This window comes from Marinobacterium sp. BA1, from assembly GCF_041155135.1.
GTDB classification, from domain to species: Bacteria; Pseudomonadota; Gammaproteobacteria; order Pseudomonadales; family Balneatricaceae; genus Marinobacterium; species Marinobacterium iners.
Genome location: NZ_BAAFHC010000001.1, coordinates 1,034,451 through 1,149,502, shown reverse-complemented (window position 1 = coordinate 1,149,502; position 115,052 = coordinate 1,034,451). Strand labels below are relative to the sequence as shown.

Annotated in this window: 106 protein-coding genes, 3 tRNA genes, 1 pseudogene and 2 riboswitches (2 of these 112 cut by a window edge); of the genes and pseudogenes, 61 read left to right on the top strand and 49 right to left on the bottom strand. The window is 54.2% G+C overall.

Features of this window, described 5'->3' with window-relative positions:
- A protein-coding gene (gene pxpB / locus ACAM29_RS05590; RefSeq protein ID WP_206841488.1) for a 5-oxoprolinase subunit PxpB crosses the window boundary here: on the bottom strand, positions 1-517 show its 5' portion. It extends 188 nt beyond the left edge of the window; 517 of the gene's 705 nt are visible here — the first part of the coding sequence; its start codon is at positions 515-517; its stop codon lies beyond the left edge, outside the window.
- 129 nt (positions 518-646) lie between these two features.
- Between pxpB and ACAM29_RS05585 the strand changes: the two genes are divergently transcribed.
- On the top strand, positions 647-1,474 hold the full coding sequence (locus tag ACAM29_RS05585; RefSeq protein WP_369623480.1) for a S1 RNA-binding domain-containing protein: 828 nt from the start codon (positions 647-649) through the stop codon (positions 1,472-1,474).
- Positions 1,475-1,482: 8 nt separating this feature from the next.
- Here the strand turns inward: ACAM29_RS05585 and ACAM29_RS05580 are convergent, their stop codons facing one another.
- Complete coding sequence (locus ACAM29_RS05580) at positions 1,483-2,544, bottom strand: NAD(P)H-dependent flavin oxidoreductase (RefSeq protein ID WP_369623479.1); 1,062 nt, start codon at positions 2,542-2,544, stop codon at positions 1,483-1,485.
- Positions 2,545-2,694: 150 nt separating this feature from the next.
- Here ACAM29_RS05580 and yghU point away from each other — a divergent pair, with 150 nt between their 5' ends.
- Both yghU and ACAM29_RS05570 read left to right on the top strand, forming a co-directional pair.
- On the top strand, positions 2,695-3,555 hold the full coding sequence (yghU, locus tag ACAM29_RS05575; RefSeq protein ID WP_369623478.1) for a glutathione-dependent disulfide-bond oxidoreductase: 861 nt from the start codon (positions 2,695-2,697) through the stop codon (positions 3,553-3,555).
- 27 nt (positions 3,556-3,582) lie between these two features.
- Positions 3,583-4,131 (top strand): YgjV family protein, encoded by a 549-nt coding sequence (locus ACAM29_RS05570; RefSeq protein ID WP_091824551.1) that lies wholly within the window; start codon positions 3,583-3,585, stop codon positions 4,129-4,131.
- On the opposite strand, the gene ACAM29_RS05565 is transcribed toward ACAM29_RS05570, so the two are convergent.
- The gene (locus tag ACAM29_RS05565) at positions 4,126-4,521 is read right to left on the bottom strand and encodes a thiol-disulfide oxidoreductase DCC family protein (RefSeq protein WP_369623477.1); all 396 of its coding nucleotides are present in this window, start codon (positions 4,519-4,521) and stop codon (positions 4,126-4,128) included. The genes ACAM29_RS05570 and ACAM29_RS05565 overlap by 6 nt on opposite strands.
- Positions 4,522-4,589: 68 nt before the next feature.
- A complete protein-coding gene (locus ACAM29_RS05560) occupies positions 4,590-5,528 on the bottom strand; it encodes a LysR family transcriptional regulator (protein WP_369623476.1) in 939 nt (312 codons plus the stop codon).
- Positions 5,529-5,685: 157 nt separating this feature from the next.
- Between ACAM29_RS05560 and ACAM29_RS05555 the strand changes: the two genes are divergently transcribed.
- Entirely contained in the window at positions 5,686-8,742 is a 3,057-nt protein-coding gene (locus ACAM29_RS05555) for an FAD-binding and (Fe-S)-binding domain-containing protein (protein ID WP_369623475.1), read from the top strand.
- A gap of 108 nt (positions 8,743-8,850) precedes the next feature.
- Entirely contained in the window at positions 8,851-9,345 is a 495-nt protein-coding gene (rraA, locus tag ACAM29_RS05550) for a ribonuclease E activity regulator RraA (protein ID WP_369623474.1), read from the top strand.
- Positions 9,346-9,623: 278 nt separating this feature from the next.
- On the opposite strand, the gene ACAM29_RS05545 is transcribed toward rraA, so the two are convergent.
- Positions 9,624-10,850 (bottom strand): EAL and HDOD domain-containing protein, encoded by a 1,227-nt coding sequence (locus ACAM29_RS05545; protein WP_206841502.1) that lies wholly within the window; start codon positions 10,848-10,850, stop codon positions 9,624-9,626.
- 130 nt (positions 10,851-10,980) lie between these two features.
- Here ACAM29_RS05545 and ylqF point away from each other — a divergent pair, with 130 nt between their 5' ends.
- Genes ylqF through rssA form a run of 4 tightly spaced genes read left to right on the top strand, consistent with a single transcriptional unit; the run spans position 10,981 to position 14,324 of the window.
- The gene (ylqF, locus tag ACAM29_RS05540; protein WP_206841505.1) at positions 10,981-11,895 is read left to right on the top strand and encodes a ribosome biogenesis GTPase YlqF; all 915 of its coding nucleotides are present in this window, start codon (positions 10,981-10,983) and stop codon (positions 11,893-11,895) included.
- The gene (locus ACAM29_RS05535) at positions 11,895-12,212 is read left to right on the top strand and encodes a hypothetical protein (RefSeq protein ID WP_091824219.1); all 318 of its coding nucleotides are present in this window, start codon (positions 11,895-11,897) and stop codon (positions 12,210-12,212) included. Before ylqF ends, ACAM29_RS05535 begins: the two co-directional genes overlap by 1 nt.
- A gap of 3 nt (positions 12,213-12,215) precedes the next feature.
- Positions 12,216-13,394: an NAD(P)/FAD-dependent oxidoreductase gene (locus ACAM29_RS05530; protein ID WP_354407436.1), complete on the top strand. Its 1,179-nt coding sequence runs from the start codon at positions 12,216-12,218 to the stop codon at positions 13,392-13,394.
- 30 nt (positions 13,395-13,424) lie between these two features.
- Positions 13,425-14,324: a patatin-like phospholipase RssA gene (rssA, locus tag ACAM29_RS05525; RefSeq protein ID WP_369623473.1), complete on the top strand. Its 900-nt coding sequence runs from the start codon at positions 13,425-13,427 to the stop codon at positions 14,322-14,324.
- 3 nt (positions 14,325-14,327) lie between these two features.
- Here rssA and ACAM29_RS05520 read toward each other — a convergent pair whose 3' ends face one another.
- Positions 14,328-15,161: an enoyl-CoA hydratase-related protein gene (locus ACAM29_RS05520; protein WP_369623472.1), complete on the bottom strand. Its 834-nt coding sequence runs from the start codon at positions 15,159-15,161 to the stop codon at positions 14,328-14,330.
- A gap of 165 nt (positions 15,162-15,326) precedes the next feature.
- Here ACAM29_RS05520 and ACAM29_RS05515 point away from each other — a divergent pair, with 165 nt between their 5' ends.
- The 6 genes from ACAM29_RS05515 (at position 15,327) to ACAM29_RS05490 (ending at position 18,114) form a co-directional block, all read left to right on the top strand.
- Entirely contained in the window at positions 15,327-15,926 is a 600-nt protein-coding gene (locus ACAM29_RS05515) for a hypothetical protein (RefSeq protein WP_369623471.1), read from the top strand.
- Between the two features lie 75 nt (positions 15,927-16,001).
- The gene (locus ACAM29_RS05510; RefSeq protein ID WP_369623470.1) at positions 16,002-16,427 is read left to right on the top strand and encodes an N-acetyltransferase; all 426 of its coding nucleotides are present in this window, start codon (positions 16,002-16,004) and stop codon (positions 16,425-16,427) included.
- Positions 16,428-16,474: 47 nt separating this feature from the next.
- Complete coding sequence (locus tag ACAM29_RS05505; protein ID WP_369623469.1) at positions 16,475-16,870, top strand: DUF4440 domain-containing protein; 396 nt, start codon at positions 16,475-16,477, stop codon at positions 16,868-16,870.
- A gap of 54 nt (positions 16,871-16,924) precedes the next feature.
- On the top strand, positions 16,925-17,134 hold the full coding sequence (locus ACAM29_RS05500; RefSeq protein ID WP_091824194.1) for a hypothetical protein: 210 nt from the start codon (positions 16,925-16,927) through the stop codon (positions 17,132-17,134).
- A gap of 66 nt (positions 17,135-17,200) precedes the next feature.
- Entirely contained in the window at positions 17,201-17,623 is a 423-nt protein-coding gene (locus ACAM29_RS05495) for a GFA family protein (protein ID WP_309546606.1), read from the top strand.
- Positions 17,624-17,742: 119 nt separating this feature from the next.
- Entirely contained in the window at positions 17,743-18,114 is a 372-nt protein-coding gene (locus tag ACAM29_RS05490) for a hypothetical protein (protein WP_369623468.1), read from the top strand.
- A gap of 302 nt (positions 18,115-18,416) precedes the next feature.
- Here ACAM29_RS05490 and ACAM29_RS05485 read toward each other — a convergent pair whose 3' ends face one another.
- The 11 genes from ACAM29_RS05485 to cspD form a co-directional block, all read right to left on the bottom strand.
- Positions 18,417-20,012 carry an isocitrate lyase gene (locus ACAM29_RS05485; RefSeq protein ID WP_369623467.1) on the bottom strand — a complete coding sequence of 532 codons (1,596 nt, stop codon included), beginning with the start codon at positions 20,010-20,012 and terminating at the stop codon, positions 18,417-18,419.
- 512 nt (positions 20,013-20,524) lie between these two features.
- On the bottom strand, positions 20,525-21,673 hold the full coding sequence (locus tag ACAM29_RS05480) for a cupin domain-containing protein (protein ID WP_091824178.1): 1,149 nt from the start codon (positions 21,671-21,673) through the stop codon (positions 20,525-20,527).
- Complete coding sequence (locus tag ACAM29_RS05475) at positions 21,663-21,926, bottom strand: hypothetical protein (protein WP_091824175.1); 264 nt, start codon at positions 21,924-21,926, stop codon at positions 21,663-21,665. The genes ACAM29_RS05480 and ACAM29_RS05475 overlap by 11 nt, the downstream gene beginning before the upstream one ends.
- Positions 21,927-21,996: 70 nt before the next feature.
- A complete protein-coding gene (locus tag ACAM29_RS05470) occupies positions 21,997-22,719 on the bottom strand; it encodes an RNA methyltransferase (protein ID WP_369623466.1) in 723 nt (240 codons plus the stop codon).
- 79 nt (positions 22,720-22,798) lie between these two features.
- Positions 22,799-23,632: an alpha/beta fold hydrolase gene (locus ACAM29_RS05465; protein WP_369623465.1), complete on the bottom strand. Its 834-nt coding sequence runs from the start codon at positions 23,630-23,632 to the stop codon at positions 22,799-22,801.
- Positions 23,633-23,700: 68 nt separating this feature from the next.
- Complete coding sequence (gene purB / locus ACAM29_RS05460; RefSeq protein WP_369623464.1) at positions 23,701-25,065, bottom strand: adenylosuccinate lyase; 1,365 nt, start codon at positions 25,063-25,065, stop codon at positions 23,701-23,703.
- Between the two features lie 88 nt (positions 25,066-25,153).
- Positions 25,154-25,825, bottom strand: coding sequence for a high frequency lysogenization protein HflD (gene hflD, locus ACAM29_RS05455; protein ID WP_369623463.1), 672 nt, complete (start codon positions 25,823-25,825; stop codon positions 25,154-25,156).
- Positions 25,825-26,952 (bottom strand): tRNA 2-thiouridine(34) synthase MnmA, encoded by a 1,128-nt coding sequence (mnmA, locus tag ACAM29_RS05450; RefSeq protein WP_369623462.1) that lies wholly within the window; start codon positions 26,950-26,952, stop codon positions 25,825-25,827. Before mnmA ends, hflD begins: the two co-directional genes overlap by 1 nt.
- Before the next feature lie 3 nt (positions 26,953-26,955).
- Complete coding sequence (locus ACAM29_RS05445) at positions 26,956-27,402, bottom strand: NUDIX hydrolase (RefSeq protein WP_369623461.1); 447 nt, start codon at positions 27,400-27,402, stop codon at positions 26,956-26,958.
- A gap of 71 nt (positions 27,403-27,473) precedes the next feature.
- Positions 27,474-28,100 carry a pseudouridine synthase gene (locus ACAM29_RS05440; RefSeq protein WP_354407394.1) on the bottom strand — a complete coding sequence of 209 codons (627 nt, stop codon included), beginning with the start codon at positions 28,098-28,100 and terminating at the stop codon, positions 27,474-27,476.
- A gap of 15 nt (positions 28,101-28,115) precedes the next feature.
- A complete protein-coding gene (gene cspD, locus ACAM29_RS05435) occupies positions 28,116-28,322 on the bottom strand; it encodes a cold shock domain-containing protein CspD (protein WP_091824154.1) in 207 nt (68 codons plus the stop codon).
- A 295-nt stretch (positions 28,323-28,617) separates the two neighbouring features.
- On the opposite strand from cspD, the gene clpS reads away from it, so the two are divergent.
- Entirely contained in the window at positions 28,618-28,953 is a 336-nt protein-coding gene (gene clpS, locus ACAM29_RS05430; protein WP_139253891.1) for an ATP-dependent Clp protease adapter ClpS, read from the top strand.
- 15 nt (positions 28,954-28,968) lie between these two features.
- Complete coding sequence (gene clpA / locus ACAM29_RS05425; protein ID WP_354407390.1) at positions 28,969-31,227, top strand: ATP-dependent Clp protease ATP-binding subunit ClpA; 2,259 nt, start codon at positions 28,969-28,971, stop codon at positions 31,225-31,227.
- Between the two features lie 33 nt (positions 31,228-31,260).
- On the opposite strand, the gene infA is transcribed toward clpA, so the two are convergent.
- The 4 genes from infA to trxB form a co-directional block, all read right to left on the bottom strand.
- Complete coding sequence (gene infA, locus ACAM29_RS05420; protein WP_091824146.1) at positions 31,261-31,479, bottom strand: translation initiation factor IF-1; 219 nt, start codon at positions 31,477-31,479, stop codon at positions 31,261-31,263.
- Positions 31,480-31,559: 80 nt separating this feature from the next.
- Positions 31,560-32,300 (bottom strand): arginyltransferase, encoded by a 741-nt coding sequence (locus tag ACAM29_RS05415; RefSeq protein WP_242530167.1) that lies wholly within the window; start codon positions 32,298-32,300, stop codon positions 31,560-31,562.
- Positions 32,281-33,000 (bottom strand): leucyl/phenylalanyl-tRNA--protein transferase, encoded by a 720-nt coding sequence (gene aat, locus ACAM29_RS05410; RefSeq protein ID WP_369623460.1) that lies wholly within the window; start codon positions 32,998-33,000, stop codon positions 32,281-32,283. The genes ACAM29_RS05415 and aat overlap by 20 nt, the downstream gene beginning before the upstream one ends.
- The gene (gene trxB / locus ACAM29_RS05405; RefSeq protein ID WP_206841553.1) at positions 33,000-33,956 is read right to left on the bottom strand and encodes a thioredoxin-disulfide reductase; all 957 of its coding nucleotides are present in this window, start codon (positions 33,954-33,956) and stop codon (positions 33,000-33,002) included. Before trxB ends, aat begins: the two co-directional genes overlap by 1 nt.
- A gap of 175 nt (positions 33,957-34,131) precedes the next feature.
- Between trxB and ACAM29_RS05400 the strand changes: the two genes are divergently transcribed.
- From ACAM29_RS05400 to ACAM29_RS05375, 6 genes are all read left to right on the top strand, one after another.
- The gene (locus ACAM29_RS05400) at positions 34,132-36,594 is read left to right on the top strand and encodes a DNA translocase FtsK (protein WP_369623459.1); all 2,463 of its coding nucleotides are present in this window, start codon (positions 34,132-34,134) and stop codon (positions 36,592-36,594) included.
- Between the two features lies 1 nt (position 36,595).
- The gene (gene lolA / locus ACAM29_RS05395; protein WP_369623458.1) at positions 36,596-37,222 is read left to right on the top strand and encodes an outer membrane lipoprotein chaperone LolA; all 627 of its coding nucleotides are present in this window, start codon (positions 36,596-36,598) and stop codon (positions 37,220-37,222) included.
- Positions 37,222-38,577, top strand: coding sequence for a replication-associated recombination protein A (locus ACAM29_RS05390; protein WP_369623457.1), 1,356 nt, complete (start codon positions 37,222-37,224; stop codon positions 38,575-38,577). The genes lolA and ACAM29_RS05390 overlap by 1 nt, the downstream gene beginning before the upstream one ends.
- Entirely contained in the window at positions 38,574-38,945 is a 372-nt protein-coding gene (gene crcB, locus ACAM29_RS05385; protein WP_369623456.1) for a fluoride efflux transporter CrcB, read from the top strand. The genes ACAM29_RS05390 and crcB overlap by 4 nt, the downstream gene beginning before the upstream one ends.
- A gap of 37 nt (positions 38,946-38,982) precedes the next feature.
- Complete coding sequence (gene serS, locus ACAM29_RS05380; protein ID WP_369623455.1) at positions 38,983-40,257, top strand: serine--tRNA ligase; 1,275 nt, start codon at positions 38,983-38,985, stop codon at positions 40,255-40,257.
- Between the two features lie 143 nt (positions 40,258-40,400).
- Complete coding sequence (locus tag ACAM29_RS05375) at positions 40,401-41,609, top strand: UbiH/UbiF/VisC/COQ6 family ubiquinone biosynthesis hydroxylase (protein ID WP_369623454.1); 1,209 nt, start codon at positions 40,401-40,403, stop codon at positions 41,607-41,609.
- A gap of 67 nt (positions 41,610-41,676) precedes the next feature.
- On the opposite strand, the gene ACAM29_RS05370 is transcribed toward ACAM29_RS05375, so the two are convergent.
- Both ACAM29_RS05370 and ACAM29_RS05365 read right to left on the bottom strand, forming a co-directional pair.
- The gene (locus tag ACAM29_RS05370) at positions 41,677-42,171 is read right to left on the bottom strand and encodes a phasin family protein (protein ID WP_354407372.1); all 495 of its coding nucleotides are present in this window, start codon (positions 42,169-42,171) and stop codon (positions 41,677-41,679) included.
- Between the two features lie 270 nt (positions 42,172-42,441).
- Complete coding sequence (locus ACAM29_RS05365) at positions 42,442-42,828, bottom strand: phasin family protein (protein WP_091824119.1); 387 nt, start codon at positions 42,826-42,828, stop codon at positions 42,442-42,444.
- 316 nt (positions 42,829-43,144) lie between these two features.
- Here ACAM29_RS05365 and ACAM29_RS05360 point away from each other — a divergent pair, with 316 nt between their 5' ends.
- The gene (locus ACAM29_RS05360) at positions 43,145-46,066 is read left to right on the top strand and encodes an insulinase family protein (protein WP_369623453.1); all 2,922 of its coding nucleotides are present in this window, start codon (positions 43,145-43,147) and stop codon (positions 46,064-46,066) included.
- Positions 46,067-46,165: 99 nt separating this feature from the next.
- On the opposite strand, the gene ACAM29_RS05355 is transcribed toward ACAM29_RS05360, so the two are convergent.
- Together ACAM29_RS05355 and metH are read right to left on the bottom strand one after the other, a co-directional pair.
- Positions 46,166-48,394: an NADP-dependent isocitrate dehydrogenase gene (locus ACAM29_RS05355; RefSeq protein ID WP_369623452.1), complete on the bottom strand. Its 2,229-nt coding sequence runs from the start codon at positions 48,392-48,394 to the stop codon at positions 46,166-46,168.
- Positions 48,395-48,657: 263 nt separating this feature from the next.
- The gene (metH, locus tag ACAM29_RS05350; protein WP_369623451.1) at positions 48,658-52,368 is read right to left on the bottom strand and encodes a methionine synthase; all 3,711 of its coding nucleotides are present in this window, start codon (positions 52,366-52,368) and stop codon (positions 48,658-48,660) included.
- A 378-nt stretch (positions 52,369-52,746) separates the two neighbouring features.
- On the opposite strand from metH, the gene panD reads away from it, so the two are divergent.
- From panD to ACAM29_RS05325, 5 genes are all read left to right on the top strand, one after another.
- Positions 52,747-53,181, top strand: coding sequence for an aspartate 1-decarboxylase (gene panD, locus ACAM29_RS05345; RefSeq protein WP_091824107.1), 435 nt, complete (start codon positions 52,747-52,749; stop codon positions 53,179-53,181).
- Between the two features lie 297 nt (positions 53,182-53,478).
- Positions 53,479-55,413, top strand: coding sequence for a propionyl-CoA synthetase (locus tag ACAM29_RS05340; protein WP_369625121.1), 1,935 nt, complete (start codon positions 53,479-53,481; stop codon positions 55,411-55,413).
- Positions 55,414-55,556: 143 nt separating this feature from the next.
- A complete protein-coding gene (locus ACAM29_RS05335; protein WP_369623450.1) occupies positions 55,557-57,914 on the top strand; it encodes a diguanylate cyclase in 2,358 nt (785 codons plus the stop codon).
- A gap of 128 nt (positions 57,915-58,042) precedes the next feature.
- On the top strand, positions 58,043-60,109 hold the full coding sequence (locus ACAM29_RS05330) for a DctP family TRAP transporter solute-binding subunit (protein ID WP_369623449.1): 2,067 nt from the start codon (positions 58,043-58,045) through the stop codon (positions 60,107-60,109).
- Entirely contained in the window at positions 60,106-62,427 is a 2,322-nt protein-coding gene (locus ACAM29_RS05325) for a putative bifunctional diguanylate cyclase/phosphodiesterase (RefSeq protein WP_369623448.1), read from the top strand. The genes ACAM29_RS05330 and ACAM29_RS05325 overlap by 4 nt, the downstream gene beginning before the upstream one ends.
- 6 nt (positions 62,428-62,433) lie before the next feature.
- Here the strand turns inward: ACAM29_RS05325 and ACAM29_RS05320 are convergent, their stop codons facing one another.
- Both ACAM29_RS05320 and ACAM29_RS05315 read right to left on the bottom strand, forming a co-directional pair.
- Positions 62,434-62,853 (bottom strand): DUF6691 family protein, encoded by a 420-nt coding sequence (locus ACAM29_RS05320; protein ID WP_369623447.1) that lies wholly within the window; start codon positions 62,851-62,853, stop codon positions 62,434-62,436.
- A gap of 8 nt (positions 62,854-62,861) precedes the next feature.
- Complete coding sequence (locus ACAM29_RS05315; protein WP_206841592.1) at positions 62,862-63,308, bottom strand: YeeE/YedE family protein; 447 nt, start codon at positions 63,306-63,308, stop codon at positions 62,862-62,864.
- Positions 63,309-63,498: 190 nt separating this feature from the next.
- Here ACAM29_RS05315 and ACAM29_RS05310 point away from each other — a divergent pair, with 190 nt between their 5' ends.
- Complete coding sequence (locus ACAM29_RS05310; protein ID WP_369623446.1) at positions 63,499-63,831, top strand: 4a-hydroxytetrahydrobiopterin dehydratase; 333 nt, start codon at positions 63,499-63,501, stop codon at positions 63,829-63,831.
- A gap of 100 nt (positions 63,832-63,931) precedes the next feature.
- Here ACAM29_RS05310 and ACAM29_RS05305 read toward each other — a convergent pair.
- Positions 63,932-64,080: pseudogene (locus ACAM29_RS05305) on the bottom strand (transposase); the annotation flags it as partial.
- A 114-nt stretch (positions 64,081-64,194) separates the two neighbouring features.
- Between ACAM29_RS05305 and ACAM29_RS05300 the strand changes: the two are divergent.
- A complete protein-coding gene (locus ACAM29_RS05300; protein ID WP_369623445.1) occupies positions 64,195-64,746 on the top strand; it encodes a hypothetical protein in 552 nt (183 codons plus the stop codon).
- 355 nt (positions 64,747-65,101) lie between these two features.
- On the opposite strand, the gene ACAM29_RS05295 is transcribed toward ACAM29_RS05300, so the two are convergent.
- The 4 genes from ACAM29_RS05295 to ACAM29_RS05280 form a co-directional block, all read right to left on the bottom strand.
- A complete protein-coding gene (locus ACAM29_RS05295) occupies positions 65,102-65,398 on the bottom strand; it encodes a hypothetical protein (RefSeq protein ID WP_091824080.1) in 297 nt (98 codons plus the stop codon).
- Positions 65,399-65,445: 47 nt separating this feature from the next.
- Positions 65,446-66,120, bottom strand: a complete 675-nt coding sequence (locus tag ACAM29_RS05290; protein ID WP_206841652.1) for a response regulator transcription factor — start codon at positions 66,118-66,120, stop codon at positions 65,446-65,448.
- A 74-nt stretch (positions 66,121-66,194) separates the two neighbouring features.
- Entirely contained in the window at positions 66,195-66,644 is a 450-nt protein-coding gene (locus ACAM29_RS05285) for a response regulator (protein WP_369623444.1), read from the bottom strand.
- 41 nt (positions 66,645-66,685) lie between these two features.
- Positions 66,686-67,351, bottom strand: a complete 666-nt coding sequence (locus ACAM29_RS05280) for a DNA-binding protein (protein WP_369623443.1) — start codon at positions 67,349-67,351, stop codon at positions 66,686-66,688.
- Between the two features lie 142 nt (positions 67,352-67,493).
- Here ACAM29_RS05280 and gap point away from each other — a divergent pair, with 142 nt between their 5' ends.
- The 4 genes from gap (at position 67,494) to ACAM29_RS05260 (ending at position 70,059) form a co-directional block, all read left to right on the top strand.
- A complete protein-coding gene (gene gap / locus ACAM29_RS05275) occupies positions 67,494-68,498 on the top strand; it encodes a type I glyceraldehyde-3-phosphate dehydrogenase (RefSeq protein WP_091824072.1) in 1,005 nt (334 codons plus the stop codon).
- A 106-nt stretch (positions 68,499-68,604) separates the two neighbouring features.
- Positions 68,605-68,690 (top strand) — tRNA-Leu (locus ACAM29_RS05270).
- A 281-nt stretch (positions 68,691-68,971) separates the two neighbouring features.
- Positions 68,972-69,187 carry a hypothetical protein gene (locus ACAM29_RS05265; protein WP_206841686.1) on the top strand — a complete coding sequence of 72 codons (216 nt, stop codon included), beginning with the start codon at positions 68,972-68,974 and terminating at the stop codon, positions 69,185-69,187.
- A gap of 37 nt (positions 69,188-69,224) precedes the next feature.
- Positions 69,225-69,309: riboswitch (glycine riboswitch) on the top strand.
- Between the two features lie 3 nt (positions 69,310-69,312).
- A riboswitch (glycine riboswitch) is annotated at positions 69,313-69,412 on the top strand.
- Between the two features lie 29 nt (positions 69,413-69,441).
- Positions 69,442-70,059 carry a trimeric intracellular cation channel family protein gene (locus ACAM29_RS05260; protein WP_091824066.1) on the top strand — a complete coding sequence of 206 codons (618 nt, stop codon included), beginning with the start codon at positions 69,442-69,444 and terminating at the stop codon, positions 70,057-70,059.
- A gap of 189 nt (positions 70,060-70,248) precedes the next feature.
- Here ACAM29_RS05260 and ACAM29_RS05255 read toward each other — a convergent pair.
- The 9 genes from ACAM29_RS05255 to mtnN form a co-directional block, all read right to left on the bottom strand.
- Positions 70,249-70,322 (bottom strand) — tRNA-Cys (locus ACAM29_RS05255).
- Positions 70,323-70,335: 13 nt separating this feature from the next.
- Positions 70,336-70,411, bottom strand: a tRNA-Gly gene (locus ACAM29_RS05250).
- Between the two features lie 89 nt (positions 70,412-70,500).
- Complete coding sequence (pgsA, locus tag ACAM29_RS05245; protein WP_091824538.1) at positions 70,501-71,049, bottom strand: CDP-diacylglycerol--glycerol-3-phosphate 3-phosphatidyltransferase; 549 nt, start codon at positions 71,047-71,049, stop codon at positions 70,501-70,503.
- 33 nt (positions 71,050-71,082) lie between these two features.
- Positions 71,083-72,948: an excinuclease ABC subunit UvrC gene (uvrC, locus tag ACAM29_RS05240; RefSeq protein WP_369623442.1), complete on the bottom strand. Its 1,866-nt coding sequence runs from the start codon at positions 72,946-72,948 to the stop codon at positions 71,083-71,085.
- Positions 72,935-73,252, bottom strand: coding sequence for an excinuclease ABC subunit C (locus tag ACAM29_RS05235; protein ID WP_091824061.1), 318 nt, complete (start codon positions 73,250-73,252; stop codon positions 72,935-72,937). The genes uvrC and ACAM29_RS05235 overlap by 14 nt, the downstream gene beginning before the upstream one ends.
- Positions 73,253-73,323: 71 nt before the next feature.
- Positions 73,324-73,470 carry a hypothetical protein gene (locus ACAM29_RS05230; RefSeq protein WP_175527586.1) on the bottom strand — a complete coding sequence of 49 codons (147 nt, stop codon included), beginning with the start codon at positions 73,468-73,470 and terminating at the stop codon, positions 73,324-73,326.
- A gap of 71 nt (positions 73,471-73,541) precedes the next feature.
- Positions 73,542-74,414: an NAD(P)-dependent oxidoreductase gene (locus tag ACAM29_RS05225; RefSeq protein ID WP_369623441.1), complete on the bottom strand. Its 873-nt coding sequence runs from the start codon at positions 74,412-74,414 to the stop codon at positions 73,542-73,544.
- A 12-nt stretch (positions 74,415-74,426) separates the two neighbouring features.
- Complete coding sequence (locus ACAM29_RS05220; protein WP_369623440.1) at positions 74,427-75,605, bottom strand: alanine--glyoxylate aminotransferase family protein; 1,179 nt, start codon at positions 75,603-75,605, stop codon at positions 74,427-74,429.
- A gap of 34 nt (positions 75,606-75,639) precedes the next feature.
- Positions 75,640-76,410, bottom strand: coding sequence for a 5'-methylthioadenosine/S-adenosylhomocysteine nucleosidase (gene mtnN / locus ACAM29_RS05215; RefSeq protein ID WP_369623439.1), 771 nt, complete (start codon positions 76,408-76,410; stop codon positions 75,640-75,642).
- A 414-nt stretch (positions 76,411-76,824) separates the two neighbouring features.
- Between mtnN and ACAM29_RS05210 the strand changes: the two genes are divergently transcribed.
- A complete protein-coding gene (locus ACAM29_RS05210; protein ID WP_091824050.1) occupies positions 76,825-77,031 on the top strand; it encodes a cold-shock protein in 207 nt (68 codons plus the stop codon).
- A gap of 134 nt (positions 77,032-77,165) precedes the next feature.
- Here ACAM29_RS05210 and ACAM29_RS05205 read toward each other — a convergent pair whose 3' ends face one another.
- Positions 77,166-78,467 carry a DEAD/DEAH box helicase gene (locus ACAM29_RS05205; protein WP_206841699.1) on the bottom strand — a complete coding sequence of 434 codons (1,302 nt, stop codon included), beginning with the start codon at positions 78,465-78,467 and terminating at the stop codon, positions 77,166-77,168.
- Between the two features lie 482 nt (positions 78,468-78,949).
- Here ACAM29_RS05205 and ACAM29_RS05200 point away from each other — a divergent pair, with 482 nt between their 5' ends.
- The 17 genes from ACAM29_RS05200 (at position 78,950) to ACAM29_RS05120 (ending at position 105,076) form a co-directional block, all read left to right on the top strand.
- Positions 78,950-79,315 (top strand): helix-turn-helix domain-containing protein, encoded by a 366-nt coding sequence (locus ACAM29_RS05200; RefSeq protein WP_369623438.1) that lies wholly within the window; start codon positions 78,950-78,952, stop codon positions 79,313-79,315.
- Between the two features lie 31 nt (positions 79,316-79,346).
- On the top strand, positions 79,347-80,333 hold the full coding sequence (locus ACAM29_RS05195) for a hypothetical protein (RefSeq protein ID WP_206841706.1): 987 nt from the start codon (positions 79,347-79,349) through the stop codon (positions 80,331-80,333).
- Positions 80,334-80,362: 29 nt separating this feature from the next.
- Complete coding sequence (locus ACAM29_RS05190) at positions 80,363-81,547, top strand: ArdC family protein (protein ID WP_369625120.1); 1,185 nt, start codon at positions 80,363-80,365, stop codon at positions 81,545-81,547.
- Complete coding sequence (locus ACAM29_RS05185; RefSeq protein WP_369623437.1) at positions 81,544-82,584, top strand: hypothetical protein; 1,041 nt, start codon at positions 81,544-81,546, stop codon at positions 82,582-82,584. Before ACAM29_RS05190 ends, ACAM29_RS05185 begins: the two co-directional genes overlap by 4 nt.
- 156 nt (positions 82,585-82,740) lie before the next feature.
- Positions 82,741-87,993, top strand: a complete 5,253-nt coding sequence (locus tag ACAM29_RS05180) for a DEAD/DEAH box helicase (protein WP_369623436.1) — start codon at positions 82,741-82,743, stop codon at positions 87,991-87,993.
- Positions 87,990-90,845 carry a helicase-related protein gene (locus ACAM29_RS05175; RefSeq protein WP_369623435.1) on the top strand — a complete coding sequence of 952 codons (2,856 nt, stop codon included), beginning with the start codon at positions 87,990-87,992 and terminating at the stop codon, positions 90,843-90,845. Before ACAM29_RS05180 ends, ACAM29_RS05175 begins: the two co-directional genes overlap by 4 nt.
- Before the next feature lie 127 nt (positions 90,846-90,972).
- Complete coding sequence (locus ACAM29_RS05170) at positions 90,973-91,644, top strand: hypothetical protein (protein WP_369623434.1); 672 nt, start codon at positions 90,973-90,975, stop codon at positions 91,642-91,644.
- Positions 91,641-95,855, top strand: a complete 4,215-nt coding sequence (locus tag ACAM29_RS05165; RefSeq protein ID WP_369623433.1) for an N-6 DNA methylase — start codon at positions 91,641-91,643, stop codon at positions 95,853-95,855. Before ACAM29_RS05170 ends, ACAM29_RS05165 begins: the two co-directional genes overlap by 4 nt.
- Positions 95,856-96,027: 172 nt before the next feature.
- On the top strand, positions 96,028-96,951 hold the full coding sequence (locus tag ACAM29_RS05160) for a hypothetical protein (RefSeq protein ID WP_369623432.1): 924 nt from the start codon (positions 96,028-96,030) through the stop codon (positions 96,949-96,951).
- 38 nt (positions 96,952-96,989) lie between these two features.
- On the top strand, positions 96,990-99,641 hold the full coding sequence (locus ACAM29_RS05155; RefSeq protein WP_369623431.1) for an AAA family ATPase: 2,652 nt from the start codon (positions 96,990-96,992) through the stop codon (positions 99,639-99,641).
- Complete coding sequence (locus ACAM29_RS05150; protein ID WP_369623430.1) at positions 99,638-100,882, top strand: McrC family protein; 1,245 nt, start codon at positions 99,638-99,640, stop codon at positions 100,880-100,882. Before ACAM29_RS05155 ends, ACAM29_RS05150 begins: the two co-directional genes overlap by 4 nt.
- A 102-nt stretch (positions 100,883-100,984) precedes the next feature.
- Positions 100,985-101,242, top strand: a complete 258-nt coding sequence (locus ACAM29_RS05145) for a helix-turn-helix transcriptional regulator (RefSeq protein WP_369623429.1) — start codon at positions 100,985-100,987, stop codon at positions 101,240-101,242.
- A gap of 106 nt (positions 101,243-101,348) precedes the next feature.
- Positions 101,349-102,239, top strand: coding sequence for a toprim domain-containing protein (locus tag ACAM29_RS05140; protein WP_369623428.1), 891 nt, complete (start codon positions 101,349-101,351; stop codon positions 102,237-102,239).
- The gene (locus tag ACAM29_RS05135; protein ID WP_369623427.1) at positions 102,236-103,723 is read left to right on the top strand and encodes a YfjI family protein; all 1,488 of its coding nucleotides are present in this window, start codon (positions 102,236-102,238) and stop codon (positions 103,721-103,723) included. The genes ACAM29_RS05140 and ACAM29_RS05135 overlap by 4 nt, the downstream gene beginning before the upstream one ends.
- Complete coding sequence (locus ACAM29_RS05130) at positions 103,716-104,192, top strand: hypothetical protein (protein ID WP_369623426.1); 477 nt, start codon at positions 103,716-103,718, stop codon at positions 104,190-104,192. Before ACAM29_RS05135 ends, ACAM29_RS05130 begins: the two co-directional genes overlap by 8 nt.
- A complete protein-coding gene (locus ACAM29_RS05125; RefSeq protein WP_369623425.1) occupies positions 104,180-104,845 on the top strand; it encodes a hypothetical protein in 666 nt (221 codons plus the stop codon). Before ACAM29_RS05130 ends, ACAM29_RS05125 begins: the two co-directional genes overlap by 13 nt.
- 12 nt (positions 104,846-104,857) lie before the next feature.
- Positions 104,858-105,076 (top strand): helix-turn-helix transcriptional regulator, encoded by a 219-nt coding sequence (locus ACAM29_RS05120; protein WP_369623424.1) that lies wholly within the window; start codon positions 104,858-104,860, stop codon positions 105,074-105,076.
- On the opposite strand, the gene ACAM29_RS05115 is transcribed toward ACAM29_RS05120, so the two are convergent.
- On the bottom strand, positions 105,073-106,368 hold the full coding sequence (locus ACAM29_RS05115; protein ID WP_369623423.1) for a tyrosine-type recombinase/integrase: 1,296 nt from the start codon (positions 106,366-106,368) through the stop codon (positions 105,073-105,075). The genes ACAM29_RS05120 and ACAM29_RS05115 overlap by 4 nt on opposite strands.
- Before the next feature lie 160 nt (positions 106,369-106,528).
- Here ACAM29_RS05115 and ACAM29_RS05110 point away from each other — a divergent pair, with 160 nt between their 5' ends.
- The gene (locus ACAM29_RS05110) at positions 106,529-107,020 is read left to right on the top strand and encodes an S-ribosylhomocysteine lyase (RefSeq protein ID WP_206841766.1); all 492 of its coding nucleotides are present in this window, start codon (positions 106,529-106,531) and stop codon (positions 107,018-107,020) included.
- A gap of 12 nt (positions 107,021-107,032) precedes the next feature.
- Here the strand turns inward: ACAM29_RS05110 and ACAM29_RS05105 are convergent, their stop codons facing one another.
- Positions 107,033-107,800 (bottom strand): pseudouridine synthase, encoded by a 768-nt coding sequence (locus ACAM29_RS05105; protein ID WP_369623422.1) that lies wholly within the window; start codon positions 107,798-107,800, stop codon positions 107,033-107,035.
- A 143-nt stretch (positions 107,801-107,943) separates the two neighbouring features.
- Between ACAM29_RS05105 and ACAM29_RS05100 the strand changes: the two genes are divergently transcribed.
- The 7 genes from ACAM29_RS05100 to ACAM29_RS05070 all read left to right on the top strand — a co-directional run bounded on the left by ACAM29_RS05100 (position 107,944) and on the right by ACAM29_RS05070 (position 111,425).
- Complete coding sequence (locus tag ACAM29_RS05100) at positions 107,944-108,624, top strand: Bax inhibitor-1/YccA family protein (protein ID WP_091824038.1); 681 nt, start codon at positions 107,944-107,946, stop codon at positions 108,622-108,624.
- A 68-nt stretch (positions 108,625-108,692) separates the two neighbouring features.
- Complete coding sequence (gene tusD, locus ACAM29_RS05095; RefSeq protein ID WP_206841771.1) at positions 108,693-109,091, top strand: sulfurtransferase complex subunit TusD; 399 nt, start codon at positions 108,693-108,695, stop codon at positions 109,089-109,091.
- A complete protein-coding gene (gene tusC / locus ACAM29_RS05090; RefSeq protein ID WP_091824032.1) occupies positions 109,088-109,450 on the top strand; it encodes a sulfurtransferase complex subunit TusC in 363 nt (120 codons plus the stop codon). Before tusD ends, tusC begins: the two co-directional genes overlap by 4 nt.
- Positions 109,447-109,728 carry a sulfurtransferase complex subunit TusB gene (gene tusB / locus ACAM29_RS05085; RefSeq protein ID WP_369623421.1) on the top strand — a complete coding sequence of 94 codons (282 nt, stop codon included), beginning with the start codon at positions 109,447-109,449 and terminating at the stop codon, positions 109,726-109,728. The genes tusC and tusB overlap by 4 nt, the downstream gene beginning before the upstream one ends.
- A gap of 1 nt (position 109,729) precedes the next feature.
- A complete protein-coding gene (locus ACAM29_RS05080; RefSeq protein WP_206841773.1) occupies positions 109,730-110,065 on the top strand; it encodes a TusE/DsrC/DsvC family sulfur relay protein in 336 nt (111 codons plus the stop codon).
- A 2-nt stretch (positions 110,066-110,067) separates the two neighbouring features.
- Complete coding sequence (locus tag ACAM29_RS05075) at positions 110,068-110,862, top strand: hydroxypyruvate isomerase family protein (RefSeq protein ID WP_369623420.1); 795 nt, start codon at positions 110,068-110,070, stop codon at positions 110,860-110,862.
- The gene (locus tag ACAM29_RS05070; protein ID WP_091824021.1) at positions 110,859-111,425 is read left to right on the top strand and encodes a chemotaxis protein CheW; all 567 of its coding nucleotides are present in this window, start codon (positions 110,859-110,861) and stop codon (positions 111,423-111,425) included. The genes ACAM29_RS05075 and ACAM29_RS05070 overlap by 4 nt, the downstream gene beginning before the upstream one ends.
- Positions 111,426-111,451: 26 nt before the next feature.
- Here ACAM29_RS05070 and ACAM29_RS05065 read toward each other — a convergent pair whose 3' ends face one another.
- The 5 genes in view from ACAM29_RS05065 to tmk are tightly spaced (at most 19 nt apart) and all read right to left on the bottom strand, a layout consistent with a single transcriptional unit that may run on beyond the window.
- Positions 111,452-112,357: a radical SAM protein gene (locus tag ACAM29_RS05065; RefSeq protein WP_369623419.1), complete on the bottom strand. Its 906-nt coding sequence runs from the start codon at positions 112,355-112,357 to the stop codon at positions 111,452-111,454.
- Between the two features lies 1 nt (position 112,358).
- Positions 112,359-113,138 carry a TatD family hydrolase gene (locus ACAM29_RS05060; protein ID WP_369623418.1) on the bottom strand — a complete coding sequence of 260 codons (780 nt, stop codon included), beginning with the start codon at positions 113,136-113,138 and terminating at the stop codon, positions 112,359-112,361.
- Between the two features lie 12 nt (positions 113,139-113,150).
- Positions 113,151-113,501 carry a PilZ domain-containing protein gene (locus ACAM29_RS05055; RefSeq protein WP_091824011.1) on the bottom strand — a complete coding sequence of 117 codons (351 nt, stop codon included), beginning with the start codon at positions 113,499-113,501 and terminating at the stop codon, positions 113,151-113,153.
- 19 nt (positions 113,502-113,520) lie between these two features.
- Positions 113,521-114,513, bottom strand: coding sequence for a DNA polymerase III subunit delta' (locus tag ACAM29_RS05050; protein ID WP_206841785.1), 993 nt, complete (start codon positions 114,511-114,513; stop codon positions 113,521-113,523).
- Positions 114,503-115,052, bottom strand: the 3' portion of a protein-coding gene (tmk, locus tag ACAM29_RS05045) for a dTMP kinase (RefSeq protein WP_206834231.1). The gene runs 86 nt beyond the window's last position; only the last 550 of its 636 coding nucleotides appear in the window; the start codon falls outside the window, past its right edge; the stop codon is at positions 114,503-114,505. Before tmk ends, ACAM29_RS05050 begins: the two co-directional genes overlap by 11 nt.

Genomic DNA, 115,052 nt, shown 5'->3' with positions numbered 1-115,052 from the left:
TCTGTGTATCCGCAATACCCAGAGAACCGGCAGGCACATTTTGGCGCGGAGTAGCCAGGCGGGGTGTTGCAATGCTTTTCGGCACTTCACCCAGATAGGCAAAACCGGGAGCAAAGCCGATGGCAAAAACATGGTAGGTCTGCGCCGTGTGCAGTTCGATGACCTGCTCGGTGCTGATGCCGGCACGCCCGGCAATTCGCTCCAGGTCTGGCCCCACAGATGGATGATAGAACACGGGGATGTTCACCAGCGGTGGCTCTTCATTCTCGTCCGTGTCATGCAGGGATGAGAGTATCGGAGCGACCGTTGCCATCAGGCTGGCCAAGTCATCCTGCAACAGGTCGTAGCGCAACATGATGCTGGTGTAGGAGGGCGCGCAGTCGATCAGGCGATTGCCAAGCTCTGCGCTCAACCGTCGGGTTGCCGTGTGAACCTTCTGTGTCAGCGCCAGCTCGATCCGGTCACCGAAATGCAGGGTGATGGTATCGACTCCGGTAATCTCATATCGCCACAGCATTGCGCTGTCCTTCTGTGAGTGCTCTGAGGATTTACAGCATCATTTTACATGCAAAACCGTCATAAACAGGTACCCTATACAGTTGAATCGCGTAGACAGACAGTGGCCCCGAGCGGGTGGAGTGTATCAATGGTCGAAACCGGCTGCTTTAACAAGCTGAAAGTGATCCGAGAAGTGGATTTTGGTGTGTATCTAGAGGGCGGAGCCGAAGGCGGCATTCTTCTGCCAAAGCCAGAGGTGCCTGAAGGAACGCGCTTGGGCGATCGGCTGCAGGTGTTCGTTTATCTGGACTCTGACGACATGCCGGTGGCGACCCTGCGACGCCCAAGGGCTCAGGTAGGGCAGTTTGCCAGCCTGAAAGTGGTTGATGTCAACAAGGTCGGCGCCTTTCTGGATTGGGGGCTGCCGAAGGACCTGTTCCTGCCGTTCAATGAGCAGGTAAAACCGTTAACGATTGGCGATTATGTCACCGTTTACCTCTACCTCGATAACACCAACCGCATCGCGGCCAGCGCCAAACTGGAAAAGCATCTGGAACCGGGCGATGACTACACTCAGGGCCAGTTGGTTGAGCTGCTGGTGGTGCGGCCAACCGATATTGGCTATCAGGTGATTATCGATAACCGTGCCATGGGACTGCTGCAGCATCAGGATATCCACCGACCGGTACGCCCCGGTCAGCGTATGCCCGGCTTCATCAAGCAGGTGCGAGACGAAGACGGCAAAATTGATGTGATGCTGGAAAAGCCCGGTTATGCCCGTATCGATCCGCTGTCCCAGCAAGTGCTGAAATACCTGGAGAGCCGTGATGGTTTTTGCCCGCTGGGGGACAAGAGCGACCCCGAGGCCATCCGTGACCTTTTTGGTGTAAGCAAAAAAGCCTACAAGATGGCGCTTGGCCAGCTGATGAAGGCCGGACGCATCCGTCAGGATGAAACCGGTATCCACCTGATCTGAGCTGGCCGTCAGCTGGAGCTGACGGAGGGCTTCAGATCGCTGACCAGTGCCCGCGTCAGTTCAGCGGCAGGGATGGAGCTGCAGCCTGTGACATTCTGCCCGGCCCACAGTGGCGAAAAATCGCCGCTGTCCAGGCGTTCGGCTTGTGCACGCAGAGGCGCCGATGCAGCTGTCGCAAGAGGAAAGGGCGGGGCTGACGGATTGAACGGTCCCAGTTCTCGTATCATGCGGTTTACAATGCCGCGAGCGGGGCGGCCACTGAACAGGTTGGTCAGTACTGTCTGGCTTGCCCCCGGCGACTGCAACGCGGCTCGATGTACCGCCGACGTGTTGGCTTCAGGGCAAAGAAGGTAGGCGGTTCCTACCTGAACGCCGTCAGCCCCCAATGCCAACGCCGCCTGAACTCCTGCTGCATCCGCAATACCACCAGCGGCAATGACCGGTACTTTGACCGCGGCCTTGATCTGCGGCAGCAGCGCAAAAGTGCCAACCTGGGTACTGATCTCTTCACTCAGGAACATGCCGCGATGTCCGCCGGCTTCCAGTCCCTGAGCAATGATCGCGTCGACTCCGTTTTGCGCAAGCCAGCACGCCTCCTCAACTGTGGTCGCCGATGAAATGATACTGGCACCGCTGCTGCGTACCTGCTCCAGCAGCGATGGTTCAGGCAAGCCAAAATGAAAGCTCACAACCTCTGGTGCCAATTCGGTCACCAGATCGGCCATCACCTTATTGAAGGGCAAGCGACCAGGTCCAGCTGGGGCGCTCGGTACCTCCAGGCCCAACTCTGCATACCAGTGCATAAACTGCTTCAGCCAGCGCTGTTGCCCCTCGGGATCAGGTTCCGGTGGTTGATGACAGAAAAAGTTCAGATTAACAGGACGGTCAGCTCGGGCGCGAAAGTGGGTGACGGCATCTCGTACAGCATCAGGCGTCAGCATGGCGCAGGGGATAGAGCCCAGCGCGCCTGCGCTTGAAACGGCTGCAGCAAGTTCCCATCCTTGTACACCCGCCATCGGTGCCTGAATCAATGGAAACTGGATATTAAACAGGGATTGCAGCGCTGACATGGCACTCCTCCATAGATGGCTGTTCATGAAAGTGCATCTACTATACACATTCATCACACGCCTGGCTTTTAGACCTCAGTTCCAGAGCTTGATTTTGTACCTGTCAGCCCACAGGATGAATGATCCATGCGGATCAACAGGAGCGTTGTTATGAGTGATTCCAGTTACATCCCGCCAAAAGTCTGGACCTGGGAAGCACCCAGTGGCGGTCAGTTTGCCAGTATTAACCGCCCGGTTGCCGGTGCAAGCCACGAAAAAGAGCTGCCGGTAGGCAAGCATCCCTTGCAGTTGTACTCGCTGGCAACCCCCAATGGAGTCAAGGTGACGATCATGCTGGAGGAGCTGTTGGCACTGGGGCACAGCGGCGCTGAGTACGATGCATGGTTGATTCGTATTGGTGAGGGTGATCAGTTTGGCAGCGGATTTGTGGAGATAAACCCGAACTCCAAGATTCCTGCCATGCTGGACCAGAGTGTTATGCCGGCTCAGCGTGTGTTTGAGTCAGGCTCTATTCTGGTTTATCTAGCCGAAAAATTTGATGCTTTCCTGCCCCAAACAATGCCTGCGCGTACTGAAACCCTCAACTGGCTGTTCTGGCAGATGGGAAGCGCACCTTTCCTGGGCGGTGGTTTTGGTCATTTTTATGCCTATGCACCCGAGAAATACGAATATCCCATCAATCGCTACACCATGGAAGTGAAGCGCCAACTCGATCTACTGAACCGTCAGCTGGCTGAGCATGAGTATGTTGCTGGAGATGAATACACCATCGCTGATATGGCGATCTGGCCCTGGTATGGCGCACTGGTGCTGGGGCGCCTCTATGGTGCCGCCGAGTTTTTGGACGTTGACAGCTATACGCATGTGAAACGCTGGGCCGAAACAATTGATGCTCGTCCAGCTGTTAAACGTGGTCGTCGGGTAAACCGGACCTGGGGTGATGAGGCTGAACAGTTGCCTGAACGGCATAATGCTGACGACTTCGAGGCAGGTGATGCGGATACCCGCTGATAGTCTTTCGAAATGGGCAGCACGCTGATGCTGGCATCCTTAAGTCCAATGGAACTCGCAGGCCAGCTGGTCAGTCTGACAGCGCTTGTCTTATGTCTGATCGCTTTTGCCAGCAAACAGGACCAACGGTTGATGGTCTGGCTGCTGGCGGCGAATGTAGCCTTTGCGCTGCAATTTGCCCTGTTTCAGAGCTGGACAGCCTCAGTGCTGACACTGATTGTGATCCTGCGCATAATTTTGGCCCGCCGTTACCCTGGAAACCTGTGGCTGCTTGGGGTGATATTGGCGCTCAATATGGCTGGAGCCTGGGTGACTTGGCAGAGCTGGCATGACCTTTTCGCTCTGCTGGCCGGTACGTTGGGTACACTGGGCATGTTTTTGCTTCGTGGTATCCCGATGCGGCTGATGCTGGGAGCTGCAGCGCTTTGCTGGATGACCAGCAACATCCTGATCGGCTCAGTGGGAGCCACTCTCGCTGAGGGGCTGGTGCTGGTTACCAACGCCATCACAATCTGGCGGCTGCATCGCCTAAAGCAACAGTATCCTGATCTTGGACACCCCCCGGCAGGCTCATGAGTTGGTGAGCCTTTTGACAGGTGGCAGCTTACAACCCTGCTTGCAGCGAGATCGAAAACGCCAGATGGCAAAACGGTGGTAGGCCCAGTCCAGCGGCCGAGTCAGATGCAGTCGATTGATCACGCTGGCCAGGTGTCTGTAGTAGGGCAGCTCTCGCCAGATCACCATAAAGGCATGTACCCCGGTTTGGAGCTGCCCCTGCCGATCAACCGCATGAATCACGCGCATTGCCTGAATACGATCAAGACCATAGTGCTCTGGATTGGATTCGGGAGTGAAAAGATCCTGCCAATCAACCCGCTGTTGGCGGTCTAGCCGCTGGTAGTGGGCAATTTCCTTGCGACAAAGTGGGCATTGGCCATCATAGAAAAGGATCGGTCGAGTCGGCATCGGGTAATCTCATGCACGCTAGGCTGTGTTTAAGATCCTTACGTCGCACAGGCATAAACAGATCCCGCTCAATTGATTGCGCTGCACCAGGCGGGCAGCTGGGTCTGGTGCAGATGTTCTCGCAGGGTATCGAGCAGTGCTGCTGCAGCCGGGCTCAGTGCTCGTCCCTTGCGGGTAATGATGCAGATTTCACGCTCGATCTGTGGTTCATGCAGCGGAATGAAAACCAGCCCCGCAAAGGAGTGCACGTCGGCGGCCAGGGCCGGCAGCAGGCTGATACCAAGTCCCTGACTGATCAGCGCCGCCATGGCGGCAGGGTTGGATACCTCAATCTGAACCCGGTCCAATCGAATCGGAATATCGCCTCGCTGACTGAAGCGGGTGAGTTGGGCGCGAATGCCGGTATCCTGCGACAGCAACAACAGATGATCATCGGGTATCGCCTGCCATGACAGATGGGTATGCCGCGCCAGAGGATGGTCGCTGGGCACCACCAGTCCGTAACGATCGCGCAACAGCGGGGCGTATTCAAGCTCAGGTTGCTGTGAGTGGTTGCCGGCGACCGCAAAATCCACCTCATTGTTGAGCACGCGCTGCTCCAGGCTGCCGGCACTTTCATCGCGGATGTTGACCTGGATCGAAGGGAAGCGGGTGCGGAACTGCAGCAAGGCTGTGGGCAACAGACGGGTCACGACCGAAGGGGAGCCCGCCACGCTGACATGGCCCTGTTGTAACTGGGCACGGGCGCGCAGGTCGGTCAGTGCTGCGGTAAAGTCCGACAGCAGGCGCTCGGCTACCGGCAGAAAACGCTCTCCTTCTGCACTGAGCACAACGCGCCGAGTGGTGCGGTCAAACAGAATCAGCCCTGCATCCTGCTCCAGCTGTTTGATGGTGGCGGTCAGAGCGGACTGGGTCAGAAACAGGTGCTCGGCGGCGCGTGTAAAGCTGCCGCAGCGCGCGACTTCAATAAAAGCCTGCAGATGACGAATACCGATCGGGCTGCTCATTATTAATTAGTCATGTTGATTAATTTATAGAATTTAATCATTTGAATGATAAATAAAGATTCTGCATCATTACCCACCACTGAACAATGGCTGTCAGACTGTCTATTCTGTTCTGACGACAGCCCGCTTGCGCCTCAAACAAGCCCCGGAGAGCACCATGATCCCTCGTATTGACAGCATCGACGATACTCAAAGCCTGTATCTGGACTTTATCGAAACCCTGAAACAGCAAGGGTTCAAGGGGGATCTGAACTCGGACTATGCCAACCGCGTAGTGCTGGCAACCGACAACAGCATCTATCAGATTCTGCCTCAAGGTGTGCTGTATCCGAAAAACAGTGAAGATCTTGTGCTGATAGCGCGTCTGGCGGATCAACCCCGTTTCCGTTCCATCGTACTGAGTGCTCGCGGCGGCGGCACCGGCACCAACGGGCAGTCGTTGACCGATGGCCTGATCGTTGATGTGTCAAAGCACATGAACCGGATTCTGGAGATCAATCCGGATGAGCGCTGGGTGCGAGTGCAGGGTGGGGTCGTCAAGGACCAGCTCAATGCCGCGCTCAAGCCTTACGGACTCTTTTTTGCGCCGGAGCTGTCCACCAGCAACCGCGCCACCATTGGCGGCATGATCAACACCGATGCCAGCGGCCAGGGATCGGTGCTGTATGGTAAAACCCGTGACCATGTTCTTGAACTCACCAGTGTCTGGCTTGACGGTACGCTGTGGCAATCCGGCCCGATTGATGAGGCCGAGCTGGAAACAATTAAGCAACGTACCGATCGTGTGGGTGAAGTACACCGTCTGCTGGATGGCATTCAGCGTGAGCGACAGGATGAGATTGATACCTGCTTCCCCAAGCTGAACCGCTGCCTGACCGGCTATGATTTGGCCCATATCCGTGATGAATCCGGCCGTTTCAATCTGAACTCCATCCTCTGCGGCGCCGAAGGCTCACTGGCGTTTATCGCTGAAGCAAAGCTCAATGTCTTGCCGATCCCCAAACATGCAGCACTGGTCAACATTAAATATGACAGCTTTGAAGCCTCTTTGCGTGATGCTCAGGCATTGATGCAGTGGCAGCCCACCTCGATCGAGACCGTGGACTCCAAAGTGCTGAATCTGGCAATGGGCGATATCGTCTGGGACAGCGTGCGTAACTACTTCCCCGAGAAAGAGGGCGACCCGGTCATTCAGGGGATCAATCTGGTGGAGTACACCGGTGATGATGAGGAGGAGCTGCGCGAAAAGGTCGAGAAGCTTTGCCGACATCTTGAGCAGATCAGCGGCGAACCGGGTAAAAGCTTCGGCTTCAGCGTGGTGTATGGCGCCAGCGAGATCAACAAGGTCTGGGGCATGCGCAAGAAGGCCGTAGGCCTGTTGGGCAATGCGCAGGGGCAGAAGCGTCCAATCCCGTTTGTGGAAGATACCGCCGTGCCACCGGAAAACCTGGCCGACTTCATCATGGCGTTCCGCAAGGTACTGGATGATCGCGGTCTGGCCTATGGCATGTTTGGTCATGTGGATGCCGGTGTACTGCACGTGCGTCCCGCCATCGACATGAAAGACCCCGAGCAGGAAAAGCTGATCCGTGAAATTACCGATGAGGTGGTGCGCCTGACACAGGAGTACAAGGGGCTGCTCTGGGGCGAGCATGGCAAGGGCGTGCGTTCTGAATATGCCCCCGAGTTTTTCGGCCCGCTCTATCCTGTACTGCAGCAGATCAAGGGCTGTTTCGATCCGCGCAACCAGCTGAACCCGGGCAAAATTGCAACGCCTGCGATTGATGGAGCCGAACTGCTCAAGATCGATGCGGTCCCGACGCGGGGTCAGCATGACCGGCAGATCAGTGCGGCGGTGCGTGAGCAATACGATTCCGCCATGAACTGTAACGGGAACGGTGCCTGCTACAACTACGACCCGAACGATGCCATGTGCCCAAGCTGGAAAGGCACCCGTGAGCGTATTCACTCGCCAAAAGGGCGCGCTTCATTGATCCGTGAATGGCTGCGCCTGATGGCCAGCCGTGGCGTGGATGTGAAAGCGGAAGCTGAAAAGGCACGCAGCCGCAGTGGCCTGCTGGCACTGCCGAAGAAAATCAGCAACACACTGGCCAGGCGCAAGGGGCGCTATGACTTCTCAAACGAAGTACATGAGGCGATGATGGGATGTCTCGCCTGCAAGTCCTGCGTCAGCCAGTGTCCGATCAAGGTTAACGTGCCGGACTTCCGTGCGCGTTTTCTTGAGGTTTATTACGGCCGCTATCTGCGCCCGGTCAAGGATTATCTGGTCGGTAGCCTTGAGTTCATGATCCCAGCGTTGTCGAAGTATCCGGCTCCGTACAACTGGGCCATGCGCAATACATTGGTACGCAGTGTCATGCGCCGTATCGGTGGCATGGTCGACAGCCCCGTGATCTGCACCAACAGCCTCAGGCAAGGTCTGGATCAGCGCGGCATCGACTGGGCCACGCCAGAGGTCGCCAGCAGGCTCAGTGCAGCCCAGCGTGAACGCGCCGTGGTGATCGTGCAGGATGCCTTTACCAGCTACTTTGAAACCCGGCTGGTGCTGGACCTGGTTGATCTGCTGGGCAAACTCGGATTTTACGTCATGGTGGCCCCGTTCATGCCCAACGGCAAACCTCTGCATGTCCATGGCTTTATGGCTGCGTTTGACAAGGCGGCTCAGCGCAATACGCGCATGCTCAACCAACTGGCTGAGTTAGACCTGCCGCTGGTGGGTATCGATCCCTCCATGACACTGACCTACCGCCAGGAGTACAAGGACGCTGTCGAAGGTGAGCTGCCGCCGGTGCAGCTGATTCAGGAATGGCTGAGTCAGCAGCTGGAGCGTGTTGAGCTGCCTGAAATTCTGCCTCAGGGCGAATACCGTCTGATGGCTCACTGCACAGAGAAAACCTCTGCTGCACCGAGCATTCGTCAGTGGCAGAACATTTTTTCTGCATTGGGCCAGCAGCTGGATGTGGTGGCGACAGGATGCTGTGGCATGTCGGGCACCTTCGGTCATGAAACTGCCAACCTGCAGCGCTCGAAGGATATTTATGACCTGAGCTGGCGCGATATCGTCAACCACCCGGAAAACCGGGGCAAGCTGATGGCCACTGGCTACTCCTGCCGCTCTCAGGTGAAACGTTTTGACGATCAGCAGCTGCCGCACCCGGTACAGGTGCTGCTCGATGTAGTATCGGCGGTTTAAGTTCTCAAGGTACGGGGCTGTGGCCCCATGCCTAAGTTGTAGTGCAAACATATAATCGATCGGCGATGATGGCGCACATTTACGCCAACTGAAACAAGGAGCACCCCGATGCAAGATCTGCTGCCTGATCTGTGTGATCACTTTGAGGAACTGGTACGCGTTGTTGAGCCGATGTTCGGCAACTATGGCGGTCGCGAAACCTTCGGTGGTGAGATCGTCACCATCAAGGCGTTTGAAGACAATTCGCTGGTACGCGAGCAAGTTGCTCAGCCCGGCAAAGGCAAGGTGTTGGTAGTGGATGGCGGTGGTTCAATGCGCCGTGCCATGCTGGGGGACATGTTGGCTGAAAAGGCTCAGCAGAATGGCTGGGAAGGGATCATCATCTACGGCTGTATCCGTGATGTGAATGCGATTTCCGAGCTGGATGAGCTGGGGGTCCAGGCACTGGGAACCCATCCCATGAAGACGGAAAAGCTGGGTGTCGGTCAGCTGAACGTACCGGTTACCTTCGGTGGGGTGACCTTTAACCCGGGCGAATTTGTCTATGCGGATAACAACGGCATACTCGTTTCCGAACAAAAGCTGGAACTGCCATCCGCCTGATTACTGTTGCGGCGGGCAAAACTGCCCGCCGCCCATAGCTCTATCGACCAATCCTAACATGCTTTCTTGGATTCCTCTTCAACCTTTTGTTATTTAAAAACAAAAACAGAAAAGTTAAAAAATATTTTAACTTTGCAGTGACAAGCTCAAAGCCAAGGCTATACTGGATTCAACAGCGTACCGGATGTGCGCTGGCCTGTCAGAGCAGGCTGAAAAGGAAGTACACACTGCGCGTATCCGGCTACCCCTTCTCCGGATACGCGCTTTCTTTTATGGGTTTATTCGTACATCGCCTGCATCGACTCTTTGGTCCACTTCAAGCTGTGACGATAGGTTGCTTCATACAGCGAGATATCAAAATCGCTGGGCAACTGATCCCAGTCACCGGATTCATATGCGATCACTTGCCTTAGTAGCTGTCCCATCTTGCCTTCACCTCTAGCCAATGCCGCTTTGATATCCTCGCCCAGGGGCAGCTGCTCAAGCAGTGTTTCCTGATCAATATCCAGCATCGCATGAAGGCCCGACATCATGCCAACCATAAAGAAACCGGACGGGTTGGGTTGATGTTCACTCTGCGCGATCATTTCACACATGTGGCCACGGGTAAGCAAGATGCGGGTAAGCTCCTCCGGCTTATCTCGGTTCGCCGTCATCGCAATCAGGGTGGCCCACTTTCTGATCTGCTCCATTCCAAGCAACACAACAGCCTCCGCGATCGACTCAACCTGGCGCACAAGTGAGTAGGCGGCAGAGTTGACGATGCGCAGCAGCTTATAGGTGAGTATAGGGTCACGGATGATCAAGTCTTCAAGCTTTTCCGGTGTAGCATTGGGCTTCTGCAGCTCCTGCATCAGCTGCATCAAGGCTATCTGATTGGCATTGACCTTGCGGCCCTTCACAACCTTGGGCTTGCTCAGAAAACTGCCCTGGAACAGCTTGTACCCGCTCTCGATGCAGTGTTCAAGCGTGTCGAAGCTGGTGATGTTGGTTGCCAGCAGAGTAGACTTGTAAGGCGCAAGCAGTTCTGCCTGACGGCGAATCTCCTCGCTATCCAACTGGCCAACATCAATTTTGATGATTTTGGCAATTTTAAGGGCAGTATCGTATTCGGGACTGAAGCGGAAGTCGGTGAGCGCAATACGGTAGCCATCTTTCGACATTTTATGCAGAGCGCGCAGCAGATCCATGTTGCCCGGCTCAGTCAGGCGAATACAGATCACGACCTGCTTGGCCGGCAGTGTCGGCATGGTGCCTTCCAGAATCATGCGTGGTGCAATCTGGATAAATGCGGGCACGCGCTTTACTTCGCCCTGATCCGAAATACTGGTATAGGCGTGCAGAATCACCTCTGAGCTGGATTCAGCTTCAGGGTCCGTCTGCAACATCGCGTTCAGGTGTTCGTCTTCCTTGTACAACAGATCATAGGCGATAACACGCTGCTGGTGATCGAAGATCGGCTGTCGGGCCAGCAGAGGCTGTCCCCGTTCAGTATTACTGTCCATTCATGTCCCCGAATCGGCGTTTTCAGGCTGGAAGTGTATAATTTTATCATGTTGCAAGCACCTGCAGGTATGGTTGAGTACGGCCTGCAGGTATAATGCTGCCCCCTGATTTGCAAGCACTGGATTGTTAATGTCACGTATCAACTGGTTTCCCGGACACATGCACAAGGCGCGCAAGGAAATTGCGCAGGTAATGGATGAGATCGATGTGGTGATCGAGGTCCTGGACGCCCGCCTGCCCATGTCGAGTGAAAACCCGCTGGTTGATCAGCTGAGGCGCAACAAGCCAGTCCTGAAACTGCTGAACAAGCAGGACCTTGCCGATCCCGTGCGGACTCAGGAGTGGCTCGACCACTTCAATGCGCGCGAAGCGATCACGGCAGTTGCACTGGATATGCAGCAGAAGGCTTTGATCAAGCGAATTCCGGAACTGTGCAAGCAGATGGTGCCGGCACGCACCCGTCAGGATCGTCCCGTACGTGCAATGATCATGGGCATCCCGAATGTGGGCAAGTCGACTCTGATTAATGCACTGCTTGGGCGCAAGATTGCCAAAGTCGGCAACGAGCCGGCCGTCACGAAGGCTCAGAAGCGTTACAGTGTGCACAACGGCATGGCGTTGTCGGATACACCGGGCATTCTGTGGCCGAAAATCGAGGATGAAGACTCCGGTTACCGCCTTGCCGCCAGCGGTGCGATCAAGGATACCGCCATAGAACATGAACTGGTGGCGGCCTATGCCGCAGGCTTCATGCTGCAGGATTATCCGCAGCGACTGGTGGAGCGTTATAAACTCAAAACCCTGCCAGAAGGGCGCGAAGCACTATTGGATGAGATCGGTCGCAAGCGAGGCTGCCTTCGTCCAGGTGGTGTTGTCGACCGCCACAAGGCGTCTGAAATCCTGCTCACTGAGCTGCGTGCAGGCAAGCTGGGCCCCATAACCTTCGAAACCGTCGAAGAGTGGGAACGTAAACGAATTGAGGCCGAACAGGCCGCCGCCGAAGCCGCTGCACTGGCAGCCGCTGAAGCCGGGGAGAGTAACTGATGAGTCGCGGAAAAAAACAACGCAAGATCGGCGCCTTCATGACCGTACTGGAGCGCAAGCCTAAGAAACAGGAGCGCCTTGCGGATCCGACCAGCAAGGAAGCGCGGCGCAAGCGCGCACTTGAACAGCGCAAGAAACAGAAGTCCGTGTATGAGAAGGCGCAGGGCAGTCAGAACGCGCTGGAACGTGACAAGGCCGCCGGGCGCAAGGGAACCCGTCATGGAGGGCCGCTGGCGGCCAAGATTCGCAAGCTCAATGCTGCCAAAGACAAGCCCCAGGACAAAGCCGTTCAGCCCGATGCTGAACAGGACGATTAAGGCGTGTCTGAGCGGGATGTCATTATAATCGGCGGCGGTGCCTCTGGTCTCATGTGTGCGGCTATTGCGGCCTACCGCGGCCGTCGGGTACTGCTGCTTGAACACACCAAAAAGATCGGTCGCAAGATTCTCATGTCAGGTGGTGGGCGCTGCAACTTTACCCATTTACACAATACGGCAGCCAACTTCCTGAGTGACAATCCGCATTTCTGTAAATCGGCGCTGAGTCGTTTTGGGGCTGCTGATTTTGTTGAGCTGGTTGACCGCCATGGCATCGAATACCACGAGAAAACACCCGGTCAGCTGTTCTGTAACGAATCCAGCAAGGAAATTCTTCAGCTGCTGCTGACCGAGTGTGAATGGGCAGGGGTTGAGATTATGACCGAAACCCAGGTGTTTGAAGTCAAGCCCACCACCAGTGGCTATGCGTTGCGCACATCCCGCGGACAATTTGTTGCCGAATCGGTGGTGGTTGCCACCGGTGGTCTGTCGATTCCCAACGGTGGTGCCACCGGATTTGCCTACCAGATCGCCGAGCAATTCGGACTCAACGTCACACCGCGTCAGGCGGCACTGGTACCCTTTACACTCCAGCCTGATCTGCTGGAGCACCTGAAGCCACTGGCAGGGGTATCTCAGCCGGTCAGAGTCAGTTGTAACGGCGTTTCATTCAATGAGAACCTGCTGTTTACCCACCGCGGCCTGAGCGGTCCAGCCATTCTGCAGATATCATCCTATTGGCGTGGCGGCGATGCAGTTGAAATCGATCTTGTGCCGGGCACTGACCTTGAACACTGGCTCAGGCAGCAACGTGACGAGCGCCCAAAGGCCGAGGTACGTACCCTCATGGCACAGCATATGACCAAGCGCCTGGCACAGACGTTGTGCGATCTCTGGCAAATACACGACGAGATTGGCCAGTGCCGCAATGCGCGCATTGCCGAGATTGCCGAGCGTTTCAACCGATGGCAGGTCAAACCCTCAGGTACCGAGGGCTATCGTACCGCGGAGGTCACTCTTGGAGGCATTGATACGGCTGAGGTGTCTCAAAAAACATTCGCGGCCAACAAGGCCCCGGGGCTGTATTTCATCGGTGAGTGTCTGGATGTGACCGGGCATCTGGGGGGACACAACTTCCAATGGGCCTGGGCTTCAGGTTACTGTGCGGGTCAGCATGTCTAACTGAAGTCGAAATGACAGGGAGATCCACGCATGAAAATTGGCCTGGCACTGGGGAGTGGTTCCGCACGCGGCTGGTCTCATATCGGTGTAATCAGTGCACTGGCCCGGGAAGGGATTAAGCCCGAAATCATTTGCGGCACCTCAATTGGTGCACTGGTTGGCGCTTCCTGTGCAAGTGGCAGTCTCGACCGCCTCGAACAGTGGGTGCGTTCACTGAGCCGATTCGAGACCGCTCGATTTTTCGAACTGAATCTTTCTCGTCAAGGTTTTGTCAATACTGAACGCTTCCACCACTTTCTGAACACCTACATTTCTGATGACGATACCCATATTCAATCACTTCAGTGCGCCTATGGCGCGGTGGCCACCGAGCTGGAGACAGGGCGTGAGGTATGGTTTACCGAGGGCTCACTGTTACAGGCCGTTTGGGCCTCAATCTCGTTACCGGGCCTGTTTCCAGCCATTCGTCATGATCACCACTGGCTGGTAGACGGCGGCCTGGTGAACCCGGTGCCGGTATCTCTGTGCCGAGCGATGGGTGCTGAGGTGGTGATTGCGGTCAATCTGAATGGCGATATCATCGGGCGCCACCTGCATAAACCTAAACCGGTCGAAACACAAAAGCCGCGCAATGGCGTGATGGGTCGGTTAACTGAGCTGGTCGACGAATACACAACCCGGCTGACCGGAGCTGATGAGCCTGAGGATCATTCACCGAGCATGTTTGATGCCATTGCCGGCTCGATCAATATCATACAGGACCGTATTACACGTAGCCGCATGGCGGGGGATCCACCCGATATCCTGCTGTCGCCACCGCTGGCCGATATTGGGTTGCTGGAGTTTTACCGAGCAGAAGAAGCGATCAGGGAAGGGGAGCGGGCGGTGGAAGAGATGCTGCCAACCATTCACCGCCTGCTGCAGCGCTAGATCTTATCGACCTCTGTAGAGGCCTTCACGTTTTTCAACAAATGCCATCACCGCTTCCTGATGATCATCGGTGTTGTGCAGCATCCCCTGCCAGGCAGCACAAAATTCCAGAAAGTCCGGCAGTTCGTGCCGCTGTGCCTGTTTCATCAGGCGCTTGCTCATGCGCAATGCCTGTGGCGGCTTGGCAGCCATCTGGCGAGCCAGCGTCATGACCCTCGTCATCAGCTGATCCTGAGGCACCTGTTCCAGCATAAGTCCAATCTCGACCGCTTCCTCTGCGTGAACCAGGCGTCCGGTCAGAGTGATTTCTGCCGCTCGCTGATAACCGATCAAGCGCTGCAAAAACCAGGCACCACCATCACCGGGGATAATGCCAAGATTAACGAACGTCTCACCGAAAGTGGCGCGTTCGGAACCGATCCGAATATCGCACATGCAGGCAAGGTCACAGCCGGCACCAATCGCTGGGCCATTAACAGCCGCGATGACGGGAATCTCGGCGCGATGGAGCGCCAAGGGAATACGCTGGATACCCTGACGGTACTTGCGTTCCAGTTCCAGTGCATCACCGCCGAAGGGACCCTGGCGGTGGTCACCATCACGGTACTGCATCTCCTTGATATTGCCACCAGCACAGAACGCGCTGCCATCACCGGTAATTACCAGTACAGAAACTGTAGGGGCGCGATTGGCCCATTCAACGGTAGTGACAATGTCATCGATCAGGGCCGTACCGGTCAGGGCGTTGCGCAGGTCATCGCGTGCAAGCGTGAGTACGGCAACCCGATCCTCCAGCTCCAGCCGGGCATCCTGTAGCGTGGGCATGGCGTTAGTCATGAAGCACTCCCTGTCATTATCCTTGTTGGCTGTAAATTGTGACGGTAGGACACAAGAATAACAGAACATATCCGGGTTGGGAGTCATGTTTATGAAACAAAAAAGGGCAGACCAAAGTCTGCCCAGTATCAGATCGGGAAGGAGATGGATTGACAGCTCAGTCCCATGGCGGTAGTTCTGTGCTCATTTGCTACTGGAATGAGTTTTGAAAATAGTTCAGTATCTGGTGATTATGGATACTGTGCTGCGGGATACTGCGCACAACACTTCGCACAAATGCGCATGCGCAGTATCAAAATATTGACTCGTAAAGCCACTATGAACCTGATTTTGGAACAGACTGACCAAGTACGCTTTTTTACAAATATGCGAGAGGTCATAGCAGCGTTGGGTATTAGTTGCTCTGATTACGATTGGTATGTGAGCGATATCGAGACAAATGGCTTTCAGTTTCCCGAGGGCTGGCACCCTGGCAGTGAGCTTGAGTCCCTGATCGCCAACGAAGATATACAGTTCATATGGGCCGTATTCAGCGCCTTTCCCAAGGGAGTAAGGGTAGACGTAGGAAAAGCGCCATACGTTGATGGTAACCCGCATTACTGGGATGGCTCTGAGCCCGGGCCTCAACTGGACGGGGCCAGCTTTGAAATCGCATGCTGGGACAGCAGCGCGACCATCCTCGTTGGATTGGACGCAGAAAAGGCTGGAAGTTATCGATCAACTTTTTCTGATACTGTGGATCTGAAATCCGCTGCCCGGAAATAAGTTAACAAATCGGTCACTCGGACGGACTAACGTGCGTCGGTGCGCTAAGTGTTACGAGAGCTAGGAAACAAATAAATGATTCGCGACTATCGGGCAGCCGATATTGATCAAATCTTGGGAATCTGGCTATCTGCATCGGTTAAAGCCCACAGCTTTATCGAACCTGAGTTTTGGAAGTCGATGATTGGCATGATGCGTGATGTATACATTCCTGCATCGGAGACGCTTGTATATGAAAAAGAGGGAAAGGTGGTTGGTTTCTATAGCCTGTATGAGAACAATCTAGCTGCGATCTTTGTGAGACCAGGCCTGCAAGGTAAAGGATTGGGTTCTGCTCTGATTTATGATGCGAAGAATAGGCGAGAGAAGATTCAGCTCACTGTTTATAAAGATAATATTCCGAGCATCAAATTTTATGAGAAGCACGGATTCAATTTACTTGGAGAGCAGATCGATGAGCACACTGGGCACCCTGAGCTCATCATGGAATATCACTCGTAAACTCGCGCCGCTGTGTTTTGCATCATGCATAAAGGAGAAATAAGAAAATGAATCAACATCCAGTACAGCTTCAAATCGAAAGGGCAGACAAAGCTATCGTTGCTGAGGATTTCGATGTCCTCATGGATATCTATACTGATAACGCAGTATTAGTTATAGAGCCGGGCCGGAATGCAGTAGGAAAAAGTGAAATCCGTAAAGCTTTTGAAGCTATAGCTGTATATTTCAAAAACGGATTGCAAGTTGAGCAAAACGGTATGGAGATACTAGAGTCGGGAGATACAGCTTTGGTGCTAGCAAACACTGTAGTATCGGGTCCAGGCTTTCCGGCTGCCGAACGCAAGGCTACATACGTATTCAATAAATCACCTAGTGGCGCCTGGCTATGTTCTATTGACAATTCATACGGCCATGAAATTATTAGTTTGCACATGCGCTTTTAGAACAGGCACGGCGACGCTATGCAGCATTATGGAACTGGGAACTGAGGTTAATATATGGAAAGCGTTAAAGCCGATGCGGCTCTGTATCTATTGACGGGACTGCTTCAGCGTCTTGATGCTGAGCGTCCTGGCATGCTCCAGGAAATGATCGCGGGTGTTGAAGGCGACCGGGCAGCACTTCCAGAAAATATTGAGAACAGAGAGCATGTAGAGAAGATTTTTGAACAGGCATTGGAGTTACTAGCCCGTGCCAACACTGCATAACCAGTGCAGGCACGGCGACACCCACTACGGCTCCATTCCGTGGGCGCGCTTGCTGCAAGGTGTTAAATGTACAGAAGGAGATCCCCTATGGGGTTGAAGGGAAGCTGTTTGTGTGGCGAGATACGTTACGAAATCGACTCTCTGGATATGCCGATCGTGCATTGCCATTGTCAGACCTGTCGTAAAGCCCATGCGGCCCCGTTTGCCTCCACCGCGGGAGTAAAGCGCGAGAATTTCCGTTGGCTCAGTGGCATAGACTCTATTTCTACGTTCGAATCATCTCCTGGCAAATTGCGCCATTTCTGCAAACGCTGTGGATCTCATTTGGTTGCTGAGAGGCTTGGGCAGCCTCACGTAATTGTTCGGGTAGCCACTCTGGACGATGATCCCGGTTTGAAGCCAGAGGCCCATATTTGGGTGTCGCACGACGTGCCATGGCTTGAGTACAATAGGGCGTGCAAGCATAGGGAATGGCGCGACGACATTTAACAAATCAATCAAGTCCGTTCCCGGCCTGGCGACCGTCCACTGGATGCCCTAATCGGGCGCCCTTTATGCGGGCGTAATATGTAAAAACCTTCACTAACACTAAGGAAATGAATTAACCGATGGAAAAGTTTATGAAGAAAGGAGTCTTTCTTGCCACCGTCATGCTTGCGCTTACAGCATGCCAATCAAACGATCAGTTGAAGCCTGTTTCACAGATCAAACCCGGAGTAGCCAGTGAAGGCACTCTTGCCAATGCACAGTTGGTTTCCGATACCACTGCAGCCTTAGAGCAGTTGCCCGAAGGTTTGAGAGTTAAACCGGGCGCCAAAATTTTCAAGTTCGTAGTTCAGCAACCTGTTGGGGTACAAGGCTCTCGTGCATGGAGAGAAATGTGGATTGCTGATCCAAAGGGCGCTGCAAACCGGTTCCTCATCACCTTCACCGAAGCTGGATTGGGCGCTGCCGATTTCCAAATTCAACCAATGAAATAAGCACAGAACCGCAGAACGGCTTGGCCGTTGGTTACAAACACCTCACAGGTGGGCTCGCAGCAAACGGATATGCTTCTGAGTGGATTCTGAATGGCATGACCGATGAACACTTTTCGGTTGTGATTCAGGTTGGTCGGGAGTTTGTGTCCAAAGCGGTTGCTCATCTCCAAGAGAGGAGAGGCAAAAAAACCGCGCCATCTCGGGGAAGAATGGCGCGGTTCTGTGATATTTCGGGACACAATAGGAACACGAAATATTCTTTATTCATAGCCCCTTGATCTGCAAGGGGCTATGAGACCAGATCAGAACTGGTTCATGGTGTTGTCTTTACCAGAGGCTTTCAGTGCAGCGTCACCAGAGAAGTACTCTTTGTGATCGTCGCCCATGTCGGAGCCTGCCATGTTCTGGTGCTTAACGCAGGCGATACCCTGACGGATCTCCTTGCGCTGTACGCCAGCCACGTAGCCCAGCATGCCAGCGTCACCGAAGTACTCTTTGGCCAGGTTGTCGGTAGACAGGGCCGCAGTGTGGTAAGTCGGCAGAGTGATCAGGTGGTGGAAGATGCCTGCTTCGCGGGCTGCATCAGCCTGGAAGGTGCGGATCTTCTCGTCAGCAACGGCGGCCAGTTCGGTTTCGTCGTATTCAACGCTCATCAGGTTTGCACGGTCGTACAGGGATACATCCTGACCGGCTTCAGCCATCGCATCGAACACCTGCTGGCGGAAGTTCAGCGTCCAGTTGAAGGACGGGCTGTTGTTGTACACCAGCTTGGCATTGGGTACTTCTTCACGGATGCGGTTAACCATCGCAGCGATCTGGCCTACGTGCGGCTTCTCGGTCTCGATCCACAGCAGGTCGGCACCGTTCTGCAGCGAGGTGATGCAGTCCAGAACCACGCGGTCTTCACCGGAGCCTTTCTTGAACTGGAACAGGCCAGAGGCCAGGCGCTTCGGCTTCAGCAGCTTGCCGTTAGCCTTAACAACCACGTCACCGTTGTCGATGTCAGCTGCGCTGTCGATGTAATCACCATCCAGGAAGCTGTTGTACTTGTCGCCCAGGTCGCCCGGTTCGTTGGTTACGGCGATCTGCTTGGTCAGGCCGGCACCCAGAGAGTCGGTACGGGCAACGATGACACCGTCTTCAACACCCAGCTCCAGGAATGCGTAGCGTACGGCGCGGATCTTGGCCAGGAAGTCGGCGTGCGGAACGGTTACCTTGCCATCCTGGTGACCACACTGCTTCTCGTCAGATACCTGGTTTTCGATCTGGATCGCACAGGCACCGGCTTCGATCATTTTCTTGGCCAGCAGGTAAGTGGCTTCTTCGTTACCGAAACCGGCGTCAATGTCGGCGATGATCGGCACAACGTGGGTCTGGAAGTTGTCGATCTGAGCCTGGATGTCAGCTTCTTTCGCTGCATCACCGGCTTCGCGAGCGTCGTCCAGCTGGCGGAACAGTCCGCCCATTTCACGGGCATCAGCCTGGCGCAGGAAGGTGTAGAGCTCTTCGATCAGCGCCGGTACAGAGGTTTTCTCGTGCATGGACTGGTCGGGCAGCGGACCAAATTCGGAACGCAGCGCGGCAATCATCCAGCCGGACAGGTACAGGTAGCGCTTGTTGGTGTTACCGAAGTGCTTCTTGATGGCGATCAGCTTCTGCTGACCGATGAAACCATGCCAGCAACCCAGAGATTGAGTGTACTGAGAGCTGTCGGCATCGTACTCGGCCATATCCTGACGCATGATCTTGGCAGTGTAGCGTGCGATATCCAGACCGGTCTTGAAACGGTTCTGAATGCGCATGCGAGCCGCGTATTCAGGGTTGATCGCTTCCCAGGTGTTGCCGGCGGCAGCGCGGACGGTAGCGATGGCATCGATCTCGTTTTTGTAAGCTGACATGGTCATTCCTTCACAGTGTTTGTGTTTAGGTAATGTTGGATCGGGTAACCCCGTTCCAGATCTTGCGGCGCTGTCATTCCGCTGGAGTGGCAGTGCCTTGTTGAAGCGAATAATGGGCGCATGCTGTGAGGGTGTCAAAATGATTTTGTGCACAGCAACAAAAATGTAGTCTCACTACATTCGAAACCTTTTTTCGGCTGTAATTTAACTACAATAGGAAAACGAGTCTGAAACTCTAAAACCCCAGTAATTACCGTGGTTTGAGTGCCTAAAACTTAAGGATTAGCCACTTTGGTATTAGTCAATAAAAACGTGTTTTACACGGGTTTTAAGTTATTTTGGTTATCTGGCTTATATCTAAAAAATCTAAAAAATTCTCACTACATTTACAGTAAAAATTCGCTATATCAGTGACTTATGGTGGATTTCCTTACGACCAAAGTCGATCCGAAATAAAAAAGGCCACTCGTGAAAGAATGGCCTTTAGAGTTGAAATGAGAGTTTGATGCCGCTTATTCGAGATACAGGCTACCTTGGTTGAGTAATGCCAGCAGCAGCGGTGCTGTCTCGTCATCAAACAAAGGTCTAAACCTGTGATGAAGACACAATTGCTGCGCTAGGTTTTTTGCTGCAACTGCGAAAACAGGAAAAGGCTGCCCATCCGCAAACAAGGTCAGGCTGGAATCGCTGTTCTGATGCCAAGCCAGTCGTGCCCCTTCTGCACGCACCAGTTCCGCACCCTCCTCAAGTGCTTCAGCCAACTCGGCTGCTGTCAGGGTTTCATCACTTCCGGCCAGCTCCGGGTACTTTGGCTCAGTCATGAAGGTACCAAACCAGTGTGCAAGTCGGTCAGGGTCGCCAAGGTATTGCTGCAGGATTGAGCTTAGGCGGGCAATTGCGGCTGCATCAATTTCACCGGGTTTGGCAGTCAATGCCAGGTCAGCATCGGTGTAACGCAAGTCGGTACTGAGTGAGTCGCATAGCGTGTCGGTCAGGCCACGCAAGATCTCTGCATGGGAAGGGGCGCGAAACCCGATCGACCAGGTCATGCAGCCATCACCCACACCCACCCCGTTGTGACCCACACGGGGCGGCAAGTAGAGCATATCCCCCGGGTTCAGTTCCCAGCTCTGCTCGGCATGCCATTCAGGCAAGATCATGACCGGAGTATCTTCACGTCGAGGGGAGTCTTCACCAAACAGGCCACCCACTTCCCAGCGGCGCACGCCCTCTGCCTGCAGCAGGAACACATCATAGTTGTCATAATGCGGTCCCACACCACCGCCATCACTGGCGTAACTGATCATCAGATCATCGCGGCGCCACTGAGGAATGAAGTTGAAAGCCTCCAGCAGCGGGGCAACATCCGGCACCCAGTGATCCACGGCCTGTACCAGCAGAGTCCAGGGGGCGTCACCCAGCTCAGCAAAGCGTTCGGGTGCAAAAGGGCCGTGCTCAAGTGCCCAGTGCCCGCTGGCTGGATCATTGATGATCAGGCGTGACTCGATATCATCTTCACATGCCAGGCCGGCCAACTCATCTGCATCGATTGCCGGTTGGAAGCCGGGGAAGGCGTTACGAATCAAAAGGGGCTTTTTCTGCCAGTAGTCACGCAGAAAGATTTCAGGGCTTAGCTCGCCCCAATTCAGTTCAGTGATCAAGATTAAGCAGCTCCGCCATTTCAGTGACCGCATCTTCAAGCTCAGCCATCACCTTGCGCTTGTCGCGGTTGGCCAGTGCGGCCTGACGGTCGTTACCGACCATACGAATACACTTCTGAATACGCGCCATGCAGCTGTGCACACCGTCAACGTTAAACTCGAACTGTTCGTAGTCGCGAGCGGTCTGTTGCAGGCCGTTGCGCAGGGCTTCGGCCTGGGCGGCCAGCTCAAGCAGGCTGTGTGAATGGCTCATTGATCTCTCCTTGTTGATTGCAGACCTCAGTCTGACAGAGTGGTGCATTGGCAACGAAGTCAACTTTGGTTCAGTGCTTCTCGCGCTCCAGCACCTCTTCAACCGAAGTCAGAATGCCGCGCAACATGCCCAACTCGGCCTTTTCGGGGCGGGTGCGATTGAAGTAACGGCGCAGTTTGTCCATCACTCGCCCCTCATGCTGGGGGATGATGAAGCCGGTGCGACGCAGCACCTTTTCAAGATGTTCATAAAACAGGGTGATCTCACCCTGGCGTGGATAGGGTGCAGGCTCGGCTACGGCTTTTGCACCACGGGCGGCTCGGCGCAGCTCGTAGGTGACCAGCTGTATCGCCTGGGCGATGTTGAGTACCGGATAGTCTTCATTGGCATCAATGTAAAGATGGCGGTTGCACAGCAGCATCTCCTCATTGGTCAGCCCCATGGTTTCGCGGCCAAACAGAATGGCGATCTGGCCACTGCGGGCCTCATCCACCATCATGGCTGCGGCTGCTTCGGCGTCCATCAGAGGCTGATCGAAGCTGCGCTGGCGTGCACTGGTACCAATAACCAGCTGGCAATCGGCAATGGCCTCTTCGACGCTCTGAACGACCACGGCATTGTCGAGCAGATCCTTGGCACCGGCTGCACGTGATTCGGCCTCTGCATGCGGAAACTCGATGGGGTCAACTAGCCAGAGCTGGCTCAGGCCCATATTTTTCAAAGCACGGGCCGCAGCGCCGATGTTGCCGGGGTGAAAGGTGTTGACCATGATGATGCGAATATTGTCGAGCATGCGGTGCCTCACAAACAGAATTGAGCCGCATTATAGGGGGCAAGACGGGTGAGACAAAGTAACAGAGGACGTATCAGACTCACAGTCGTCGACACCAGTGTTCAAGGTCGTGCACAAAGCGCTCTTTATGCCAGAGGTGTGGCGAGTGATCCGCCTTGGGGTAAATATGTAGCTCGGGGAAGGGCAGCTGGGCCTCAACCCATTGCGACACCTCCGAGCCGTAGAACTGACTGCTGTCACCGTAGATCAGCAGAGTCGGCAGGTCGATCTGTGGCAGCAGGTCGCGGTAATCCTGCTGTGTCAGTGAATCCCAGCACCGAGTCAGTGCCGGTGCGTTCAGTCCGCGAAGATAATCACGCATCTGCTGAAACCCACGCGAGTTGGCTTCATAGTTCTCGCGGCTGCGTCGATTAAGGCCGTGTGCCGCCAATTCCAGCACTCCTTCCGCGAAGTCCTGCTCCAGCCGTTGCAGGAAGCGCTGGTTGCGGTCGTAATCAAAGTCGCCGTAGATGCCCAGGGGCCAGTCGATATCGGTAACCAGTTTGGGGGACTGGTCTACTATGCACAGACCACCGAGGCGTCCAAGTCCATAGCTGCGAATGTACTCCCAGCTGATAAGAGCACCCATGGAGTGGCCCACCAGTACCACATCGCGCAGATCATATTCGGTTAGCAGACGGTCAAGATCGGCCGCCATCTGGCTGATCGCCATCTGATCGCACGGTGGAGGTTCATGGGTGCCGTGTCCACGGGCATCCCAGCAAAACACCTGGTGGGATTCGGCCAGCTCGGAGGCGAAAGGGAGCCATTCGCGAGCGCCGGAGGTCCAGCCATGCAGAAACACAATTGGCTGGCCCTTGCCCAGGCTGACATATCGGATGGGGTGATTATCGGTAGCGAGCAGTGTTTCCATACCTGCACCTGTAAAAGACTGGACTGTGATGGAATCAAAAACGGGGCCAAAAGGCCCCGTGAAACAACTTAGATGCGCTTGGCCTGAGCCGCGGCGTTGCCGGTGTAGAGTGATGGTGTCAGCGCCTTGAGTTCATCCTTGGCACTCTGGGGCATCTCCAGCGTGTCGATGAAATCCTGAATGGTAGCCTGGTTCATGGTCTTGCCACGAGTCAGGTCCTTCAGTTTCTCGTAGGGCTTTTCAATGCCGTAGCGGCGCATCACGGTTTGAATCGGCTCGGCCAGCACTTCCCAAGCGTTGTCGAGGTCTTCAGCCAGGCGAGCAGCGTTGATTTCCAGCTTGCTGATCCCCTTGAGGCTGGCCTGGTAGGCGATCAGGCTGTGGCCAAAACCGACACCCAGGTTGCGCAGTACGGTGGAGTCAGTCAGGTCACGCTGCCAGCGGGAGATCGGCAGTTTGCTAGCCAGGTGCTGCATGATCGCATTGGCGATACCCAAGTTGCCTTCGGAGTTTTCGAAGTCGATCGGGTTAACCTTGTGCGGCATGGTGGAAGAGCCTACTTCACCGGCCACTGTCTTTTGCTTGAAGAAACCAAGCGAGATGTAGCCCCACACATCACGGTCAAAATCGATCAGGATGGTGTTGAAACGGCACACGGCATCAAACAGCTCGGCGATGTAGTCATGCGGCTCGATCTGAGTGGTGTACGGGTTCCAGCTCAGCCCCAGGCTCTCGACGAAAGATTTGGCGTTGGCTTCCCAGTCGATATCGGCATAGGCGGACAGGTGAGCATTGTAGTTACCTACGGCACCGTTGATCTTGCCAAGATATTCGATATTGTCGATCTGCTTCAACTGACGCTGCAGGCGGTACGCAACGTTGGCCATCTCCTTGCCCATGGTGCTCGGCGAAGCGGTCTGGCCGTGGGTGCGGCACAGCATCGGTTGGTCAGCATGTTCGCGCCCCAGTGCCGCGATGGCATCGGTTACCTGCTGCATCTGGTTGCGGGTGACTTCAACTCCATGGCGCAGCATCAGTGCGTGCGACAGGTTGTTGATGTCTTCCGAGGTGCAGGCGAAGTGAACAAACTCACTGATCGCGGCCAGCTCGGCGTTGTCGGCGATCTGCTCCTTGATAAAGTACTCGACCGCCTTTACATCGTGGTTGGTAGTACGTTCAATTTCCTTGATGCGCTCGGCATGCTCGATACCGAACTCGTCCACGATGCGGTTCAGCTGCGCGTTGGCGGCTTCACTCAGCGCCGGAACCTCCACAATCTGCGGGTGGGCGGCCAGCTGCTGCAGCCAGCGGATCTCGACCTGGACGCGGAAACGGATCAGACCGAATTCACTGAATACAGCACGCAGGTCGGCAGTTTTGCTGCCGTAGCGGCCATCAACCGGGGATACGGCGGTAAGGGCAGAAAGCTCCATGTTACACAGTCTCACTCTTGGCTTGCGTCGATAAAGCGCGAATTATACGGGAAATGGCCGCAGCTGGGTACGCCAGTGCGGCTCTGGATCAGGATGACTTAAGGATGCGTCTCAACGAAGGCTTGAGGCGCGAACGGAAGAACAGCATATGCCAGCGCTTGCCACCGACCTGCCGCCAGAGCAGTGCAGAACGGATACCGGCCAGCAACAGAGCGCGAATACGTGCGGCGTTTTCGGTGTTCTGCAGATGCCTTGGATCACCGCTAACCTGGATACGGAAGCTGAAGGTGCTCACGGTGGTCTGATACAGGCCATCCAGCGCCGCGATCACGTTGCTGTGGGTATAGGCTGAAGGGTCGAGTTCGGCGTTGTCATCCTGCTCACTGAAATAGCGCGCCTTGCGTGCCACCTCATCGATACCTTCGCCGATCTTTTGCATCACGTCAGGGTGTTTGTCGAGCTGACGCTCCAACATGATCATGCCCAGCACATATTGCACAATCTGCTTGTTCTGGGCGCTCTCGTTCTTGTCCACCATGTCCTGCAGGTGACGCAGGCCAAGGTTGAGCGAGTAGGGGATGTTGCTGACACCGCCATAGACATCTTCCGTCTGGCGCGGATCGGTCACGAACAGGCTGGCGATGCTGGTTTCAAGGTTGTTCTGCGGCACCATGCCGCGACGGGCGATCTGGTCCACCAGGCTGGCGGCCTGAAACATTCCGGCCAGCGCGATGGTTTGTTCATCATGTTGACGCGACATCAGTGCTCCTTAGCCGAGCCGGCTATCGAATGGCGCGAAGTGGTTTCGATGACACCACCACCAAGACAAAGGTCATCAATATAGAGTACAACAGACTGGCCCGGGGTTACGGCACGCTGCGGCTGGTCAAACACCACTCTGTAACCGCCTTCGGCAGCGGCTTCCACGGTGCAGTCCTGATCCGCCTGACGGTAACGCACCTTAGCCTTGCAGCGCAGCGGCAGCTCGGGTGCTTCGCCGCTGATCCAGAAAATATCACCTGCATGCAGCCAGTTGGAATAGAGCAGGGGATGTTGTCCCTGAACCGCGATCAACACGTTTCGATCCAGATCTTTCGCCGCCGCAAACCAGGGCTCTTCAGGATAATCTTTCAGCCCCCCTATGCCGAGCCCCTGACGCTGACCGATGGTGTAATACATCAGTCCCTGGTGCTCACCGATCACGTCACCGTCAGGTGTTTCGATTTTGCCAGCCTGTGCCGGCAGATACTGTTTCAGGAAGTCGCTGAAGCGACGCTCGCCGATAAAGCAGATACCGGTACTGTCTTTCTTGTCATGGGTTATCAGCCCATGTTCTTCCGCCAGTCGACGTACTTCGGGCTTTTCCAGCTCGCCAACCGGGAAAAGTGTCAGTTTAAGCTCATCTTCGCCGACCTGATGCAGAAAATAACTCTGGTCCTTGTTCGGGTCCAGTCCCTTGAGCAGTACGGTATGGCCGTCACGCTCACCACGGCGCACGTAATGGCCGGTCGCAATCAGATCAGCGCCCAGCAGCTGAGCATACTCAAGAAATGCCTTGAACTTGATCTCGCGGTTGCAAAGAATATCCGGGTTGGGTGTGCGCCCGGCCTTGTATTCTTCCAGAAAGTGTTCGAATACATTGTCCCAGTACTCGGCCGCAAAGTTGGCGCTGTGCAGCGGGATGCCCAGTTTGTCACACACGGCCTGGGCATCGGCCATATCTTCCTTGGCCGTGCAGTATTCGGTTCCGTCATCCTCTTCCCAGTTTTTCATGAACAGGCCTTCGACCTGATAGCCCTGCTGCAGCAACAGCAGAGCCGATACGGAAGAGTCAACACCGCCGGACATGCCGACGATCACTTTGGTCTGGGCGTTAGCAGAATTCATGGTTCAGACAGTTTCCTGAATAAAGTCCAGAGGGTAACGGGTGCCTGCAAGATAATCATCAATGCAGCGGGTCACCAGTTCACTGCGCAATTGGGCGCGGTGTTGCTCCATTTCGTCTCGTGTCAGCCAGAGCGGGCGGATAATGCCTTCATCAAGACTGGCGTCAGGCAGCTCGGCAACGGCGCGCGCGATAAAACAGAAACGGTGATAGGTCACACCATTGGACGGGGCGAAGTAAGTATACATGCCCAGCAGAGCCTCGGGCTCGACCTGCCAACCGGTTTCTTCAAGGGTTTCGCGCCGAGCGGCTGCAACAAAGGACTCGCCGGGCTCCAGATGGCCCGCGGGCTGATTGATAACGACTTTACCACCTGCCATCTCTTCGACGAGCAGAAAACGGCCTTCCTGTTCAACGATGCAGGCAACGGTTGCGTGGGGTGTCCAGCGCATTGAAACTCCCGACAAGGTTTGGATTCGGGCGCAATAATAGCAGTTTGGCAGCGTATTTGTCCGGTGAGGATTCAGGCTCGGCTGCGCGGGCGTTTTGCAGACGGACGACGACTGTTGCGCCGTGCGGCAGCGGGTCGTGCAGGTGGCGCGGGCAGGTTCACCTGCTCCTCGCGCCACTGCCCTGGCGCCAGCGACTCCAGTGTCCAATTACCGATCGACCAACGGATCAGGCGCAGGGTCGGGAAGCCGACCTCTGCAGTCATGCGGCGGACCTGTCGGTTGCGACCTTCGGTAATGATCAGTTCGATCCAGCTGGTAGGCTGTTCCTTGCGAAACCTGACAGGTGGGTTGCGTGGCCAAAGCCAGCGGGGCGGGTTGATTCGACGAGCCCGTGCCGGGCGAGTCGGGCCATCCTTGAGTTGAACGCCCTGGCGCAGCCGATTAAGTGCCGCTTCACTTATTTCGCCGTCAACCTGAACACAATAGGTTTTGGGCAGCTTGAATGCAGGGTTGGCCAGTTGCTGCTGCAACCGACCATCATCCGTTAGAATCAGCAGTCCTTCGGAGTCAAAATCAAGGCGACCGGCTGCGTAGACACCAGGAACCTTGATGAAATCCGCCAGTGTCGAGCGTCCTTCAGAGTCCGTGAACTGGGTCAGTACACGAAAAGGCTTGTTGAACAGAAGGATTCTCGACATGCAGCGACCGGTTGGCTACTCCGCAGGTTGAATATTCACAGCGTGCAGCCCCTTTGGGCCCTGCTGTATTTCGAACTGGACCGCCTGGCCCGCCTTGAGACTTTTGTAGCCATCCATCGCGATGGCAGAAAAGTGCGCGAACAACTCTTCTTCGCAGGCCTCGGACAGAATAAAACCGTAGCCTTTGGCGTTGTTGAACCACTTGACTGTCCCTGTTTGCATAAAATACTCCCCCGTGACATTCGGAGCACAGCTCCTTGGTCATTACCTGCAATACCGATCAAAACAGGGATGCGGCGTTGCAGGAACTCCTTATGTGTATGCATTTCTACGCCAGGGACTACAGGCAAGGGCAGCACCATGGACTTATCCGTCGGCTGCCTTTAACCTCTCCTTGTAAGCGCGAGTATAGCATTTGCAGTTAATGACACTAGACATTGCCGGGTTTTTTCCCGGTTGTTTTAGACTAATATCGAAGGTATCGACGTTGTTTGTGAACGAACGCGAGTTCAGGCTCATGAGTTCAAACCATAATGCTGATGAAGAACACCACGATGATGATGGTGGTCTGGCAACAGCGGAAACCAAACCGCAACTCAAGCGCCCTCCCATGTACAGGGTGGTGCTGATGAACGATGACTACACACCGATGGATTTTGTCATCGAGGTATTAATGATTTTTTTCAATATGGACCAAGAGAAGGCTACACAAGTGATGTTGGCGGTCCATACTCAGGGTAAAGGCGTATGCGGAGTGTATACCCGCGATGTGGCTGAAACTAAAGCCACACAAGTGAATCAATATGCCAGAGAGAACAAGCACCCTCTGCTGTGTGAAGTGGAATCGGTCTGACGGGAGGCGAATGCCATGCTGAATCGAGAGCTTGAAGACACCCTGAGCGTTGCATTCCGGTCAGCCCGGGATAAGCGACATGAATTCATGACGGTTGAACACTTGCTGTTGGCGTTGCTCGACAACCGTCAGGCGGTTGCGGTGCTCAATGCCTGCGGCGCCGATTTGAGCCGTTTGCGCCAGCAGTTGTCGGTGTTTATCGATGAAACCACACCACTGCTGCCAGATAACATTCCCAACATGGAAACCCAGCCGACACTTGGCTTTCAGCGCGTATTGCAGCGTGCAGTTTTCCATGTGCAGTCCTCCGGCAAGTCTGAGGTCAATGGCGCCAATGTGTTGGTGGCCATCTACAGCGAGCAGGAAAGTCACGCTGTGTTTGTTCTGCAGCAGCAGGGCATTGAACGCATGGATGTGGTCAACTACATCTCGCACGGTATATCCCGCATCAACGAACAGGAGTCTGACGAACCCGGGCTGGGTGCTGATGGTGAAGAGAGTGGTGAAAGCAGCAAAAGCGCCCTGTCTCAGTATGCCGTCAATCTGAATCAGCAGGCTGCACTGGGTCGGATCGATCCTCTGGTGGGGCGTGACTCCGAAGTCGAACGGGTGGTACAGATTCTGTCACGTCGTCGCAAGAACAACCCTCTGTTGGTGGGGGAAGCTGGTGTCGGCAAAACAGCGATTGCCGAGGGACTGGCAAAACTGATCATTGAAGACAAGGTGCCGGATATTATCTCCGACAGCATTGTCTATGCCCTTGATCTGGGTGCGTTGCTGGCGGGCACCAAGTACCGCGGTGATTTCGAAAAAAGGCTGAAGTCTTTGCTGAACGAGATCAAACAACAGCCGCGTTCTATCCTGTTTATTGATGAAATCCATACCATTATCGGGGCAGGTGCCGCTTCCGGCGGCTCCATGGACGCTTCCAACCTGCTCAAGCCGCTGCTCAGTTCCGGTGAGATCCGATGCATCGGGTCGACCACTTTTCAGGAATTCCGTGGCATCTTTGAGAAAGACCGTGCGCTCGCGCGCCGGTTCCAGAAAATTGATGTGCTTGAGCCGAACGTGGATGATACCTACCACATTCTGCGCGGCCTGCGGTCTCGCTTCGAGGAGCATCACGACCTGGAGTACACCGATGCGGCACTGCGCGCAGCGTCTGAGCTGGCGGATCGCTACATCAATGACAAGCATATGCCGGACAAGGCCATTGATGTAATCGATGAAGCGGGGGCCTATCAGCGGCTCATGCCCGTTGAACAGCGCAAAAAGGTCATCGACGTGGCTGAAGTCGAGTCGGTGGTCGCCAAGATCGCACGTATCCCGCCGAAAAGCGTGTCCACATCCGATAAGGATCAGTTGCGTAAGCTGGAAAGCAATCTCAAGATGGTGGTACTGGGGCAGGATGAAGCGATCAGCTCTTTGGCTTCGGCCATCAAACTGTCTCGTGCAGGCCTCAAGGAGCCAAACAAGCCGGTGGGCAGCTTCCTGTTTGCCGGCCCAACCGGTGTCGGCAAGACTGAGGTTACCCAGCAGTTGGCGCGCATTTTGGGTATCGAGCTAGTGCGCTTTGACATGTCAGAGTATATGGAACGGCACACCGTCTCACGCCTGATCGGTGCGCCTCCGGGCTATGTGGGCTTCGATCAGGGAGGGCTGCTGACAGAAGCGATCACCAAGTCACCGCATTGCGTACTGCTGCTGGATGAGATCGAGAAGGCGCACCCTGAGGTGTTCAACCTGCTGCTTCAAGTGATGGATAACGGCACTTTGACCGACAATAACGGTCGTAAGGCAGACTTCCGCAACGTCATTCTGGTGATGACGACCAACGCAGGTGCCGAAGCACACAGCCGGCCGTCAATCGGCTTCACTCAGCAGGACCACAGCACGGATGCAATGGAGGCTCTGAAACGACTGTTTACACCGGAGTTCCGCAACCGCCTGGATACCGTGATTCAGTTCAAGCCTCTGACTCTGGAAATCGTCAAGGGTGTGGTCGACAAGTTCCTGACTGAGCTTCAGGCTCAATTGGACGACAAACATGTAGTGTTGCATGTGGATGAGGCTGCACGCCAGTGGCTGGCTGAGAACGGTTATGACGAGAAGATGGGTGCCCGCCCGATGCAGCGTCTGATTCAGGAAAAGCTGAAGAAGCCGCTGGCCGAGATGATTCTGTTTGGAGAACTGGCAGAATCCGGCGGAGAAGTGGATATTGGTATCGGCGAAGATGGAGAGATCTGTCTGGAGGTCGCAGCGGTGGCAGCCTGAGGGCTGCCATCCACCGCAGCCGCGCTCGTGATATCAGCGGGCGCGGTAAACGATACGGCCTTTGCTCAGGTCGTAGGGAGTCAGTTCGACCTTGACCTTGTCGCCAGTCAGAATACGGATGTAGTTCTTGCGCATTTTGCCGGAGATATGGGCAGTCACAACGTGGCCATTTTCGAGCTCAACGCGGAACATGGTATTGGGAAGGGTATCGATAACGGTACCTTCCATTTCAAATGAATCTTCTTTAGCCATTCACTACCTACCTTTGAGGCTGGTTAGCCTGAGTGTGGAAAGCGCAGTATTGTGCCCTAAAAGACGCCCAATTTCAAAAGCTAATCGGTGCTTGCCTCAGGGCTCAATCGACGCCACTCGCTGTTGATAAGCATCTCCAGCGGCCGGTAGCGAATCTTGTAGTTCATTTTGCGGCAATCTTCCACCCAATAGCCAAGATAAAGCCACTCCTTGCCGCTCCTTGCGGTTTGTCGAATCTGCCAGATAACGGCGTACACACCGAGACTGCGCCACTCCATATCAGGATCATAGAAAGTGTAGAGAGCCGACATCCCCTGTTCCAGCATGTCGGATACCGCCACTGCCAGGAGCGTACCTTCTGGGTTGCGGAATTCGTAAAAACAGGAATCCACCGTACCTTCAACAAGAAAATTGAAAAACTGATCCGGGGAGGGGGGGTACATGTCGCCATCAGCATGGCGCTGATTGATATAACGCTCATAAAGCGCGTAGTACTCGTGTGTAAGCTGGCAGGGAACAGCACGAACAATCAGGTCGGCGTTACGATTCTCGATACGCCGCTGTGTTTTGGAGGGGTTGAATTCAGCAACAGGTACGCGAACGGAAATACAGGCCTGACACTGCTCGCAATGCGGTCGATAGATATGTCCACCACTGCGCCGGAAGCCGAGTTCTGACAGCTGGCTGTACAGGTTACGATCAATATCGGCACGCGGGTCTACAAAAAGGGTGCGCGCCTGTCGGTCAGGCAGGTAGCTGCAATCATGTTCTGGCGTTGCATAGAACCGCAGCGCACACAGATCAGCTACACGAATTTTCACAAACTGCCTCGCGGGTAATGGAAAATTGCCAGGTATGATCAAGCGACTGTTCACACAGCTGATCCAGACTTGCAGCAAAGTCATGTCGTGTGATTTCTATCGCACCTAAGCTCGCCAAATGGTCGTTATATACTTGGCAATCAATGAGCTGATATCCCCATTGTTTGAGCTGTGTCACGCACCAGGTGAAGCCTATTTTTGAGGCGTCACGCTGGTACGAGAACATTGATTCGCCGAAAAAAACCGACCCAATGGCCAGGCCATAAAGCCCGCCGACCAGTTCATCACCCATCCAGACTTCAACCGAATGTGCGATGCCCTGGTGGTGGAGATTCACGTAAGCCGAGAAAATCTCATGGCTGATCCAAGTGCCCTGCTGTCCTCGACGCGGCCCTGCACACGCTCTGACCACGTGCTCAAAGGCCTGATCAAAAGTCACCCGGTAGTCAGTGCGGCGCAGGCGTTTGCGCAGGCTGCGCGATACGTGCAGTTTGTCCGGCAACACAATGCAACGCGGGTCAGGGCTCCACCACAGGATAGGCTCCCCGGGGTTATACCAGGGAAAGATCCCGCTGCGATAGGCACTCAAAAGCCTTGCCTTGCTCAGATCTCCGCCAGCCGCCAACAGGCCGTTGGGCTCTGCCAAGGCCTTATCGAGCGGAGGAAAGAGCAGGCTGTCATCAGCCAGCCACGGAATCATCAGGCGTCGAGATCATCCAGATATTTTTCGGCATCCAGTGCTGCCATGCAACCAAAACCGGCTGATGTAATCGCCTGACGGTAGATGTGGTCACACACATCACCTGCCGCAAACACACCTTCAATGCTGGTTTGGGTTGCCTTGCCTTCAAGGCCTGAGCGAATTTTCAGATAGCCGTCATTCATCTCCAGCTGTCCTGTAAACAGCTCTGTATTGGGCTTGTGTCCAATGGCGACAAACACGCCCTGCAGATCAAGCTCATGCGTGGAGGCATCGGCTGTACTGCGGACGCGAATACCGGTGACCCCACTCTGATCACCCAGCACTTCGTCCAGTTGGTGGTTCCAAAGGATATTGATGTTGCCGTTTTCAGCCCGTTCCAGAATTTTGTCCTGCAGGATTTTCTCGGAGCGCAGGCTGTCACGACGGTGAATCAGGGTGACTTCTGCTGCAATATTGGACAGGTAGAGTGCTTCTTCAACAGCGGTGTTGCCACCACCGATCACGGCCACCTTCTGGCCACGATAGAAAAAGCCGTCACAGGTGGCACAAGCGCTGACACCTTTGCCCATAAAGGCCTCTTCGGACGGCAGGCCCAGGTACTGTGCCGATGCCCCTGTTGCGATGATGAGGGCATCACAGCTGTACTCGCCCATATCACCCTTGAGGCGGAAAGGACGGCTCTGTAGCTGTGTTTCATTAATGTGATCGAAAATCACCTGAGTATTGAAGCGTTCGGCATGGGCCTGCATCCGCTGCATTAACTCAGGGCCCTGCACACCATCCACATCTCCGGGCCAATTGTCGACTTCGGTGGTAGTGGTCAGCTGCCCGCCAGCCTGCATGCCGGTAATTACGACCGGGTTCAGGTTGGCGCGTGCAGCATAGACGGCAGCGGTGTAACCGGCAGGGCCAGAGCCCAGGATAATCAGACGATGGTGTTGTACTTCACTCATGGGTGTTGGGTATCCGGATTGAATGGTTCCTGTTACTGATTGCAGCCGACTCTAAACCCGCGATGGCGGATTGTCTATGACAGCACGGGTGAGCATGGCAATATTCGGTGTCCGTGGCCGATATATGGTATTTTTGCCGCTGCATCGAGATCTGTTGAGTGTAAGGAAAACCGGATTGAGTGAAAAGCGACCCCCCACAGTGCCTTCTCTGACAACCCAGCTGGCCAGTATTGCCCGCGAGGGTGGGCTGATCCTGCTGGCTGGAGCCTGTCTGTTTTTATTGCTGGCACTGATTGGATATGACCCGCGCGACCCGGGATGGTCGCATCTGGCTTACCAGCCAGAGGTGAAGAATTTTACCGGAACTGCAGGCGCCTGGATGGCTGATGGCATGATTTCCGCTTTTGGCGTAGGCGCCTATCTGTTACCGCTGCTGGTGTTGTGGCCAGCCTGGCGCTATCTGCGCCAGGTCCGCGTGGGTATTATGGAAACCTTGCCATTCCTGATGCTGCGCAGCCTGGGGGCCACTATCTTCCTGCTAGCCCTGTGCACACTGTCATCCATCCATCTTTCCAACGACAGCCTGCATTACCCGTTTACGGTGGGCGGCTTGCTGGGCGAGGCCACTTCTGACTGGGCTGTCAGCTGGTTCAGCGTTACCGGAAGCTCAATTCTGTTCTGGACTCTGATGCTGCTGGGCCTGACCTTGTTTCTGGAGTTCTCGTGGCAGGAGCTGCTCGAACTGCTTGGTGGCGCTCTTCTGCGGATGGTTGACCAGTTGCGCGGACGGCTGCCCCTTACGACTGCAGACGAACCCGCCATTGCAAATAACGCGTTTGCGAGAGCAGCTGATTCACCTGACGTGGCACCTCGTGTTTCACGACCGGTCAGCCCAGCCCCAGCCATGCATGAACGCATTGAACCACGCATGGAACCATCCATTGCGGAAAATACTGTCATTCCGTCTTCAGAAGAGTCTACGACTACTGCGAAAGCGGCCATGGCCAAAACAAGTGCAGCCGCTGGAGCGGTTGCAGAAGCGGCAAAACGCAGCCTCAAAATTGTGCCGCTGTCTGAAACTCACCAGCCGATGGCGGATGAGCCTGACAGCGAGCCGACCCCGGTCAAACGCAAACAGTTACCCAGACTGCCATCTCTTGATCTGCTTGACCCGCCAGAGCTGCAGCAGCAGCAGGGCTACAGCGAAGATGAGCTGGAGCAGATGTCACGCCTGCTGGAAAGTAAGCTGAAAGACTTTGGCGTAGTCGTTGAAGTGGTTGAAGTCAATCCGGGCCCGGTCATCACACGCTTTGAGCTTCAGCCAGCCCCCGGAGTGAAGGCCAGCAAAATCAGTAACCTGTCGCGTGACCTTGCCCGATCCATGGCCGTCATGAGTGTGCGAGTGGTTGAGGTCATTCCGGGCAAATCCGTTGTTGGGGTGGAAATTCCAAACGAGGTCCGTCAAACCGTGCACCTGAGCGAGGTTTTGAACGCCAGGCCTTATCTGGAAGCCTCCTCACGCCTGACGCTGGCACTGGGCAACGATATTGCAGGCAATCCGGTGGTAGCCAACCTTGCCAAGATGCCACACCTGCTGGTGGCCGGTACGACAGGTTCGGGCAAATCAGTGGGCGTCAACGCCATGCTGCTGAGTCTGTTGCTGAAGGCAACGCCGGAGGAAGTGCGGCTGATTCTGGTTGACCCCAAAATGCTGGAGTTGTCGGTCTACGAGGGCGTCCCACATTTGCTGACTCCCGTCATTACCGATATGAAAGAGGCCGCCGGTGGTTTGCGCTGGTGTGTCGCCGAGATGGAGCGACGCTACCGCCTGATGGCCAAAATGGGTGTGCGCAATATTGCCGGTTTCAACGACAAGGTCATTCAAGCGCAGGAAGCAGGGAAGCCGATCCCGGACCCGCTATGGAATCCGCAGGAATACGGCCTGCCCGATGATGAGCCAGCCCCAACGCTGGAAACGCTGCCCTATATTGTGGTGGTGATTGATGAATTTGCCGACATGATGATGATGGTGGGCAAAAAAGTCGAAGAGTTGATTGCCCGTATTGCACAAAAGGCGAGGGCGGCCGGCATACATTTGATTCTTGCCACGCAACGCCCCTCCGTGGATGTGATCACTGGTCTGATCAAGGCCAATATTCCGACCCGTATCGCCTTCCAGGTGTCATCGAAGATCGACTCGCGCACCATCCTTGATCAGGGCGGTGCCGAGAGTCTGCTGGGTTATGGGGACATGCTTTACGTGCCGGCCGGCACCAGCATTCCGAACCGTGTACATGGCGCCTTCGTCAGCGATGACGAGGTCCATCGAGTGGTTGAGCAGTGGAAGCTGTTGGGAGAGCCGAACTACATTGACGTGAATCTGTCAGATGGGTCAGCAGGAGATGGCGGCAGCGGTGGTGATCTGTTTGATGACGAACAGGACCCACTTTACGACGAGGCGGTAGCGTTCGTGACCGAGTCCCGCAAGGCGTCCATCTCCAGCGTACAGCGCAAGCTCAAAATCGGTTACAACCGTGCTGCACGCATGATCGAAACCATGGAAGCAGCAGGGGTTGTTTCCGAGGCGGGCAGTAATGGTCAGCGCGAAGTGCTGGCACCGCCACCACCGAGGAACTGAGATGCTGAAAAAACTGATGGCTACACTGGCGCTGGGTATAGGCACCGCCTTTGCAGGCCCGGCCGACGAGCTGCAACAGCGCCTGTCCGGGTATGAATCGGCACGAGCCGAGTTCAGCCAGTTTGCGCTCAGCAGTGACGGTGACCGAGCCGAGGAATCGGTTGGCTATTTTTACGTGGCCCGTCCGGACCGTTTCCGCTGGGTAACAGAACAGCCATTCGTGCAGGAGATCGTCAGTGATGGGGAGTCGATCTGGATACATGATCCAGACCTGGACCAGGTGACTCGCAGACCCTCCGGTTCACATGGCAACAGCGCCCCTGCGCTGATTCTGAATGGCCAGATCAGCGAACTGCAAAAACAGTTCAGTATCAGTCGCATCGATGAAAACGAACAGGGCATCTCCCTGTTTGAATTACGGCCGTTGAACCCTGAAGGCAACACATTCGCCCGTATACGGCTATTGTTTGAACAGGAGCGCCTGACAGAACTATCCATGGAGGACAGCCTGGGCCAACGCAGCATGCTGGTTTTGCATGACCTGGAATACAACCCGGAACTGCCGCAGGACATTTTTGAGTTCAGCCTGCCGCCAGGCGCTGACCTGATTGAAGATCCGGGCTTCTGATGCAGGACCTGTTCAGCAACCAGGCCACCGGCTATCAGCCTCTGGCCGCCCGCATGCGACCGCACACACTGGAGCACTATGCTGGTCAGAGTCACCTGCTCTCAGCGGGTAAACCATTACGTCAGGCGCTGGATCAGGGGCTGATCCACTCCATGATTCTGTGGGGGCCGCCGGGGGTCGGCAAAACCACCTTGGCACAACTGGTCGCGCACAAGGTCGATGCCCATTTCATCACCCTGTCAGCCGTACTGTCAGGCGTGAAAGAGATTCGCCAGGCGGTAGAAGAAGCACGTCAGGTAAAGGCGCAGAGCGGGCGCAAGACCATCCTGTTCGTGGATGAGGTACACCGTTTCAATAAATCACAACAGGATGCCTTTCTGCCCTATGTGGAAGATGGCACTTTGATCTTTATCGGTGCAACCACCGAAAACCCGTCCTTCGAGCTGAATAATGCTCTTTTGTCCCGGGCGCGCGTTTACCTGCTGCGGGCATTGCAGCCCGATGAGCTGATGCAGGTTGTCCATCATGCCTTGAGCGATGTCCAGCAAGGGCTGGGTTCGTTGCAGTTGAAGGTTGAACCTGACCTGCTGCAGCGACTGATTACAGCGGCTGACGGTGATGCTCGCAGCGCACTCAATCTGCTTGAGATCGCTGCTGACCTGGCACAGCCGCAAGCTGACGGCACCCACCTCGTAACGGAAGCAGTACTGCACGAAGTACTACAGGCGGGAGGGCGCCGCTTTGACAAGGGCGGAGATCACTTCTACGACATGATTTCTGCCTTTCACAAGTCGGTGCGGGGCTCTTCACCGGACGGGGCGCTTTACTGGTATTGCCGTATGCTGGATGGCGGCGCTGATCCGCTCTATGTCGCACGCCGGTTGGTGGCAATTGCATCGGAAGATATCGGCAATGCCGATCCCCGTGCCATGCAGGTGGCGTTATCAGCCTGGGACGCGTTTGAGCGCGTGGGTCCTGCCGAAGGTGAACGGGCGATAGCACAGGCTGCGATCTACTGTGCCTGCGCACCCAAAAGCAACGCAGTGTACAAGGCATTCAACCAGTGTCTGATGCAGGTAAGAGGCGAAGGCTCTCATCCAGTGCCGGATCATCTGCGCAATGCGCCCACCAGTCTTATGAAGTCGCTCGGGTACGGTGATGAATACCGCTATGCCCATGATGAGCCGGATGCATATGCGGCAGGGGAGAACTATCTGCCGGAGGCCTTGGCTCATCAACGTTGGTATGAGCCCGAACCACGTGGGTTGGAAATCAAAATCCGTGAAAAACTGCAACGCCTTCGTGAACAGGACCAGCGCAGCCCACGGCGACGTTATCCAAGGAGCCCAGGATGATACATCTGTTCGCTGTGGCGCTGGGAGGAGCACTGGGTGCGGTGGCGCGTTACTGGGTCAGTGGCTGGCTCAATAACGCTGGGCATCCCATACCGGTCGGTACGCTGAGCGTAAACGTACTGGGCTCTTTCTTGATGGGGGTATGCTTTGTACTGATCTTTGAAAAGGCTCGCCTGTCGCCAGAACTTCGGCCTCTGGTGATGGTTGGATTTTTGGGTGCCTTTACCACTTTCTCGACCTTTTCTCTGGAAACGGTGGCGATGATCAGCGAGGGGCATATAATGTCGGCCCTGATTTATATATCATTAAGCGTTCTATTGTGCATTGCCGCACTGGGTGCCGGATTGTGGTTGACCCGTCTGTTCTGACAACTCTGTACTGACAACACAAGGTAAGTTTGCTCTCATGCTGGATCCTAAATTTGTACGCGCCAACCCTGAAGCAGTTGCTGAGCTGCTGAGAAAGAAAGGGTTTGAATTCCCGGTTGAGCGCTTTATCGAGCTGGACAATCAGCGCAAAGCTATCCAAACCGAAACCGAAGCGCTGCAGAATGAGCGCAACACTCGCTCCAAGAGCATCGGCAAGGCGAAAGCCTCCGGCGAAGACATCCAGCCCCTGCTGGATGAAGTGCAGAGCCTGGGCCAGCAACTCGACGATGCCAAACAGCGCCTGAATCAGGTGCAGGCTACACTTGATGCATTATTGCTGGGTGTTCCCAACATTCCGCATGAATCAGTGCCTGCCGGAGCCGATGAAGAGGACAACGTCGAAGTCCGCCGCTGGGGCACTCCGGCAGAGTTCAGTTTTGAGCCTCAGGACCATGTTGCGCTGGGAGAAAAAAACAACGAGTTGGACTTTGAAACTGCCGCCAAAATAACAGGCTCTCGTTTTGCTGTAATGAAAGGCAAGATTGCCCGCCTGCACCGCGCCCTGACCCAATTCATGCTCGACACCCATATTGCCGAGCACGGCTACACCGAAATCTATGTGCCGTATCTGGTCAATGCCGACTCACTGCTCGGAACCGGCCAGTTACCCAAGTTTGAAGAAGACCTGTTCCGCACACCGCTGGGTGATCGAAACTACTACCTGATTCCCACCGCTGAGGTCCCGGTTACCAATACGGTGCGTGACGAGATCATCGACGCGGCCCAGCTGCCACTGCAGTACACCTGCCACACACCCTGTTTCCGTTCCGAGGCAGGCGCTTCTGGTCGTGACACTCGTGGCATGATCCGCCAGCATCAGTTTGACAAGGTTGAGCTGGTACATGTGGTCGAGCCGGCAAAATCCTGGGATGCCCTTGAGGCTCTCACCGGGCACGCTGAGGCCATTCTGCAGAAACTGAATCTGCCCTACCGGGTTGTCGCCCTCTGTGGCGGCGACCTCGGTTTCAGTGCCGCCAAGACCTACGATATCGAGGTTTGGCTACCGGGGCAGGGCAAGTTCCGCGAGATCTCTTCCTGTTCCAACATGGGTGACTTCCAGGCGCGTCGCATGATGGCACGTTGGCGTAACCCGGAAACCGGCAAACCGGAGCTGGTACATACGCTGAACGGTTCAGGCCTTGCTGTTGGCCGAACACTGGTCGCTGTACTGGAAAACTACCAGACCGAAAGTGGCTCTGTTCGCGTACCGGAGGCACTGCAGCCCTACATGGGCGGCATTACCGAACTGTAAATCTGCTTCGCGCCATCCTAAAGCCCCGCAACTGCGGGGCTTTTTGTTTCCTTGCTCACAATAGACACGGTTTGATCTGACGCAAGCGACCATTCGGGGCTTCCGGTATACTGACGCGCATTGCGATTTGAAGGAGCACCCTGATGAAAACCCGATACGATATTCTGATTGTCGGTGGCGGAATGGTGGGATCGGCATTGGCCTGCGCCCTGGGTAATTCCGGCCTGTCGGTGGCCGTGCTGGAGCGTCAACTACCTGCCGGCTTCGAGCCTTCTCAGCCCCACGATCTGCGCGTGTCCGCCTTGAGTATTGCCTCCGAACGCTTCCTTCAGAATATCGGCGCCTGGGGTGGAATAAAGGACCGACGCAGCTGCCCCTACCGACGCATGAAAGTGTGGGAGAAAAGCTCAACTGCCGCAGCCACCGAGTTTGATGCCACCGCTATAGGCTACGACCACCTTGGTCATATCGTTGAGAACCGCCTGATCCAGATTGCGCTGCTGGAGCGCCTGAGAGCATTTGACAATATCGATCTGATTTCGCCAGCTCCTACAACGCGGATTGACTATGTTCCCGGTGCAACACTGGTGCAACTGGAGGATGGCCGCGAGTTGGTAGGTCGTTTGGTTGTGGCAGCGGATGGCGGAGACTCAAAGGTACGCAAGGCAGCCGGTATCGGTGTGACCAAGTGGGATTACGAACAGCATGCCTTGGTCGCCGGTGTCACGACCGCCTATGGCCAGCAGGATATCACCTGGCAGCAGTTTACCCCGACCGGGCCGCTGGCCTTCTTGCCGCTGAGTGGACACAACGCTTCACTGGTGTGGTACAACACGCCAAACGAGGTCAAACGCCTTCTGGCCTTGCCTGAAGAACAATTCCTGCAGCAATTGCATGCTGTATTTCCGAGCGAGTTGGGCCATATCACCGAGATACAGGGGCGCAGCAGCTTCCCGCTGCGACGTCAGCATGCTCAGCAATATTGCCATGAAGGGGTTGTGCTGGTCGGGGACGCTGCCCATATGATTCATCCGCTGGCCGGGCAGGGCGTCAATATTGGTCTGCTGGATGCAGCTGCACTGGCACAAACGCTGCTTGCAGCGCATCAATGTGGCGAATCCATCAGTGATCTCAGTGTGCTTGAGCGTTTCGAGAAACAGCGCCGCCGCCACAACCTGCTGATGATGCAAGTCATGGACGGATTCTATCGCATATTCAGCAATGACATCGGGCCGCTGAAACTGCTTCGGAATGCGGGCTTGGGGCTGGCCGGGCACTTGCCGCCGGCACGTAACCGGGTAATGGAGTTTGCGATGGGGCTCAGAGGAGAGCTACCCGATCTGGCCAGATAGGCGCTCGGTACAGAAACAAAAATGACCGCCCTTGGGCGGTCATTTCATATACAGCGAAGAGGCGGTATCAGGATGCAGCAGAGGCGCTGGCTGCTGAAGCGGCCTTGCGAGCAGCAGGCTTGGCTGCCGGCTTTTCGGCTTCAGTTTTCGGCATGAAGTTGCTGATATCGAACTTGGTCATATCAAACTGGTTCATGTCGAACTTGGGCAGATCGAGTTTGGTCAGGTCGAAGTAGGGCATTTCGCTCAGTGAGCTCAGGCTCTGCTCGAACAGGCTGGATACTTCTTCACGCACTTCATTCAGCGTGGCCAGCTCCTGTTCGGCAACTTCGGTCCACTTCGCTTCCTGCTGCTTGATGAAGCCCATCTGAAGCTCCAGTGCCTGCTTCGGCTCTTTCACTTCAGCCAGTGCCTTAACCTGAGCCAGGCTGGCATTAACGCAATCGGCAAAGTAGCCGGACTGCAGAGCAAAAATTTTCTCAACAGCTTTTTTGTTGATTTCAGCCAGCTCGGTAACGGGCTTCATTTTGTCCTGCATCTCTTTCAACATGTTGTCGTACATAGTCACTTACCTTTAATAACAGTGCAAAGAACCGACTTCAGCGTTTTTGCTGCGGTGCAAAAACTGCATGATAGACATTCAATTCTCACTCTGTCAAACCTGCAGCCAACAAAGTGAATTCTTTTTGATTTGCGTTAATCTGCTGCCAGATCGACGAAATTCAGTATCTTTTAGCAGACAGCAGCAGTGCTGAATACATGCCACGGATGAGTCAATCAAGCGCAGCCAGCAGGTCGGGGATTGTGCAAACGCACAACCCCAACCACCGATTTACTTGCTGCTTTTGGCAGCCATGTCCATCGGCTTCATGAACTTCTGCAGCTCAGCCATGAAGGGAACGTCCTTCAGGTCACCGATTTCGGCAACGCTTTTCTCAACCAGACCGGTAAGTTCTTCCTTGGCTTCAACCAGAGCAGCCATCTCTTTCTCGGCCACGTCTGTCAGTTTGGCTTCGATCTCTTTCAGATACTTGACCTGAAGCTCCAGTGCAGCCTTGGGATCGCGTGACTCAGACAGGGTCTTCATCTGGTTCAGGCTGGCGTTAACAAATTCAGACACGTAGGCAGACTGCAGAGCAATCAGCTTCTCGGTGGTCTTTTTGTTGATTTCAGCCATATCCATGACCGGCTTCATTTTGTCTTTCATGTTCTCGTACATAGTAAGTCACCTCTTCAATGACGTTTGCAGCATTCGCTGCGTTTTTGTGCATTGCAACAATGAGTTCACTTTAGTGATCCTGAAGCAGAGTGTCAAGCCCGCTTTGTGCATTGCACAATAATATTTTCGATCAGCCAAAATCGCCTGTATAGACTGGGATTGGGAACGAATCGTCTGTTCTTTTCCAGCACTACAGCCATTCCGACAAGCGTCATGCGGCAGCGCAACAAACAGGCCAGTCAGGTTGAACTGCAATGATGATCCGGAATGGTTACAATGAGGTAAATACGACATGAATTCCGACACAAGGCACTCTATGCATACTGAAATCTGTCATCCCGGGTTCCGCTTTCTACAACACAAGGCGATTGAGTCACTCAATATTGAAGTGGCGGAGTATGAGCACATTACAACTGGGGCGCTGCATTATCACATTGCGTCAGAGCATGATGAGAATGTATTTCTGGTTGCGTTCAGAACCATGCCGGAAGACTCTACCGGTGTGGCACACATTCTGGAGCACACCGCACTCTGTGGCAGTGAACGCTATCCAGTTCGCGACCCCTTCTTCATGATGACCCGACGCTCGCTTAATACGTTCATGAATGCTTTCACCAGCAGTGACTGGACGGCTTATCCCTTTGCCAGCCAGAACCGGAAGGATTTCTTCAATCTGCTGGATGTGTATCTGGATGCCACCTTCTTTTCACGACTTGATCCACTGGATTTTGCTCAGGAAGGACATCGTGTCGAGTTCAGCGAAGCAGCCAACCCTGACTCCTCACTGGTGTACAAGGGGGTGGTATACAACGAGATGAAGGGGGCAATGAGCTCACCGGTTTCCACGCTGTGGCAAACGCTGACACGCTACCTGTTTCCCACCACCACCTATCATTACAACAGCGGTGGTGAGCCGGACTGTATTCCGGATCTCAGTTACGAAGAACTGCTGGAGTTCTACCGCAGTCATTACCATCCCAGCAACGCAGTCTTCATGACCTTTGGCAACCTGCCGGTTGAAGAGCTGCAGCAGCGCTTTGAAGAGCAGGCTCTGTCCCGCTTTGAACGCCGTGATGAGACATTGAGCGTAGACAACGAGAAGCGTTATTTCGCCCCTTTGAGAGTTGAAGAGGCGTATGCGCTCGAACAGGACGACCTGACAGCATCTACCCATCATGTCATAGGCTGGCTGCTGCCGCGTTCGATTGAGCTTGATCAGCTGATGCAGGCCCACCTGCTCAGTCGGGTGTTGCTGGACAACTCCAGCTCACCATTACGGGCAGCACTTGAATCGACCGATCTGGGCAGCGCCCCTTCACCGCTGTGTGGACTTGAAGACTCCAACCGCGAGATGAGCTTTATGTGTGGCCTTGAAGGCAGCGAGCCTGAAAAGGCGGCGGCCTTCGAGCAACTGGTGATCGATACGCTTGAAAAGGTTGCAGAAGAGGGCGTACCGCAGGAAACGGTTGAGGCCCAGCTTCATCAGCTGGAGCTGAGTCAGCGTGAAATTACCGGTGACGGCTACCCATTTGGTCTGCAACTAATTCTGTCGGCCATGCCGGCGGCCATTCACCGGGGCAACCCGATTGGGGTGCTGGACATTGATCCCGCCCTGGAAAAGCTGCGCGAGCAGATCAAGGATCCAGCGTTCATTCCTGGGCTGGTACGCCGCTGGCTGCTGGACAATCCGCACCGTGTGCGCCTGACACTGCGACCGGATGCCGAACTGGCTGCCCGTCGTGATGCAGCTGAAGCGGCACGGTTGGAACAGATCAAGGTGGGCCTGAGCGAAAGCGATAAACAAGATATTATTGATCGTTCTCAGGCGCTTGAAGCACGCCAACAGCAGGTTGATGATGACAGCATTCTGCCCTGTGTCACCCTTGAGGACGTCCCGGCTGAGCTTAACCTGCCGACTGCCACTGAACTGGCCACCGATCCGCTTAAAACGACCTGGTTTGGTGCCGGTACCAACGGTCTGGTTTACCAGCAGGTGATTCTTGACCTGCCTGAACTGAGTGAGCGTGAACAGTCCCTTATGCCACTGTACACCTACTGCCTGACAGAGCTCGGCTGTGGTGATCGCGACTATCGCGCCAACCAGGCCTACCAGAGCCAAGTGACCGGTGGACTGCATGCTTACACAAGCCTGCGAGGCAGCGTCGATGACGAACAACAGGTCAATGCCTATCTGGTGATGTCCGGCAAGGCCCTTAGCGTTAATAGTGAAAAATTGACTGCTCTAATGGCCGAAACGCTTGCTGATGCGCGTTTTGATGAAACTGCCCGCATCCGTGAAATTGTGGCGCAACAGCGTGCACGCCGTGAGCAGAGCATTACCGGATCAGGCCACAGCCTGGCGATGATGGCCGCAGGGGCCGGTTTCAGCCCGGTAGCCCGACTGTCACACCAGACCCGTGGCCTTGCCGGCGTACGCTTTGTCAAACATCTGGACAAAAGTCTGGCAGAGGAGAATATGCTGACGGCTCTGTCAGCTGAGCTGACGGCGCTGCATGAGCGTATTCGGTCGGCGCCTCGTCGCTTCCTGCTGGTCGGTGAAGAGGAGCATCGTGACAGTCTGCGTCAGCAGCTTGAGCAGTTCTGGATAGGTCAGGCTGACAGTCGAGGTGATTTTGTTGCTCTGTCATTGCCCGAAACCCGCTCGGCGGTTCAGCAGCTATGGCTGACCAGTACCCAGGTCAGTTTCTGTGCCAAGGCCTACCCGACAGTACCAACAGGCCACCCGGACGCAGCAGCACTGACCGTGCTGGGTGACTATTTGCGTAACGGCTACCTTCACCGTGCCATCCGAGAGAAGGGTGGGGCCTATGGGGCAGGCGCCGGGCAGGACAATGGCGATGCCATCTTCCGCTTCTTTTCCTATCGCGATCCGCGCATAGAGGGAACGCTGGACGACTTCGATCAGGCGCTGCAGTGGTTGGCCACCTCTGAGGGGGATCCGCAGCGACTACAGGAGGCGATTCTGGGTGTAGTCAGCTCCATGGATAAGCCCGGCTCCCCAGCCGGAGAAGCCAAATCGACCTACCACAGTAGCTTGTTCGGCCGCACGCCAGAGGTGCGTCAGGCCTTCCGCCAGCGGATTCTGTCGGTCACGCTTGATGACCTCAAGCGCGTGGCATCGACCTGGCTCTCGCCCGAAAAGGCGAGTATGGCTGTTGTGACCAGTCACAAAGCTGCAGACTCACTGCCGGCAGAGTGGGAGAGAATCGAAATCTGAATTCCGCTTGCGGCAGCATCAACATGGCTGCCGTGATACTTACGGACAGACACAAAAAACCCGGGCTTGCCCGGGTTTTTTCTTTTTAGATCTCAATGATCACTTCTTGAAGTCATCCAGGATCTTGTTGAAGGTAGTGCTTGGGCACATCACCTTGAACACGGTATCGAGATTTGCGTGGTAGTAACCATCCAGCTCGGCAGGCTTGCCCTGTACCGCATTCAGCTCGTCCACGATGGTCTGCTCGTTCTGAGTCAGCGCATCAGCCAGCGGCTTGAATTCGGCTGCAAGATCAGCATCCTCAGCCTGAGCGGCCACTTCCTGTGCCCAGTACAGGGCCAGGTAGAAATGGCTGCCACGGTTATCCAGCTCGCCGGCCTTGCGTGAAGGCGACTTACCGTTCTCCAGCAGACGCTCGGTTGCTTTATCGAGTGCGGTTGCCAGTACCTTCGCACGGACATTGCCTTTCTTGATGCCCAGCTCTTCCAGAGAAACGCCCAGTGCCAGGAACTCACCCAGTGAATCCCAACGCAGGTGGTTTTCCTGCATGACCTGCTGAACATGTTTCGGTGCAGAACCGCCGGCACCGGTTTCGTACATGCCGCCGCCAGCCAGCATCGGCACGATGGACAGCATCTTCGCAGATGTACCCAGTTCCATGATCGGGAACAGGTCGGTCAGGTAGTCACGCAGAACGTTACCGGTCACAGAGATAGTGTCCAGACCGCGAATCAGACGTTCCATGGAAACACGGATCGCTTCGTTGTAGGACATAATGGAGATGTCGAGACCTTCTGTGTCGTGCTCTTTCAGGTACTCTTTGACTTTTTTGGTCAGCTCCAGATCGTGCGCACGTTCCTGGTCCAGCCAGAAGATGGCCGGAGTATCGGACTGACGTGAACGGTTGACCGCCAGCTTGACCCAGTCACGGATAGCCGCGTCCTTGGTCTGGCAGGCGCGCCAGATGTCGCCTTTTTCCACTTCGTGCTGCATCAGGACAGTGCCGTCAGCCTTCACGACGCGCATGGTACCATCAGCCTGGATCTCAAAAGTCTTGTCGTGAGAGCCGTACTCTTCGGCTTTCATCGCCATCAATCCCACGTTCGGTACGCTGCCCATGGTAGTGGGATCGAACGCGCCGTTAGTTTTACAGAAGTTGATCATTTCCTGGTAGATGCGCGCATAGGTAGACTCAGGCATAACAGCCTTGGTGTCTTTCTGCTTGCCATCGCGGCCCCACATCTGGCCGGAGTTGCGGATCATGGCCGGCATGGACGCATCAACGATTACGTCACTCGGGATGTGCAGGTTGGTGATACCTTTAACGGAATCAACCATCGCCATTTCCGGGCGGTGTTCGTAGCAGGCATGGATCGCTTCTTCGATTTCGTCCTGAGTGGACTGGGGCAGAGACTTGATCTTCTCGTAGACGCTGCTCATGCCGTTGTTCGGGTTAACACCCAGTTGCTCGAACAGCTCACCATACTTGTCGAATACTTCACGGTAGAACACACGTACCGCATGGCCGAACACGATCGGGTGAGATACCTTCATCATGGTCGCCTTGACGTGCAGGGACCACATGACACCTGCTTCTTTACAGTCCTGAAGTGTGTCTTCGAAGAAAGCGTCCAGCGCCTTGGCACTCATGAACATGCTGTCCAGAACTTCGCCTTTTTCCAGGCTGAGCTCTTTTTTCAGGACCGGCTGACCGCCATTGGGAACAAACTCGATGCGTACATCGGTTGCCTCAGGCATGGTGACCGACTGTTCGCTGGAGAAGAAGTCACCGCCACGCATGTAATCCGCGTGGGAGCGTGAAGACTTGCTCCATTTGCCCATTGAATGCGGGTGCTTGCGAGCGAAAGCCTTGACCGCAGCCGGCGCACGACGGTCAGAGTTGCCCTGACGCAGAACCGGGTTTACAGCGCTGCCGAGAATGCCGGCGTAACGGGACTTGGCTTCTTTTTCTTCGTCGGTCTGCGCGTTCTCAATGTACTCAGGCACGTCGTAGCCCTGCTCCTGCAGCTCTTTGATGGCGGCACGCAGCTGGGGAACGGAAGCACTGATATTCGGCAGTTTGATGATGTTGGCATCAGGGTCTTTGGCCAGATCGCCGAGGAAAGCGAGACCATCTTCGACGCGCTGCTCTTCGGTGAGGCGCTCGGGGAAGGCAGCAAGAATACGGGCAGCCAGGGAGATATCGCTCAGATCAACTTCAATATCGGCAGAAGAAGCGAAGGTGCGAATAATCGGCAGCAGCGAAGCGGTCGCCAGTGCCGGAGCTTCATCAGTTAGGGTATAGATGATTTTTGATTTTGTAGGCATGTTTTTCCCCGAAATGATTTATGGCTGGATTGCCAAGGGCTCGTTCGGGCGATGGATAATCACCCTGCGCTGTATGAATGAGCCTGGCGCTTGTAAATCGGCTACAAATTATAAAGGCTGAAGGGGCTTTTTGATACCCGGGCACTATCGACTTAGGGCTAAAGAATGGGCCTGAGATGATAAAAAGGCGTGATTGAATGTAGCAAACCAACAACCTGACAGGCCCGGCCGGAAAGCCTGTCAGGTTAGTGCGAAACGAGGGGTCAGCTCTGTTCCGGCTCATAGCCCAGATTGGGTGCCAGCCAACGTTCGGCCTCATCCATGCTCATCCCCTTGCGCTTGGCATAGCTTTCGACCTGGTCTTCACCAATTTTGGCAACGCCGAAGTATCGCGCATCAGGATGGCTGAAATACCAGCCGCTGACCGCTGCGGTCGGCAGCATGGCAAAACTGTCGGTCAACGTCATGCCTGCGTTATGCTCCACATCCAGCAGCTCCCACAGCAGAGCCTTTTCAGTATGGTCAGGGCAGGCCGGGTAGCCCGGAGCAGGGCGAATACCCTGATACTGCTCACGAATCAGTGCATCATTGTCGAGGTTTTCATCGGCGGCATAGCCCCAAAACTCGGTGCGAACACGCTTGTGCATGCACTCGGCAAAAGCTTCAGCCAAGCGGTCAGCAAGGGCCTTGACCATGATGCTGTTATAGTCATCATGGTCAGCTTCAAACTCGGCGATCATTTTATCGATACCGATGCCAGCCGTGACCGCAAATGCGCCGATGTAGTCGTCAACACCCGAGTCATGGGGAGCAACATAGTCACCCAAACAATGGTTGTAGCGCCCCTCGACTTTTTGCGTCTGCTGACGAAGGTGGTGCACGCGCATGCGTATCTGGTCCCGCGTGTCATCAGTATAGATTTCGATGTCATCCGCGTTGCGGCTGTTGGCCGGGAACAGGCCGATAACGCCACGGGCGCGCAGCTTTTTGTTGTCGATGATATCGCGCAGCATCCGTTTGGCATCTTCATACAGCTTGCGTGCTTCTTCACCGACAATTTCATCATCCAGAATGCGCGGGAAACGCCCGGCCAGCTCCCATGATTGGAAGAAGGGCGTCCAGTCAATGTAATGGCTCAACTCCTCCAGGTCATAGTCCTCGAACACATGAATACCTGGTTTGGCTGGCGCGACGGGGGTGTAATCACTCCAGTCGATCGGCTGACGGTTGGCACGGGCGGCTTCCAGTGTTACTCGGCGCTGATCATTCTGGCGCGCTGCGTGACGTTCGCGTACTGCCTGATATTCATCCTGTATCTCTTTGATGAAATTGATTCTTTTTGTCTCAGACAACAGCGATGAAGCAACACCAACAGAGCGCGAAGCGTTGGTAACATGCACGACTTGATTGTTCTTGTAGTTGGGTTCAATCTTCACCGCCGTATGCGCCTTGGAGGTAGTGGCACCGCCAATCATCAACGGAATGGTAAAGCCCTGGCGCTGCATCTCTTTTGCCACATGTACCATTTCGTCCAGAGACGGGGTGATCAAACCGGAGAGGCCAATAATATCGGCGTTGTGTTCACGGGCGGCCTGCAGAATCTTTTCCGAAGGTACCATTACACCCAAATCAACGATTTCGAAGTTATTGCACTGCAGAACGACACCAACGATATTCTTGCCTATGTCATGAACGTCACCTTTCACGGTGGCCATGATCACCTTGCCGGCGGAGCTGCTGGCATTGTCAGCCTTTTCCTCTTCTATGAAAGGCATAAGGTAGGCAACTGCCTTTTTCATCACGCGAGCGGACTTCACCACCTGGGGCAGGAACATTTTGCCGGCACCGAAAAGGTCGCCCACGATGCCCATGCCATCCATCAGCGGACCTTCAATTACCTGCAGCGGGCGCTCATAGAGGTGGCGACACTCTTCCACATCCTCTTCGACATAGTCAGCAATACCTTTGACCAGTGCGTGGGCAAGCCGTTTGTTGACCTCCCAGCTGCGCCACTCAAGATCCTGTTTGACCGATGATTCGGAGGCGCCGCCCCGGTATTTCTCCGCCAGCTCAAGCATCCGCTCGGTGCCGTCTGCGCGTCGGTTCAGAACGATGTCTTCAACATGCTCGCGCAGATCTTCCGGCAGGTCATCATAGATCGCCAGCTGGCCGGCATTAACGATACCCATATCCATGCCGTTTTTAATGGCGTGGTACAGGAAGACACAGTGAATCGCTTCACGCACCTTGTCGTTGCCGCGAAACGAGAAGGAAACGTTGGACACACCACCGGACACCTTGGCGTAGGGCAGGTGCTGCTTGATCCAGCCAGTCGCATTGATGAAATCGTTGGCGTAGTTGTCGTGTTCTTCGATCCCGGTGGCAATGGCGAAGATATTGGGGTCAAAGATGATATCTTCCGGCGGGAACCCCACCTTGTCCACCAGCACACGGTAGGAACGCTCACAGATTTCGATTTTGCGCTTGTAGGTATCAGCCTGACCGGACTCATCAAACGCCATGACCACTACAGCGGCACCGTACTGACGAATCTTGCGCGCCTGTGCGATGAAGTTCTCTTCACCTTCCTTGAGGCTGATCGAGTTGACCACACCCTTGCCCTGAATGCGCTTGAGCCCTTCCTCCATCACATGCCACTTGGAGGAGTCGAGCATGATCGGCACCCGTGAGATGTCAGGCTCAGAGGCGATCAGGTTCAGGAAGCGGTTCATCGCGGCTTCGGCATCCAGCATCCCTTCATCCATGTTGATGTCGATGATCTGGGCACCGTTTTCCACCTGCTGGCGGGCCACTTCAAGTGCTGTTTCGTAGTCACCTTCCTTAATCAGGCGACGGAACTTGGCCGAGCCGGTGACATTGGTGCGCTCACCCACATTGATGAACAAGGTATCAGCACCAATATTCATCGGCTCCAGACCGGAGAGGCGACACTCGACAGCCAGTTCAGGAATTTTCCGTGGCGCCTGATCCAGCAGCGCTTCGCGAATAACGCGGATATGCTCCGGCGTAGTACCGCAGCAGCCACCAACGATATTCACAAAACCGGATTGTGCCCACTCGCGGATTTCGTCTGCCATCTGTTCGGGCGTTTCGTCATACTCGCCGAATGCATTGGGCAGGCCTGCATTGGGGTGCACGGATACGAAGGTATCGGCCACCCGGGACAGCTCTTCCACGTACTGGCGCAGTTCTTTCGGCCCCAAAGCACAGTTGAGCCCAATACTGATCGGGCGGGCGTGACGTACCGAGTTCCAGAAGGCTTCGGTGGTCTGGCCGGAAAGCGTACGCCCGGAGGCATCGGTGATGGTGCCTGAGATCATCACCGGCAGGCGAATATCATGCTGCTCAAAGTAGTGTTCAATGGCATAGATCGCCGCTTTGGCGTTTAGGGTGTCAAAGATGGTTTCGATCAGAATGATGTCGATACCACCTTCAAGCAAACCGTCGATGGACTCGGTGTAGGCCTCTACCAGCTCATCAAAGGTCACATTGCGATAACCTGGATCGTTTACATCCGGTGAAATGGTCGCTGTACGGTTAGTCGGACCCAGCACCCCGGCTACATAGCGAGGGCGATCAGGAGTTTGGGCTGTTATCCTGTCAGCCGCCTCGCGTGCCAGGCGGGCAGCAGCCACGTTGATTTCGCGGGTCAGCACCTCCATCTCGTAGTCCGCCATGGCGATGCGGGTAGCGTTGAAGGTGTTGGTTTCGATAATGTCCGCGCCTGCCTCAAGGTAGGCGATATGAATGTCGCGAATGAAATCCGGCTGAGTCAGCACCAGAAGGTCGTTATTGCCCTTAACGTCCAGGTGCCAATCGGCAAAGCGTTCGCCACGGTAATCCGCCTCAGACAGCTTGCGCTCCTGGATCATGGTGCCCATGCCGCCATCAAGCATCAGGATACGCTGGTTCAGTGACTGGCTGAGCTGTGTGTGCAGATTTTTGTTGTTCACGTGTACATCCATTGCAATAACCTTTGAGAGAGCGCCATTGTAGTCCAAACAGAGGGCGCTTTGCCTGAGGGCTTGTCATACAGTATTGAAAATATTTTGAGATTGCTGCGTTGCATAAATTTTCCTGAACGCGCACTTATAATTTGAAACAAACGTGCTAGAATGCACCCGCTTTTTCAGATCGCTGTTTCTCAGGACCAATTCGACGTCCATCCCCTCCATGGCACCCTCAGACTTCCAGCCGGAACCTGTGGGATCACTTTGCCTATTCAGTGAAGGGGTAGCCGCGGACGGACGTCCGGTATCACAGATACCAGAGAGCGGTGTTAATGAGTACCGGCAAGCCGGTCATACAGAGAGAAGACGCAGGTTTTCAGTATGCTGCAGACATTCTTGAAAGCGAAACTGCACCGGGTAACTGTTACCCATGCAGAGCTTCATTATGAAGGTTCATGTGCCATCGATGGTGAACTGCTGGAGAAATCCGGCATTCGTGAATATGAAATGATCCATATTTACAACATCAACAACGGCGAACGCTTCACCACATATGCCATCAGGGCTGAAAATGGCAGTGGCGTCATTTCTGTCAACGGAGCGGCCGCGCACAAGGCTCAGAAAGGCGATCTGCTGATTGTCTGTTCCTACGTCCAATTGGACGAACAGGAAGCGGAAGGCTACCAGCCAACTCTGTGCTACTTCGAGAATGCCAAGTCGGATAACGGCGTCGGCATTACCGATGATGAACTGCGCGCTCGAAACCAGCTGACTGGCATGAAGTCAGCCATCCCGGTCCAGACCAGCGACATGTAACGCAAAACTGGATTGAAGAACCCGCCCGGCACCCGCCGTGCGGGTTTTTTTAGTGTCTTTTGTTGCTGATAGGTATTTACCCCTACTTGGTGACACCATGTCGACACTTTGAGACTATTCGTTTCATATGTGATCAGCATCAATTTTACCGAAGCCTGCAGCATGGCTCGCTTTGCGGCCCTGCAGCCTTTACCGAAGTAGCTGTTTACGCCTTTTGTCTTAGTTTACTCGGGAAGAACTTTCGCTAAAGTGTCGCCACCTGCCTCAGGGACTGTCAACAATACAACTATAAACCTCCTGAGCTATTCACCAACCCGAGAGTTAGAGGCCGCTGCGATGTCTTACCATGCAGAGTACACCAAGTCTGTTGAAAACCCGGAAGCCTTCTGGGCCGAAAAGGCGGCAGACCTGCCCTGGTTCAAACAGCCCCAAACCATCCTCTCCAAGGATGAAAACGGCATTGACCGCTGGTTTGCGGATGGCGAAATGAACACTGCCTATATGGCACTGGATCATCATGTCGAAAATGGCCGTGGTGACCAATTGGCTGTCATCTATGATTCACCGGTCAGCAATACCAAGCGCCAGCTGACCTATCGCGAAATGCGTGATCAGGTGGCACTGTTCGCCGGGGTGCTCAAGGCGCAGGGCGTGGAGAAAGGCGATCGCGTTGTAATTTATATGCCAATGGTGCCGGAAGCCCTGATCGCAATGTATGCGGTTGCACGGCTGGGGGCGATTCATTCCGTGGTATTCGGTGGCTTTGCACCTCACGAGCTTGCAGTTCGCATAGATGATGCTGAGCCTAAGGTGGTAGTAACAGCTTCCTGTGGTCTTGAAGTCTCGAAAATCATCGAATACAAGCCAATGTTGGACGAGGCAATCGAGCAATCTGCTCACAAGCCTGAAAAGTGCATCATACTGCAGCGTCCGCAGGCAAAAGCCAGCCTGATTGCCGGTCGCGACCTGGACTGGGAAGAGGCCGTAGCATCTGCAGAGCCGGCCGATTGCGTGCCGGTAAAAGGCACCGACCCACTCTACATCCTTTACACCTCAGGCACGACAGGCAAGCCCAAGGGCGTAGTGCGTGATAACGGTGGCCACGCTACCGCGCTGAAATACTCCATGAAGGCGATTTACAACATCGACGCCGGCGATACATTTTTGGCCGCATCCGATGTTGGCTGGGTTGTAGGGCACTCCTACATTGTCTACGCACCACTACTGGCAGGTGCAACCACTATTGTTTACGAAGGCAAGCCCGTACGCACACCGGATGCTGGTGCATTCTGGCGCCTTTGTGAAGAGTACAGGATCAAGGCTCTGTTTGCCGCACCGACAGCGTTCCGCGCCATCAAAAAAGAAGATCCGGACGCCAAAGAGATCAGCAAGTACGACCTGTCCAGCCTTGAGATCATCTTCATGGCAGGTGAGCGCCTTGATCCACCAACCTACCACTGGACTATTGAAAAAACCGGCAAACCAGTCATCGATCACTGGTGGCAGACCGAAACCGGCTGGGCCATTTGCGGCAACTTGATGGGCATCGAGCAAAAAGAGCCCAAGCCGGGCTCTGCCACCTTGCCGGTGCCAGGCTTCAATGTGCAGATTCTGGACTCGGAGGGTAATCAGATGCCGGCAGGCGAGCAGGGCTCTATTGCCATTAAGCTGCCACTGCCACCGAGCTGCCTGCCGACCATTTGGGGCAACCATGAGCGCTTCCGAGCCGGCTACCTGTCTGACTTCCCGGGCTATTACACATCTGGTGATGGCGGCTACAAGGATGAAGACGGCTATGTGTTCATCATGGGCCGCACTGATGACGTCATTAACGTAGCAGGCCATCGCTTGTCTACCGGCGAAATGGAAGAGATCGTTGCCGATCATCCCGCTGTTGCCGAATGCGCCGTCATCGGTATCAATGATGCACTTAAAGGGCAGGCCCCCATTGGTCTGGTCTTGCTCAAGGATGGCATCGATGTGGACGAGGCTATTCTTGAAAAGGAACTGGTCGCAATGGTACGCAAAGAAATCGGCCCGATCGCCTGCTTCAACCGCGCCATCGTGGTACAACGCCTGCCCAAAACTCGTTCCGGCAAGATCCTGCGCAAGCTGCTGCGCCAGATTGCGGATGGTCAGGAATACACTGTACCGTCCACTATCGACGACCCGGCCAGCCTGTCTGAAATTGAAGACATCATGGACAATCATGGCCTGGTTCAGCACAACTGAGCAACTTGAATTAGCTAACAAGGGCAGCCACTGGGCTGCCTTTTCTGTTTTGATTACTCAATAAGTCCTGATACGGTCGTAACTGACGCTCCATCTGGTAAACTGTCTGTTTAAAGATACCCTTCAAGGCCCCTGCGTCCGTTATGCGAACCATCTCTTTTCGCGCACTTCTGATCACCTCCAGCCTTTTATTGCTGCTGATCTTCTTTGGCATGACAGTCTACAGTTTGAATGAACGCCAGAATCTGCTTCAGCAACAGCTGGATCGCAAGGCTGACTCATTGCAACAAAGTTTTGAACTGACATTGCACGAGCAGGAAAACAAAATGATATTGCTGGCCTCCATGGTGGCAGCCGACCCGGTGGTGCAGGAGCTTTTCTACCATGGCTCTCGCATGGTCGTGATAGAAGGGGGAGGCAAGGGCGGTGAAGAAGCAGCCCGGCTCCGACAGGCCCTGTTTGATCGAGTGGCACCTGCGTGGCGGCAGATGCAGGAACAATATGCACTGCGCCAGCTGCACTTCCACCTGCCACCGGCAAAATCCTATCTGCGCGTCCATGCCCCCGATCATTTTGGCGACGATCTTTCATCCATCCGCCCCATCATTGTAAACACCAATCACACAGGCAAGTCTCAGACCGGCTTTGAAATTGGACGCGTTTATTCTGGTATTCGTGGTGTCACGCCTGTGTGGTACACCCGCCAGGATGGAACACTGGCGCATGTCGGAGCACTCGAGGCAGGCGCTTCGGTTGACAGTGTATTGAGCCGGCTGGCACCCATGCTGGATGCCGAACTGACCCTGCTGCTAAATCGAAAGGATGTTGAGCGAACTGTCTGGGACGAGTTCAAGCCAGAACCTGTATCAGCCTGTGATTGTTACATAGAAGCCACAACCTCAGACCGCGTTACCCAATGGATGCAGCGCTCAAAACTTTCATTTGATGAGCTAAGTCAGCAGGGCAGTGTTCAGATATTGAACTGGGAAGACCGTGTATACAGTCTGGCACGCTTCCCACTACAGGATTACAGCAGTCAGACAGAGAACTCAGCCCTGCCACCTCCTGGTATTATCATCAGCTGGCAGGATATAACCGAACTCTGGCATGAAGAGCGGCGCGCTCAGCAACTTCTGATTCTGATTACAGCAGGGGCCTATATGCTGACCCAGCTGCTGCTTTTGCTTTTGCTGCGCCGGCTGAGAGAAATGATGCAACAGCGCGTGAATGCAGCCGCCGCGGAGGCGGAGCAGGCACAGCTGCAACTCACCAGTCTGCTGAGCGACTCTCCTGTCGTTACCTACAGCCTTCGCATTCCTGGCACTTCACTTGACTACATATCACCCAACTGCACACATCTGCTTGGCTATCATCCAGAACATATTATTGGGGACGACCACTGGTGGGTTGAGCATATTCATCCACACGATCGCGAGTATGTTCGCCAGACGATGGATTGGACTCAATGGCCGACAAAAGGCATTCGCAGGCGTTATCGACTGCAGCACAACAACGGCCAGTGGCGCTGGATCGAAGACAGGTGCCGCGCATCGCGCTCTGTAGATGGTGTGCAGATGCTGAATGGGGTATTACTTGATATTACAGCGCAGCACCGCGCTGAAGAAGCTCTTAAAGAAAGTGAACGCAGCTTGAGAAGGGCACAACGAATAGGCGCTGTAGGCAGCTGGGAATATCACTTTGCTGATCAGTCACTTACCTGGTCAGAAGAAACCTACCGCATTTTTTCGGTTACACCGGAGCAAACACCAGACTATGCTCTGTTTATCAGCCGAGTCCACCCGGACGACCGTGAACTCGTCGACAGCACTTGGCACAATGCCATACAAGGCGGTCGTTACGACCTTGAGCACCGTGTTGTTGCTGGCGGAGAGGTCCGCTGGGTACGTGAAATGGCTGATTTCGAGCACGATGAAACTGGAGTGTTACGGGCCACCGGAATGGTGCAGGACATTACAAGCCAGAAACTGCGCGAACAAGAACTACATCGACTGGCCACAAGTGATGCACTGACCGGGCTCGCCAATCGGCGCTATTTCATGGAGCGTCTGGAGCAGGAAAGGGCGAGGGCGGTCAGATTTAATACGCGCTGCGGCCTGATGATGATAGATCTGGACCACTTCAAGCAGGTCAATGATCAGTTTGGCCACGCGACTGGTGACCGAGTACTCAAAGCCTTCGCAGATACGGCCGCCACCCAACTGCGCCAGATCGATATTATTGGCCGCATCGGAGGTGAGGAGTTTGCCGTCCTACTGCCAGGCACAGACATGGAGGGTGCCAAGATTTTAGCTGAGAGGCTGAGGCTGGCCATAGCCGCAATCAGTTTTGCAGACATTCACTCATTGCACGTTACTACCAGTATCGGTGTAACCGTCATCACTAAAACAGATCATGAAGTGGATGCGCCACTGGGCCGGGCTGACAAGGCCGTATATACAGCAAAGCATAATGGTCGCGACCGAATAGAGATTGCTAAATGATATGTATTTTTAATACTTAATACGTAACCGGTACTAAAACACCATGGAGTAGCTATGCCTGATCTGTGACATATATCCTTATTAATATTGCGGTATATTGAACAGGTTCAAACACTAAGGCCCATAACATGAAGCACCTCCTGAGCCTGCTTGCCGTAGCTATACTGCTGCTCATCCTTATATTGCTGGTCGTATGGCCGTTCGACCAAAACACCACCGTTCAACAGAGGCAAGCAGAAAACAGCCTTGGCAGCCAAGTATTGCGCTTTGGCTATAACATTCCCGAACGCAGCGCACTCCATCTGGCAGCCATGCGCTTCAAGGAAGAGATCGAACGCCAGACAGAAGGGCGTATTGAAATCCAGCTCTTCCCCAATCAGGCCCTCGGAAATGACCACCAGATGCTGGAAATGGCCCGACGCGGCGAGCTTGACCTCCTACTGATTCCCTCCGCCAAACTCAGCGTGGCACTGCCTGAGATGCAATATGCCGACATGCCCTTCCTCCTGCCTGCGCGAGAAGACATGTATGCAATGCTGGACGGCGAACCGGGGCGACTTCTTTTGGAAAAAATGAATAAAATCAATATGGTTGGCGTAACTTTTTGGGGTAATGGGTTCAAACATTTCACTGCTAACCAGCCGTTGAAGAAACCTTCAGATTTTGCGGGCCTCAAAATCAGAATCATGAAAAGCCGCCTGCTGCGCGATCAATTCAACCTCATGGGCGCCGAAGCGGTACCGATCGACTTTCACGAAACGCGCCAGGCACTTCTTGACGGCGTAGTGGATGGTCAGGAAAACCCTCTGGTGGCGATTCACAGTATGGGCATACACGAAGCACAAACCGATCTAACCCTGAGCGAGCACGCGTATCTGGCCTATATATTTGCCATCAGCGGAAAACGCTTTAACCAACTACCGGGACACCTGCAAACCCTTCTGATTGAAACGGCACGCGCGATCACACCCTGGCAACGCGCCGAGACTGAACGGCAGGAAAGCGAATTTTTGGCCGAAATTGCAGCCACAGGCATCCACATTCATCGACTAAGCAGGTCTGAACGAATACAGTTTCAGCGCGCTGTACAACCACTTGCTGATCGCTTTGAAACCACCATCGGCGCCGACATCCTTGCGTACACTCACGAATACGCCACATTGCAGCACCCCCAGGAGAATCGCTGGCTTATCGGCGTAGACACTGATCTGAGCACCGTGTCACCCAAGCTTGGCCTGGAAATCAAGCGCGGTGCAGAGCTGGCCGTCGAGCGGTTTCGCAGGGCAGATCCAACTCTGATCCCGGATATTCGAGTAATAACCCGTGACAATCGCAACCTCACCGGACGCTCAAACCGAACACTGGATGACTTTGCTCGCCAACCCTCCATGATCGGGATTATTGCGGGAGTAGGACCACTCTCTTTCCAGACCCAACATATGGCGACAGAAGCATCGCTGCCCATACTCAATCCTTGGATGAACCACACCGAGCTGTTTTCAGCCAACAGTCGCCTGATCAACCTTGCACCATCATCATTCCAGATAGCCAAACAGTTGGGACAGGAGCTAAGTCAGCGAAATATCAGCACAGTACAGCTACTGACAGAAGCGACAGCTCTGAGTGAAAATCTTGCTGTCTCAATAGAAACCGAGGCAATCAAAGCAGGCCTTGAGGTCCAATCAAAGATCAAGCTTGACCCAACAAAGCCATTGGTCCAACAGCTTATAATCCAACAAAATACATCAACAGACGCTATTATTCTGGTACTACAGAGCCAGCTGCTTGAACAAAGCCTGGAATGGTACGAAGATCAGCCTGATATACCCCTGCTGATCTCAGCAGTAGACTGGACAGTTTCGGAGAACGCCCCCAATCTACTCAGCCTGCAGAGCTGGCATCATGGAAATACAATAGACGATATCATAGCGGCATATACTGACCGTTACGGCAACGAACCAGCGTCAGTTTCAACGCTTTTGCAGTCACACGACGCAGCCTGGATATTGCTGTTCGCGGCAACACGGTGTGAGGCCGGACTGAGCGACAATATCAAGCAGGCCCTTAACGCTGCAGTACCATGCGAACGAGTGGCATCGGATTTTTCAATGACAGCTCCTGACCAGCCGGGGCAATTCAGGCTGCACCTGGCGCCAGCCTATCGGCAAACCGATAGCAAAAGGGGGACACCATGAAGTTATTGACCTCTGACCAGCCACCCAAGCATTACCGCAGCCTTCAGCGCAAACTGACACTGACAATATGCGGCTTTGTGGCGCTGGTTATGCTCATCGTCACTTTCACGGTTGCCTACATTTTACGCAATGAGCTATATCAGCAGGCATACAAAGGGCTAGGGGAAAGCGCTCACTCGTCGTTGATCCAGCTGGAAAACCGTATCGCCTATCTGGTTGAGGGTACCGCAAGACTGGCGGAAAACCCTTTCATGGTGAATGGGCTAATTGACAGTCAGGCTCGCACCACCGATTTACCACCATTGTTGGCAAACTTCTCCTCAGGGACGTCCATGCGCTCGGCAGCCCTGCTGGATTTTGATGGACAGCCGGTATATCAGGACGAACACTGGCTGCCTGAGTTTAACCAGTCAACAGAATTGAGAGCCGCTCTCTCGATGGGGGAAATTGCGCTCTATAACGACCCTGCCAACCGACAAATGACAGTCATTGCGCCAATCAAGTTCTACGACACAACTCAGGGCGCACTGTTGGCAGCCTTCGACCTGCGTGAACTGGTCGCACGTCATGCCTTTAGGGAAAACGAAGGATTCCTGAGGCTCTATACAGAAGACACTTCAGTGTTGACCCTGGGCCATGATGAAACCATCAATTACATCAGCAGTCGACAGCGACCGACAGTGGACACACCACTACTACAGCAACTTGATTTAAGCCTTGAAGCCGGCATTCCTGAATCCCAATTCGAGTCAGTCATCACAACGACTGTAACTCGCTTCGTCGGCATTGGCATTATTCTGACCTTGATAGCCGCCATACTGGCAGCATGGATTGGACAGGGGATAGCCTCACCCATAATCGAACTGTATCGCAGAGTAAAGGATACCCGCCGCGCAACCTGCGCGCCTCTTGGGACCCATGATGAACTTGAAGCACTTGCGGAAGCCTTTGATGAACGCACGCGCGCACTGGAATTGGCACAACTTGGGTTGCAGGAACAACGCGACCGGTTTGAGTATGAGGCCAACCACGATTCACTGACTGGATTGCCTAACCGTTTTAATTTCAATCAGCAGCTAGAACTTGCCATCAGCCAAGCGGTACACGACTGTCTAAACTTCACTCTGGCGTATATTGATCTGGACCGCTTCAAGCTGATCAATGACAGCCTTGGACACCCTGTCGGGGATAAGGTACTGATCACCGTGGCTAACCGTCTTAAGGCTTTGCTTGGAAATGGGGATCGTCTTTTCCGGCACGGCGGTGACGAATTTTTCCTGATGTTGGCTGCCAGTGCCGATACCCGACATGAAGACGAACTTCTGCCACGAGTTGTGGCCGCCCTGTCAGATCCCGTCATCAAACATGGGCATCATCTGGACGTTAGGGCCAGCATCGGAGTCACGCGATGTCCACAGGATGGCAATACCGCTCAAGCATTGACACGCAACAGTGATCTCGCCATGTACCTGGCCAAGAAAATGGGTGGCGGACAGTATCAGCACTTTCATACCAGCCTCAGTGATCAGGCACTGCAACGCATGGAAGTTGAAGCAGGGCTGAAACAAGCACTGCAAAAAGGGGAGCTGCGGGTATATTTCCAACCTCAGGTCGATATGCGCAATGGCCGCATAACAGGCACCGAAGCACTGGTACGCTGGCAACACCCGGAAAAGGGGCTCCTGATGCCTGGCGCATTCATTCCGATTGCCGAGGAAACCCGGCTGATTATTGATCTGGGCAACGAGGTCATGCGACAAGCCTGTCAGCAACAAGTCGAGTGGTATCGTGCTGGCTTCAACCCAGGAAGGGTCTCCGTAAACCTGGCGGGGGCACAGATTCACGAAGCTGACTTGGTTGAATCCGTTCAAAGCGTGCTACATCAGACTGGTTGTAAACCACAATGGCTTGAACTGGAGGTAACCGAGGGCTTTATTATGCAAGACACCGCCAGAACCGTGCCAACCCTGAAGCAGCTTAAGGAAATGGGAATACTATTGTCGATCGATGATTTTGGCACCGGATACTCATCACTGACCTACCTCAAACGACTGCCGGTATGCCGGCTGAAAATCGACCAATCGTTTGTCAGAAACTCAGTAATGGATCCCAACGATCTTGCCATTATCGAAGCCATCATAGCACTGGCAAATAAACTGGACCTGGAGCTTATCGCAGAAGGAGTTGAAACCGAAGAGCAGAAGAAACTGCTTCTGCAGGCTGGATGCCCGCACGCACAGGGCTATTTATATGGCAAACCCATGCCGGCACTGGAACTGATGGAGATGCTCCGCGAGAACCAGACCGGCACGGCATAATGGATATTAAGAGATTCGGTGAAGAACCCAACGAGCGGCGAATGTACCTACCACAAACGCCATCACGACTGTCAGAATGTCGCTGTCAGCAAAACTCAATGATGTAATCATCGGCCCGGGACAGTACCCTGCAAGCCCCCAACCCACACCAAACACAACACCGCCAATAACAAGACGCTTATCAACCTCAGCCTTGGTTGGAAGCCTGAAAAATTCAGCCAGAAGCGGGCGTTTTTGTTTCAAAATAAGTGGCGTCAGCAGCGCATTAACCAGCAAACCGCCAGCCATCACGAATGCCAGAGACGGGTCCCAGCTGCCCAACAGATCAAGAAAATTTGTCACCTTGGCAGGATCAATCATTTGTGACAAGCCAAGACCAAAGCCGAATAGTGAACCGGCAGCAAGTGCGGCCAGCAGTTGTTTCATGGACTGACTCATGCTGCATCTCCCATAAGGTGACGCACAACATACACGGTTACAATCGCACTACCCATAAAACAAAAAGTAGCCACAAGAGAACGCGGACTGCGGCGCGCAAGACCACAAATACCATGACCGCTGGTGCAGCCCGTACCGATCTGTGTACCAATTCCCACAAGCAGGCCCGCAATGATCAGCACAGGCTTGTCAGCAACCGCTGCTATATGCTGCACACCAGCACCCAACCCTGACCACTGATAGAGGAAGCCTCCCAGAATCAACCCAAGAATGAACACGACACGCCAGCCAATATCATCACGAGACTCGGGATAGATAATACCGCCGGCAATTCCGGAAATGCCGGCCACCCGGCCTTTTGCAAGCAACAGAAACGCAGCCGAGAGGCCGATTAAGGCCCCGCCGATCAGTGCAGGGACCGGAGTAAAGTTTATGATTGTCATGGATAGAAGATGCCTTGAAAATTGATATTTAAATTAGATTAGTCTTATATAAAAAGATTATCCCTGAACTGGCAAAAAGTGCAAGCGGAGTAGAGTAGAGTAGAGCAGACCCAGGCCACTGCGGCATGACCTCAGAATGGCGTCTACACTTATAGTCCGGTAACTCAACGCAATTAATGGGGAGGCAGACATGCTGCTGGCAGAAAAACGCTGCATACCTTGCCATGGTGACGTATCAGCGCTTACACGCAAGGATGCCGAAAATTACCTTAAGCAAGTACAAGGCTGGTCACTTTCAGACAACGCGAGTCGCATCCACCGAGAGTTCATTTTCCCTGACTTCAAAACCGCCCTGACTTTTGCTGATCATGTTGGAGAGCTGGCAGAGGAAGCGGGTCACCATCCTGAAATATGCTTCGGCTGGGGCTATGCCAAAGTAGAGATATGGACACACAAAGTTGGCGGTTTGCATGAAAATGACTTCATTCTGGCAGCACAGATAGACGCTCTTGAAGAGGTTTGACCCTCAGCCGCATTAGGGAATGCTACGAATAAGTCCAGCCCAAGGCTCTGAAACGTCGCGATCACTACCTCAGAGGCAAAAATTCAGCACTCATGGCGTTCAAAAGATGGCGGAAGTTCAGGATGGTGGTGTGATCGGGAATGGCCTTATCAGTGACAGCCGAGCAAACAGACGCATGGACGCAATCTCATAGAACGCGTCTTCCATGGCTGGATCACTGAGGTTATACCACTGCTGCATGCAGTGAATGTCCGCGAATGTAAGTTGCTGATCCATCGGTGCGTCCCAAGGCTTTCCTCGTGTCGTTTTTGATATGCTAAAAAATATTATAAATAAATTGAATCAAATGGTTGGAAGATTATATTGAGAATCCACGTTACAAAGAAATTGGCAGAAAAGCTCAAGAAGGCTGGCTTTGAAATCGCTGATTCAGCTGAGGAGCAGCCATCGGCCCTAGGCGACTGGCATGCCAATATCACAACGATTCAGCGTCGTCAGTGTCTGGTGTTTACTCACGACCAGACGCGGTACTCATTGGCATTGATCGGCATGACGCAAAAAGAGATTAAGGAGCTGACGTACTGGTTCAGCGATATGTTGGCTAACACCATGTTAAAGCAGGGCTATCCTGTAGAGTTGATGGAACGTGCCGTGAGCTCATTTAGTGAACTCAGCTTCGATACACAGTGCAGCCGCTCAGTTCAAGGAACATTGCGCAACATGATCTGGGACCTGGAATCGTTTACGTGGGGCGGCACAGAGATCACTGACTTAGCACCATACTCGATTTCCGCAAGCCTCTGTGAACGCCCATGCAGCATCAAAGGCATGAGAGAGCTGGACTGCCTTTGGCCAACCGAAGAGATGCAGAAGCTACTGGAGCAGTTACCAGGGCCACATGAAACACTTCACTGATCGGATATCCCACCAATCACAAATCGCCACAAGCTTGCACAGTACGACACCTCAACCCACGAAACTGAAATCTTCGGCACTCTCCGCACGGGTTGATTAATCCTTAACCACACAAAAAATCCCAGGGCGTGTTATGCGCCTGAAAAAGCAGGATCTCATCTTATCGGCAGTTAACCGTGTTGGCAGGACAGGAATTGAGTTTTTGTACGTAAGATGAGATTGATCTCACGGTAAAATACAAATAACACAAACTCACAGCAATGGAGGCTAACCAGACACTATATTTAACATAATATACATTATGCGAACTTAAATAATCCCAAAAAACAGCCATTGCGCATCAGCAAGCACTTATTTACGCATGATATATCTCGTGAGGATTTTGCAGATAATTGCAGATCAAACCGGGATGCAACTGAATTAGCTCTTCAGTAAGCTCAGACTGCACGACAAACATTGGATGACATGGAGAAAGATCAGTCTTGGCCAGCACCTCATAGAGATGCCCTCTCGTCAAGACGAGCGTATTGTGGTCGATCAGATCAGCTTCAAGCTGTACCAGCGAGCCCACATCAATCTCATTCCAGAGCTGAAGCGACTCCAGCATCATGTCGGCAACAAAGTCTGTTGAGACACCAGTATGCGGACTCATAACCACCACCTCTTGCAGCAAAAAGCTTACAGTCAGTATAGACCCGATCAGGCCTGTATGATTCCGGCCCTCAATGCGAGATGGATGATTTCGGAACCATTGGTGAGACTCAGCTTGCGAAGAATGTTGGCACGGTGCGCATGAACTGTTTTAGGGCTGAGAAATATAGTTTCAGCGATGGCGTTTACGCTGCGCCCCTCAGCCAAAAGTGTAAAAATTTCCAGCTCACGCCGGGTCAGCTGCGCAATGGGAGAATGCTCTGGCGGAACATGTGAGTCTTGCCCAATCTGATCACTGACCGACCTGGAAAAATAGCTGCGCCCACAATAGATTTCACGCACAGCATGCACAAGCTCATCCTGGGCACAGCGCTTGGTCACATAACCTTTAACCCCCGCATCAGCCACCCGCGCGGGGTAAGGACTGGCCTCCCAGATTGTTAACACCAGAATACGCGCATAAGGATCAATAGCCAGAATATGCTTGATGGCATCAAGACCACCTGTCGTTGAGGTCGCCTCTACAGTCGTACTGTCAGCAGGCATGGCGAGATCCATTACAACGACGTCAGGCGATAACTCTCGATACAGCTCAACAGCCTGTCTACCGTTCTCAGCCTCAGCCAAAATCTCCATATCTTCTTCTTTCAACAACATATGCTGGAATCCAGCACGGACGATCGAGTGATCATCAACCAGCAATATGCGGATAGTATCGCTCATATCAGCCCCCCGTGTGTTGATCGAAACGCGCAGAAAGAATACCAGAACCACCCTGCCAACTCACCACTCAGGAATTACCCTTTAGTATATTCCCCTATACTGTCAGCACCCCGATAAACACCAGAGGTGTCAACATCTACGGCCTCAGCCGTGAGACAAGCACTATTATCAAGATGAGCCGGCACTGCAACCAACTCATCACTGAATCCGATCAGTCGAATCCCTTCTTTATCACAATGAGCCAGCACACGTTCCAATGCTTTAAGCACCGACTCCTGTCGATCATTGAATCGATCCAGCTTTTCAACCTGGTGCCTGCGACGACTGGTGACCGTACGCAACACATAATCACCGGCATCCAGCAGCTGAATCGTGAGCCCTGCAAGCTTCTCACGCACCAGTACAGCCTTGGCAACTTCGAACAGAGCCTCATCAGAGCAACTCACCTGGTCGCCCGGCGAGCAGGCACGCAGGCGTTCTGTCACTTCCTGTACGCCAATATCACTGGATAAATAAAATTCCATATTTTCAATTCATTAGGGAAGCAAGTTAAAAAGCTTTATAATCATTCACCCAGCCGATTCCTCAGTCGGGCATTCTCCTGACTTAGCTGATCGCCAAGCTGGCGCAAACGCTGAAGCTCCTCTTCCTGCATTCGCGAGCGTACCCGCAGCTCAATCATGGCCTCAGCATGCCCGCCATTTTCGGCGCCCATATGTTGCAGTTGGCGCACCTCACGCTGAGCAGCATCGCGCTCCACAGTAAGTTTCAACTGCTGCTCTTCCAGTTCAAAGACGCGCCTTTCAAGCTCACGCTTCTCCTGCGCCAGCTGCTCGCAGCGATCGAGCAGCCTTGCGTTCTGACTATGTGCATCAGAAAGAGCCCGCTCACCACCACTGTTTTTTTGCTGTGCAGACTGCAGCAACTCCTGCTGCCTTTGCTCAAGCGCCTGTTTTTGCTCAGCGAACTGATGCTCGGCATAAGCCAGAGCGCGATCCCAGGCCTGATTGGCCAAAGTCAGGACCGGTTCAGGAAGCTCAGGGTGCTCATTTCGACGAGAAATACGCTGCGCAAGAGTATGCCACCAGTCATTCAGGGCGCGATTGATCGTCGTCAGACTACCGCTACCCAACCTCTCACGCACATTTTGCTGCGTAGGCCGGATTCCTTCTTCCAGAAGCTGATCAGCCACCTCAATGACCCGGGCATGTGTATCGCTTTTTTTGGACATATAGTACGCAATATGTATTGAATGATATGTATCGAGCTAGACCAATTTAACGCCTCACTGACAGGAAACGCAAGCCACACATACCCCGATCAGCCAAACTCATCTAAGATACTGTAAAGCCTATAAAAAAGGAGCAGCAACCATGGCTATACGCATTGCAATCAACGGCTACGGCAGGATCGGTCGCAACATCCTGCGCGCCCTGTACGAGAGTGGCCGCGAGCAGGAGTTTGAGGTAGTGGCGATCAATGATCTTGGAGACAGTGCGATCAGTGCTCACTTGACCGAGTACGACTCAGTGCACGGCCGCTTTATGTGGCCAGTTCGCGCTGAAAAGGATCGCTTGATTCTAGGAGAGCACTCTATTCGGATGCTGCGCGAGCCAGATCCTCACGCCCTCCCCTGGCGCGAACTGGGCGTTGATATTGTGTTCGAGTGCACAGGTCGATTTACAGACCGCGAACAGGCCAGTATTCATTTGCAGCAAGGCGCCGGCAAGGTACTGGTTTCTGCCCCAGCCAAGGGAGCCGACGCAACTATTGTTTTCGGCGTTAACGAATCGATACTTACCTCAGAACATCAAGTTGTCTCAAACGCATCCTGCACAACGAATTGCCTGGCCCCGATGGCAAAAGCACTGAACGACTCGATCGGCATCCAGCAAGGCCTCATGACAACCATCCACTCGTACACAAACGATCAACACTTGACTGATGTGTATCACACAGACCTGTATCGAGCACGGGCGGCAGCTCTATCCATGATTCCAACCAAGACCGGTGCCGCCAAGGCAGTTGGACTGGTGCTGCCGGAACTCGATGGCCGACTTTCAGGTCTTGCTGTACGCGTTCCAACTGCAAACGTTTCACTGGTTGACCTGACCTTTACCGCCAACCGCAACACTACCGTTGAAGAGGTGAACGCCATCATGAAACGTGCAGCCGAGGCCAGCAAAGGGATTATTGAGTACAATAGCACTCCTTTAGTATCGATAGATTTCAACCATCACAGCGCCTCTACCATCTATGACAGCCTTCAAACTCAGGTGCTTGGCAGCATGGTTAAGGTGTTCGCCTGGTATGACAACGAGTGGGGTTTTTCTAATCGCATGCTGGATACAGCCAGCTGCATGCACAAGACCTCCTAAGCCAGGGAGCAGAGCGCGTATTTCGTTTGACTTTTTATTCAAGCAACGGGAGAATGCGCGCTCAACGCTTTGATTGAAAAGACCAAGCCCTTAATCAGCGCGCAAAGCCCCGATGGTGAAATTGGTAGACACAAGGGATTTAAAATCCCTCGGCCTTTGGCTGTACCGGTTCGAGTCCGGTTCGGGGCACCAGTCAGTCTGTAAAGAAACCCTTTAAACAACACTTGGATTCTAAAAACAAACTCCCTTTTGATAGTTTTTGCACATAATCACGCCCGTTATATTGCCACCAAGATATCCATGCAAGATCCTAATCTGTACTCCCGAATAAGGCTTGCAGGTGACCTATGGCCTATATACAATCGATATCCGTAGTTTTATTTGCTGCACACCACCTGGATACAACACCTTCTTTATTATCTGTACTGGATGTACACCTAACGTGATACTGACTTGTCAGGAACTATATTGGTATGAGTGAAACCGAACTGCCTGCCTATTTAATGAACCTGGAGCCTGAACAACTGGAACAGGTTCGCAAAATGCTCGTACAGCGTATTGAAGATCAGCAGCAACAGAAACTCAAACAACGCTCCCTCCCCCCCGCCTTTCATGATCTCGACGCCCTTGCAGCCAATACCGGACTGGACTTGTCCAGCTTGATGCGCGACATCAAACGCCGCAGCTGATTTGGACGGTTGCCTTATTTCCTGCACAAGCTATAATCGCCGCTTCGCAGGAGAGAGGGCTCACGCCCCGCCGAAGGCGCAAACTCCCATAATCGCTCAGGCTCAGGTACTGCGACCACACACATATTACGTCGACTGGAGAGCGGTCAGCCAGAACTGACCCACCGAAGGGGCAACACGCCGAAAGCGTGCAAACTCTCAGGTAACCCGGACAGAGGGAGAGGCGGATAAACACCCTAACGGGAGGTTTACACGTGCTCACCTACATCTACATTCTCGCCATTACCGCAGAGGCCATGTCTGGCGCACTTGCTGCCGGCCGTCGTAATATGGATATGTTTGGCGTAAGTGTTATCGCCTTCATCACCGCCCTGGGCGGTGGCACCATTCGCGATATTCTACTGGGACACTTTCCTGTTTCCTGGACACAGCACCCCGAGTACATCTACCTGACTGTCTCAGCCGGACTGATCACCATGCTGATTGCCCGCTTCATGCATCATTTGCACAAGATCTTCCTGCTGCTGGACGCCATGGGCCTTATTGCATTTACCATCATTGGCTGCAATGTAGCCCTTGAGCTCGGCTACAGTACACCCATAGTTGTTATGGCAGGCATGATAACGGGTATTTTTGGGGGCATTCTGCGCGATGTACTGTGTCAGCGAGTACCTGTAGTTTTTCGACACGAACTCTATGCAAGCATCTCTTTGCTGGTTGCATTGCTTTATCTCCAGCTGGAGCAAATGGGATTAAATCATGATCTCAATCTAATACTGTCGTTTGCCACCGGCATCATGATGCGTGTAGCCGCCATATACTGGCACTGGTCGTTGCCTGTATTCAGCTACGCCCCTGGCCGCTGGAAATAATTGCCTGAGGGCAGGCATACGCCTGCCCGTTTAAACCAAGGCGGAGCAGACAGAATCGATAAGCCGAAAAAGAGAGTAATTGATTAGATATAGAGCTGTGCAGAATATTGACAGCACTAACAACGAAGAGGGGAAGTTATTTTGTATGGTTCCATTCCTCTCAGGTGTCAAAAAATCACCTGAGAGGAATGGAGGCTGGAGTCGGAATCGAACCGGCGTACACGGAGTTGCAGTCCGCTGCATGACCACTCTGCCATCCAGCCATACCGTTGAGATTGGAGCGGGAAACGAGACTCGAACTCGCGACCCCGACCTTGGCAAGGTCGTGCTCTACCAACTGAGCTATTCCCGCGCCTCAACAGTGGTGCGTATTATAGAGAGATCCCGCGGGGTGTCAACCATAATACTGAAAAAAATTTGCTTAAATATTAACCACTTACTTCAGATATCATCACTCAGATGAGGCCATGCCGCGTGCAGGTAGAGCACCATTGACCATAGTGTCAGCGCCGCAGCACCATACAGCGCAACAATTCCCAACCAGGAAAGCGGACTATACAGCGGCATTGCTATCAAGATGAGAATCGAGACCATCTGCAGTGTTGTCTTGATTTTTCCAATATTTGATACTGCCACACTGGCACGCTCGCCGAGTTCAGCCATCCATTCGCGCAGAGCCGAAATAACAATTTCTCGCCCTATAATGACAATTGCAGGAATAGTGACCAAAGGAGAAGCGAATACCTCAACCAGCACTACAAGTGCGGCAGCCACCATCAATTTATCTGCCACAGGATCAAGAAAAGCCCCAAAGGGGGAAGCCTGATCAAGCTTCCGAGCCAAATAGCCATCAAACCAGTCAGTAATCGCGGCCAGACCAAAAATGGCGGATGCCGCCCAAGGTGACCACGCATATGGCAGGTAATAAACCAGTATGAAAACTGGAATCAGGACGATGCGAAGCAGCGTCAGTAGGTTGGGTAGTTTTATCGTATACAAATGAGTGTCCCGTTACTTCCTGCTTCAACTTTCGGGGTGGAGTGCGGCATAAATTTCCTGTGCCAACGTCCGGCTTATAGTAGAGACTTTTGCGATTTCTTCAACACTGGCCCGCTCGACCTCTTTGACACCACCAAAATGCTTCAGCAGTTCGCGTCTGCGCTTGGGGCCTACTCCAGATATTCCTTCCAAGGTTGATTTGCGGCGCGCTTTGCCGCGCCTCGCCCGATGCCCTGTAATGGCAAACCGGTGCGATTCATCACGAATATGTTGCAATAGATGCAAAGCGGGCGAATCCGATGCAAGCACAGTCTCTTCCCCGCTATCACCACGAATCAACACTTCAAAGCCCGCTTTCCGAGTCGGCCCCTTCGCCACTCCTACGACCAGTACGTCGTTGATTTGCAGCTCTTCCATAACCATCACTGCCTGTGCAACCTGCCCTTTTCCACCATCAATGATCAACAGATCCGGCAACACCCCCTCCCCCTTGCGCACTCGTGTATACCGACGACTGAGGGCCTGATGCATGGCGGCATAGTCATCCCCGCCTGTTATATTTTCAATATTAAAACGCCGATAGTCCGACTTCTTCGGCCCCTCTCGGTCAAAGACAACACAGGAGGCTACTGTTGCCTCGCCTGAACTGTGACTGATATCAAAGCATTCAAGGCGTTGCGGGATTGAGTCCAGCCCCAGTGCATCCTGCAGTGCCAAATAGCGATTATAGATATTCTGCTTACTGGCCAGATGACTGCCCAGCTGCTGCTCCGCGTTGGTTTGGGCCAGACGCTGCCAACCGGCGCGATCCCCCCTCACGCGCGACATGATGGCCATCTTGCGTCCGCGCCGCTGCTCCAAGGCCTGCTGAATACACTCCTGATCAGGTAGCTCAACGGAAACAATCACGGCTGCAGGAATCTCACGTGGACCGCTTAAATAAAACTGAGCGATAAAAGCAGACAATACTTCCGCTGGCGTATCCTCAATCGACACCCGAGGATGATAAACCTTGCTGCCGATGACGCGCCCACCACGCACAAACAGTGCATGAACACAGACACCACCAGGCTGAACTGCACACCCCAGCACATCGGCATCACCACTTTGCCCACTGACAAACTGCTGCTCCTGTACCTGCTGCAATGCACTGATCTGGTCACGCAGACTGGCGGCACGCTCAAATTCAAGACGGGCGGCGGCATCCTCCATTTCCTGCGCCAGTGTCTGCATCAATTCCTGGCTACGCCCCTGCAGGAACTGCATTGCGTGATTGAGGTCCTGACGATAGGCATCCTCACTAATCAGGCCGACACAGGGTGCCGTACAGCGCCTGATCTGATACTGCAGACAGGGGCGAGAGCGATTTCGAAAGAAACTGTCTTCACACTGGCGAATCCGAAACACCTTCTGCAGCAGATTGAGACTCTCTTTCACTGCACCGGAACTGGGATAGGGGCCAAAATAGCGCCCATTTTTACGCCCTGCCCCCCGCTGAAAAGTGATGGCCGGGAAAGTATCGCGGTCACTGACAAAGATATAGGGATAGGATTTATCGTCGCGCAGCAAAATATTGTAGGGAGGACGCTGCTGCTTGATCAGGTTTTGCTCCAGCAACAGAGCTTCCGTCTCACTGCCGGTGACGGTGACCTCAATACGGCAAATACGAGCAACCAGTGCCTGAGTCTTTGTACTCAGCCCACTGGAGCGAAAATAGCTGCTGACCCGGCTCTTGAGATTTTTAGCTTTACCAACGTAAAGAATTTTTCCGCCGGCATCATACATCTGATACACACCGGGCCGCTGGGTTAATCGGCGCAGGAATGCCTTGCTGTCAAACCCGACAGCGCTATCGGCAGCCGGGTCTTGTTGCTCTTCAGCTAACTTCATTCAGGTTTTTGTTGGCATCCATATGCAGGTGGGTGGCCTCGCGATGAATGGCTTCAAGCTGCTCACGGGTTGCATCCAGAATACCCGCGCCCCGGGAGAGCGACACCTCAAGATAGACACCGATTTCAGCATAGTAATACAGACGCGCATCAAAACTACGTGCCCGCTTCAACTTACTGAGAGAGATCTGCGCACCATTCACCAGAATGGTGTTGATGTCGTTGTCAGACAGTAGAGGATGGCGCTCACGCTCACTCGGCTGCGCAACCGAGGCTGCATGACGCCGACTATTGATGGTTGTCATCTGATCCCTCCTTGACGGGTAGAGGCCTGATTCACCTCCGGAAAATCAGGCGACCAAGGCCGCCAAATCTATTACTTCTTTTGCTGTGCTCGGGCAGCATCCTTGGCGATTTCTCGCTTCAGAAAGCGCACACCAAGAAACGTCATTACCAGCATCGCCGCCACAATCGCAATACTCGGTGCGAATGAAATCATGCTGTATTTATCGATATTCAACATAGAAACTGCTCCTCAATCATTGTAATAATTCTGTTCGCACCGCTGGGCGAAAGAACGGCATTATCTGCAGTTCAGCCCCCTTTCTCAAGCCTTTTGAGCAGACTTGATGTATCCAGTCGACCATTACCCTCGGCCTGCAAATCAGCATAAAACTGGTCAACAAGCGCCGTAACCGGGAGACGCGCACCATTACGCCGGGCTTCTTCAAGCGCAATTCGAAGATCCTTGCGCATCCAGTCCACAGCGAACCCGAAGTCATAACGATCATCCAGCATGCTTTGATGACGGTTTGCCATCTGCCATGACCCTGCAGCTCCGTGCTGAATTACATCAAAAACAGCCTCCCCCTCAAGCCCCGCACGCTTGACGAAGTGCACAGCCTCAGCCAAACCCTGAACCAGCCCGGCAATACAGATCTGATTGACCATTTTGGCAAGTTGACCACTGCCGGCCTCACCCAGCAAACGATGAGACTTGGCATACGCATCAAGCAGAGGCGAAACCCGGCCGTAATCAGCCTCCACCCCGCCAATCATGATACTCAGTACACCGTTTTCGGCTCCGGCTTGACCACCCGAAACAGGAGCGTCAAGAAAGCCACAACCCTGCTCTTTAGCCTGTAAATCCAACTCCCGCGCCACTTCAGCAGAAGCCGTGGTGTGATCTATCAGCACAGAACCTGATGAAAGCGTTTTCAAAACACCTTCCGCTCCGGTAGTCACCTGACGCAAGTCGTCATCATTACCCACGCAGGTAAAGACGAATTCGGCACCCTCTGCAGCAGCAGCCGGTGTCGCGGCAGAACGGCCGGAATAGGTAGCACACCAGTGCTCGGCCTTGCTGCGGGTACGGTTATAGACACATACATCATGCCCGGCGCGCGCCAAATGACCTGCCATCGGAAAACCCATGACACCCAAGCCGATAAAAGCGATTTTAGCCATGATATATTCTCCTTACTCGGCGTAAGCAGCCGATGCAGCCTGTGCAGCCACACCCGCATGAATATCAGCACCCAGTTCAAGCAGCGTATTTTCGAGCGCATCTATGCATACCATAACGTGACGCCGCGTGCATGAGCTGCCCATAAGACCGATACGCCATACCTTACCCGCCAGAACCCCGAGGCCCGCACCGATTTCAAGCCCATAACGCTCCAGCAAAAGTGAACGCACACGGGCTTCATCAACCCCAGTCGGCACTGCAACCGAATTCAGCTGAGGCAAACGCACTGGCGCATCAACAGTAAAATGAAGCCCCATCGCCTCAAGCCCAGCCCGCAAGGCCTGATGATGGTACTGATGACGCTCCCAAGCCTGCTTGATACCCTCTTCCTGCAGCATGACCAACGACTCATGCAAACCGTACAGCGCATTAACTGGCGCCGTGTGATGGTAGGCGCGTTTCTGCCCTCCACCCCAGTATCCCATCACCAACTTCTTATCAAGGAACCAGCTGGGGACGCGACTCTCTCGCTGCCGCACCTTTTCGAGCGCGCGCTCACTGAAACTGACGGGAGAAATTCCGGGCGGGGCCGACAGGCACTTTTGAGTGCCTGAATAGATGGCATCTATCCCCCAGAGGTCAACCTCAAGCTCTATCCCACCCAGAGAGGTGACTGCATCAACAATGGTCAAACAGCCATAGTCACGCGCCAGGCGACACAAAGCCTCTGCATCGGAACGAACACCGGTTGAGGTTTCTGCATGAACGAAGGCCAGCAGTTTGATGTCGTCATGCTGCTCCATCAGCACCCTGACCTTATCCAGGCTGACCGCTGTGCCCCATTCATCTTCAACCATCAGAGCGATGCCACCGAAGCGCTCAACGTTTTCTTTCATGCGCCCGCCGAACACGCCGTTTTGGCAGACGATCACCTTGTCACCCGGCTCAACCAGGTTAACAAAGCACGCTTCCATCCCCGCCGAGCCCGGTGCTGAAACAGGCATGGTCAATTCGTTGTTGGTGCGCAGGACAAACTGCAACAGCTGCTTGATTTCATCCATCATGCCAATAAAGGCAGGATCAAGATGCCCAATAGTTGGGCGAGCCATGGCCGCAAGCACACGCGGGCTAACATCAGAAGGCCCTGGTCCCATAAGAGTTCGCAGCGGGGGATGGAAAGAATTGATCATGTCAATTTCCTTAAATAACAATTATTTATGATTATTACTTTGCGTTGTTTGTAGCCCTTGCGGCGATCCGTTTCACAATGGCAATTACCATCTCGGCTGAATGTTGTGCCGCCTTATCAAGAAACTGCTCAAATGAAAGATTCGACTCCTTGCCTGCAATATCCGAAAGCGCACGGATAACGATAAAAGGCGTACCGAATTGATGACAGGTTTGGGCGATGGCAGCAGCTTCCATCTCGACCGCCTTCATGGACGGAAACAGAACCCTAGTGCTCGCCACGCGCGACGGACAGTTCATAAAACTATCACCGGTTGCAATAAGCCCTCGAACCGTATTGACATGAGGCATCTGTGCAATGCACTCCTCTGCCATTCTCGCCAGCAAGGGGTCGGCCGTGAACGCTGCGGGCAGCCCGGGCACCTGACCAGGCTCATAACCAAATACCGTTACATCCACATCATGATGACGAACCTCATCCGAAATCACGACATCGCCTACATTGAGCGCAGCATCAAACCCGCCGGCCGATCCGGTGTTAATGACACAATCTGGCTCAAACTGCTGCAACAGCAAGGTTGTACCTATCGCGGCATTGACCTTACCGATACCGGACTTGAGTAACACCACCTCAACGCCATCAAGCGCTCCAGTATAAAAGGGATAACCAGCCACCATGTGGGTGCCGACACCCTGCAGGGAGTTTTTGAGTAATTCGATCTCTTGATCCATTGCACCAATAAGAGCAATGCGCGGGGGACGAGTCAGATTTTCAAGTACTTCAGCAAAGGAGGGCTTCATTGTCATTGAGATAGCGCTTCAGGGTTCGATATGGCGGAAAAAACTCATGCTACCACGACAGGTTCAATTCGCAATTTAGAACCGCACAAAACGCATGACTCCAGCCCTATTCAACCCTGAATCACACACTCGCCATAAAGAATAAAATTAAGTACACAATACGTATTGTGTACTTAATTCACATACACAAGCTATGATTTATTTTAACAACACCCGTAATATTTGATTGACAAGGCGAGGCAACCGTATAGAATGATTTTCAGCTTGAAAGTAACGCATATATTTACGTACGACCATTTCGAAGTCCTGCCTTGTAGTTAGTACTCGTCCTGAGATTCATAAGTAGATAGCAACTTTTAGAGCAAACCGCCTCGACACAGTCTTGGCAAAAAAATATTTTGAAATTTAGGATAGATCATCATGTCTACTACTACCGGCACCGTTAAGTGGTTCAACGAAACTAAAGGCTTTGGCTTCATCGAGCAGGAATCCGGTCCGGACGTCTTTGCTCACTTCAGCGCTATCCAGGGTTCAGGCTTCAAAACCCTGCACGAAGGCCAGAAGGTTGAGTTCAAGGTCACTCAGGGCCAGAAAGGTCCTCAGGCTGAGAACATCGTTCCGCTGTAAGCTTGCTCTTACTGCCGAATCTAAAAAAAGCGACCACGAGTCGCTTTTTTTGTGCCTGATTTTTGTATCAAAATATTCAGCAGCTTGCGCAGACAGGACGCCCCGACAAACCGAGGCACCCCCTCCCTCAATTGTTAACCCGCAGCGGCAACCGCTCGGGGGCGGCGAGCACGACGACGAGCATGCGCGCTGCCAGCCGGCTTCTGACCATCCTTATGCTCTACCTTGGGCTTGCGGGCGCCCCGCTTCTGCTCACCGCCACGCTTTGACGCAGGCACTCGAGTACCCGCAGGCGGCAATGGATGCACAGGCTCAAAGCCTTCAACCTCCTGACGCTCGATCGTCTGCCGCGTCAAACGCTCAATACCGAACAAAAGATCAGCCTCATCGGCACACACCAGCGAAACAGCCTGCCCTGTTGCACCGGCACGACCAGTACGACCTATGCGATGCACATAATCTTCGGCCACATTTGGCAGCTCGAAGTTAACTACCTGCGGCAGCTGGTCGATATCCAGCCCGCGAGCCGCGATATCAGTTGCGACCAGCACCTCTACCGCGCCGGATTTGAAGTCAGCCAGCGCCTTGGTGCGTGCACCCTGGCTTTTGTTGCCATGAATGGCGGCCGACTTGACACCAGCATCATCCAGAAACTTGGCCAGCTTGTTGGCACCATGCTTGGTTTTTGTAAACACCAGCACCTGCTTCCAGCCATGCTGGCGAATCAATTCAAGCAACAGATCCGGTTTTCGCTTCTTATCAACCGGACTCAACCACTGCCTGACTGTATCCGCCGTACTGTTGCCGGGACTAACCGACACCTCAACCGGATCATTCACAATACCCTTGGCCAGCTTGCGAATCGGGTCAGAAAACGTGGCCGAAAACATCAGGTTCTGACGTCGAGCCGGCAGCAGCGCCATGATCTTGCGAATATCATTGATAAAACCCATATCCAGCATACGGTCGGCTTCATCCAACACCAGAATTTCCAGATGATTGAAGCGGATGGCATTTTGCTGATACAGATCCAGCAGACGCCCTGGCGTCGCGACCAATACATCCACTCCGCCGCGCAGCTTTTGCATCTGCGGGTTGATCTTCACACCACCAAACACCACAGCAGAGCGCAGCTTCAGATTACGCCCATAGGTAGCAACGCTTTCGCCCACCTGAGCAGCCAGTTCACGGGTTGGTGTCAATACCAGAGCCCGTGCCTGATTGGCACCCGCAGGCTTTCCGCCTACCAGGCGCTCCAGCATCGGCAGCGTAAATCCGGCTGTTTTACCCGTACCGGTTTGGGCGGCCGCCATTACATCACGACCTGCCAGCACAGCAGGAATCGCCTGCAACTGGATGGGGGAAGGGGTGTCGTAGCCCTGATCAGCTACCGCTTTCAGCAACGGAGCTGACAGCCCCAGAGAAGCAAAACTCATGCAACATTAGTCTCTTGAAGTACAACAGGGATAGCCGACAAGCCGGAATAGCGTGACGGCGATATGAGGTGTAACAGGTATAATTGAAAAATCACTGCGCACTAGCTTACCCTAGATGCCGCTCAACAGCCATCTGAATCTCAACCACCCCTGCCAGCAACCAACAGCTCTGCTATCATAGCACCAACAACATCATACCCGGCATCGCATCCATACCTTATGCATTACTGGAGATGATATCCCTAATTAATTGTTCAAAAAGGTTTTTTAATGAACGTCGAGAGCTTCAATTTTTATAGTTCAAAATGATCGTTCATAAACAATAGGTTAACTAACCATTAAATCTAATCATCGGGATTAGTCACAGTAATGGTAGCAGTTATGATTCTGCTACATGATTTTTTTCTCACACAGGCCTTACCCCTCCCCACCCTACTGCCAAAACCGCCAAAACCTCTTTTACCACCTTAAACGTGTAGTATATGCTACACATTATGAATGGACTTGGACCTTACATCCGCCAGCAACGCGAACTGCGGCGCCAGCACGACAAAGGCTACTCACTGCGGCAAGTAGCCGAACGCGTGGGCATAAAGCCGACCTATCTGAGCAAGATCGAGCGTGAAGAGCTGCCACCGCCCAGCGAGGACGCACTCAAGCGACTGGCTCAGGAGCTAAATCTGGATGCAGATGTGCTGCTGGCCATGGCCGGTAAGGTATCCGCTGACCTGCGTGAGATCATCTGCCAACGTCCACAACTGTTTTCTCAGCTGCTGCGACAGCTTAAAGACACACCCGACCATGCAGTACTGCGCCTTGTGCGTGAGGTTTCGGACGGAGACTGGTAACAACCACTCTAATCAAGGAAGGAGACTCATCATGGTCACTTTGGAAAATGACACCCTTGTCTTCCGGTTCCCGGAAGTTCATGCCGATGCCGTCCTGCGCATCAGCTTTCAGCGCACCCTGCGCATACCGGATGATGGCAAGGAATACCCTCTGCCGGCAGGCTTGGGTCAATTTCCACTGGTTCATATCGAAGATCACCATGCAAAGGTGCCTGAACACTGGTTACAGCGTGGCGGTGTCATGATGCCGATGTATCAGTCGGAGGCAATGTGGATCAACTTCAGCGGACAATACCCGATGGCGGTCAAAATAGCGGCCGGGAAGATCAATGCTGTGACTGGTGGCGGCTGGCAAAACGACCTTCAGGCTGATCCACAAGACTATGTCACCATACCTAAGCAGCCATGGCTGGACGGCTTTTCCACCGGGCATGATCAGGTGCGCCAGTTTGTCGCCAGCCCATTAGGCGATGGCCAGTCCGTTGAAGAACAGCTTACCGGCGAGGCCGAGTTTGGCGGACTGCAGATCATCGCCTACCCGCTCAAGGCTGATATTTACGAGCGTGAACAGGAAGAAGAACGCAAGCGAATAGCCCAGCTTGAACAGGATGGCATCGAGTTACCGATGTTTTTCAGGCGGTCGGCAGAACCGATGGGGCTGGGCCTTGGCGGCAAAATCAAGCAGACGATATACGAAGACTCACGCGGTATTGATGCATGGGACCAAACAACCTCACGCTGCTTTATTCATATTATCAATAGCAAGCAGTGGCAGGAGGTAACCGATGAGCCTGTCCCGCACCCACCGGTTACGCGCAAGCAATACAAGCAGGAAGGTATCCCCTGGTTCAGCTATTACGATGACAATGCCCAAGGCCTTGCGGGAAGCACCGTCCTCGACAAGCTCAAAACCTTCGCCCAGTTCCAGAAGCCAGGCTCCGAGTCGAACAAAAGCATCAAGGTGCCGACGACCATCAAGATCCGCGCCAGCGATCGGGTGAGTGAAGGGGAATTTTAACTCGCAGCCACGACAAGACGTTGTTGGATATGAATTCAGCTGATGTTTGCACGCCGAGATCGATTGCCGATCTGATCATTGGTCAGATCCGGCAAGGTGTTGATGATTGGCACATGCCTTGGCATGAAGGCCTTACAGAGCCAATTAACCCCGTTACACAGCGCACGTTCCAAGGCCGTAATGCGATAACCCTGTGGATTGAGGGCCAGCTGAGGGGGTGTTCTTCCCCCTACTGGGCCACACTTCACCAATGGTCAAAGATTGGCGGCCGCCTACGCAAGGGGTGCAAAGGCGTCAAAGTCACACTGCCCGTGACGTTCAAACAACCTCTTCGTGGTGGCACCCATTCCATTCAGCACTCTTTTCGTCACTACACGGTTTTTAATTATGATGATGTGAATGGTGTCGATTTTGGCTATCCCGACCTGTTTGATCAGCCGGAGTCCCGATCACAAACCGTTAATCAGAACGAGCAAGCCGAGCAAGTGGTTATAGCATCGGGCGCGATCATCAGGTTCGAAGGCAACAAGCCCTTTTACAGCCCTGCCAGCGATACCATTCACATGCCACCTCGACAAAGCTTTACGCCCAGTGCACACGCCACAGCAGGTGAAAACTTTTATGCTACGCTGCTTCATGAGTTGATTCACTGGACTCAAAAGCCTCATCGCTGCGATCGTCAAAAATTCTCCGATGATCCAGTTGCAAGCTACGCATTTGAAGAACTGGTGGCAGAGCTCGGCGCTGCCATTCTGAACACGCGCTTTCATAAACTTCCTGAGCCCCGTCAGGACCACGCAGAATATATTAGTTCCTGGTTATCGGCACTTGAGGACGACATAGCCTATTTATACCGAGCGATGGGGCAGGCCCAGATAGCGGCCGATTGGTTATGCAAGCGGGCTGGATTGGCTAACAACAGTACTGATCTCCCCTTGTTCGGCTTGTCTGAGCAATTGCCATCAGGCAATGTACCTGAGGAAGTGGAGCTGCATGTCGAGACAGCCCCTGTCTTTGAACCCTCGAAGCCGTTAGTGGCCCTATTCGTGGAGTGCTTATCAGGCACTACAGAAGGATTTGTCCGTTTCAGGCGATTCAAGATCGGATGCGGGCGTTGTGATGCTATTTTTAATGTCACACTGGAACGCGATGATCCGGGAGCGCGTTGTCCTGAATGCCATGGATACAATCTGCTCGAAGGAACGATGCAATGATCACAAACCCCATCATCCGGCGCTCTACCCGATTGCTCGCCGCCGTGCATGAGTTGCACAAACAGGGCTATCAGGATCTTGCCGTACACACTGCTATGGCACCCTCAGGTGCATACTGGCGCTGCAGGCTGACTGTATTCGACTATCTGCAGTGGGACGGTGAAGCCTGGGTAGACATACCCGGTGCCGATATCGAATCTATCGAGCATTCTTCCGGACCTGAAGGCTATGATTATTTCGGCTGGCATGATGCCAGGCAGGATACGGCGCGCGAACTGGCCGCCAAAATCAAAACCCGCTTTCCACGCCTGATGGCGCGCGCGCACCGGCAAAACTATGAATATGCCGGCTGGTTCACGTACATGCTGGGTATCGCAGAGCAGGGTCACTTACCTGTCATGACGGCTGATCATGAGACTGTTCACGGCAAGGATATCACCACCACCTCGCCGGATATAAGTATCAAGAGACCGCCGCACAGAACCGTATGGCAAACCGGTGACCACTGGTTTTTCTTTACCAGTCCACCCCATCTGAAACCGGACGACGACTGGCACAATGCATACATTACCCTCCTGGCAGGTAATCGGAACTCGGGACCTTACTACCCAGCACCCTACTATCCGATTGCGACCGGTGACATCTTCGAGATTGGCGCCTACTGGGAAGGCGCCCTCTACTATATCCAAGCCGTTCTCGGTTTTACTCGGATCGATGAATTTCTTACCGCACTGCGCATGCCGCCAAGGGATTCCGAGCGCTGGCAGATTTTTTTGCACATATGGAACAGCGACGGCCAACTGGACACCTTGGTGGCCTTTCTCGTTCGCGTTATGCTCAGGGATAGCGACAAATACAGTTTGAAGATGCCGGATAAGCTGTATTGGACGCGATGGATTAAAGCCTTCGAAAACACCAATAAAGATCAATGGGTTGCACAGAATAAGCCGCCACATCCGTTTTTCAGCGGCAAAGGCAATCCGCTACATCTCGGCATCATTCTGTCCTGCATCGAGTCAGGAGATCACTTGTGTTAAGACTGATTGCAGGAGGGGAGCTGTAGAACGCAGTTTTCCCACCCTCTTCCAAATGAAACTTTGATAGACTTCCTGCAACACGTTGAAAAGTAGCAGGATGCCAACAGTCTTCCAACTGTGTGGCATGATGATATGGCAAGGGAGGCGCCGAGCCTGATGGATGTTTTCGAGTTCAGGGACAAGCTGGTTGGAGATTATCGTGACTTCACCCGCTCTTTCATTCAGCCCAAGGCTAACGATATCTGCACCTTCCTGGACGGTGAATACGATGGCGGCCGCTACTGGCCATCACCGCTGATTCAGGTCAACCCCTCCTATGTCACTGAAGGCAACGTCGAACTGCTCGCCTCTCAGGGTGTTCTCAGCAGCGTTACCGCAGACATCTTCCGCTTTGGCAAGTCGGCAACGTCCACTGGTGTGCCTGCAACGCTATACAAGCACCAGCGTCAGGCGATCGAGTGCTGCCAGCGACGTGAACCCTATGTTTTGACTACAGGTACAGGTTCGGGCAAGTCGCTGTCTTACTTTATCCCCATGGTAGATACCATCATCAAGGATAAAGACGCCGACCCGACCCCGCGCATTCGTGCCATTGTCATCTACCCGATGAACGCCTTGGCCAACAGTCAGCGCGAAGAGCTGGAAAAGTTCCTGTCTGACTTCCCTGATGACAAGCGCCCCGTCAGCTATGCCCGCTATACCGGACAGGAGAATCAGGAAGAGCGTGAGCGGATCATGCAGAACCCGCCCGACATTATCCTGACCAACTATATGATGCTGGAGCTGCTGATGACCCGCCAAAACGAGCGGGACAAGGCGGTTATTCGACATTCTCAAGGGCTGCAATTCCTGGTGCTTGATGAGCTGCATACCTATCGCGGCCGTCAGGGTGCTGATGTCGCCATGCTGGTGCGTCGTGTACGTGAGCGGATGAACCTCGACCTGATCTGTATCGGCACCTCCGCTACCATGGCAACCGAAGGCACACGCCAGGAACGTCAAGCTAAGGTTGCTGAAGTGGCAACCAAGCTATTTGGTCAGCAAGTGCCGGCGGCCAATATCATTGGTGAAACGCTACAGCGCCAGATTCCCGGTGAAATGCCCACTGGCGACGAGCTGGCACAAGCCCTGCAAACAAAACTCCCTGATCAAGAAACCTTTGATCAACTGCGCCAGCATCCGGTTGCTGCCTGGGTCGAATTGACTCTGGGCATCTCATTTGAAGAAGGCATGTGGGTACGCGCCAAGCCAAAAACGCTGGAAGAAGCGGCTGCATTGTTGAGCGAAGCAACAGCGCAGGATCCGGCACATTGCCAGCGTTACCTTGCTCAGTTCCTGTTACTTGCCTATCGTACTCGTGACATAAACGACAAGCCCCTGTTTGCCTTCAGGTTGCACCAGTTCATCTCGGGTGCCGGTGACCTCTATGCAACGCTTGAAGCACCCGGGAAGCGCCACCTTGACCTGCACGGGCAACAGTTCGTGCCAGGCGACCGTAACCGCCGCTTCTATACCGTTCACTTCTGCCGTAGCTGTGGCCAGGAGTATTATCCTGTCTGGCATACCAAGGACTCTGAAACCGGTGAGCTTGGTTTCACGCCCCGCGATATCAAGGAAACCGCAGCCGAAGAAGAGGACACCTCCTATGGCTTCCTGATGCTGGGGCATTGGAATGAAGACGATTACCCGGAAAGCTGGCTCGACTTCAGGAAAGACCCGCCCAAGCTGAAGCCCTACTACTCCAAGCTGAAGCCGCAAGAAGTCCATGTACTGCCAAACGGCGCACAGAACCTGAGCGGCACACGCGGGTTCTACCTGCCGGGTGGTTTCCGTTTCTGTCTCGGTTGCGGCCATGCACACAGCTCAGGCCGAGACTGGACCCGGCTTGGCTCTCTATCGGCAGAAGGCCGCAGTTCCGCAACGACAACACTTACGCTGTCATCCCTGCGTTACCTGCTGGGTGCCGAGAATGAGCTGGCAGACGAAGCGCGCAAACTGCTCGGATTCAGTGACAACCGTCAGGATGCGGCGCTGCAGTCCGGCCATTTCAACGACTTCATCCAAATTCTGCTGGTACGCGCAGGCATACTTGCCTCCTTGGATCAGCAAAACGGCAGTCTGCTGACAGACCGTGATCTGGCACAGCATATATTCACTGCACTGGGGTTGGACAGTGATGACCCCAGCGTGCGCGCCGACTATCTGCAGAATCCCGATCAGCGTATACCACGCATGAAACGTGATGCTGAAGAGGCCATGCGAAATGTGCTGGGATATCGCGCCTACCATGATCTGCGGCGGGGCTGGCGCTTTACCGTCCCGAACCTTGAGCAGCTGGGTTTGCTCGAAATCGCCTATGACGGACTGACAGAACTGACAGAAGATGACAGCGTGTGGGCCCAATCACCGGATATGTTGGCTAAAGCCACACCGGACGTACGCTATCAGGTCTGCAAACTCGTCTTGGACGTAATGCGCAAAAACCTGTGCATCCGTACCCGCTACCTGGACCACCTTCAGCACGAACAATGGGTGAACCTGGCAACAACCCACCTGACTGAGAAATGGCAGCTGGGTAATGCCCGTGATATGGCCAAAGGGTGTCACGCTATTATTGGCCGGCGCCCCAAAGGCCGAGAGTTTGACCTGATCTCGCTGGGCAGTCGCTCACGCCTGGCGCAGGAACTGAAGAAACCTGCAATCTGGGGCACCGCGCCCTTTGAAGCACTGAATGACAAAAATTGGCCAGCTCTGATTGAGTCTCTCCTCAAGGCGCTGGAAACCTACGGTCTAATCGAGGCAGAATCCGTCGATAAAGAACTGGATGGCTATCAGCTAATCGGTGAGGTGCTGGTCTGGAAACGCGGCAGCGGCACGCCCGAACGTGATCCGCTGGCGCCAGCTGTGACCAACAACCCCTACTTCACTGCGCTCTATCAGGCCGTAGCGGATAGTCTCAAAAGCCAGCAACACGACTGGTTTCAGTTTATGGCCCATGAGCATACGGCTCAGGTCGATCCGGAAGACCGAGAAGAACGTGAACGTGATTTCCGCACGGGTGCGCTGAGGGTAATGTTCTGCTCGCCTACCATGGAGCTAGGCGTCGATATCAGCTCACTCAACACGGTGTATCTGCGCAACGTACCGCCGACACCAGCCAACTATGCCCAGCGCAGCGGTCGTGCAGGCCGTTCGGGGCAACCGGCGCTGGTCATTACCTACTGCGCTGCACAGAGTCCGCATGATCAGTACTTTTTCCGTGAGCCCCGCCGTATGGTGCATGGACAGGTTACACCTCCCATGCTTGATCTGGCCAACGAAGAGCTGGTCTCCAGCCACCTGTTTGCTACTTGGCTTTCCGAAACCGGGACGCGGCTGCCAGCTGCCATCAATGAGTTGATTGACGTTACCCAGACCAGCATGCCTATCAACGAGAGCTATGCCGAGTCCCTGGCTAATGACAAAGCCCTCAGTGGTGCTCAGCAACGTGGCAAGCGGCTGATGCGCTTGCTTGGCGATGCTCTGGCCCCTGCTCAGGGTGTCTGGCTCAACAGTCAGGAGTCGCTTGAAGTGGCGGCGAGTGCCTGGGCTGACAAGCGTCTGCAGCAAGCAATGGCGAGGCTGGATGACTGCTTCACTCGCTGGCGTGATCTCTACACCTCCACGCTCAAGCAGATCGAAGAGGCCAACCGGTTGATGACCAACCCGGCCAGCAGCAAACGCGAGCGTGATATTGCGCGCCGGCGCTGGGAAGAAGGCTCCATCCAGTTCAGCCTGCTACAAGACAACAACAAGCGCCAGTCTGACTTTGAAACTTACCGCTACTTGGCAGGGCAAGGTTTTTTGCCAGGTTACAACTTCCCGCGCCTGCCGTTGGCCGCCTTCATACCGGGCAGTCGCAGTGGGCGGCGTGAAAACCACAACCGGGTGCTGTCACGTCCTCGCTTCCTGGCGATTTCCGAGTTTGGGCCACTAAGCCTGATCTACCATGAAGGCCAGCAGTACCGGGTAAAGCGCGTCATTCTGGGTGCTGTCGACCAGCAGCAGGTCACGGAAGCACGCCTGCCAGAACAACAGGTGCGGATCTGTGGCCACTGCGGCTATGGGCATTTTGCTGAGCAGCTCAATCTGGACCTCTGTGTAGCCTGCAGCTCACCGCTGGAAGGCAGCAAAATGGTCCATAACCTGTTCCGCATCGAAAACGTCGCCACCCGCCCCGTTACGCGCATTACCTGCGACGAAGAAGAACGCATGCGCCAAGGCTATGACTTGCGCACTACCCTGCAGTACCCGGAAGAGAACGGTGTGCTGAAAGTCGTGCGCAGTGACATGCACCAGGCCGGCACTCTGCTGGCTGAAATGGAATACGCCCAGCAAGCCTATATCTGGCGTATCAATCTGGGCTGGAAGCGACGCAAGAACAAGGAAATTGACGGTTTCATGATCGACCCGCTCAATGGCACCTGGTTAAAAGATGAAGAACAGGGTGGTAGCGAAGAGACCGAGGCCGATGATCCGGTTAACCAGCGCCAGCGCATTTCGCCGTTTGTGACTGATCGCCGTAACGTGCTGGTGATTCGCCCTGCCCTGGCCATGTCGCCGACAACAGCAGCAACCCTGCAATATGCGCTCAAACGCGGCATTGAGCTCAACTTCCAGCTGGAAGAGAGCGAACTCATGGCAGAACCCCTGCCTGATCTGTACGAGCGCAATGCCCTGCTGTTCTATGAAGCGGCCGAAGGCGGTGCCGGTGTACTGACCCGCCTCGCAACAGAGCCGAATGCCTGGCGCAAAGTCGCCCAGACTGCGTTGGAATTGATGCATTGGGAGCGTCCAGACCCCACTGTCGCCTGGCATCAGCTGCCGCCAAGCCAGTGGCTGGATACGGACAGCAACTGTGAAGCAGGTTGTTACCGCTGCATACTCAGCTACTTTAACCAGCCGGACCATGAAAGCATTGACCGCCGGGACCGCGAAGCCCTGGAATGGCTGGCGCAGCTCACTGACTTGACGCTTACAGCAGGTTCCGGAGGGCACCGCCATACGGATCAAGCAGCACAGCTCAAGCGCGCCAGTGGCAGCAGTCTTGAACAGGCCTGGCTGGATGCGATTGAGCATCATGGGTTACGCCAGCCTGATGCAGCACAGCCCTATCTGGAAGCGTTTAACACTCGCCCCGACTTTGCCTATCGTGACAGTCGGGCGATCATATTTGTCGATGGTCCGCATCACGACCACCCGGATCGTCGCATGGTCGACCAGCAACAAACCCGTGATCTGGAAGACGCCGGTTTCGTTGTGTTGCGCTTCCCCAAAGAAACGGCAAGCTGGCCTGCTGTATTTGCCCAACACCCCAATATTTTCGGTGCAATGTCCGCTAAGGACGCCGTGGAGAAATCTGATTCATGAACGCCCCTACTTCAACACCTGCCTTCAACCCCGGCAGCATCGTCAGAGCGCGTGACCGTGAATGGGTTGTGCTGCCGGAATCCAAGGGATCGGACCTGTACCTGCGCGCCTTGGGCAGTGGTGATGATGACCGTGTCCGCCTGCTGGCTGAACTTGAACAGATCGAACAGGCGTTGTTTCCGTCACCTGACCCTGCCGATGCCCGAGAAGGCAGCCAGCAATCCGGCCAGTTGCTGCGTGACTCCATGCTGCTCAAGCTGCGTGCCGGTGCGGGCCCTTTCCGTGCCATTGGCAACCTGGCCTTTGAACCGCGAGCGTACCAGCTGGTGCCACTGCTGATGGCACTGCGCCAGGAAGTTGTGCGCCTGCTGATCGCCGATGACGTAGGGATAGGTAAAACCATCGAGGCCGGCCTGATTCTGCGCGAGCTGATTGACCGTGGCGAGGTCAAAGGTTTTACCGTACTTTGCCCTCCACATCTTTGTGAGCAGTGGCAGGAAGAACTGAGTGAAAAGTTTCACCTGCAGCCGGTTATTGTCAGCCGCCATACTGCCGCACGGCTGGAGCGGGGTTTACTGCAAAGCGAATCACTGTTTCAGCACTACCCTTACACCATTGTCAGCCTGGACTACATCAAGTCCAACCGCCGTCGGGATGAATTTCTGATCAGCTGCCCGGACTTTGTGATTGTTGATGAAGCGCACACCTGCGCCCAGGGCAATGCACAAGGACGCCACCAGCGTTACGCGCTGCTGAAGGGCTTGGCAGCTAAAGCCAGCCGTAACATGCTCCTGCTCACGGCGACCCCACACAGCGGTGATGAGCAGGCGTTCCGTAACCTGCTCGGGTTGCTTGATCCTGAGTTTGCCACCCTGGCCAAGCTGGACGACGCACGCAACCCCATTCGTAAACGCTTGGCGTTGCACATGGTTCAGCGCCGCCGTCAGGACATCGCTGAATGGCGCGACAACACCCAGTTCCCGGATCGTGAAACCGGTGAAACCGCGTACCGAATGCAGGGTGACTGGATGGCGCTGTTTCAGGACGTGGTGGACTACGCCCGTGAGCTGGTTGACCGGGCAGAACAACTGGATCAGCTCCAGCAGCGGCTGCACTGGTGGGCAGCGCTGGCGTTGCTGCGGTGCATCTCCTCTTCACCGGCTGCTGCGGTGCGGACGTTGCAAAATCGCATTGATCGTTCCGTACAGCCGGGTGCCAACACAGCACAGGCCATTGAAACGCTTGACGAGCTGGGCAACCGCACCATTCTGGATAGCAGTGATGAAAGTCAGGACGACCTGGAACCCAGTGCCCAAATCGAAGATATTCCGTTACTGCAGCAGCTGATCAGCCGTGCTGAAAGCCTGCAAGGACCTAAAGCTGACCCGAAACTGAAGCAGTTGATCGCCACTCTCAAGCCCATGCTTGAAGCTGGGTACAGGCCTGTCGTTTTCTGCCGCTACATTCCCACCGCACACTACCTGGCTGAGTATCTGGGCAAAGCCTTCAAGGCCTATAACGTCGAGTGTGTTACTGGCGAGTTGCACCCGTCAGAACGAGAAGATCGGGTAGAAGCGCTGTCCGACCGCGAAGGTTCACCTATTCTGGTCGCAACAGACTGCCTTTCGGAAGGTATCAACCTGCAAGAGTATTTTGATGCCATTATTCACTATGACCTGGCCTGGAATCCGACTCGCCACGAACAGCGAGAAGGCCGCGTTGACCGCTTTGGCCAGCGTACACCGGTGGTCAAGGCACTGATGCTCTACGGCGATAACAACCCGGTCGATGGTGCCGTGCTTAAAGTCATCATCCGCAAGGCTGAAGCGATCCGTAAAGCGTTGGGCGTCAGTGTTCCTATGCCCGAGGATGAGAATCGTGTAACCCAGGCCATCATGCAAACCGTACTGCTGACGCGTGGCATGGACAGCGGCATGAGCCAGATGGGCCTGGGACTGGAGTTTGGCGACAGCCTTGAGGATCTGGAGCATCAGGTGGATGTATCCTGGGACAGCGCCCGTGAAAAGGCCAAGCGTAACCGCACCATCTTTGCCCAGCAGGCTATCCATCCGGATGAAGTCCTGCCGGAATGGCAGCGTATGCAGGAAGTACTGGGTAATCAGAATGATGTTCAGCGCTTTATTACCCAAGCCTTGGCAGCGCTGCGCGCCCCACTGCAACCTCATCAGCAGCATTTCCGGATGAGCTGGAGCGAACTACCACACGCCATCCGTGAACGGCTGGAAAGCCACGGTATCCGCCGCCTGGACCATCTAGGCTTTGACCTGCCGCTGCCGCGAGATGTTGTCTACATTCACCGCAGCCACCCACTGGTGACCGTGCTGGCGGATGAATTGGCTGAGCGCGCGCTGGAATCGGAAGACCTGCCTGCAAGTGAACGCCCAGCCCGACGTGCCGGTGCGATTACCACCAACCAGGTTCAGCAACGCGTGATTCTGGCTCTGCTGCGACTCCGCACCAACCTCGTGGTTGAGCGCGAAGGTAACCGGCGCGAAATGTTGGCAGAAGAAGCCGTGACCGTAGTCATGGAAGGCAACCAGCCTCCACGCCAACTGGCAACCCAAGAAGCGGTCGAACTGTTCAATCTGGCACCCAGTCAGAACACCCTGCCCGATGTGCGAGAACGCGCCGTGCGTCAGGCACTGGAGCGCTTACAAGAACAACAAACCGTGCTGGATAACATCGCCCGGGATCATGGTCAACAACTATTGCAGGATCATCGCCGTGTGCGTGATTCAGAGCGCGATGGCCGCGGTACATTTCAGGTTAACCCGCAGTTGCCGGCCGATATACTTGGGGTGTACGTGCTGATGCCAGAGGTAGCGTTTTGAGCAGCTGGGTAATAAAACGGGAAGGTGTAGACAAGAATAACCCCGGGTTCATCACCAGTAGCAAGACTGGGAGAGGAATAGCCCGGGGACTGTGTGTGCATTATAGCCAGCATCAGGGTAAGACTCAATGACATCAAAACTGGATGCCGTCATCGCGGGACTGTCCCCGCAACGACTTGGGCCTTATCTGAACCACAGCAAGGGCGACCGGCTGCAGGCGCTGGCGCAGTATCACTGGAACCTGCAGTTGAGCGAGGCGCTCTATCCACTGCTGCACCTTAACGAAGTCGTGTTTCGCAACGCCCTGCATAATGCGCTAACAATCGAGTTTGAGACTGAAAACTGGTTTCAAGGCCTGTGGCTGCACTCGCGTGAGCAGCAAGCCATCAATAAGGTGCTGAGTGAGCTGCACAAACGCAAACAAGCCCCTACTGCAGACCGCGTGATTGCCGAACTGACGTTTGGCTTCTGGTGCAGCCTCTGTGACAGCCGCTACGAACATAAACAGATCCTGTGGCCCAAACTGCTCAAGCACGCACCGTTGAAGCAGCTGCCCAAGCGCCAGCGCCAGCGCAAAGAGATCAGCCGGGCCGTTAACCGCCTGCGCCAGCTGCGCAACCGCGTGTTTCACCACGAGCCTATCTGGCATTGGCGTGACTTGCCTCAGCGGCATACCGATGCCGGCGAACTGCTGACTTGGCTGAACCCCGAAATCGCCACCCTGCTGCAGCACAGCGACCGCTTTACAACCATTTACCGTCAGGGCATGACCCCATTGATCCAGGAGCTTTACCGATGAACCACAGGGATGCTGACCAGAATATTTTCCGCCTGGAGGGTGGCCTGCTGCCGGCCGATCTGTTCAACCAGTTGGCTGCCCTGCAACTGCCGGGACAATCAGCAGCGGAGTACCGTATTCCTCAGGGCTTGACCCTGCGAGACGAGATTGGCCGTTACTGGCGTATCGCTCAAGCCAACTGGCAGAGCTTTGATCAGCAGCGTCAGCGCACTGACCTGAGTGATCCGACAGCTGCCTCACAGCACTGGTTGCACAACCTGCTCACCCAGGTGTTCGGCTTTACTGATCTGCAAGCCTATTCACAACCACGGATCATCGACGAGCGCAGCTTCCCGATCACCCACCATGCCTGCAACGGCCAAGTACCCATGGTGTTCTGCGCCCCGGCTGAAAAGGCACTGGACACCGCCGATCCACGCTTTGGTCATGAGGGCCGCAAGCGCAGCCCGACCGGTCTGCTGCAGGAGTACCTCAACGCCAACGACCAGGCACTTTGGGGATTGGTGAGTGATGGCCAGCGCCTGCGCATTCTGCGTGATAACCCGTCCATGACCCGCCCCGCCTATGTGGAAGTGGACCTGGCCACCTGTTTTGCCGAAGAGCAGCTGCCGGCGTTTCGTATTCTCTGGCTCATGTTGCATGCCAGCCGGTTTCACCCACGCGATCACGAAGGTAAAGCTGATGTGCATCATTGTTGGCTTGAGTTGTGGCGTGCACAGGCCGAAGAACAGGGTGAACGTCTGCTGGATAAACTGCGCGTTGGCGTGACGGAAGCCTTGGGCGCATTGGGTAGTGGCTTTTTGCGCCATCCGCAAAATGATCAGCTGCGCCAGCAGTTTACCGACCGCGAGCTGGATGCCCAGGCCTACTATCAGGAACTGCTGCGGCTGGTGTATCGCCTGCTGTTCTTGCTGCGTGCCGAAGCACGCGACCTGCTGCACCCGGAAGGCAGTGACCCGCTGGCGCGGGAACGCTATCGTGAGGGCTACAGCCTCGATACCCTGCGCAGGGCTGCACGCAAGCCGCACCGCTTTGAGCCCCGACACCACGATCTCTGGCTGACGCTGCAGCACACACTCAATGGGCTGGCCGCTGGGCAGCCGTTGCTGGCACTGCCGGCGCTGGGTGGTCTGTTTGATACCGACCAGTGCCCGCACCTGGACGCTGCGCTGATCGATAACCAAGCCTTGCTGAAGGCGATCAAAGCCCTCACCTGGCACCCCAGCGATAGCAGTAACACCTTGGTCGCCACCGATTACGCCAACATGGATGCCGAAGAGCTGGGCTCCGTGTATGAAGCCCTGCTGGAACTCGTGCCGGCCATTAGCCATACCCCCTGGCGCTTCAGCTTTATCGGCCTCGAAGAGGGCGACACCACCGCAGGCAACCTGCGCAAGCTAACCGGCTCCTACTACACGCCGGACGTGCTGGTGCAGTCATTGATCGATACGGCACTCAAACCGGTGATCCGTGAACGGCTGGCGGCACATCCCGATTCTCCGCGTCAGGCGCTGCTGGAGCTGCGCGTGGTGGACCCGGCCTGTGGGTCCGGTCATTTTCTGCTGGCGGCCACCCGCACCCTGGCGCGCGAGGTAGCCCAGCTGGATGCCGAGGGCAGCGAGCCTACCCCGGCTCAGTTCCAGCACGCCCTGCGCGATGTGGTTCAGCACTGCATCTACGGCGTGGATCTGAACCCCATGGCCATAGAGTTGTGCCGCGCGGCACTATGGATGGAGGCACTGGAACCCGGCAAGCCGCTGACCTTCCTGGAGAGCCATATCCAGTGTGGTAACGCGCTGGTGGGCGTGTATGACCCCGCAGTACTCGAAGCAGGCATTCCGGAGGAGGCTTTCAAGGCCCTGGACGGTGATGACAAGGAGCTGCTGAAAGAGCTGAAGAAAACCAATAAACAGCAGGCCGAGCGACTGGCCATCGACCTGCGCATGAATGCCCAGCTGATCGCCGCCGTTGATCAGCTGCCGGAAGAGTCATTGGACGATGTGCAGACCAAGCGCCAGCGATGGCAGGCCGCACAGGGCAGCGATGAAGCGCGCCGGGCACGCCTGCTGGAAGACCTTTGGACTGCCGCATTCTTTGTGCCAAAAACCGGGAATTATGCCGACCGCATTCCGGATAACGCAGCGCTGATGGCCGCCCACCGGGGCGAACTGAGCCCGCTGGTGGAAGCCGAAGTACGCCTGCGGGCGCAGCAGAACCGCTTTTTCCATTGGCCACTGCAGTTTCCGGAGGTTTTTGAGCGCGAGAATGCCGGGTTTGATGTGGTGCTGGGCAATCCGCCTTGGGAGCGAATCAAGCTGCAAGAGAAAGAATTCTTTGCTGCCCGTTCACCTGAAATCGCCGCTGCCGCCAATGCCGCCGCCCGTCGCAAGATGATTCAGGCGTTGGAAACCAGCTCTGACGAGCAGGATCAAGCGCTCTATCGTGAGTTTTTCGAGACTCGCCATGCTGCGGAAGCATCCAGTCAGTTTGTCCGTGGCAGTGGCCGTTTTGCACTGACAGGCACCGGCGACGTGAACCTCTACGCCTTGTTTGCCGAGTTGGCGCTTAATCTGACCGCGCAACAAGGCCGCGCCGGCATCATAGTGCCGACAGGCATTGCCACCGATGACAGTACCAAGGCATATTTCGAGGCATTGGCTACCGGTAAGCGTCTTGCAAGCTTGTATGACTTTGAAAACCGAGAAGGTTTGTTCAAGGGCGTACATCGAAGCTACAAGTTCACTCTGCTCACAATCGCTGACCAGATTGAACAGGCCGATCTGATGTTTTTCTCGACGCGCATCGAGCATCTGCAGGACGAGGAGCGCCTGTTCCAGCTGTCACCAGAAGACTTTGCGCTGATCAACCCCAACACCCGCACCTGCCCGGTATTCCGCTCCAAACAGGATGCGGAGCTGACCCGCAAGGTCTATCGCCGTGCGCCGGTGTTGATGCAGGATGTCCCTGAGAGCAACCCCTGGGGCATCAAGTTTTCACGACTGTTTGATATGTCGAACGACAGCCACCTGTTCATCACGCATGAGCAATTAACAGATCGGGGGGCCTGCCTCTGCGGCAACCACTTCCTGCTCAACGACACTCGCTATATGCCGCTGTATGAAGCCAAAATGGTGCATCATTTCGATCACCGCTTTGCCACTTATGAAACCGATGGCGACACGGTACGCGACTGCACCGTAACGGAAAAACAGCAGCCGGATTACGCCCCCCTGCCCCGTTACTGGGTGGAGGAGCGCGAAGTGTTGCTGCGTACCACCGATATCCCGCGCCCGGTGCTGGACGGCCTGAAAAAGCAAAATCCTGCAAAACTGGAAGAAGCCCTGCGTCAGTGGCTCGCCGGATTGCTGGCCGTTCGCAACCAAATGGATCAGGCAACCGCATTGTTGGGCAGCAAGCTGGTCAAGGTCGGCAGTATGAACGACATGTTTGCCAACACTCAGTTCACCAAAGAAGGCCTGGCAGCGCAGAAGATGGCCGACGAGCATCCAATGACCGATACCGAGCTGAAGGATTGGCTTAGCCAGTTTTCGGCAACGCAGGACTATGCCGGGCTGGTCGAAGAAAAGCTGGAGGAGCGAAGCCCGAAATATCTGCTCGGGTTCCGAGATATTACAAATGCGACGAATGAGCGAACAGCGATCGTAGACACAGTACCCATGGCTGGTGTCGGAAATAACTTACCTCTGTGTATTTTGCCAGTAACAACACACGCAACCTTAGTGGCTGCGCTACAAGGTAATCTGTCAGCTCTGGTTTTTGACTTTATTACTCGCCATAAGGTGGGTGGTACACACCTGAATTTCTTTATTGCAAAGCAGTTACCGGTACTGCCGCCGGATGCTTACTCCGAAGCCGATCTGGCCTATATAGTGCCGCGGGTACTGGAGCTGACCTACACCAGCCATGACCTGGCGCCTTTCGCTCGTGACTTGGACTATGAGGGTAAGCCTTTCGGCTGGGACCTGGACCGTCGCCATCAACTGCGCTGCGAACTGGATGCCTACTACGCCAAACTCTACGGCCTGACCCGCGACGAGCTGCGCTATATTCTCGACCCGGCAGAGGTGATGGGACCGGACTACCCCTCCGTCACCTTCCCCGGCCTCAAGCGCAAGGAAATCGCCGAATACGGCGAGTACCGAACTCAGCGCCGCGTACTCGAAGCCTTTGATGCCCTTCAGGGCCAATAACCAACCATCGCCAGGGAGGGCAAGCAATGACTATTTTTCATTACCTCAATACCGAAAAATTGCGCCAATTGGTCGAAAGTGCCCAAGAGCGCGTCGCCTTTATTGACACGAATATTTTAATGAGACACTTCATTTCAAGTGATCTTCATAAAGGATTATTTTGGAGTGCATAATGGAAAACAAAGTTCATTCTGCTAAATACAGAAACACTATTCGGAGCATTAAAGATCTTTTAGAAAAAGACTATGTAGTATTAAATGACAAGTCTATAGGAAAGATTGTAAACGACTTCTATTTTATCCTATACAATGATATATATGAGTTAAGAAATACGGATAGACTCACAAATCTAATACCTATAATAGAAAGTTTAAATGAAAAAGAAAAACAAGCTATAAATTCATATATTATGATGCTTTTCCCTGTCCAGAAAAAAGATAACCAGTTTAGGTTTAAAAAAGCCAACAAGTTCAAGCTCAAGCTAAAGAACAAACTGGACAAGGAATTCACAAATATGCAGGAAAAATTTAGACCTGAGAAAATAATTGACTATCCTAGCTACAAAATAATTTATAGCGAATTCAGTGATGTTAAATCAAATCAAATAGATTCTCTCATAGAACTTTTTGGCAGTATTGATCAAGTAGTGAAGTTGCTAAGGAAATCATTGAAGTGGCCTAATACTGATATCGCAATATCAATACAGTCAATATTCAAGACGGGTTGGATATCAACAGGGCTTCTCTCTTCTGAAGGATATCACGTAGGCAATATCGGGCTCGATAGTGAGAGTAGAAAGTTAGTTTTAAAAGATATAATTTTCAAAGAATTTTCAGAAGAAAATAACTTCATGGATGAAGGTTATATTAACGCTTGGTCAAACCCGGGGACACTTCCTCGCCTTCTAAAGCTTGCAAGAACGATTGCTGCATTATGCAGAAACGCCAAGAGATCAAGCCATGACTACACCAATGCTATAAATGACTGGGAAAGTGATCTGGCTTATCTGAAAACTGAGTTCTATGAGCCTTGGATCCAAAAGGAAGCGATTGGCCAAGCCATAGAACAGCTTAAATGGCCTGAGACGGCTGTATAAAAAGAGTCTGAATTTCGCTTAAAAGCAGGGATACAACCATGAGCCGCTACAACCCGAACCATGAGATCAAACCATTGCTGGAGGCGGCGCAGTACTGGCAACAACACTGCCTGCTAAACGATGGCGCATTGTTTGAGGATGCTCAGTACTGGAGCAGTCAGCTTCTGGCCGAACTTGATCAGCGATTCATACAGAATCCACTGGAAGGTGACGAAAGCTTTCTTGAAAAACTGCATCTCCAGTTAGCAGATGCATCCCCTGACGCGATCAAACTAATGGCCGAGCTGAACTGGCTACTGTTGCTGTTCTCGACCAATATCAAGCCCGCAACCAAACGGGATCTGGTGCGCTCGGTTTGGGAACTGAGCGGTGAGCCTCTGCCAGCATCCTGGTTGCTTGAAGATGACACCCTGCTGGGTGCAGGCAGCACAGGTACGGGCTTCAACACCTTACGGTGGCGCGAATTGGTGTTTCTGATTGAAGTGCTCAAAGCGTTTAAAGGCTTGAGCCAAGATCAGCGCCAGCCCTTGCTTCAGTCGCCTTGGGCGTTTGCCGACTGGCTGGATACTATTCCCGGTGCCAATACGCGCCAGTTCCGCCATATCCTTTGTTTTCTGCTCTATCCGGATAGCTTTGAACATACCTCGGTCGGACGCGACAAAAAGGAAATGCTGCGGGTAATGGCCGGCACACCCAAGTCCAAACTGAAGAGCATGAGCTTCCGCGAAGTCGATGAAGCCTTGCTCACCCTGCGCACTCAGCTTAAAGCAGCATCAACCGAACCGGTGGACTTCCATGTATCACCCTGGGTGGATCAGTGGCGCCCCACTCCCGGTACTTGGCTGATGGCCTGGAACCCCAATAACTGGACCTGGAGGTCGTTTCAGGATGACCGCCTTCGCATCGCGCGCGGGGATAATGTCACCATGCGCTGGCGCACGGCCTCGACCCATCCTCGGGAAGGCGACAGCTTCTTCCTGGTTCGGTTGGGCCAGGACCCGAAAGGGCTGGTTGCGCGTGGCAATGTTGCCAGCGAGCCCTATGAAGATGATCACTACAACCCGGAACTGGCCAAACAGGGTCAGAAGGCGCTGTATGTCGATATCACGCTGACTGATCTGCGTGACCCCAAGGCCGATTCCTATATCAGCATGGCCGATCTGAAGGCGCTCACGGTCGATGAGCAAAACTGGACGCCGCAGGCGTCAGGCATCGAAATCAAATCCAAGTCGGCCAAGATAGTGGCCAACCTTTGGAACAAGCTGCCACCGGTCAAAGTGGTACAAGCCCAGGCGCCGACTTCAACGCAACAGGCGATCAATATCACCCGACCGGTCAACCAGATCTTTTATGGCCCGCCGGGCACAGGCAAGACTCACCGCTGGCGCAGTCATTTGCAGCCCAAGTACGAAGCTCAGGCCAGTCAGGTCACGACTGGCGAATGGCTGGAGGAGCAGCTGGCCACTACCTCATGGTGGGAAACGATTGCCCTGATTGTGGCGGATTTGTCTGCACGAAATAGCGGCACGGCCGTTACCAACCTGCTTATTCATCCTTTTTTCAAAGCAAAGGCCCGTGTCCAAGGACGCGCCGACAGTCCCAATCTGCGTGCAACCTGCTGGAATGCTTTGCAAACACATACCGTGCAAGAATCCCAAACCGTCAATCTTGCTATGGAGAAGCGGCTAACCCCACTCGTCTTTGACAAGAAACCGGGTGGTCATTGGATTTTAACCGGTGACTGGGATGAGGCAGGCGAAGGCCTGCGCGATCAGCTCAAGAAGCTGCAGCAGGGGCCACAAAGCCAGAATGCCCGCGTTAAACGCCACCTGACGGTCACCTTTCACCAGTCATTCAGTTATGAAGATTTCGTTGAGGGTATCCGGCCGCAAACCACGGAGGACGGCATCAGCTATGAGCTGCGCGATGGCTTGTTCAAGGCCTTCTGCAATCGCGCCCGTCAGGACCCGCACCAGCGTTATGCCCTTTTCATCGATGAGATTAACCGAGGCAATATCTCGCGCATTTTCGGTGAGCTGATCACGCTGATCGAACCGGACAAACGCGCATGGTGGAACAGTGAAGGCCAGCTGGTCGAAGGCATTGAAGTGGTGCTGCCCTACTCCGGCGAGCGTTTTGGTGTGCCGAAGAATCTGGATATCTACGCCACGATGAACACTGCCGACCGCTCCATTGCCTTGATGGATGCCGCTCTGCGACGCCGTTTCCATTTTGTCGAGCTGATGCCGGAGCCAAAACAGATCACCGGCAGCCAAGGGGATGGCTACATTCCGGATGGTGAAGGTGGGTTGCTGAGCCTGCGCGATCTGCTCAATGCCATCAACCTGCGCCTGCGTTACCTGCTGCATCGTGATCAGACCTTTGGCCATGCTTTCTTCATGGATGTAAAAGACCTAGATAGCCTGAGGCAGGTACTGGTGTACGACATCATTCCGATGCTGACCGAATATTTCTACGACGATTGGCAGCAGATCCGCCGAGTACTGGCCGATGAAGATGCACCGGCTGAACATCAGATCATTACCCAAAGCACGTTGGACCCAAGTCTGCTCTTTGCCGGACTGGATATCGATCTACCGGAAAAGTCTGACTATCGCGTCAAGGCACCCGCCGAGATCAGTGCTGATGCAATCCGCAAAATCTACGAGTCACTGGACGCCGCGGGATGAAAGTGCTGACAGCGTTTGAACACGGCTGGCTGCAGATCGGCAATACAGGACCACTTTCACTTCAGGATGCCGATGCGTTGGGCCAGGCCGAATCCAGCCTGCCTGCCGGTTGTCTGGAGTGGGGCCGCAATCGGGTTAAGTTCAAGCAGTTTTGCGGTGTAGTGCAGATTCAGCAACAACTACAGATTGAGATACTGCCCAAGGTATTCCCGCACCAGACGTCGGAGCAACAGCGCACCACCCTAATTGAGATGTTGGACGTCGCCGGTGACATTGAAGGGCTCAGCCTGCAACAGGCTGGACTCGCTACAAGCAGCCATCGTCTGCTGGATGTGTTCATTCGACATTTCCTGAAACTGCTGGATACCCAGATGCGTCAGGGCCTGCTGCGTGACTACCGCGATGTTGAGGATACCCTGGACCAGGTGCGCGGCCGTATTGATCTGATACGCCAGCAGCGTGAAAACCTGTTCAAGCCGCAGCGCATGTCGTGCCGCTTCAATGAGCTGGTGGTCGATATTCCCGTCAACCGGCTGCTGCACACGGCCTTGGTCTCCATGTTGGATCTGACCACATCCCCTTCCCTGCGCCAGCAGGTTCACAGCATACGAATGCGTTTTGGTCATGTGGGCGTGATCCGCAAGGGCGAGACTGTACCTCGTGCCCAGGATCTAAACCGGATGCAGCGCCGCTATGCCGCTGTGGTCGAGCTGGCGCGTTTGTTCATTGAGGGGCAGTACCTCGATACCCGTGCCGGTCAGCAACCCGTTTATAGCCTTCTGTTTGATATGAACCGGCTGTTCGAGCGCTTTGTCGCCGTCAAGCTCAGACCTCAGGCTCGCAAGGCCGGTTTGACGCTGATGGAGCAAGGCCCACGGCGCTATCTGGGTGAAGACAGCAACGGCAAAGGCCGCTTGCTCATGCGCCCCGATATCAGCCTGCTCGATGAGCACAAACGCCCTGTCGCCATCCTCGATACAAAGTGGAAACTGCTGGATGCCGCCAACCCCATGGCGTCATTGTCATCTACTGATCTGTATCAGCTGGGCACCTATGCCAGCGCGTATCACTGCAGCCAGGTGATGCTGCTGTACCCCGAGCAGGCAGGTTTACAGGGCGAGCATCGAATGACATTGAATCTTGAGGGGCCCGTTACCCTGACGGTGGTGGCGGTGCCGTTGGGTGAAAATGCTACTCCAACGCTCACATATAACCATGATGAGAAATTTGTTTTATTTTAAATTTCTAAAAGTTCTATTAAACCATAAAAATTTTGAAAAAAGTTGTTTCATAGGCCGTCCGGAGACATAACGTAAGAAACCTCACTAAACAACGAGGTTTTTATGAAACAACCATATCCCCTACCAATTACGGCTGGCTCCTACGCATTCGATAAAACTATCCACCCCCCTCAACAGCTGACCAAGCTGCTTCGCCCAAAAGATGCTGCTGCATATTTGGGTATCAGTCGTACTCAGCTATGGCGATTGTCAGAAACAGATCCAGCCTTCCCGCCCAAAGTGATTCTCGGGCCACGGTGTATCGGTTGGCGCCTGGATTCCTTACGTCAGTACATTGCTACGAAGGAGCACTCAGCATGATTAAGTCAAATCTGATGAAAACAACTTTTTCAGAAAAGCTTTCTCGCTTGAGCATGCTGGCGTTTTACACAGTGCTAGCCGCCGGGCTCATCGTGGAGGCCTTTGTATGAATCATTTACGTGCATTTGAGCAGCGACTCGAATCAGAGGGCCTGGCGGTTAAAGATGGTGTCATCAACGATGGTCAGATCCACCGGTTTCACATTGCTGGCGACAAGCCGTGTACAAAAAATGGCTGGTATGTGATGCATACCAAGCGCATCAGCTTCGGCGCTTTTGGCAATTGGCGCACGGGGTACTCGGCAAGCTGGCGTGAAGATTTTTCAGATGAGCTGACAGCGACCGAGCGCTGGGAACTGCAAACTCAAATGGCACAAGTGCGTGAGCAACAACGCGAGCTCCACGCAACCCAACAGGACGAGACCGCTGCGCGTGCCAAGCGCATGTGGGATCAGGCACAGCCGGCTGACCCTCAGCACCCGTATCTTCGCCGCAAGGGTATCCTGCCACTGAATCTGCGCCAGCTGGGTGATCGATTGCTGGTGCCGTTGATCAATGCAGAGCAGGAACTTCGCAACCTGCAGCAGATACACCCGGATGGAGAGAAACGTTTCCTGTCTGGTGGGCAGGTCAAAGGCTGCTTCTGCTTAATCGATGCACCGGACCTGAGAAAAGTCTTGGTTTGTGAGGGCTTTGCCACCGGCGCCACTCTGTTCAAAGCGACCGGGCACAGTGTGATGTGTGCCATGAATGCCGGCAACCTGCAGTCAGTTGCTCTGATCGCAAACTCTGCGGTCGCATTGATACCCCGCAGCCATGTTGTGATCTGCGCGGATAATGACCATCGGACTCCAGGCAACCCCGGCATCACACAGGCACGTAAGGCAGCAGAGGCCTCTGGTGCTGATTATACCTGGCCATCCATATGCGGCGATCAGTGCGAATGCAGTGACTTCAACGACACCTTCGTTTGCCCTCGCAAACAGGAGGCTGAATGAATACAGCCATTTTAATTGATAGCGTGGAGGCCCCCAAGGTGAAGGCAGAACGCCCTATACCTTTGCCATCACCGCTGCCTAACGTGATGCCGTTTAAACCTGGCATGCTGCCAAGAGATGTTCGTGATTACGTTATGGATGTAGCCAAGCGCCAGCAGTGTCCGCCTGACTTCTGCGCAGTGTCAGCAATCGTATGTCTGAGTGCAATGGTAGGCCGCAAGGCCTGCCTTGCCCCAAAACAGGAAGACGAGCAGTGGACGGAGTTTGCCAATTGCTGGGGGGCATTGATTGGTGGACCAAGCGCAATGAAGTCGCCTTCACTCAGAGAGATGCGGTTCCCGATGAATGAGATCGAGGCTCAATTGCGTAAAGATCATGGTCTCACCCTGAATGAACTCAAACATGAGGCAAAGTTGCAAAAGCTGGAGCTTGCCGAGATCGAGAAAGCCGCCAAAAAGGAACTCGGCAATGGCGATCGCGACGCTGCATTGGCACTTCTGAAAGCCAAGGAAGAGATGGATGTTCAGGAGCCACCGCCGCCACGTCTGGTAGTAAATGATGCCACTGTGGAGGCCCTTGGCGAGCGCCTGAATGAAAATCCCAACGGCCTGCTGCTGATCCGTGATGAGCTATCAGGCTGGCTGAGCAAGATGGGCCAGGAGGAGTTCGCGTCAGATCGCGCTTTCTACCTGGAAAGTTTTAACGGCAAGGATGATTACACCTATGACCGTATCGGGCGCGGCACCATCCGGATTGAAAACTGCATGTTGAGCATCGTCGGCGGCATTCAGCCATCCAAGATAGCGCCGGTGGTGCGAGGTGCAGCCAATGGCGCGACTGACGACGGCCTGATTCAGCGCTTCCAACTGGCGGTATGGCCCGACCCAGTAAAGGAATGGTCTTGGCAGGACGTTCCAGTCAACAGCTGTGCCAAAGAACGCTACGCCGATGTGTTCCAGCGTCTACACGCACTACCCATGGGTGACAAACCAGCCATATGGCACTTTTGCCCTGCTGCGCAACAGCTGTTTGTTGAGTGGATGGAGGCGCTTCAGATAGAGGCCAGAAGCGGGCGACTACCGCCGATTCTCGAAAGCCACCTGCTGAAGATGCCAAAAACCGTATGCGGGTTGGCGCTGGTTTTTGCTCTGGTTAACGGTGACAGCCGTCATGCTGGCCTGGATGCAACGGCCATGGCACTTGATTGGGCCGAGTATCTACGTACTCACGCGGCACGACTTTATAGCGCCGCAATCTGTGCTGAAGTCGACGCCGCCCACCTGATACTGAGTAAACGCAAGGATCTCGACAAGCCCTTCACTGCGCGCGAAGTGTATCGCAAAGGCTGGCGCGGCATGGACAAAGCAGTGGTAGCTGAAGCACTGGAACTGCTGGTCGACCATCGATACTTGCACTCTGTAGATATAGCCACTGGCGGAAGGTCCAAGGTCCAGTATTTCTGGAGGAATCACGCCGATGGGTAAGTGGCAGCAGAAAGTGCGAGCACTACAACATGAGCAGGCGTATCCAGAGGGTTTTGTCAGTTCTGTCAGTACCCTGCCGAGCGTTTCAGCAAAAAAATCGCGCGATGCAATAAGCGTAACCGAGCCTGATACCACCACGCCGGTACGCATGCTGTATCGGGCCACAGACTTGATGCCCGAGCTGGCGCTGATAGTAGGTGCCCGAGACGATGTGGGGTTTATCGATAACATTCTAGCCGGAATGAGCGGTCGGGAACGTCATCAGCTTTTGAGCGGCTATCGGGAGGTATGGCTGCAGGCAATTGAGGCAAAACAACCCAAGCCTCATGAGATAGATAATGTTGGACGGAAGCACGCAAACCGCTGGCTCTATGGTCAGGCCGCAGCGAAGGAACCGGCAACAGTCAATGAACCATCTGATTTAACTAATGATTTCGGAAAAATCTGGAGCGATTCATGGGCAGTTTGAGTAGCGGACGTCACCCGGCAGAAGATGCCAAAGGCTTGACCTATCGCCATCCGGCACTGGATATCAGGAGCTGGAACAAAGACCAACTGGCAGCCATCGGTAACCGTTATCGACTGGATTGGCTGTATCGAGATGAAACGGTGGGCACTATGGAGATTGAGATTCAGCCTGGCCAGTTGATGTTGTCTGATTGCCGGTTTGGCAATACGAACCTGTGGGCAGATCAATCAATGAGCATTGACCTGACTTGGACGGCTTGCAATTTCGGCGGTGTACGGCCCTGGTTTACCTGTCCAGTGCCGGGCTGTGGTCGACGTACCGGCCTGTTGTATCTAAGCGGTGTGTTTGCCTGCCGGCATTGTCACAAGCTGGCCTACCGGAGTCAGCGCCAAACCGAGTACCAGCGGGCAATAGATCGTACCCAGCGGCTGCGCAAAAAGCTGGGTTGGCCTGCGGGCATCCTGACCCCCTGCGGCAACCGCCCAAAAGGAATGCACGAGACGACGTTCCGCAAACTAGAAGCCAAGCACAACGCTTGCTGGCTCGATGCGCTCGGGCACTGGTCTGATCGCTTGGGTGTGCTGGACTCGCACTTGAGGTACGCGGTTAGACTTTTCGGCAATACATCTGTCGATGCCGACCAGAATCGATAAGGAGCATGAATAATGACTGATAAGATGTTGAAAATTAACCAAGTTGAAAAGCTGGTCAGCATCAGTGAGAGCACAGTTTACAAACTGGTCAAGCAAGGCCTTTTCCCGGAGCAGGTCCGGATTAGTACGCGGTGCGTGCGCTGGCGCCTGTCCGAAGTTCAAGAGTGGATGCAGCTCGGACAAGACGCTTGGAAGAAGAAGCAGGACAGCGATGAGCAAGTGGCGGGTTAGTCTCCCCGCCTCACCAGCTCTTGCAGATACGACGTCCATTGCTCCATGGCACAGCGCTTTTCTTTAAGATAATCGTATTTGTCGTAGTTCTTCTGAGCAGCAGTATCAATCTCATCATGCTGCTGGAGCATGTCCCGATACAGGCGGTCAACGCCGCATTTGCTCATCAGCGTTTTACAGGTGCGGCGCAAATCCCTGGGTGTGAACGGCTGAATATCGTCATACTCTTGGGTGTAAGTATGACAACACTGGATCAAGCCATTGATCGACGCCGGTTTATCATCATGGTCTCTGTGCGGCCAGAGGAAACGGCCATCCCCACCCAGCAAGCGAACTTCCTTGTACAACTCAATCGCCAAGTCTGAGAGTGGTACAACATGGGTACCTCGCCGCTCAATTTTGATTCGCTCTGCAGGAATTTCAAACAACTTGTTCTTCAGATCCCATTCGGAATGTTCAGCGTGGTACAGCTCAATGACCCGCTGGCCGGCTAGGGCGATCTGCAACTTGAAGTACAAATGGTGCATGCGGTTACGCATTTTGGTGCGTGGCAGATTCCATAACGTTACCACCTCCTCTTCAGTCAGAGTACGGTGTCTTGGCTGTGAGCCCTTGGGTACAGGCAAGGGAATATCCCGCATGACATTGGTAGTAACCCCGTAACGTACAGGTTCGCCAAACCGCTCTGGCGCGTTATCCTGATCAATCGCATAGCGCATGCAGCTTTTCAAACGGCCATGTAAATTGTTCGCTTTATAGCGCGCATCGCGGTCAATGACACGTTTCAGCAGCGCACGGGCATGGTCCTGGGTGAATTCACGGGCTAAAAGGTCCGGGGCAATGAAGGGCTTGATATCGCTTTCGAACATCCAGCGCAGTTGATTCAATGACTGAACTTTAGTTTGCGGCTTGATGCTGGCGTAGAAGTCATCCCATAGTTCAAAGAAAGTGCGCAGCCCTTCTCGCTGCCTGCGCTCTTCCTCTTGCTGGATCGCTTCTTCCATCTCAAGCCGCTCCCGCTCCGCCTTGGGGCAGATGCCTTGCTGGACTTGAGCTGATAATCGGATGAACTCCTGACGTGCATCTGCTAAGGTCATCGCCCCGTAATTACCAATGCTCATTTGCCTGCGGCGCTTGTTGTGAAAATACTGAATCAAGAACTGCTTGCGGCCACTGGTGTAAACCTTAACCTGAAACCGCCCGCCACCTCGCTCGGCGGATTCTTCGGTTATGATGTAAGGCTTATCCTGGGCCTTGAGAGACTTGATATAACGGTCGCTGAACTGTGCCATGAAAGTTGAACTCCATATTAGTCACAGTAAGAGTAGCAGTAACAGTGGCAGTTATAAACGCGAGGCAGGCACGGAAAGAAAACGTATATAACGCTTTGACACGGCAATAAACGCTAATAACATATTGTTTTGAAACGCTTTACAGCGCAAACAGAGAACCATGGAGAACACTATGAACGTCGAGAGCTTCAACTTCAACCACACAAAAGTCATTGCTCCTTATGTTCGTCTGGTCGGCGTTACCGAAGGCAAACAGGATCGAGTGCATAAATATGACATTCGATTCTGCCAGCCCAACCAGGCACACATGCCGATGCCATCACTGCATTCGCTGGAACACATGATTGCTGAGCTGATACGCAACCACTTGGATTGCGTGCTGGATTTCAGCCCCATGGGTTGCCAGACCGGCTTTTATCTTTCGGTCATGAACCACGATGATTACAGTGAAATTCTTGCAGTGCTGGCGCGCACCCTGCAGGACGTGCTGGATGCAACGGAAGTACCTGCCTGTAATGAACTGCAGTGTGGTTGGGCCGCAAGCCATGATCTGGAAGGGGCGAAGTCCATTGCCCGTGAAATGCTCAACCACCGCAATGAGTGGCCGCAGGTGTTTGCTGACGAAAACGATCCGGACAACTGGCTGTCCTGACCCTCTGGCCGGTCAGCTCAGAGTCACACTGCTGCTGACCGGGTACCCCTCCACCCAGCCAAGACGCTTGAACAGCCCCTCAACATCGTCGCCAACACCTGATTCAATTTTAACCTTTTGCCCTGTCACCGGATGCTCAAATTCTATCGCGACAGCCATCAGCAGCAAACGATGAGAATCCAGGTGCTCACGAAACAATCGATTGTGGCGCCCTTCCCCGTGCTTGGTATCACCGACGATGGGGTGCAGAATATGTTTCATGTGACGCCGGATCTGGTGCTTGCGTCCGGTTTTCGGTTTAACCTCAACCAGTGAATAGCGCGCCTCGGGGTAGCGCCCCACCGCAATCGGCAGGGATACTGTCGCCAGCCGCCGGTATTCCGACACTGCCTCTTTCGGCTCCTTGTCCGGGTTGGCCAGCGGATCCGCATATTTGTCATGAATGGGCTTGAGCGCATAGTCGATCACTCCGACCTCTTCCGTCCAGCCCCTGACGACACACAGATAGGTCTTGTGAATGCTACGTTCGATGAACTGCTGCTGCAGATGCTGCCCTACGTCCTTTCGACGTGCGAACAGAATAACCCCCGAGGTTGCACGATCAAGACGATGCACCGTATGCACGGTTTCACCGGGGTAGCGCTGCTTCAACATGGAAACAAGGTTCGGTGTTCTCGCCGGCGCTATCCAGCTGGGATGCACCAGCAATCCGGCCGGCTTGTGAACAGCCACAAGGTATTCATCTTCATAAAGAACAACAAGCTCAGTTGAGTCGGTCACAGGCTACCCTTGGCATCAACGGCAGATAAAAACAAAGCGCAAAATTCTACCGGGAATCTTTTTGCAGTTAAACGGTCGAAACCTGCGTGAAACCCAATTAGAATCCGTTATCAGTACCGATGGACACCAACAAGAGGTTAATGATGGATAACGTTCGCACATTCGAAGGCCGCTCTCAGCAGGCGGTACTGGAGACCAACAAGGTCATCCGTAACACCTATATGCTGCTGGCCATGACACTGATATTCAGTGCCGTGACAGCGGGTATCTCCATGGCAATCAACCCTCCGTTCATGGTGTATCTCGGCAGTGTGATCCTGAGCTTCGTACTGCTGTTTGTCATTAACCGCAAGCAGAACTCGGCCGCTGCACTGCCGCTGACTTTCGCCTTTACTGGCCTGCTGGGCTTTGGCCTGGGGCCATTGCTTAACCACTATCTGGCATTGCCAAACGGTGGACAGGTCGTGATGACCGCCATGGGCATGACTGCCATCACCTTCCTGGGGCTGTCCGCCTATGTACTCAGCTCTCGCAAGGACTTCAGCTTCATGGGAGGGTTCCTGGCAGCAGGCTCAATCATCCTTATTGTAGCGATGCTGGCTCTGTTCGTACTGCCACTGTTTGGTGTCGATATTTCCGGTATTAGCCTGGCATTCTCGGCTGCTGTCGTGCTGCTGATGGCCGGGTTCATCCTGTATGACACCAGCAACATTGTTAACGGCCGTTATACAAACTACATCATGGCTACAGTTGGCCTGTACCTGAGCATTTACAACCTGTTTGTACATCTGCTCAGCCTAGTCAGCGCTTTCAGCGACGACTGATCATCGACTGCCACCCGGCCCCGCATATCTGTTAAGATTGCGGGGCTTTTTTATGTCTGGTCTCCACAATGAAATTCACCCTTGTTATCCACTCGGCCCCCTACCAGTCTGCATCGGCCGATACCGCGCTGCGTTTTGCACGCGCACTACTGGCAAGCGGGCATGAACTTTACCGGGTATTTTTCTACCGCGATGGGGTACATAACGCCAGCGCACTGGCATCTCCGCCCAGAGATGAGCAGTCCGTGCCGCTGGCATGGCAGTTACTGGCGCAGGAACATCAGTTGGATTTGGTCGTATGCATCGCAGCCGCTGTTCGCCGCGGTGTTCTCGATGAAAACGAGGCCAAACGATATGAAAAGCCCGCTGCCAATTTGGCACCCGGCTTTGAGTTGTCAGGCCTGGGACAATTAAGTGAGGCTCTGATCCAGTCAGACCGTGTTATCACGTTCGGAGGTCGAGGATGAGCAAGCCCGATGTATTGATCATCTGCCGGCGCGCACCCTATTCATCATCCGCCGCACGTGATGCCATTGATGTTGCACTCAGCTGCGCACTGTTTGAACTACCCGTGACACTTCTGTTGCTTGACGATGCGGTACTGCAGCTTTTGCCAGATCAACAAAGCGGTCGCATTGGCCAGAAAAGCCCCAACGCCATGCTGGGAGCACTGCCGATGTACGATATAGATCAAGTCTATACAAGCACCCAAAGTCTTGCTCTACATGGCCTGGAAGCCTCACGGCTTGATCCTGCCCCTGCCGTACTGGATCAGGACGAAATACGGGCTTTGATGGCACGACACTCTCGGGTTATAACGCTATGATTCTGCACACGCTGAACACCTCTCCTTCTGATCGCACAGCCTTCCAGACCTGTGCTGCCAGCCTGAGCGAAAACGACTCACTGTTACTGATTGAAGAAGCTGTTTACTGGCTGCTGCCACACTACAGGAACGAACTGACACGACTGCCCGCGCGCATTCTGGCACTTGAGCCTGATCTGCTTGCACGGGGTATCACCTCAGATGGAGTCAGCTGTGTGGACGATGCCGGATTTGTTGAACTGGCGGTAACTCATGATAGTGTCATAAACTGGTTTTGATATGACAATACTCAGTATTAACGGAAGCACCGTGGAGCTTGACGAAGAAGGCTATCTTTATGATGTCTCACAATGGACTCCTGAAGTTGCATCACATCTGGCTCAAGAACTGACAATTGAGCTGACGGATGCCCACTGGGAAATTTTGTATCTGTTGCGTGACTTTTATCGGCAGTACCAGCTATCCCCCGCCATGCGTCCTTTGGTCAAAGCTGTCAGCCAAAAACTCGGCAAGGACAAGGGGCGCAGTATCTACCTGATGCAACTGTTTCCAGGCAGCCCAGCCAAAATCGCAGCATTGCTGGCAGGTTTGCCCAAACCGGAAAACTGTCTCTGACCATGCTGCGTTTTGCCGCCAACCTCAGCCTGCTGTTTACCGAACTTCCGTTTCTGGAGCGCTTCGCGGCTGCCCGTGCCGCCGGCTTTTCATCTGTCGAAATCCAGTTTCCTTACGCTCTTGGACTGGAAGCTGTTGCCGATGCCTTGAGTCAACAGCAGCTAGAGCTGATACTGATCAATATTCCGGCCGGTGACTGGGACAATGGCGATCGCAGCCTGTGCTGTGACCCAAGGCGCCAAAGTGAGTTTGCGGATGGCCTGGCGCTTGCGCTGCAGTGGGCAAAGCGGCTGAGTGTGCCCAAGCTCAACTTCCTGGCTGGCATTACACCTTGCGGGCAAAACGAAGAACAGATTCAGCAGACACTGGAATCAAACCTGCGACTGGCCGCTCAGCAGTGCCATAAGGCCAATGTTGAGCTGCTGATCGAAGCAATCAACACCGAAGATCTGCCGGGTTTCCGCTTGCACTACAGTACTCAGGTTGTAGACCTGATCAAACGCCTTGATCTGCCGAGTACCCGTTTGCAGTATGATGTGTATCACATGCAGATTATGGAAGGGAACCTGATCAACACTCTGAATCGCCTGAGTACACACATCGGACATATACAGATCGCGGACGTTCCAGGCCGTCATGAGCCCGGCAGCGGTGAAATTAACTTCTCTAACCTTTTCAAGGCTATTGAGGCTATGGGATACTCCGGCTATATAAGTCTTGAATACAACCCTTCAGGCCAAACAGAATCCAGCCTTGAATGGTTGCAACCTTGGATTACACAGGACAGAACAGCATGAGTCTAAACGCCGCGGCTGAACACCTGAAAACACTGCAGGCCGGACAACAGGCCGATTCCGAACGCTCACGCCGTGCCCAGCAGGAAGAGATTGTCTACCATCAGTGGGCAACCTTTCGGGTAGATGATGAACTCTATGGCATCGACGTAATGCAGGTTAAAGAAGTCCTGCGCTTCAGTGAGATTACTCCGGTACCCGGAGCCGACAAGGCAATACTGGGAATCATCAACCTGCGCGGTAATGTAGTGACCGTCATCGATACCCGCCGCATGTTTGGACTTCCACTGGTACCTTATGATGACGACACACGCGTCATCGTGGTTGAGTTCAATGAACAGGAAGTGATCGGACTTGTAGTCGACAGTGTGGATGAAGTCATCAACCTGCCGCACAACGATGTGGATCGCGCCCCGAATGTTTCCGGCGATGACTCCACCAAGCGTTTTGTACAAGGCGTTTGCTACTACAACAACATCCTGATCATTCTGCTCGACTTGACCAAAATGCTGTTGAGCATCACCCCGCTGAGCGAAGAAGAGCTCAAGGCCCAACGCGGCTACTAAGCCAGCTTAAGGGGGCTTAGGCCCCCTTAGAAACGCTCCTGCTGGCGCATTGGAATATGATGTTGCTGCGCCCACTCAACAGCTGCTTCAATCTCTGACAGCAAACGTGCTTTGTCCCGCCCCAACGTGCCCTTCAACACCAGCGCATTGGATACATGATCACTGCGAAAGACCGTCTGCTTCAGCTCGGTCGCACTGATCAACAGATGCATTTCACGAAATAGACCTTCCGCATCCAAAGGCTCAAAATCACCATCGTAGCCGGCACGCACACGCTGTTCGGCACCTCGACGAAAGAACAGCACCAGAGTTGCCAGATATTCTGGCTGCGTCAAGTTGACCAGCCGAGCTGAAGCTTCGGCATGCTCATCGGAATACCGCCGACCTCCTGCCCCGTTAATCAGCATTACGGAGCGCTTTATGCCTGCCTTTTGCGCCTTGAGCAGAGCTTCAGCAGTACTCTCAAAGGTTTCCCCTTTGTCGAAGGCCGCCAGGACGTTGTCAGAGCCACTTTCAGCCCCCATATAGATGAGTGTTAGCCCGAGCTCACGCAACCGTTGCAGCTCTTCCACGCTCTTGCGCTTCAGGTTGACTGGCAAACAATATGCCGACACTCTTCGTACCTGTGGCAGATGCGTACGGATCGCTTCCAGAATGCTGCTCAGACGCCTTACCGACAGAGCCATGGCATCACCATCTGCCAGAAATACACGTTGCACCCAGGGCATTACCTGACCACAACGTTCGATCTCGGCCAGAACGTCTGATTCAGGCTTGGGCCTGAAGCGCTTATGGTCGTCAATATACATGTCACAGAAGGTACAGCGATTCCAGCTGCAACCATTGGTGACCTGGAGAATCAGCGAATCAGCTTCGCTCGGAGGACGAAATACAGGCTCGATATAATCGACCGGAGGCTGGAAATAATGCATTTCAGGGCTGAGTACGCTTGAACAACTGATGGAAGTTGGCCGTAGTCTGCTCGGCAACCTGCTCGACTGAAATACCCTTAAGCTCGGCGACACATGCGGCAACATCAGCCACATAGGCCGGCTGATTCTGCTTGCCCCGGTGAGGCACCGGCGCCAGGTATGGGGAATCAGTTTCGATCAGCATCCGCTCTAGGGGCACCGCTTTCACTACATCGCGCAGCTCTGCTGCATTACGGAAGCTGATGATGCCAGAAAACGAGATCATGTAACCGAGATCAAGTGCCGACTTCGCCATTTCCAGCGACTCGGTAAAGCAATGCAACACGCCGGCCGATTCCGAACTGCCATGCTCACGAATCAGGCGGATGGTATCTTCACGCGCATCGCGGGTGTGAACAATCACGGGCAGATCCATCTCTGCCGCCAGCTGCAGGTGCCCGGCAAAGCTGGACTGCTGCTGTTCCAGTGTTTCTTTGGTGTAGTGATAGTCAAGACCAGTCTCGCCCAGTGCCACAATACGTGGATTCTGAGCCAACTCTGCCAGTCGCTCCCGATCAAACGGACTCTCTTCAACATGCAACGGATGAATGCCGGCAGAAAACCAGACATTGGGCTGACTTTGCGCCACAGAAACCATGCTGTCGAACCTGTTCAGGTCGACACACACGCAGAGCATTTGCCCAACCTGACGCTCGCGGGCCGCCGCCATTATGTTATCGAGGGAATTATCATGCCGTGACAGGTCCAGCATATCGAGGTGGCAATGTGAATCTATAAACATGTTAACTCTTGATCAAAGGGTGTTGGTACGTCGTCCCGACTCCATTGCACCGGCCAGATAAGTCTCGATTTTGCGTACCAGAGCAGCATCATCACCAGACAGCTGAATGCCGATGCCCGGTATTCGACCACCTTGGGCCGCCTTGGGCGTGACCCATATAACCTTACCGGTAACCGGTACCTTATCGGGTTCATCCATCAACATCAGCAACATGAACACTTCTTCCCCCAACTGATAGGTTCGGGTTGTCGGAATGAACAGGCCACCATTGGTGACGAATGGCATATACGCTTTATAAAGGCTGTCCTTATTATCGATGGACAGCGACAGGATACCGTGACTGATTCTTGGTATTACCGCCATGGATACAACGCTCCTCTGTTTAACGTGACAGCTCAGCCCACTGCAGCAACAGCCTTTCCAGCAATAGCTGCCGGTTCGGGTTCTGACGCAGCAAAAGACTGACGCGCTCTTCCTGAATTCTGTCTGCCAGTGCAAATACCTGCGCACTGGACGCTCGCTTGGCAATGGCCTGTAACATCCGCTTCATGTCAGCATTAACGGCAGGCTCCTGCAGATCAGCCAGCTGAATACGTACAATATCGCTCAACAGGCTATTGATCCAGTCCAGGCATTGTAGCAGGTCCGCCTTAAGCAGTTGTTGCGCCAGCTCACTGGCTGCCATACGTCCTCGCAACAGATCAGCCAATCCTGACATCAGTTTCTTGCGTTGCTCCAGTAGATCGCCTTCATACAGCGCCTGAGCCTTAAGGGGAGCGCCATGACACAGCCGCAGCAGCTGGGCTGCCCGATCCTGTTCCAGCTTAAGCTTCTGCTGCAACCAGAGCTCGCTCTGCTCAGCCGAAGGTGTGGCGAAATCGATTCGTTGACAGCGACTGCGAATGGTTGGCATCAACTGCCCGGGTTGATGGCATACCAGTAACAGCAGTGTATTGCGCCCCGGTTCCTCAAGAATTTTCAGCAGGGCGTTGGCCGAAGAGGTATTAAGCGACTCCGCCGGACTCATTATCACCACCCGGTAACCACCCTGCTGTGCAGTACTGTGCAGATGTTCGATCAACTCACGCACCTGATCCACCTTGATCGGCTTACCCTCCGCTTCCGGAGAAACGCGCACAAGATCGGGGTGATGGCCGGCTGCATGCAACTCACAACTGTGACAGTGACCGCAGGGAGCATCATTATTCGGCTGATGGCAAAGCAACAGGCTTGCCAATGTTTCTGCAAAGCCTTCCTTGCCAACACCTGCAGGACCTGACAGCAGCAAGGCATGCGGTAGACGGTCTGAGGCTCGCTGCTGCAGCAGACGCTGCCATTGTAGCTCACACCAGGGATAGAGTTGCTCAGCAGGCATCGATACTCTCCAGCCTTGCAAGCGCCTGACCGACAGCCTGTTGCACCTGCTCCAGCGGCGGGGCTGCATCAATCACGGCAAAGCGCTGCGGCTCGGCAGCCGCTCTCTGCAGATAAGAGTCACGTACTCGCTCAAAGAACACTTCCGCTTCGGCCTCGAAACGGTCCGGCATGCTGCGTGCACGTGCTCGTGCCATACCCTGACGGGCGGGTAGATCCAGCAGAATCGTGAGATCAGGTCTCAGCCCACCCTGCACAAGGGTTTCGAGCTGGGCTATGCGTGACTGATCCAGACCTCGCCCGCCCCCCTGATAAGCGTAAGTGGCATCGGTAAAACGATCACAGAGCACCCATGCACCCCGTTGCAGAGCAGGCCTGATACATTGTTCGATATGTTGCGCACGAGCTGCAAACATCAACAGCAGCTCAGCCAGTTCAGCGACCGGCTCATTGCGCGGAGCCAACAGCAGTTCACGGATCGATTCCGCCAACGGTGTTCCGCCCGGCTCTCGGGTACGCACGACATCCAGCCCTCGGCTC

What these genes read in the sequence shown, in the direction of transcription:
- ACAM29_RS05585 (WP_369623480.1), top strand. Translation starts at nt 647, where the DNA reads ATGGTCGAAACCGGCTGCTTTAACAAGCTGAAAGTGATCCGAGAAGTG.
- ACAM29_RS05580 (WP_369623479.1), bottom strand. Translation starts at nt 2,544, where the DNA reads ATGTCAGCGCTGCAATCCCTGTTTAATATCCAGTTTCCATTGATTCAG.
- yghU (WP_369623478.1), top strand. Translation starts at nt 2,695, where the DNA reads ATGAGTGATTCCAGTTACATCCCGCCAAAAGTCTGGACCTGGGAAGCA.
- ACAM29_RS05570 (WP_091824551.1), top strand. Translation starts at nt 3,583, where the DNA reads ATGCTGGCATCCTTAAGTCCAATGGAACTCGCAGGCCAGCTGGTCAGT.
- ACAM29_RS05565 (WP_369623477.1), bottom strand. Translation starts at nt 4,521, where the DNA reads ATGCCGACTCGACCGATCCTTTTCTATGATGGCCAATGCCCACTTTGT.
- ACAM29_RS05560 (WP_369623476.1), bottom strand. Translation starts at nt 5,528, where the DNA reads ATGAGCAGCCCGATCGGTATTCGTCATCTGCAGGCTTTTATTGAAGTC.
- ACAM29_RS05555 (WP_369623475.1), top strand. Translation starts at nt 5,686, where the DNA reads ATGATCCCTCGTATTGACAGCATCGACGATACTCAAAGCCTGTATCTG.
- rraA (WP_369623474.1), top strand. Translation starts at nt 8,851, where the DNA reads ATGCAAGATCTGCTGCCTGATCTGTGTGATCACTTTGAGGAACTGGTA.
- ACAM29_RS05545 (WP_206841502.1), bottom strand. Translation starts at nt 10,850, where the DNA reads ATGGACAGTAATACTGAACGGGGACAGCCTCTGCTGGCCCGACAGCCG.
- ylqF (WP_206841505.1), top strand. Translation starts at nt 10,981, where the DNA reads ATGTCACGTATCAACTGGTTTCCCGGACACATGCACAAGGCGCGCAAG.
- ACAM29_RS05535 (WP_091824219.1), top strand. Translation starts at nt 11,895, where the DNA reads ATGAGTCGCGGAAAAAAACAACGCAAGATCGGCGCCTTCATGACCGTA.
- rssA (WP_369623473.1), top strand. Translation starts at nt 13,425, where the DNA reads ATGAAAATTGGCCTGGCACTGGGGAGTGGTTCCGCACGCGGCTGGTCT.
- ACAM29_RS05520 (WP_369623472.1), bottom strand. Translation starts at nt 15,161, where the DNA reads ATGACTAACGCCATGCCCACGCTACAGGATGCCCGGCTGGAGCTGGAG.
- ACAM29_RS05515 (WP_369623471.1), top strand. Translation starts at nt 15,327, where the DNA reads ATGGCGGTAGTTCTGTGCTCATTTGCTACTGGAATGAGTTTTGAAAAT.
- ACAM29_RS05510 (WP_369623470.1), top strand. Translation starts at nt 16,002, where the DNA reads ATGATTCGCGACTATCGGGCAGCCGATATTGATCAAATCTTGGGAATC.
- ACAM29_RS05505 (WP_369623469.1), top strand. Translation starts at nt 16,475, where the DNA reads ATGAATCAACATCCAGTACAGCTTCAAATCGAAAGGGCAGACAAAGCT.
- ACAM29_RS05500 (WP_091824194.1), top strand. Translation starts at nt 16,925, where the DNA reads ATGGAAAGCGTTAAAGCCGATGCGGCTCTGTATCTATTGACGGGACTG.
- ACAM29_RS05495 (WP_309546606.1), top strand. Translation starts at nt 17,201, where the DNA reads ATGTACAGAAGGAGATCCCCTATGGGGTTGAAGGGAAGCTGTTTGTGT.
- ACAM29_RS05490 (WP_369623468.1), top strand. Translation starts at nt 17,743, where the DNA reads ATGGAAAAGTTTATGAAGAAAGGAGTCTTTCTTGCCACCGTCATGCTT.
- ACAM29_RS05485 (WP_369623467.1), bottom strand. Translation starts at nt 20,012, where the DNA reads ATGTCAGCTTACAAAAACGAGATCGATGCCATCGCTACCGTCCGCGCT.
- ACAM29_RS05475 (WP_091824175.1), bottom strand. Translation starts at nt 21,926, where the DNA reads ATGAGCCATTCACACAGCCTGCTTGAGCTGGCCGCCCAGGCCGAAGCC.
- ACAM29_RS05470 (WP_369623466.1), bottom strand. Translation starts at nt 22,719, where the DNA reads ATGCTCGACAATATTCGCATCATCATGGTCAACACCTTTCACCCCGGC.
- ACAM29_RS05465 (WP_369623465.1), bottom strand. Translation starts at nt 23,632, where the DNA reads ATGGAAACACTGCTCGCTACCGATAATCACCCCATCCGATATGTCAGC.
- purB (WP_369623464.1), bottom strand. Translation starts at nt 25,065, where the DNA reads ATGGAGCTTTCTGCCCTTACCGCCGTATCCCCGGTTGATGGCCGCTAC.
- hflD (WP_369623463.1), bottom strand. Translation starts at nt 25,825, where the DNA reads ATGTCGCGTCAACATGATGAACAAACCATCGCGCTGGCCGGAATGTTT.
- mnmA (WP_369623462.1), bottom strand. Translation starts at nt 26,952, where the DNA reads ATGAATTCTGCTAACGCCCAGACCAAAGTGATCGTCGGCATGTCCGGC.
- ACAM29_RS05445 (WP_369623461.1), bottom strand. Translation starts at nt 27,402, where the DNA reads ATGCGCTGGACACCCCACGCAACCGTTGCCTGCATCGTTGAACAGGAA.
- ACAM29_RS05440 (WP_354407394.1), bottom strand. Translation starts at nt 28,100, where the DNA reads ATGTCGAGAATCCTTCTGTTCAACAAGCCTTTTCGTGTACTGACCCAG.
- cspD (WP_091824154.1), bottom strand. Translation starts at nt 28,322, where the DNA reads ATGCAAACAGGGACAGTCAAGTGGTTCAACAACGCCAAAGGCTACGGT.
- clpS (WP_139253891.1), top strand. Translation starts at nt 28,618, where the DNA reads ATGAGTTCAAACCATAATGCTGATGAAGAACACCACGATGATGATGGT.
- clpA (WP_354407390.1), top strand. Translation starts at nt 28,969, where the DNA reads ATGCTGAATCGAGAGCTTGAAGACACCCTGAGCGTTGCATTCCGGTCA.
- infA (WP_091824146.1), bottom strand. Translation starts at nt 31,479, where the DNA reads ATGGCTAAAGAAGATTCATTTGAAATGGAAGGTACCGTTATCGATACC.
- aat (WP_369623460.1), bottom strand. Translation starts at nt 33,000, where the DNA reads ATGATTCCGTGGCTGGCTGATGACAGCCTGCTCTTTCCTCCGCTCGAT.
- trxB (WP_206841553.1), bottom strand. Translation starts at nt 33,956, where the DNA reads ATGAGTGAAGTACAACACCATCGTCTGATTATCCTGGGCTCTGGCCCT.
- lolA (WP_369623458.1), top strand. Translation starts at nt 36,596, where the DNA reads ATGCTGAAAAAACTGATGGCTACACTGGCGCTGGGTATAGGCACCGCC.
- ACAM29_RS05390 (WP_369623457.1), top strand. Translation starts at nt 37,222, where the DNA reads ATGCAGGACCTGTTCAGCAACCAGGCCACCGGCTATCAGCCTCTGGCC.
- crcB (WP_369623456.1), top strand. Translation starts at nt 38,574, where the DNA reads ATGATACATCTGTTCGCTGTGGCGCTGGGAGGAGCACTGGGTGCGGTG.
- serS (WP_369623455.1), top strand. Translation starts at nt 38,983, where the DNA reads ATGCTGGATCCTAAATTTGTACGCGCCAACCCTGAAGCAGTTGCTGAG.
- ACAM29_RS05375 (WP_369623454.1), top strand. Translation starts at nt 40,401, where the DNA reads ATGAAAACCCGATACGATATTCTGATTGTCGGTGGCGGAATGGTGGGA.
- ACAM29_RS05370 (WP_354407372.1), bottom strand. Translation starts at nt 42,171, where the DNA reads ATGTACGACAACATGTTGAAAGAGATGCAGGACAAAATGAAGCCCGTT.
- ACAM29_RS05365 (WP_091824119.1), bottom strand. Translation starts at nt 42,828, where the DNA reads ATGTACGAGAACATGAAAGACAAAATGAAGCCGGTCATGGATATGGCT.
- ACAM29_RS05360 (WP_369623453.1), top strand. Translation starts at nt 43,145, where the DNA reads ATGCATACTGAAATCTGTCATCCCGGGTTCCGCTTTCTACAACACAAG.
- ACAM29_RS05355 (WP_369623452.1), bottom strand. Translation starts at nt 48,394, where the DNA reads ATGCCTACAAAATCAAAAATCATCTATACCCTAACTGATGAAGCTCCG.
- panD (WP_091824107.1), top strand. Translation starts at nt 52,747, where the DNA reads ATGCTGCAGACATTCTTGAAAGCGAAACTGCACCGGGTAACTGTTACC.
- ACAM29_RS05335 (WP_369623450.1), top strand. Translation starts at nt 55,557, where the DNA reads ATGCGAACCATCTCTTTTCGCGCACTTCTGATCACCTCCAGCCTTTTA.
- ACAM29_RS05330 (WP_369623449.1), top strand. Translation starts at nt 58,043, where the DNA reads ATGAAGCACCTCCTGAGCCTGCTTGCCGTAGCTATACTGCTGCTCATC.
- ACAM29_RS05325 (WP_369623448.1), top strand. Translation starts at nt 60,106, where the DNA reads ATGAAGTTATTGACCTCTGACCAGCCACCCAAGCATTACCGCAGCCTT.
- ACAM29_RS05320 (WP_369623447.1), bottom strand. Translation starts at nt 62,853, where the DNA reads ATGAAACAACTGCTGGCCGCACTTGCTGCCGGTTCACTATTCGGCTTT.
- ACAM29_RS05315 (WP_206841592.1), bottom strand. Translation starts at nt 63,308, where the DNA reads ATGACAATCATAAACTTTACTCCGGTCCCTGCACTGATCGGCGGGGCC.
- ACAM29_RS05310 (WP_369623446.1), top strand. Translation starts at nt 63,499, where the DNA reads ATGCTGCTGGCAGAAAAACGCTGCATACCTTGCCATGGTGACGTATCA.
- ACAM29_RS05295 (WP_091824080.1), bottom strand. Translation starts at nt 65,398, where the DNA reads ATGAGTCCGCATACTGGTGTCTCAACAGACTTTGTTGCCGACATGATG.
- ACAM29_RS05290 (WP_206841652.1), bottom strand. Translation starts at nt 66,120, where the DNA reads ATGAGCGATACTATCCGCATATTGCTGGTTGATGATCACTCGATCGTC.
- ACAM29_RS05285 (WP_369623444.1), bottom strand. Translation starts at nt 66,644, where the DNA reads ATGGAATTTTATTTATCCAGTGATATTGGCGTACAGGAAGTGACAGAA.
- ACAM29_RS05280 (WP_369623443.1), bottom strand. Translation starts at nt 67,351, where the DNA reads ATGTCCAAAAAAAGCGATACACATGCCCGGGTCATTGAGGTGGCTGAT.
- gap (WP_091824072.1), top strand. Translation starts at nt 67,494, where the DNA reads ATGGCTATACGCATTGCAATCAACGGCTACGGCAGGATCGGTCGCAAC.
- ACAM29_RS05265 (WP_206841686.1), top strand. Translation starts at nt 68,972, where the DNA reads ATGAGTGAAACCGAACTGCCTGCCTATTTAATGAACCTGGAGCCTGAA.
- uvrC (WP_369623442.1), bottom strand. Translation starts at nt 72,948, where the DNA reads ATGAAGTTAGCTGAAGAGCAACAAGACCCGGCTGCCGATAGCGCTGTC.
- ACAM29_RS05235 (WP_091824061.1), bottom strand. Translation starts at nt 73,252, where the DNA reads ATGACAACCATCAATAGTCGGCGTCATGCAGCCTCGGTTGCGCAGCCG.
- ACAM29_RS05230 (WP_175527586.1), bottom strand. Translation starts at nt 73,470, where the DNA reads ATGTTGAATATCGATAAATACAGCATGATTTCATTCGCACCGAGTATT.
- ACAM29_RS05225 (WP_369623441.1), bottom strand. Translation starts at nt 74,414, where the DNA reads ATGGCTAAAATCGCTTTTATCGGCTTGGGTGTCATGGGTTTTCCGATG.
- ACAM29_RS05220 (WP_369623440.1), bottom strand. Translation starts at nt 75,605, where the DNA reads ATGATCAATTCTTTCCATCCCCCGCTGCGAACTCTTATGGGACCAGGG.
- mtnN (WP_369623439.1), bottom strand. Translation starts at nt 76,410, where the DNA reads ATGACAATGAAGCCCTCCTTTGCTGAAGTACTTGAAAATCTGACTCGT.
- ACAM29_RS05210 (WP_091824050.1), top strand. Translation starts at nt 76,825, where the DNA reads ATGTCTACTACTACCGGCACCGTTAAGTGGTTCAACGAAACTAAAGGC.
- ACAM29_RS05205 (WP_206841699.1), bottom strand. Translation starts at nt 78,467, where the DNA reads ATGAGTTTTGCTTCTCTGGGGCTGTCAGCTCCGTTGCTGAAAGCGGTA.
- ACAM29_RS05200 (WP_369623438.1), top strand. Translation starts at nt 78,950, where the DNA reads ATGCTACACATTATGAATGGACTTGGACCTTACATCCGCCAGCAACGC.
- ACAM29_RS05195 (WP_206841706.1), top strand. Translation starts at nt 79,347, where the DNA reads ATGGTCACTTTGGAAAATGACACCCTTGTCTTCCGGTTCCCGGAAGTT.
- ACAM29_RS05190 (WP_369625120.1), top strand. Translation starts at nt 80,363, where the DNA reads ATGAATTCAGCTGATGTTTGCACGCCGAGATCGATTGCCGATCTGATC.
- ACAM29_RS05185 (WP_369623437.1), top strand. Translation starts at nt 81,544, where the DNA reads ATGATCACAAACCCCATCATCCGGCGCTCTACCCGATTGCTCGCCGCC.
- ACAM29_RS05180 (WP_369623436.1), top strand. Translation starts at nt 82,741, where the DNA reads ATGGATGTTTTCGAGTTCAGGGACAAGCTGGTTGGAGATTATCGTGAC.
- ACAM29_RS05175 (WP_369623435.1), top strand. Translation starts at nt 87,990, where the DNA reads ATGAACGCCCCTACTTCAACACCTGCCTTCAACCCCGGCAGCATCGTC.
- ACAM29_RS05170 (WP_369623434.1), top strand. Translation starts at nt 90,973, where the DNA reads ATGACATCAAAACTGGATGCCGTCATCGCGGGACTGTCCCCGCAACGA.
- ACAM29_RS05165 (WP_369623433.1), top strand. Translation starts at nt 91,641, where the DNA reads ATGAACCACAGGGATGCTGACCAGAATATTTTCCGCCTGGAGGGTGGC.
- ACAM29_RS05160 (WP_369623432.1), top strand. Translation starts at nt 96,028, where the DNA reads ATGGAAAACAAAGTTCATTCTGCTAAATACAGAAACACTATTCGGAGC.
- ACAM29_RS05155 (WP_369623431.1), top strand. Translation starts at nt 96,990, where the DNA reads ATGAGCCGCTACAACCCGAACCATGAGATCAAACCATTGCTGGAGGCG.
- ACAM29_RS05150 (WP_369623430.1), top strand. Translation starts at nt 99,638, where the DNA reads ATGAAAGTGCTGACAGCGTTTGAACACGGCTGGCTGCAGATCGGCAAT.
- ACAM29_RS05145 (WP_369623429.1), top strand. Translation starts at nt 100,985, where the DNA reads ATGAAACAACCATATCCCCTACCAATTACGGCTGGCTCCTACGCATTC.
- ACAM29_RS05140 (WP_369623428.1), top strand. Translation starts at nt 101,349, where the DNA reads ATGAATCATTTACGTGCATTTGAGCAGCGACTCGAATCAGAGGGCCTG.
- ACAM29_RS05135 (WP_369623427.1), top strand. Translation starts at nt 102,236, where the DNA reads ATGAATACAGCCATTTTAATTGATAGCGTGGAGGCCCCCAAGGTGAAG.
- ACAM29_RS05130 (WP_369623426.1), top strand. Translation starts at nt 103,716, where the DNA reads ATGGGTAAGTGGCAGCAGAAAGTGCGAGCACTACAACATGAGCAGGCG.
- ACAM29_RS05125 (WP_369623425.1), top strand. Translation starts at nt 104,180, where the DNA reads ATGGGCAGTTTGAGTAGCGGACGTCACCCGGCAGAAGATGCCAAAGGC.
- ACAM29_RS05120 (WP_369623424.1), top strand. Translation starts at nt 104,858, where the DNA reads ATGACTGATAAGATGTTGAAAATTAACCAAGTTGAAAAGCTGGTCAGC.
- ACAM29_RS05115 (WP_369623423.1), bottom strand. Translation starts at nt 106,368, where the DNA reads ATGGCACAGTTCAGCGACCGTTATATCAAGTCTCTCAAGGCCCAGGAT.
- ACAM29_RS05110 (WP_206841766.1), top strand. Translation starts at nt 106,529, where the DNA reads ATGGAGAACACTATGAACGTCGAGAGCTTCAACTTCAACCACACAAAA.
- ACAM29_RS05100 (WP_091824038.1), top strand. Translation starts at nt 107,944, where the DNA reads ATGGATAACGTTCGCACATTCGAAGGCCGCTCTCAGCAGGCGGTACTG.
- tusD (WP_206841771.1), top strand. Translation starts at nt 108,693, where the DNA reads ATGAAATTCACCCTTGTTATCCACTCGGCCCCCTACCAGTCTGCATCG.
- tusC (WP_091824032.1), top strand. Translation starts at nt 109,088, where the DNA reads ATGAGCAAGCCCGATGTATTGATCATCTGCCGGCGCGCACCCTATTCA.
- tusB (WP_369623421.1), top strand. Translation starts at nt 109,447, where the DNA reads ATGATTCTGCACACGCTGAACACCTCTCCTTCTGATCGCACAGCCTTC.
- ACAM29_RS05080 (WP_206841773.1), top strand. Translation starts at nt 109,730, where the DNA reads ATGACAATACTCAGTATTAACGGAAGCACCGTGGAGCTTGACGAAGAA.
- ACAM29_RS05075 (WP_369623420.1), top strand. Translation starts at nt 110,068, where the DNA reads ATGCTGCGTTTTGCCGCCAACCTCAGCCTGCTGTTTACCGAACTTCCG.
- ACAM29_RS05070 (WP_091824021.1), top strand. Translation starts at nt 110,859, where the DNA reads ATGAGTCTAAACGCCGCGGCTGAACACCTGAAAACACTGCAGGCCGGA.
- ACAM29_RS05065 (WP_369623419.1), bottom strand. Translation starts at nt 112,357, where the DNA reads ATGCATTATTTCCAGCCTCCGGTCGATTATATCGAGCCTGTATTTCGT.
- ACAM29_RS05060 (WP_369623418.1), bottom strand. Translation starts at nt 113,138, where the DNA reads ATGTTTATAGATTCACATTGCCACCTCGATATGCTGGACCTGTCACGG.
- ACAM29_RS05055 (WP_091824011.1), bottom strand. Translation starts at nt 113,501, where the DNA reads ATGGCGGTAATACCAAGAATCAGTCACGGTATCCTGTCGCTGTCCATC.
- ACAM29_RS05050 (WP_206841785.1), bottom strand. Translation starts at nt 114,513, where the DNA reads ATGCCTGCTGAGCAACTCTATCCCTGGTGTGAGCTACAATGGCAGCGT.